This is a genomic window from Hymenobacter terrigena, from assembly GCF_054776515.1.
Genome location: NZ_BAAHBU010000005.1, coordinates 111804 through 227146, shown reverse-complemented (window position 1 = coordinate 227146; position 115343 = coordinate 111804). Strand labels below are relative to the sequence as shown.

Below are 115343 nucleotides of genomic sequence, written 5' to 3'. Positions count from 1 at the left end.
TTCGGCTTCGTACAAGGTGCTGCCATCGGCCTTGACAATCGTGGCGGCTTCCCGCACCTGGCAGGTGTTGAAATCGCGCGCCAGCGAAGCCAGCACGGCGGCCGGCAGTTGGTTTGTGGCCATTTCCGTTTCCATTTCCTGCAATAAGCCGGCAGAAGTGATGAGAACGGACATCTCCTGCCCAGTCAGCCGGAAGCTGGCCTCGTACACCTCCTGGGTCAGAAAAGCGTCGCGGGCCTGGAAATCGTTGTGCGTTTCGTACTCGTAAGCCGACCGGACTTGCTGCCTCTCTTTTTTCCAGGTGATGGCTTTCACGGCGGGAAAACGGGTTTCGAACGTGGCACGAACGGCGGCCGGAACCTGTGTCGCGCTGATTTTTTGGGCCAGGCCCGCCGTGCTGCCAGCAAGCAATACGGCCAGGAAAAATAAGCAGACTCTCATGAATAGAAACACTAGGATAAGAACGGGTCACAATGAAAAAACCGAACCAAAAAAAGTGGACAATTCTGGCAAAAGCCTGTAGCTGACTTTATCCCGACAATCCCGTTGATTTCATCGACCAACTAGCGGTATTCTCGCCGAATCAGGACGGGCACACCGCCGCTACTCAGGGCCGTGCGCCAGCCGGAAACAGCGTTTTGGATGCAGCGCCGGAAGTAAAATGCATCAACCTGCGCTGTTTTCATTTTCTGCTCAACCCCTGTGTAATGCCCACAAAAAAGCCCCAACCAGAAACCGGTTGGGGCTTTTTGTCAGCAATGTTTTTTCTACTTAATGTCGAACAGCAGCCCGAAGTAGCCGATGCGGCCGTAGCTAGGCGCGCCGTACACCTGCAGGTTAGCCGTATCGAAGAGGTTGGTTACACCAGCCTGCAACGTGGTGTGCAGGGCCTTGAGGGTGTAGCCCAGCTGGGCATCCACGGTTTGGGCCGTAGGCACGGTGCCGGTGGCAAAGGTCGACTCGTAGAGGAAGCTGTCGACCCAGCGGTAGTTCACGTTGTAGCTCAGGGCGCGGTTCAGCAGCTGGCCGTCGAGGCCGAGGTTGAACTTGTTTTTTGGCGTGTTGAAAAACGACTGCGTACCGGACTTGAAGTCTTTCGTGATGAGGTCGTTGTAGCTGTAGTTGCCGTTCACGGTGAGGCCCGGCGCGAAGGCGTAGCTCAGCGTGATGCCCGCGCCCTGGCTCTGCACGCGCTGGTCCACGTTGGCCGCAATCTGAATGATGCGCACATTGCTACCGGGCACGTTGGTGGTTGCCAGCTCGGCCGGCGCGGGGCGGGTGCCATCGAGGCGGCCCACAAAGTTCTGGGTGGCGATGAAGTTGTTATACGTGTTGTAGAAGTAATCCACGTCGATGTAGAGCTTCTTGAACAGCTCGGCCCGGTAGCCTACTTCGTAGCTATTCACTTCTTCCAGGCGCAGCTTGTCGGCGTGGTACAGGTTGGCGGCATCAGCCGGCGAAGCGCCCTTGAGCACGTCCAGCGTGTAGCCGTCGAAGCCGCTGCGCACGTTGCCCAGCAGGAAGGCCCGGCCCACGTCAAGCCTGATGTACTGGTCGTTCTGCGTAGGCGCCCGGAAGGCGCGGCTGAAGCTGGCGCGGAAGTTCTGGAGCTTATCGGCCCCCGGCGAGTACACCACCGAAGCGCGGGGCGAAAACGCGGTACCGAAGTTCTGAAACTGGTCGACGCGGCCGGCAGCGGCCAGTTTCAGGTGGCTATCCATCAATGTTTTGGTGGCCTGGGCATAGGCGCCATACTCGTAGTTTTTGATGCGGTCGCCGCCCTTGGTATCCTCAAACAGGCTGCCATCCGAACCCAGCAGATACTGGCGGTAGGCCGCGCCCACGGTCAGGTCGGCAATGTTGTTGTTGAAGGTATACTGCCCGCTGCCCTCGTTGAGGATGGAGCGGATGAACAGCCGCGCCCCCTGGCCCGGCGTCGGGTCGTGGATAATCCTGTTGCGGGCCTCGTTGAATGCCGGCGTGCCGGGTTGCAGCAGCGGCGCGTACTTGTCGGCATCCTGCCGGGCCGTTTGGGCGGCCAGGTCGGCGTTCTGCCCATTGGTGGCATAGGCCGTGTTGTAGCGGGTGGCGTAGGTGCTGATGTAGCGGGCACCGTAGCTCACGGGGCGGCCGTTAGCATCGACCTGCAGGATGGGTGCGCCGCTGGCATCGTACCGGGCGTTGCCATTGGCATCCACCGCAATGGCCTGCTGCGCTTGCAAAAATGCCCCCAGGAAGCCCAGGTTATAGGAGCCATCCTGTTGCGCGTCGTTTTTGCCCGAGAAGTCATGCGTGGTGAAACCGCGCACAAACCAGTTGCGCCCTTCCAGCTGCACGCGGCCCTGATGGGCCCCGCCGTCCACGAACCGGTAGCGGCTGGCGCTTTGGTAAGAAGTAGTGGCGTTGGTGTACTTGTAGTCTACGGTAGCCTTAATGCTGTTGCTTAGCAGCACCGCCAGGCTGGGCGCTACTTTGTAGGAATGTGTCTTGTTATCGCCGGCCACTAGGTCGCTTTCGCTAAAGCCGGGCAGAAACACAGTCTTGTTGGCCAGCAGCGGCCCGGCGTAAATGGCACCGGGGGTGGTTGGGCTGCTGGAAAAAGTAGTGCCCACGTCGCCGTAGCGGCTCACCGCGTCGTAGCCCAGGTTGGAGCCGGCAGGGTTGTTGGCCGGCTCAATCAGCTTTGACGTTGCGTCCTGGTTCGTGGCCAGAAAATCGTTGGCTACTGTGGCCCCGCCCGAGATTTTGAAGGCCACCCGCTCGCCGATTTTAGTGGCGTAGCGCAGCTGGCCGTCCAGCAGGTCGCGGTTGCCGCCGCGCAGGCGCACCGTCAGGCCGGGGTCTTTGAAGGGGTCTTTCGAGTTGGTGAGCAATACGCCGTTGAAGGCATTGGCGCCGTAGAGGGCTGAGGCCGGACCGTGCACAATTTCCACGCTGGCCACATCAAGCACCGGCGCGCCCAGCAGGTTGCCGAAGTAGCTGCTCAGGCTGGGCACCTGCGTATCCATATAGTCCGAGAGCTGAATGACGCGCTCCGAGCGCGAGGAGTTGAAGCCCCGCGTGCTGAAGCTGGTGGTGAGCAAGCTGGAACTGCTCACATCAATGCCCTTGAAGCGGCCGAGGCCGGCCACCAAATCGGGAGTTGTAATCTGCTCCACCTGGCGCTGGTTGAGCTTTTCTACCGTCACCGGCACCTGGCCGATGCTTTCCTCCACGCGGGAGGCCGCCACCACCACTTGGTCGAGCACGGCGCTGGGCCGCAGCGTCACCACCAGCGCATTGTCGGGCTGGGCCAGGGTGAGCACCTGGGTTTCGTAGCCCACAAACGAGACAGACAGCACCTGCGGCCCCTTGGAAAAATCCGCTTTTATCTGAAACAGCCCTTCCTCGTTGGTGCTACCGCCGTTGTAGGTGCCTTTAAAAAAAATTGTGGCCCCGGGCAGGGGCATTCCGGCCTCCGTCTGCACGGTGCCGCTGATGGTTTGAGGTACTTGCGCCCAACTGTTCAACGAGAGCATCAGGCATAGGATAAGAAAGAAGTATCGTTGCTGCATTATTCGGGAATTTTTGAAAATAGTATGCAAACCTACTACTTTTTCCCGACACCACCTGTGACAGCCGCTTTTTTAATCAACCTAATATCTGATTTATTTCATTGAATAATAAGTCAATATCTGATATCAGGATGACCAGTCAACTGCGGGTCACCTTCTTCGCCCACCCGGTAGCTACCTACCTGCAATATCAGGTTGATGGGTGCCAGCGGCACAGCTACGGGTGGCCTGCGCCGCCACGCCGCCATGCTGGGTGACCGCCGGGCCTCAGCCACCAAGGGCAAGACCCGGGCTGCCCTCCGCAGCCGGGCCGTGCGACACCGCCACCGCATGTACCCCACCCGCTTGTACCGAAATCGAAAATGCGTCATAACCAAAGTTGCTTTAGTTCTAATTCGTCAAATGTCCGATAAGGGTTGCTTAGCTGACTGATTTTACGACCAATTATAATTTCCAGGCGATGAATGCAATTGGCAACTCGTCGGGTTTTTGCCTTTGGCTCACTAAGCGCACGGACCGTAGTAGCTTCGCCGCTGCTTACTGCCCACCCGTATTCAAGCACTACCCTCCTTTATGGCCACACCCGCCCCTGCTCACCCCACCACCGAACGCCTCACCGTAATGGGAGCCGGCCTGGTGGGCTCCTTGTTGTCGTTGTACCTGGCCCGCCGCGGGCACACGGTAGAAGTATTCGAGCGCCGGAGCGACCCGCGCCGGGCCGGCTTTCAGGAGGGCCGCTCCATCAACCTGGCCCTGTCGGACCGGGGCTGGAAGGCGCTGGGCGGTGTGGGCGTGGCCGACGACATACGCCAGGTCGGCATTCCGATGAGTGGCCGTGTGATGCACGACGTGCACGGCAACCTCACCCGCCAGCCGTATGGGCACGAGGGGCAGGCCATCTACTCCGTGAACCGCGGCCACCTCAACCGCCGCCTGCTCGACCTGGCCGAAGCGCAGACCGGCGTGACGCTCCATTTCGGCCAGCAGTGTACGGGCATCGACCTCAAGACCAAAGAATTGCACCTGCGCGACACCGCCACCCAGCAGGAGCACCACGAGCCCTACACCCGCCTGTTTGGCACCGATGGGGCTTTTTCGGCCGTGCGCAGCGCTTTGCAGCGCACCGACCGGTTCGACTATGCGCAGGACTTTCTTGACTACGGATATAAGGAACTGACCATTGCCGCCGGCCCGGGCGGCGCGTGGCAGTTGGAGAAAAACGCCCTGCACATCTGGCCGCGCGGGCAGTACCTGATGATTGCGCTGCCCAACCTCGACGGCTCCTTCAACGCCACGCTGTTTTTTCCTTTTGAAGGACCCGAGAGTTTCGCCGCCTTGCAAACTCCGGCCGACGTCACGGCCTTTTTCGACCGCGTGTTTCCCGATGCCGTGCCGCTCATGCCGGCCCTCACGGAGGAGTTTTTTGCGCATCCCACGGGCTCGCTCGTTACCGTGCGCTGCTTTCCGTGGAAGTACGGCGACGACGTGTTGCTGCTCGGCGATGCGGCGCACGCCATTGTGCCGTTTTACGGCCAGGGCATGAACGCCGGCTTCGAGGACTGCACGGTGCTCAATGCGCTGTTTGACCAGCACGGCGACTCGGCCTGGGATGTGATTTTTGCCGAGTTTCAGGCCCAGCGCAAGCCCAACAACGACGCCATGGCCAACCTGGCCCTCTACAACTTCGTGGAGATGCGCGACCGCGTGGCCGACCCTAATTTCCTGCTACAGAAGAAGGTTGAGGCAAAAATCTCGGCCCAGTTTCCCGGCCAGTGGGTGCCGCTGTATTCGCAGGTCACCTTCTCCGATACGCCCTATGCCGAGGCCTGGGCCGCCGGCCAGCGTCAGGATGCCATCATGGCTCGCCTCATGCCCCACATTCAGACGGAGGCCGACTACGACCAACCGGCAGTACAGGCCCTGGTGCAACAGGAAATGGCTGCCCGCCACTAGCTATATAGCGCCCATTATCTTTACTATTAACCAACTAGCGCAATGCCAGTTCGTTGCTATCGAGCGGCAGCAGTGTATCGGTTTGGTGTTGGCATAGCACGGCATAGGCGTCGCGCTGGCTGGGGGCCAGCACGCGCCGCACGGCTTGCCGGTACTGTTGCAAGGCTTCGGCGATGTCGGCGGCGGTCACGGCCAATGACAGGGCCTCGAACTTGGCGATGCTGTAGGCCTGCACGGCGTGCTGCTGGGCATTATTGAGCACTAATGCATCGGCCAGAAAACTGCTGATACGCCGAGCTTCGTACAGCTGTCCCGAAAAGCCCGGGGTGGGGGCTTCATTGCGGGCTTCGGACTGCGCCATCGTGAGCGGCTTGGGGTGGCCGGCGGCGCGGGCTCCCGCAATATTCATGCATCCCATCAGCATCAGTCCAAACGTACGCATCCAAATCATAACCAGAAAAGCTGAAGCGGCTACTCTCGTAGCAGCTTTATATATCGCGTTTTATGCGTCTCAAAACTAAACAGGACCTATTCCGGTAGCTTATGCTTCCGGGCGATTGCCGTGATTTGCCCCCTGAGTGGTTACTTTATATCGGCGAAGAATTTGATACCCGCTTTACTATCCAGATTTACGCTCTTTTCTCCCCTCCGCTTTTCCTATGATGACCTGCGCCATTATCGACGACGATGAAATTAACCGGCTCACGCTGGAGCACTACGTTGAGCTCACGCCCAACCTGAAACTAGTGGCTTCGCTGGCCGATGGCATTGCCGGGCTCACGTTTTTCCGCGAAGGCCACAAAGTCGATGTGCTGTTTCTGGATATTGAGATGCCGCACCTCAGCGGCCTGGAGCTGCTGCGCGTGCTGCCCGACCCGCCCGAAGTCATCATCACCACGGCCCGGCAGGATTTCGCCGTCGATGCGTTTGAGCTGCGCGTGACCGATTACTTGGTAAAGCCGTTTGACTTCGCCCGCTTCACGCAGGCGGTGCAGCGCGTGGCTTCGCGCCGGGCTCCGGCCACCGCAACGGTCGCCCCCGATGCCCCTGCCAGCGCCGACCTGTTTGTGAAGGTGAACAGCCGCATGGTGCGCATCAACTTCGACGACGTGCTGTACGTGGAAGCGCTGTCCGACTACGTCAACATCGTGACGCCCAAGCACAAGTACATTGTGTACACCACACTCAAGGCGCTGGAAAATCGGCTGGCGTCGTTTCCGAACTTCATGCGGGTGCATCGCAGCTATTTGCTCAACACCCAGCACATCGAATCCATTGAGGACAACACGGCCAACCTGAGCGGCGGCCACTTCGTGCCCATCGGCAAGTCGTACCAGGAAGCCTTTTTCAAGGGCTTGCAGCGCATTTAAGCTTCCTCGGGGGCGTCGGGCAATTCGGTGGTTTGCCCCTGTTTATAAACCGGCAACTCGTAGAACGGCCGCAGCAGGCGCACTACGTCGAGGGCATCGGCCAGGGCTTCGTGGGCCACTTCACGCTCCAGGCCCGCCCGGGCTTTGCAGGTGCTCATGCTGGGCAGGCGCGAATCTTTGCGCCAGTTGAGGTAGAAGGCGGCCGGGTCGAGCATGGCGGGCTCGGCGCGCACGAGGGCGCCCCAGCCGGGCAGCTCTTTCAGGAAACCGAGGTCGAATACAGCAATGTTCTTGCCGGCCATGGTCACGCTCACGCAGTCGGCCTTATCGGGCCGGAAGCCGTGGTGCAGCAGGAACGCGCGCAGCTGCGGCAGCAGCTCGGCGGGCGTGCACAGCTCGGGGTTAGGCTCTTTTTGGGCCAATTCTTCGAACAGGCGGGCATTGAGGGCAATGGCCCCGGCCGTGCCCGAGTATTCGGGGTGGCGCACCACCCGCCGAAACGCCGGCAGCTTGGCCAGCGGCCGCGGGTGGCGGGAGTCTTCCACCACGGCGGCCAATTCCAGGATTTGGTGGCGAGCCGGGTTTGAGCCGGAGGTTTCGAGGTCGAGGGAAACGTAGCGCATTGGGGGAGTGTACGAAAGCGTGGCCCTCTTGGGCAGCACGTTGCGTCCAACCTTACCCGCCAAACACCTTTTTCAGTAATTCGGTGGTGCGGGCCACGGGGTTCTGGCGAATATTGGCTTCTTCCTGCGCAATAAGCGTGAACAAGCCATCAATGGCCTTGCCGGTGGCATACTGGTTGAGGTCGGTTTGCACGGGCTGCACCAGCGGCAGCTTGTTGTAGGTGCTGCTCAGGCTGGTGTAGTAGCGCGTGGCCCCTACTTTATCGAGGCTTTGCTGGATGATGGGCTGAAACGCGGTGGTGAGCTGGCCGGTGGTGGTGCGCTTGAGGTATTGCGTGGCCGCGTCTTTCTGGCCGCTTAGAATATTCCACACGTCCGTAAAGGTGAGGCTTTTGATGGCGTTCAAAAAAATGGGTTTGGCGCTTTTGGCGGCATCCTCCGCCCCACGGTTCAGGCTCAACTCGAAGGCATCGACCTGGCTGCCCAGCCCGATGGCCCGCAGCCGGGTAGCTACCTTCTGCGCATCGGGCGGGAACGGGATGCGAATGAGCGAGTTCAAATTAAAGCCATCGGCCTGCGAAGCTTGGTCGGCCCCCTTGCTGATGCCCTGAATGAGGGCTTCCTTGAGGCCGTTGGCGGCGTCGGTGTTGCTCACGCCGCCGGGGGCGGCCGTGGTGCCGGCTTTGCCGATGTTCGGCAGCTTCACGTTGCCGATTTTGGGCAGCGTGAACTGAGCGGAGGCGGAAAGCGAAAGGCTCGACAGCGCTAACAACAAGAAAAAGGGCTTCGTCATAACAGAAATGGAATTGGTTATAGAATCGATAGCCGGCCGCGTAGAAATTGCGGCCGCCTCCGCGCCTGGCTGCAGGGCGCAGGGCGTTGGAAATCCCGAAAAAGCAGGGGATAACTCGCTACAAACCTAGCCGGGAGCGGAGGGCGCAGACGGGGTTATCGACCATGGGGCCGGCTCTCACGACCGAAGCGGGGCATTCATCGACCACTTTAGGCGGGGGCTTGGCGGCTCCTCCGTATCTTCGGCACCTTGGTAAATCATGCCGGCGCAACCTCCGACCAGCTCTTGTACCTGTTGCCTTCCCCAGATTATTGCCTGCTTTTTTCCGGAGTTTCTACTGGTTTCGGCGCTAAAATTACCGCAGCTTCATTCCCTTTCCCTGCCGGCACAGCATCCTACCAGCGCCGCTGCCGGTCCATGACTGACCTTTCTATTGCAATGAAAATACACTGTGGTATTGTGCCTGCTTTGGCGGGCATCTTGGGGCTTGCCGTGCCTGCGCTGGCTCAAAGCACGGCCGCCACGTCCGAGGCTTTGGTAGCCAATGCTGTAGCGGCGGCCAAACAGCAGTACAATGCGTCCTTTGGGCACCATCCGCAGCTATATAATGGTCCGGAATACGTGGACTATGCCCGGCGTTACAATGAACGCATAGGCCACCAGTTCTTCCTCTCGCCCGATAAGCAGCCCGGCAGCGTGTATTACAACGACCACTACTTCAGCAACCTGCAGTTGGCCTATGATGTGGTGCTCGACCAAGTGGTGCTACAGCAGCCCACTAACCCGCTCACGCTGCGACTGGCCAATGAGCAGGTGCGCTACTTTATCATCAACGACCACCGTTTTGTGCGGCTGGTGGCCGACAGCAGCGCCGGGGGCACCATCGCGACGGGCTACTACGAAATGCTGGTCGATGGCGAGGTGCAGGTGCTAGCCCGGCGGGCCAAGCGCCTGCGCGAGCAGCTCAATCAACGGCTTATCAATGCGGAATTTGTGGATGCCGACCGATTTTTTCTTCGGAAGGGCGGCACTTATTATGCGGTCACGGGCAAATCGGGCGTTGTGCGCCTGTTGGCCGACCACGGCAAAGAAGTGCAGCAGTTCATCCGGGAGAGAGATTTATCCTTTGGCAAAGAGCAGCTAGGCAGCTCTTTGGCGCAAGTGGCGGTCTACTACAACAGTCTGTCAAAACAGTAGCATGGCCGGCTCAGTGCCGGCCGGCTATCGCCATTTCCTTTTGCCTATCCTCCTTTCTATGAAGCAAGCTTATTCTATGTGGTGGTTGGTGCTGCTGTTGCTGCCGCTGGCCAGCTACGGGCAGCAGCAGCCCGAAAAACCGGTGAGCGGCAATTTTGTGCGGGTGCCATTTGAGCAGTTTGCCAGCCAGCTGGAAGCCCAGACCAACTACCGGTTCTACTTCGACCCTAGGGTTGTGGACAGCCTGTTGGTGACGGTGCAGGTGCAAAACCAACCCGTGCGGGCAGTGCTGTACCAAGCGCTGCAAAACACCGATTTCCGCTTCGGAGTTGATGCGCAGAACCGGGTGTTTATTTCCCGCGGCAAGCCCATCAACCCAGCACTGCCGCCCGATTTCTTCCAGCCCCAGGGTGCGGGGGTAGTTCCCGATTTTGAGGACGAGCCGGTGGCGAAGACCGCCGGGCGCTCGCACCTCGTGAGTGTAGCCGAGTACAAAGTGCACGAGATTGGCATAGCGGGCAGCGCGGGCGGGCAGGCTACGCTGGCAGGCCACATTCGCGACATCAAAACCGGCGAGCCAGTGGTGGGCGCTTCCATCTATTCGGAGTCGCCCAACATTGGGGCCAGCACCGACCAGTTTGGGTTTTACTCGCTAACGCTGCCTGTGGGGCGCTACAACCTGAAAGTGCGCGGCGTGGGCATCAAAAACACCCGGCGGCAGGTGCAGTTGCGCGGCAGCGGCAAGCTGGAAGTAGAGGTGGAGGAAGACATCGTGACACTGAAGGAAGTAGTGGTGGAGGCCGAAAAAGACAAGAACGTGTCGGGCCTGCAAATGGGCGTCGAGAAGCTGGATATCAAGACCATGCGCCAGGTACCCACGGCCTTCGGCGAAACCGACATTCTGCGCGTGGTGATGACGCTGCCGGGCGTGAAATCGGTGGGCGAGGGCAGCACGGGCCTCAACGTGCGCGGCGGCGCCACGGACCAGAACCTGATTCTGTTCAACGACGCGCCCATCTACAACCCGTCGCACTTGTTCGGCTTCTTCTCCGCCTTCAACCCCGACATTTTGCAGGGCGTGGAGCTGTACAAAAGCGCCATTCCGGCTAAGTACGGCGGCCGGCTGTCGTCGGTGCTCGAAATCACCACCCGCGAGGGCAACAAGAAGAAGTTTTCGGGCTCGGGCGGCATTGGGCCGCTCACCAGCCGCGTCACGCTGGAAGGCCCCATCGTGAAAGATAAAAGCGCCTTCATCATCAGCGGCCGGGCCAGCTATTCGGACTGGATATTGAAGCAGCTGCCGAGCAAGCAGTTCTCACAGAGCGCAGCGGCGTTTTCCGATATCACGGCCCACCTCAGCCACGAGTTCAATGAGAAAAACTCTCTCTACTTCACCGGCTATTACAGCACCGACCGGTTCCGGCTGGCCAACGACACCACTTACCACTACGTCAACCAGACGGCTACCCTGAAGTGGCGCCACAATTTTACCAACCAGTTCTACGGCGTACTCACGGGCACCTACAGTCACTACGCTTACGACGTCACCAGCACCAACGACATTTTCACGGCCTCGCAGCTGAAGTACGCCATCAACCAGCGCAATGTGCGGGCCGACTTCAGCTACTTCCCCAATTCCCGGCACACCATCGACTTCGGCGTGAGCTCGCAGCTCTACGACGTGGACCCGGGCAGCCTGCTGCCCCAGGGTGACTCTTCGCTGGTTAAACCCAACGTGCTGGCCAAAGAAAAGGGCCTGGAAAGCGCCTTGTATATCTCTGACCGGTTTGATATTACGCCGCGCTTTTCGGTTTCCGTCGGGTTGCGCTACTCGCTGTTTCAGGCCTTGGGGCCGCGCGATGTGCTCCAGTACGAGCCGGGCGTGGCGCGCTCCGAATCCGCGATTATTGACACGGTGCGCTATGCCAACAATAAGGTGCTAGCCCAATACCACGGCCCGGAATACCGACTGTCGGCGCGGTACTCACTCAGCGATAACTCGTCGGTGAAGGCCAGCTACACTCGTACCCGCCAGTACATTCACCAGCTCACTAACACGGCCTCGGTGTCGCCGACGGATATCTGGAAGCTGACCGACGCCAATATCCGGCCCCAGATTGGCGACCAGGTGTCGGTGGGCTACTACCGAAATTTTAAGGCCAATACCATTGAGGCCTCGGTGGAGACGTACTACAAGTCGATGCGTGACTTTGTGGACTACAAGAGCGGCGCCACGCTGGTGCTCAATCCCCACATCGAAACCGACATCATCAACGCCCAGGGCAAGGCCTATGGTGTGGAAGTGTTTGTAAAGAAGCTCACTGGCAAGCTCAATGGCTGGGTGAGCTACACGTACTCGCGCTCGCTGGTGCAGGTGAACACTGCCGTGACAGCCGACATGATAAACGGCGGCAATTATTACCCCAGCAACTACGACAAGCCCCACGACTTCTCGCTCATCGGCAACTACCGCCTGAGCCGCCGCTTCAGCACGTCGCTGAATTTCAACTACAGCACGGGCCGGCCCATCACGCTGCCGCTGGCCAAGTACTACGTCAACAATGCGTTGCGAGTGTTCTACTCCGACCGCAACGCCTACCGCGTGCCCGATTACTACCGCGTGGACCTGGCCCTGAACATTGAGGGTAGCCACAAGGTCAAGAAGCTGGCCCACAGCTCCTGGACGGTGGGCGTGTACAACCTCACGGGCCGTCGCAACCCGTATTCCATCTATTTCCGGTCGTCGAACGGGCAAATCAAGGGCTACCAGCTCTCCATTTTTGGCTCGCCCATTCCGACCGTCACCTACAACTTCAAATTCTAGATGCGCGCCTCTTCCCTCTTCGCCCCGCTGGCCCTGCTCTGGGGCCTGCTGCTGGCCGGCTGCACCGACCCCTACCTGCCCGAAGCCGTGCAAAACCCGCCCAGCTACCTGGTGGTGGACGGATACATCAACAGCAAGGGCGTGACCACCATCAAGCTCTCGCGCACCTAAGCCATTGGCGCGAAAACGGCCCCGCCCGCCGAGACCCGGGCCGTGGTGTACATCGAGGAAGAAGGCGGCGCACACTACCCGCTCACCGAGAGCACCAGCGGCACCTACACCTCTACTTCGCGCACGCTGAACCCGGCCCGCAACTACCGACTGCACATCAGCACGCAGGGCGGCAAGGAGTACCTCTCTGGTTTTGAAGCCGTGCACAACACTCCACCCATCGACGACTTTTCCTGGCGCGCTACTGCCGACGGGCTGAAGCTTTATGTCAGTGCCCACGATGCCAGCAGCTCGACCCATTTCTACCGCTGGGACTACGAGGAAACCTGGGAGAGCATTCCCATCCTCATTCCAACACTGGAGTACCGCAACTTCGACCGCAGCCCTCCCGGTGGCTTGTTCCCCATTACGGTCCGGTTCCCGCAGATTTGCTGGGGTAATGAGAAGTCGCCCGATATCAAGCTCGTCAATACTTCCCGCCTGAGCCAGGATGTGGTGCACGACTACGTGGTGCGCACCCTGCCTACCACCAGCAGCCGGCTGCGCCACACCTACAGCATTCTCATCAGCCAGTTTGCCCAGTCCGAAGCCGAATACCGCTACTGGGAACTGATGAAAAAGAACACCGAGAACATCGGTACGCTCTTCGACCCGCAGCCGGTGCAGCTCACCGGCAATGTGAGCTGCCTCAACGATGATAAAGCATTGGCCATGGGCTTTGTGGGCGTGCACTCTGTGGAGCAGCAGCGCTTGTTCATCCGGCGCAGCCAACTGCCCTTCGACTGGCACATTTCCAGCGGCTACGATAACTGTGTGCCTGACACTATCAAAAAACCCTTGCTCATTCCCATTTATTTCAGCAGTCCCGACAATATTCCGCTGGCCTACGCTAGTGCGGGGGTGCTAGGCATCGACCGCGGCTGCGTGGACTGCCGCCTGTACGGCAGCACCGTGAAACCGTCCTTCTGGCCGTAGTCTTTCCGCTTTGCAACCTGTTTCATTTATGCCTACTCAGCTGGCTACCAACGTGAAAATACACTTAACAAGTGTTGCCAATGGCCTGATGCTCGTGCCAGTGCTCTGGTTTCTGACGGTGACGCTAGCTTATGGCCAAGCCGATTCGCTGGGCGGCCTCACGCGCCAGCTCAGCCAGTACGAGCAACGCGACCCGCACGAAAAGCTCTACCTGCACCTCGACCGACCGATGTACCTCAGCGGCGAAACCGTGTGGTTTAAAGTGTATGCCGTGGACGGCACCTACTCCCGGCCGCTGGCCCTGAGCAGCGTGGCCTACGTGGAGGTGCTCGACGCCAAAAACCACCCGGTGCTGCAAAGCAAAGTGGTCCTGCAAAATGCGGCCGGCCACGGCTCGCTCGCCTTGCCGGCCTCGCTGGCGGCGGGCAGCTACAGTGTGCGCGCCTACACCAGCTGGATGAAGAACTTTGGCCCCGAGACCTACTTCCAGACGGCCGTGACGGTTATCAACACCTTCACGGCCTCGGGGGCAGCCGGCCGCGATTCGGCGGCCTACGATGCCCGCTTCTTTCCAGAAGGCGGCAATCTGGTGCGGGGGCTCCGCAGCAAGATAGCCTTTAAGGTAACCGACCAGACAGGCCACGGCGTGGTGGCTGAGGGCAATGTATTGGATAACAAAGGGGCAATAGTAGCCAAGTTCGCCACGGCGCAGCGGGGCATGGGCAGCTTCTCTTTCACCCCCACCGAAGGCCAGCAGCCTTACACAGCCGTGCTGAAAATTGGCAGTAAACGCAGTATTACCCTCACCCGGCCGCTGCCGCGCAGCTACGACCAAGGGTATGTGATGCGCCTCGACGAAACCAGCTCCACGCAGCTGACGCTGACGGTGAAGGCCACCAGCCGCCAGCCCGAAACGCTGTTTCTGCTGGGCCACTCGCGGCAGAAAGTGGCCCTCGCCCACCGCCTCGATTTGGTTGACGGCCAGGGAACTTATGTGTTTGATAAAGCGCAGCTGCTCGATGGGGTTTCGCACCTCACGCTGTTCACAGCCAAGCGCCAGCCGGTGTGCGAACGGCTGTATTTTCAGGCTCCGCAGCAACGCCTGACCCTGGCTGCCCGGGCCGACAAAGCGCAGTATACCACCCGCGATAAAGTGAGCGTGCAGGTAGCCACTGCCGACCTGGCGCAGCCTACCGCTAGTCTGTCGATGGCCGTATATCAGCTCGATTCGCTCACCACCGCCCCCCCCGTAGCCATTGACGAATACCTCTGGCTCACGGCCGACCTGAACGGCCGGGTTGAAAACCCCGGCTATTACCTCGCTGCTACCGACCCGGAGGCCCGCGCCGCCGCCGACAACCTGATGCTGACGCAGGGCTGGAGCCGGTGGCGCTGGGAAGACGTGCTGGCCCCCACGCCCCGCGCCTTTGAGCACCTGGCCGAGCCGAATGGCCACGTTATTACGGGGCAACTCACGCAGGCCGGCACCGCCAGGCCGCGCGCGGGCGTGATGGCCTACCTGGCATCGCCCAGCCGCATCCCTCGTCTTAGTAACTCGGAAAGCACCGCCGATGGCCGTATTCGCTTTGAGCTGCCATCGCTGACTGGCTCGCGGGAAATCATTGTGCAGACCGACCCCCAGCAGGACAGCACCTGCCAGATTACGCTGCTCGACCCTTTTTCGACCCGCTACGCAGTTCAGCGGCTGCCGCCATTTGGCCTCACGGCCAGCTTTGAGCCAGACTATGCCCGGCGGCACCTGCAGGCGCAAGTTCAGCGGGTGTTCATCGACAAGTTCCGGCGTCTAGCCACCACCGGTCCGGTCGATAGCGCGGCGTTCTTTGGCAAAGCCAACGAGACCTATCTGCTGGATAAGTACACCCGATTTAAGGTGATGGAGGAAGTGCTACGGGAATACGTGCCCGGTGTGGTCGTCCGCATTCGGAAAGACGGGTTCCACCTACTGGTGGCAGACCGGGCCAACAAAGTGCTACTGGAGGACAACCCCATGGTGCTGCTGGACGGCGTGCCGGTGTTCAGCATGAACAAGGCCATGGCCATCAACCCGCTCAAAATCCAGAAGCTGGAGGTACTTGACGGGCGCTATTTTCACGGTTCCGCGATTTATAATGGCCTCGTAAGCCTCACCACCTACAAAGGCGACCTGGAAGGTTTTCCCGTCGATTCCCACGCGCTGGTGCAGCAATACGAAGGTGTGCAACAGCACCGCGAGTTCTATGCTCCGCGCTACGACACGCCCGAGGCTACCAAAAGCCGCCTGCCCGACCTGCGCAACTTGCTTTACTGGAACCCAGAAATCAGCCTGACCGGTGCCAATGCCAAAACCCTGGACTTCTACACCGGCGACCAGGCCGGCCGCTATTTAGTGGTACTGCAAGGTTTGGCGGCGAATGGACTTTCGGGCAGCCAAAGCTTTGTGCTGGAGGTGAAGCCGACGCTATAAAACTACTGCGGACCAAACCCTGAAAAGGCCCTGCTACAAGTTGGTAGTGGGGCCTTTTTTCGGCTATCTATCTCCCGCAACCGTACCTTCGTTCTATGTCCGACACCGCTCCCGCCGCCCCCAAGAAGCTCTTCCTGCTCGACGCTTTCGCCCTCATCTACCGTTCGCACTTCGCGTTCAGCAAAAATCCGCGCATCAACTCCAAAGGCATGAACACCGGAGCCGTGCTCGGCTTCACCAACACGCTGGTGGAAGTGCTGCAAAAGGAGAAGCCCACGCACATCGGCGTGTGCTTCGATGGCCCGAAAAAGACCTTCCGGCACGACCAGTTTGCCGCCTATAAAGCCCAGCGCCAAGCCATGCCGGAGGACATTGGCATTGCCATTCCCTACATCAAGCGCATCATCCAGGGCTTTCACATTCCTATTCTGATGATGGACGGGTTTGAGGCCGACGACGTGATTGGCACGCTGGCGCAGAAGGCCGAAAAGAAAGGCTTTGAGGTGTTTATGATGACGCCCGACAAGGACTACTGCCAGCTGGTGACCGAGCACATCAAAATCTACCGCCCCGCCTTCATGGGCAACGCGGCCGAGATTCTGGACGTGGCCCACGTGCTGGCCCGCTTCGAGATTGAGCGCGTAGAGCAGGTGATTGACATCCTGGGCCTGCAGGGCGACGCCTCCGACAACATTCCCGGCATCCCCGGCATCGGCGAGAAGACGGCCAAGACGCTCATCCAGAAGTACGGCTCAGTGGAAAACCTGCTGGCCCACGTAGACGAGCTCAAGGGCAAGCAGCAGGAAAACGTGCGCAACTTCGCCGAGCAGGGCCTGTTGAGCAAGGAGCTGGCCACCATTCACGTCAACGTGCCGCTGGAGTTCGAGCCGGAAAAGCTGGTGCTGGATGCGCCCGACGAAACGGTGTTGCGCGAGCTGTTTGACGAGCTGGAATTCCGGCAGCTGTCGGCCCGCATCCTGAGCGGCGGCCCCGAACGCACGCCCGCCGGCGTGGCCGCGCCCGGCTCCAAGCCCACGCGCCGGCCCAAGCTGGTGCCGGGCGGCCAGGGCTCGCTGTTTGCCAACCCTGGCGACGAGGCCGTGGCCATTGGGGCCGAAGAAGGCGAAACGGCCGGCTACGGCGCCCCCACCGGCCCGCGCAAGCGGCTCGAAGACGTGCCTTACAACTACCACCTGATTGATACGCCCGAGCTGCGCAAGTCCCTGCTCTCGTTCCTGTTGCAGCAGCAGGAAGTGAGCTTCGACACCGAAACCACCGGGCTGGACACCATGACGGCGCGGCTGGTGGGCCTGAGCTTCTGCTGGCTGCCGGGCGAAGCGTACTATGTGCCCGTGCCGACGGAGGACCACGCCGCCACGCAGGCCATCGTGGACGAGTTCTGCCCGTTTTTCGAGTCGAAAACCATTGTGAAAATCGGCCAGAATATCAAATACGACCTCACCATTCTCAAGCACTACAACGTCAACATCTCGGGGCCGCTGTTTGACACGATGCTGGCCCACTACCTCATCGAGCCCGACATGCGCCACAACATGGACGTGCTGGCCGAAACCTACCTGCACTATTCGCCGGTGAGCATTTTGGAGCTCATCGGGCCCAAAGGCAAGAAGCAGATTACCATGGCCGACGTGCCGCCCGCGCAAGTGAAGGACTACGCCTGCGAGGATGCCGACGTGACCCTGCAGCTCAAGCACGTCTTCGAGCCCATGCTGAAAGACCTGGACCTGCTGGGGCTGCTGAACGACGTGGAAAACCCGCTGGTGCCCGTGCTGGCCGACATCGAGTACGAGGGCGTGAAAATTGACAGCGTGGCCATGGGCGAATACTCGGCCGAGCTGCAGGGCTACGTGAGCGAGCTGGAAACGCAGATTTTCCGCGAAGCCGGGCAGGAGTTCAACATTGGCTCGCCGAAGCAGCTGGGCGAGGTGCTGTTCGATAAAATGGACATCGGCAAGGGCAAAATCAAGAAGACTAAAACCGGCCAGTACGCCACCGGCGAGGAAGTGCTGAGCCTGCTCGCCGCCGACAATCCCATTGCCGCCCTCATCCTCGAATACCGCCAGCTCACCAAGCTGCGCTCAACTTATGTGGAGGCTCTGCCCCAGCTGGTGAGCGTGGTCGACGGCCGCGTGCACACCAACTTCAACCAGGCCGTGGCCGCTACCGGCCGCCTGTCCTCCACCAACCCCAACCTGCAGAATATCCCCATCCGCACGGAGCGGGGCCGCGAAATCCGCAAGGCCTTCGTGCCGCGCGACGATAAGCACGTGCTGCTGGCGGCCGACTACTCGCAGGTGGAGCTGCGCATCATGGCCGACTTCTCGGGCGACAAAACCATGATTGAAGCCTTCCGCATGGGCCAGGACGTGCACACCAGCACAGCCAGCAAGGTGTTCAAAGTGCCCATGGACGCCGTGGATGCGGAGATGCGCCGCAAGGCCAAAACCGTCAATTTCGGCATCATCTACGGCATTTCGGCCTTCGGGCTGGCCCAGCGCATCGGCATCAGCCGCAAGGAAGCCACCGATATTATCGAGACTTACTTCCAGGAATTCCCCTCGGTGAAGGCGTTCATGGACGACAGCATCAACCGCGCCCGCGAGCTGGAATACGCCGAAACGCTCCTCAAGCGCCGCCGCTACCTGCGCGACATCAACTCGCGCAACGCTACGCTGCGCGGCTATACCGAGCGCAACGCTATCAACGCCCCCATCCAGGGCACGGCCGCCGACATCATCAAAATGGCCATGATTAACATCCACCACTGGCTGCGTGAGGAAAAGCTGGGCACCAAGATGATACTACAGGTGCACGACGAACTCGTGTTTGATGCCGTGACGGAGGAAGTCGAGTACATCACGCCCAAAATCAAGGAGTTGATGACCACGGCCCTGCTGCTGCCCCACGGCGTGCCGCTGGAAGTGGAAGTGGGCTCGGGCAAAAACTGGCTGCAGGCGCACTAACTGTGCCTGCAGTTGGCTTGGCCACGCAACTATTTAGCCAGTGTCACGACCACGGTCTGCGATTGGGTACCGTTCGTAATCCGCAGGGTGTCAGAGGTTAGTTTCAGGATGTTGTAGGTACTGGAGTTACTGCTGCCGGTGGTGCCCAGCGCCACGGCCCTGGCAAGCGTGATGGTGAGGCCGGCCTGGTTGTTCTGAAACTGCCACTTGCCGGCCGTCGATTGGGGGTCGGTGGTGTTGGCTTTTAGCTGGCCTTCCTCGAAAACCAGGCTATTATCGCCGTTGAACCGATAGGTGTCGTCGCGCCGGTAAGCCGGGAAGCCTGGGTACACATCCACGGTCTTGTGCGGGGTCACCGTATTATCGGTGTCGAGGTAGGCCACAATGCGCCAGGGATGGCCTGCCAATGCGCTGGTATTGGCATCGAGGGCTGCCGGAGCATCTTTTTTGCAGGCACTGAAGCCAATGCTCAGCAACACAGCTCCGCAAAAGGCAATGCGGCGGGAATATTGGCAGGAAATCATACGGGGAAGGTGGAAAGGCTTTTTATGAATAGCTAAAACTAGCCACGAAACGCGGGGCGCCGGTTCGGGCCCACTCGTTGTGGGCGACGCCCACCGCCCGCACCCTTGTTGTCAGCGGGACGTATAGCCTTTTACCAATTCTTTCTAATCCCAAAGCCATGCGCCAGGAAATCCACACTACCACTCTCCAAAACGTGGCCCGCGGGCTGCTGGGCACCTTTATGATGGTGGCCGGCACCAGCCACCTCACCTTTGCCCGACAGGAGTTTCAGGCCCAGGTACCCGACTTTGTGCCCATGGACAAAGACACGGTGGTGCTGGCATCCGGAGTGGTGGAAATTGGCCTGGGGCTGGCGCTGCTGTTCTGGAAACGGCGCCGGGTGGCCATGGGCCTGGGGCTGGCGGCATTCTACGCGGCGGTATTTCCCGGCAACGTGCACCAGTACACCGAGCGCATCTCGGCTTTCGGCCTCGACACCGATGCCAAGCGGCTGGCCCGGCTCTTTTTTCAGCCCGTGCTGATGGGCGCGGCCCTGTATTCGACCGGGGCTTTGAAGGCCTTGCAACAGCAGAAGGCCCCTCGGAACTAGCTTTGGGCCAGGCAAGGCAGCCTCTACTCGGGCCGCATTGCCTTTTCCGCCGACCTTTGAGCCGCGCGCTATCGCGCTTCTTTGTCGGTCATGAAATTCCCTTTCCTACTAACGCTTGTGCTGCTATGCGGCACCGTTTCCCGTGCCCAGCCAGCTCCATCTTCCGCCGCAATCCTGGCCGTGATGCAAAAGGCCGACGTGCCGGGAATGCAGCTGGTGTACACGCGCGGCGGCAGGGCGCACGCCTACGCGCTGGGCCAGCGCACCGCCGGCCAGCCAGCTGCCGTGGATGCCACCACCACTTTCGAAGCGGCTTCGTTGGGCAAGGCGGTGCTGGCCTATGTCACCCTCCGCCTGCTGGACCGGGGCGTGCTCGACCTCGACAAGCCGCTGCTGACTTACTACCAATACCCGCGGCTACTGGGCGCGGCCAATGCCGACAAAATCACGGCTCGCATGGTGCTGGGCCACACCACCGGCCTGCCCAACTGGGCCACCAATCCGCTCGCGGCGGAGTGGGCCACGGCCCCGCTACGCCTGAAATACGCGCCCGACAGCTGCTGGAATTACTCGGGCGAAGGCTATGTGTTTCTGCAAAAAACCCTGGAGCGCCTCACCGGCAAGCCGTTTGAGACGCTGGCGCGGGAAGAAGTTTTTGAGCCGTTGCACCTGAAGCACAGCAGCTTTGTTTGGCAGGAGCAAATGGCGGCCAACGCCGCCTCGGGCCACGATGGGCAGCGCAAGCCGGTGCCCATCACGCGCTTCCCAGCTGCTTACGGGGCGTTTAGCCTGCTCAGCACTGCCGCCGACTACAGCCGGTTTTTGCAGGCGGTGATGACGGGCCAAGGCCTGAAGCCCGCCACGGCGCAGCTGCTCCTCACGCCCGCCAACGAGGCCCAACGTTGCGGCCAGCCCACCACGGCCACCGACCCGTTCATTGCCTGGGCTTGCGGCGTGGGACTGGCTACTACCAGCCACGGCCTGGCCCAGTGGCAGTGGGGCGACAACGGCAACTTCAAAGGCTTCTACCTAACCTTGCCCGCCGAAAAGGCAACTCTGGTGTTCCTCACCAACAGCTCCAACGGCCCGAAAATGACCGAGGAACTGCTGCGGCTGTTCTTCGGACCGGGCGAGTACCGCGCTACGCAGTGGCTGGCCGAGTAATGGCCGCCGCTGCCCCAGTTGGTGGCACAACCGATTTGCCTCGAACTCAGTAGGAAGCTCATGGAAAAACAGACCCACCAAGGCATCGTTGCTGAACTCATCGGCCTGCTCACCAAGGGCAATGCCCACGCCACTTTTGAAGAAGCCTGCGCCGGCCTCACGCCTGAAATCTGGAACCAGCACGTACCGGAAGTGCCCTACACCATCTGGCAGTTGGCGGAACACGTCCGCATTGCGCAGCACGATATTCTGGAGTTTTCGCTCAGCGAAAAATATGAGTCGCCGGAGTGGCCGGCCGGCTACTGGCCCGCCAAGGATGCCACCGCCGATGAAAAGCAGTGGCAGGCCACGCTGGACCACATCCATGCCGACCGCCAGCGCTTTATCGACCTACTGCACAATGCCAGCACCGACCTACTGGCTCCCATCCCGCACGGCACCGGCCAGACCATCCTGCGCGAGGCCCTACTCATTGCCGACCACAACGCCTACCACACCGGCGAAATCATCTTGGTGCGCCGCCTGCTGAAAGCCTGGAAATAAGGGGCATTTTCAGAAACGCAAAAACGCCCGGCACATCCGATGTGCCGGGCGTTTTTGCGTTTCTGAGAAATTTATTGGCCGTCGTTCTGGTCGGAGCCACGGCCGCCGTGGCTGGCCCGGCCGCCCATGGATGCGATTTCGCGCTGCCGCTCGGGGTCCATGCCGGCAAAGCCCCGGCCACTGCCCCGCCGGTCGTCGTCGCGGTCGCGGACGCGGGTGCTGCCGCGCCGGTCATCGTCGCGGCTGCCGCCGTGGCTGGCGCGGCCACCCATCGAAGCGATTTCGCGCTGCCGCTCGGGGTCCATGCCCGCGAACCCTCGTCTATCGCTCCGCTGGTCATCGTCGCGGTCGTCGTAGTCGCGGTCATCGTCGCGGCCGCCGTGGCTGGCGCGGCCGCCCATGGATGCTGTTTCGCGCTGCCGGTCCGGGTCCATGCTGGCAAAGCCCCGGCCATTGCCCCGTCGGTCATCGTCGCGTTGGCCACGGTCGCGGTCATCGTCGTAGTCGCGGTTGCCGCCGTGGCTGGCGCGGCCGCCCATGGATGCAATTTCACGCTGCCGGTCCGGGTCCATACCCGCGAACCCACGCCCGACGCCGTATGCACTCACGTAGCTGCGGTTGGCTTGTTTGCCGTGGGCGCGGGCCTCGCTGGCATGGCCACGAGCCATCTGAGCGTGCATGGCGCTGCGCTCGGGGTTGCCTTCGTCGTAGCTGTCGGCCGCGGCGTGGTGGTGGCGGGCGGCTTCGCTGTGGTGGCTAGCGGCTTGGCGGTGGCTGTGACTGGCAAGCCCCCCCTGACGGCCGGCTTCCGAATGTTGACTGGAATTTCCTTTGTTTGCCATAACGTTAAAAAATAGAAAGTGAGCGGGAATTGTTTCCCGTATTTACGCACTAGCATTTAGGCAGTTATGGTTGAGTTTTTTATAAGCTCCACCCTTAAGAACGAAGGAGCGACCCTGTTCACCGCATTGTTTTACAAAATCAGGAACATGCAAGCCGATAACGTCGGGCTGGCGGGCAGCACCTTTTTTTTCAATTATTTATATTCAGCTATTCTCCCAGCGGTTTGATACCAACAATCCGTTTTCAGAAGACTTGCTTTTAAGATTGTAGAAGCCCGCATCGATACATTATTCACTTGGTGCAGCCCGACTGCCGCGGCCCCCGACAGCGCCCAACCGGAACCAGCCGCTTCCCGACGACGCAAACCGGCCAGCACGAAACCAAGCCCTTGGAGGCGCTAGCCTTCTACGCCCACCGTGCGCCGAATACCCAACTTTTTCATGCGGGCTTCCAGGGTTTTGGGGTTGATATCGAGTAGCAGGGCCGCGCCCTGCGCGCCGCTTACCCGACCGCCGGTGCGCGTGAGGGCCGCCAGAATGTGGTCGCGCTCCTGCTCTTTTAGCGTCTTGAGCGGCGCAACGCCGGGAGCGGGAACCGCCCCTGCCGCCCCTAGCACCAACGGCGCGGCCGCAAAGCCCGCAAACTCCAGAAACGGCCCCTGGCTCACAATGATGGCCTGCTCCAGCACGTGCTCCAACTCGCGGATATTGCCCGGCCAACTATACGCCTGCAAAGCCGCCAAATCGGTGGGGCGCACCTGGCGGATGGGCTTGCCCAGGCGCTTGCTCAGGCGCTGAACAAAGTGGCGCAGCAGCGGCTCAATGTCCTCGCGGCGCTCGCGCAGCGGGGCCAGCTCGATGGGAAAAACGTTGAGGCGATAGTATAAATCGGCCCGAAAACGGCCGGCGGCCACCTCATCGGCCAGCACCCGGTTGGTGGCGGCGATAACGCGGGCATCGGAGTGCAGCACCTTGGTGCCGCCCAGCCGCTCAAACTCCCGCTCCTGCAATACGCGCAGCAGCTTGGCCTGCAAATCGAGCGGCAGCTCCCCGATTTCATCCAGGAAAATGGAGCCGCCGTTGGCCAATTCGAACTTGCCGATGCGCCGCTCCACGGCTCCGGTGAAAGCGCCCTTTTCGTGCCCAAACAACTCGCTTTCAATAAGCTGGGCGGGCAATGCCGCACAGTTGAGCTTGATGAGGGCGCGCGCGTGGCGGGGCGAGGCATTGTGCAGTTCCCGGGCCACCAGCTCCTTGCCAGTGCCGGTCTCGCCGGATATCAGCACCGTGGTGTCGGTGGGGGCAACCATCCCGATGCGGCGCTCCACCAGTTGCAAAGCGGGGCTGCTGCCGATGAACGTGCCCGAATCGGCCCCGAAGCGGGCGGAAGTGTTGATTTCATCGACCAGATAGGTGCGCTCCTGCTCCACCTGGGCCTTCAACTCCTCAATTTGCTCAAAGGCGAAGAGGTTTTCCAGGGCCAGGGCAATCTGGGGGGTGAGAGCCAGCACTGTGGCCAGGTCTTCGGGGCGAAAGGCTGTGGGGTTGGGCGAGGCCAGCATGAGCACGGCCGCGCCATCGGCCCGCTGCCAGATGGGTACAATAAGCATGGCCCGCGTGCCATATTCCTCATACACATGCCGCAGCAACGGGTAGCGCTGGGCCTGGGCCCGGAAATCATCGGCAACGTAGAGGCCGGGCTCTTTCAGCAAGTCGTTCAGCTGCTGATACATGGCCGCGTTATCAAGCCGATTCAGGCCGTACTGGCGGTTGGGGTCGAGGGCCAGCAGGGGCGCCTCCGGCCCTTCACCGGAGCGCGAAAACTCCGCAAATCCTTCAAATGGCTCCTGTCGCCCGGCCCGCTGCACTCGCAGGCCGAAGTAATCGAACCGCACCACTTGGCTCAGGGCCTCGGCCACGGCCCGGAACAACGGCTCGCGCTGCTTGATGCTGAGCAGGGCATTGGTGATGTTGAGTTGCAGGGTGCGCTCCTGTTCCCGTCGGGCTACTTCTTCGAAAGCCAGGGTGTTAGCTACGGCAATGGATATCAAAGAACCTATTTTTTCCAGTAGCTTTTCGTCGGCGGCCGTGAAGTGAGGCGTGCGGCGCGAGGCCAGCGTCATAAACCCGGTGAGGCGGCCGCCAATGTGCAGCGGCACGGCCGTGAGGTGCGTCACGCCCAGGTGCGTCATCTTTTTGTAGGCCGCATACTCTGGATAATCAGCCAGATACTGCTGCGGCGTGAACTGCTGCACGCGCGGGTCGGCCACCAGTCTTTCGATGGGTGAGCCAGCGATGGGCGAGAAATAATCGGCGCCGGGCGGTAGGGGCGGCGCTTCATCCACGCCATAATAGTCGCGCAGGAACAGGCGCTTCTGCTTCACCTCTTCATCAAACACGTTGATGCCGATGAGGTCGAACGGGAAAATCAGCCGCAGCTTGGTCGTTACCACCTTGAACAGCTGGTCCTTATCGCGGATGGTGGCGATGGCTTCGTTGAGGTGAAGCAAAAGATTTTCGTCGTTGGTAGGCACCAGCTTAGGATTGAATTTCCCTTAAATATCAGGAGTAAAATTACGACAATTCCTGCTATTTGAGGAATAAATAGGTAGACGGCTCTCGCTTCCAATTACTTCAAATGCCCGCAATTTTATTTTAATTATCTAGTATTCAATGAGTAGGTATATAAAATTTTTCTCTCATTGGTGCTGGCATGGCTTTCGGTAAGGGCAGTGCACACCCTATGCCACTTGGCCTTATGTTTTCTCATCAATACCTCAAGGGCTTTGCCGGTTTGTCGCTGTTTGGCGGCCTGCTGCTGGCCCAGCCGGCACTGGCCCAAAACCAGCCCGGCATCCCGGCGGCTTCCCAGGCCATTGGTTTGGCCAGCGACTCCCTGACCCTTGGCGCGACGCTGCAAGCCGTGCTCGACGCCAACCCCAGCATCACCAACCTCACCGAGCTGTCGAATGCTTCGACCAGCCGCCTGAGCCAGACGCGGGCCGGCTTCCTGCCCCAGGTGACGGGCACGGCGACCTACACCCGCATCGACCCCGTGGTGAAGCTGCCTTTCAACGGCGAAGTGCTACAGTTTGCTCCCAACAACAACTACGATTTTCACCTCACGGCGCAGTACCTGCTGTTTGATTTCGGCAAGAACGAGGCGACGGTGAAAGTGGCCGAATCGCAGGTGCAAACGGCGCAGGACAACATCACGGTGGCCCGCCGCGACCTGGCCTTCAACGCCGCGCAGGTGTACTATAACATCCTGTTCATGCGCGAAAGCATTAAGGTACAGGACCAGCAGATTGCCTCGCTGCAAGCCCACCGCGACGAAATGAACAAACGCGTGCAAGCCGGCGTGAGCACCAAGTTTGACGTGACCACCACCGACGTGCGCATCACGCAGGCCCAAAATACCAAGCTCGACCTGCAAAACCAGCTGCGCAACCAGCAGGTGCAGCTGGCCCGCCTGCTGCACAAGCCCGCCCAGGCCGACATTCCGGTGAAGGGCCGCCTCACCTACGAGCCGCAGCCCGTGAACCTGGAGGCCGAAGTAACTAAAGCCAGCAACAACCGCCCCGAAGTGAAGCTGGCCCGCGACGCCGAAAACACGGCCGCCCTGCAGGCCCGCCTCATCGAGAAAAGCAATATGCCGAGCCTCGGTGCCGGCGTGCAGGCGGGGGCCAAAAATGGCTACATCCTGCCCGATATCAACCGGATTCGCTTCAACACGGTAGGCGTGCTGCAGTTGTCGGTGCCGATTTATGACGGCAACAAGAACAAGAAGCAGCGCGTGGAAGCCGCGGCCATGTCCCGCGCCGCCGTGGCCCGCACCGCCGACACGCAGGAGCAAATCCGCGCCGATGTCCGCCAGGCCATCAACAACATGGATTTCAGCCAAGCCCGCCACGAGAATGCCCAGCAGCAGGTAGCCCAGGCCACCGAGGCCCTGAGCAAAGCCCGCGACCGGTACCGCTACGGCGTCGGCCAGAACCTCGACGTGCTGGACGCTGAAACCCAGCTCGCCCAGGCCCGCCTGGCCCTGGTGCAAGCCGAATACAACTACACGCTGGGCCAGTACCAGCTGCGCCGCGCCACCGGCGAGCAGATTTGGCAATAGCAATGAGTGAATTGGTGAATGAGTGAATGGGCGAATGACTCCTTCAACCAACACCTATTCACCTGATTTATTCACTCATTCGCTCATTCACCAATTCACGCATTGAAAATGAATCTCTCCACCATCCTTTGTCCGCTCGATTTCTCGGCCGCGTCGGCTGGGCTGGTGGCCTATGCGGCGGCCCTGGCCGTGGCCACGGGTGCCGAGCTGCGGCTGCTGCACGTGTGCGAGCCGCAGGAGGACCCCACCGGCCAGCAGCCTGATGCGAAAGTTTTTGGCTCTTGCAAAGGCAAGATGCAGGCCCTGCAAGCCTCGGCCGAAGAAGCTGGCGTGTCCCGTGTGCACACCGGCATGGTGCGCGGCGAAGCTGCCCCGGAAATTGTGGCCGAAGCCGACCGCCAACAGGCTGATTTAATTGTTATTGGCGCGCACGGCCAAACGGGCCTTACCCGCTTTTTGATGGGCACTACCGCCGAAATCGTGCTCCGCACCGCCCGGTGCGCCACCTTACTGGTCCGTGCCCCGCACCAACCCGAAACCGCAGTGAACCAGGCCTAACGCCGCCACTGCCCTCCTTTTTTCCGTAAAACACTGCCCCCGAATACTTACTAAGATGGCCCAGACCGAAACTTCCCCCGCCGTAGAAAACGCCCCTGCTCCTTACCCTAACGCGGCCGCCGAAAATGCCCCGCTGGAAGAGCCCAGAAAGCGTAACCCGCTTGTTCTCATTGTTATGTTGCTAGTGCTGCTGGGCGGCGGCTACTACGGTTTCACCCGCTACCAGTTTGCCAAAGCCCACGAAAGCACCGACGACGCCCAGGTAGAAGGCGACGTGTACCCGGTGTTGCCCCGCGTGGGTGGCCCGGTGCTCGAAGTGAAAGTGGACGACAACATGCCCGTGAAGAAGGGCGACGTCCTCGTTACCCTCGACCCGGCCGACTACCAGCAGCGCGTGAACGCCGCTGAGGCTGCCCTCGCCGCCGCCCAGGCCCAGGTGACGGCCGCCCGCGCCGGCGTGGCCACCGCCAGTGCCAACGTGCGCACCGCCCAAACCGGCATCGGCGTGAGCCAGGCCAACCAGGAACGCCTGCAGAAAGACCTGAAACGCAGCGAACAGCTGCGCAAGCAGGATATCATTCCGCAGAGTGAGTACGACGCCGTGCAGGCCAACCTGAAAGCCACCGCCGCCCAGCGCGCCACCGCCACCGACCAGGTGAGCGTAGCTCGCCAGCAGGTAGCCGCCGCCCAGCAGCAAATTGCCGTGGCTCAGGCCGTGGTGAAACAGCGCCAAGCCGACCTCGACAACGCCAAGCTGCAGCTGAGCTACACCACCATCACCGCGCCCCAGGACGGCATCATCAGCAAGAAGAACGTGCAGCCCGGCCAGGTAGTTGGCCCCGGCCAGCAACTGTTTGGCATTGTGGGCAGCGCCCGCACCTGGGTGGTAGCCAACTTCAAGGAAACCCAACTGGAAGATATGAAAGTGGGCCAGCCCGTGAAACTGGAAGTGGATGCTTATCCCAAGGAAGAGTTTCAGGGCCACATCGAGTCGCTCTCGGCCGCTACCGGCGCCCGCTTCGCCCTGTTGCCCCCCGACAACGCCAGCGGCAACTTCGTGAAAGTGACCCAGCGGATTCCGGTGCGCATTGCGCTGGATAAAGTGGACCCCCAGCACCCGCTCCGCGCCGGCATGAGCGTGAATGCGGTGGTGCAGGTGAAGTAAGGTTTGTCATTGCGAGGAGGAACGACGAAGCAATCCGTCCTCTGAGCACCCTGAGCCCTGAGTTGCGACCAAGCTTTTTTGCGCGGACTCAGGGCTTTTCACATCATTTAGGTTAGTCGCTTTGGGAGGACGGATTGCTTCGTCGTTCCTCCTCGCAATGACACAATAGAAATTATGGAAACCGGATTTACCAAGTGGATTATCGTTGTGACGGTGGTCCTCTGCGTCTTGCTCGAGCTGATTGATACCAGCATCGTGAACGTGGCCCTGACCCAGATGATGGGCAACCTCTCGGCCACGCAGCAGGAAGTGACCTGGGTGGTGGCCGCCTACGGCATCGCCAACGTGATTGTGATTCCGATGACCGGCTTCCTGGCCGAGCAGTTCGGGCGCAAAAACTACTTTTTCTTCTCCGTGGTGCTCTTCACGCTGGCCTCCATGGCCTGCGGCCAGAGCACCAACCTGTGGGAGCTGGTGTCTTTCCGCTTCATCCAAGGCATCGGCGGGGGTGCCCTCATGGCGACTTCGCAGGCCATTCTGATTGACACCTTCCCGCCCAAGCAGTTGCCGCTGGGGCAGGCCCTGTTCGGCATGGGTGTGATTATCGGCCCTACCATCGGCCCCACGCTGGGCGGCTACATCGTGGATAACTACGACTGGCCCTGGATTTTCTACGTGAACGTGCCGGTGGGCATTCTGGCCGCTGTCTTCACGCTGCTGTTCATCCGCGACCCGGAACGCATCAAAAATGCTATTCCCCGGCCGCTGCGCGAGATTGACTGGGCCGGCATTTTCCTGCTGATTCTGGGTGTGGGCTCGCTGCAGCTGGTGCTGGAGCAGGGCGAAACCGAGGACTGGTTCGAGAGCGCCTACATCAACAGCTTCGCGCTGCTGGCGGCTGTTGGTCTGCTGGGCTTCATCTGGCGCGAGCTTACGGCGAAGGCCCCCATCGTGGACCTGCGCGTGCTGGGCAAGAGCCGCAACCTGGCCGTTGGGTCGGTGCTCTCGTTCGTGTTGGGCTTCGGCATGTTTGCTTCGGTATTTATTCTTCCCATTTTCACCCAGCGCATTCTGGGCTTCACGGCCGCCCAAACGGGCTACATGCTGCTGCCGGGCGCGCTGGCTTCCGGCTTTATGATGCCGGTCATCGGCCGGATGTTGCAGGCCGGCGTGCCGCAGAAGTTCATGATTCCGACGGGCTTCCTCATCTTCTTCGGCTTCACGTTCTGGATGGCCAACGTCATTTCGCCCACCGCCGGCGAATCCGACTTCTTCTGGCCCCTGATGGTGCGCGGCCTGGGCATGGGCCTGATTTTCCTGCCCATCACGACGATGAGTCTGGCCGGCCTGAAAGGCAAGGACGCCGGCCAGGCTGCCGGCCTCACCGGCATGATTCGCCAGCTCGGCGGCTCGTTCGGGGTGGCCATTGTGGGCACGTACCTGGAGCGCAGCATTGCCCAAAACCGCATCAGCCCGCTGGCCCACATCTCGCTCTACGACAGTGCTACGGTGCAGCGCATCCAGGCTTTCACCCAGAACTTCATGGCCCACGGCTTCTCGATGGAGCAAGCCCGCCAGCAGGCTTACGCTGCCCTCGAAGGCATTCTGATGAAGCAGGTTTCCATCATCACCTACTCGCAGGTGTTCGCCATGATTGGCCTGTTTTTCATGTGCTGCCTACCGCTGGTGCTGTTCATCAAACGCGTGAAGGTGACCGGCAAAATCAGCATGGACGCTCACTGAGTTCGGCCTGCCAAATTCCAAAGGCCTAAGCGTAACATATTGAGACAGGGGAAGTAGCTTTGTTACTTCCCCTGTCTTTTTTTATTTATGCTCCTACGGTCTACTTCTCTTTTTCGCGCGGTTGGCGCCGCAGCGCTGGCACTGCTTGCACAAGTAACCTCGGCGCAAAGCCCCAGCATTACCTCTTTGGTACCTGCCCGACACGCCGTGGCGGCGCCCGTACTGGCCCCGGTAGAGCTGACCTTCACGCAGCCCATCACCACGGCGTCGGCGCCGGGCCTGCGGGTGTACGGCAGCCAGCGGCGGGGGCGCCGCACCGGCACCCTCAGCGGCGGGGGCACCAGCACGCTGCGCTTTGCCCCTACGCAGCCCTTCGCGCCCGGCGAGCGGGTGAGTGTGAACGCGCCGGCCACACTCACAAACGCTGCTGGCGTAGGCCTGCGGCCCCAAGTGTACCAGTTCACGGCGGCCACGGGCGGCCCCGGGCGGGGGGTGTTTCTTGACACCACGGAAGTGGCCTACACCAACAACCGCGACCTGCTGCTGGGCGACATCGACAACGACGGCGACCTGGACTTGCTCACCACGGCCGGACTCTATGGTGTGTATTCCTTCATCAACAACGGCATAGGTGGGTTCGCGCGCGGGGCCAACGTGGTGGTGGCCAATACCCCCAGCGGCGCGGCCCTGGCCGACTTCAACCAGGACGGCTTTCTGGACCTGATTGCCGGCGATGCCGACAACCCGAGTGTTTCCATTGCGCTCAATGATGGCACCGGCGTGTTCGGGACGTCGGGCTTTGCGGGGCAAAACCTGACGGTGGGCGGCCTGGTAAGCGGCGTGGCTACCGGCGATATTGATGCCGATGGCGACCTCGATTTCGTATCTGCCAACAGCAGTACCGCTACCGTGACGATGGGCTTCAACAATAGCAGCGGCTTCTTCGGCGGCTTGGTTTCAGTGGGGGTGGGCAGCCAGCCCAGTTCGGTGCAGCTGGCCGACGTGGACAACGACGGCGACCTCGACATCCTGACCAGCAACCGCGGCAACAACTCGGTAACGGTGCGCCTTAATAACGGCCTTGGCGTTTTCAGCACGAGCCCGGCGCTGGCTGTGGGCGTCGCCCCGGTCGACCTGGCGCTGGCCGACTTCGACGCCAACGGCAGCGTGGACGTGCTGGCGGCCAACGGCAGCAACGTGAGCGTAACCCTGAATAACAACGGCATCTTTGGTAACGTCACCATCTTGGCGCTGCCCACCGGCAGCACGCCCACCGCCCTGAGCACCGGCGACGTGGACGCCGACGGCGACCTGGATTTTGTGGTAGCCCAAGGCACCGGTGGGCAGGTCATCACCTTTCTCAACAACGGCAGCGGCGGCTTTGCGGCGCAGCCGGGGCCGCTGGTTCTGGCGGGCGGCACGGCGGTGGGCGCCGCGCTGGGCGACGTGGACGGCGACGGCGACCTCGACCTGCTCACGGCCAGGGGCGGGCGCGTGGTGCTAGGCCGCAACGGCGTGGCGCCCACGCTCAGCAGCTTCAGCTCCGCGGCCGGTGCGCCGGGCACCACGCTCACGCTCGGCGGTACTGGCTTGGTGGGCACGCGCCGCATCACGTTTGCGGGGGCGGCGGGCAATGTGGTGAGCAGCGGCTTTACAGTGAATACGGCCGGCACCCAGATTACCGGCGTGGTGGTGCCCAACGGGGCCATCACGGGGCCCATCAGCGCGACGACGGGCAGCGGCACCGGGGCCACCAGCGCCAGCTTCGTGGTGAATGCGGCCCAGCTCTCGGTGCTGCAAAACGGCACGTTGTACCTTCCCGCGGGGCCCGCCTTTAGTTTTACCAACCAATACGTTACCTCTACTTCGGCACCTGTTACATTCACGCTATCCAACCCGGGCTCGCTGCCGCTGCTCCTCAGCGGCGCCACCACTACCGGCGATTTTGCGGTGGTGGGCGCCGTGCCTACTACGGTGCCAGCCGGGGGCTCGACCACGCTGACGGTGGTGTTTCAGCCCTCGGCGCTGGGGGCGCGCACCGGCACGCTGGTGCTCAGCAGCAACGCCTCCGGGTTTCCGAGCTACGTGCTGGCCTTGGGGGGCACGGGCGTGGCGCCGCCGCCCACGGTGGCCGGGTTCAGCCCGGCCAGTGCGTGGCCGGGCGCCAGCATCAGCATCACGGGTACTAGCCTGACGGGGGCCACGGCCATCACGTTTAGCGGCACGGCCAACAACGTGGTGAGCACCGGCTTCAGCGCCACCAGCGGCGGCTCCCAACTCACGGGGGTGCTGGTGCCGGCCGGCGCCGTAACTGGCCCCGTGACGGTGACCACGCCCGGCGGGACCAGCGCCGGCGTGCAGTTTACGGTGGTGCCGCCCCCGCCCCCCACGCTCACCAGCGTGAGCCCCGGCAGCGCCCCGGCCGGGGCCACCGTCACGCTCACGGGCACCAATCTGTTGGGAGCTACTCAGGTGCAATTCTCTTTTTACTCCACCAATTTCACGGTTATCAACAGCACGACCCTGACGGCTGTCGTCCCCTTTGGGGCCGCGCCCTCGGGGCCGATAGTGGTGACGACGCCGGCCGGCACCAGCAATGCCCTGACCTTCCAGGTGCTGCCCTATCTTATTGAGGTGACTCCCGTTGCCGGCGTTCCGGGGGCCAGCATCCGGCTCACGGGCAACGATTTGTCCGTAACGGCGGTGCGGGTGAATGGCACTAACGCCACGTTCACGAGCTTCGGCAGCTACATCAACTTCACGGTGCCGGGCGCGGCCACTTCGGGCTTGGTCGGCGGCCGGCACCAGCAACGGGCTGCCGTTTACGGTGACGCGGGCGCTTTCGCTCAGCAGCATTGCGCCCACCAGTGCGGCCGCTGGGGGCACCATCGTACTTAATGGCTCGAACCTTACCGGCGCCACGGCCATCGTGTTTGCCGGCGGAGGCGTGAACACGGTGACGAGCAGCTTTTCAGTGAATGCGGCCGGCACACAAATTACGGGCGTCGTGGTGCCCAGCGGTGCCGAAACGGGCATTCTGACCGTGATTACGCCCAATGGCACCGCTACCCGCACCTTCACCGTGACCACCCCGGCCACGCCCGCCCAGCCGGCTTGGCAAACCCTGACGGGGGCCACCACCAGCCTCAACAGCAATAGCATTTCGGTGACCACGCCCGATGCCAGCGGCAACGTGTACGTGAGCGGCGGGTTCTACGGCCAGCTCACCCTGGGCAGCTTCGTGCTCACGGGCGCTACGAACCGGCCGCTGCCGTTTATAGCCAAATGGAACCCCGCCACCAACACGTACCTCTGGGCGCAGGCACTCAGCGCCTACAATGCTTCCGTCGCGGCGGTGGCGGTGAGCGGGTCGAGCGTGTACCTGGCCGGCAGCTACTTCGACCTTGCCACCTTTGGCAACACCACCCTGAGCACTCCCGGCGGGCGCGACGTGTTCGTGGCCAAGCTGACGGACGCGGGCACCTCGGCCAGCTTCGACTGGGCCGTGGGCGGCGGCGGGCCGGGGTTCGACTTCATTTCGGCGCTGGCCGTGCAGGGCACCAGCCTCTACGTGGCCGGCAGCTTCGGCGAAAGCAACCCCCGGGGCCGCACCTACAACGCCACCTTTGGGAGCTACACCCTGGCCAGCGCGGGCCTTTCCGATGCCTTCGTGGCCAAGCTCACCGATGCCGGGAACACGGCCAGCTACACCTGGGCGGTGCGCGCCGGCGGCAATGACAGCGAAGGCATAAGTTCGCTGGCCGTGAACGGCACTAACTTGTACGTGGGCGGTACTTTCTACAGCAACGACGCCGCGTTTGGGACCACCACCCTGCGCAACCCCCTCACCTACGGCCAAATCTTCTCCGACGCCTTCGTGGCCAAGCTCACCGATGCCGGGGGCACGGCCAGCTTTGTGTGGGCCCAGCAAATCGGCGGCATCAGCACCGACGGCCTATCGGCGCTGGTGGCGCAGGGGCCCAATATCTACGTGGCGGGCACTTACGTCAACTCGGCCAACTTTGGCACCCTCTCCGTGGGCAGCGCCACGGCTTACGGCGGCGACAATGCCTTCGTGGCCAAGCTGCTAGATGGCGGCATGGCCAGCAGCTTCGTGTGGGTGCAGCCCATCAGTACGGCCAGCAACGGCAGCATCAATGCCCCGGCCCTGGCCGTGAGCGGGCGCAACCTGTACGTTGCCGGCAGCGCCTACACGGGGGCCCGGTTTGGCAACGCCACGCTGCGCACCGTGGGCAATACCCTCGACTGCTACCTAGCCAAAATCGTGGACTCGGGCAGCACCAGCAATTTTGCCTGGGTGCAGCAAGGCGGCGGCAGCACCAACTACGACCAGGCCCTGACGCTGGCCCTGTCCGACAGCCGCGTGCTACTGGGTGGCTACCTGCAGTACGGAGCCGACTTCGGCCAGCTCAACGTCAATAACGTTTCCTCTCCCAACACTTATAGCTTCTTGGCTTCGCTCACCGATGTGACCCTGCTGGCCGCCCAGGTACCCACCGGCGCCCCCCGGGCGGCGCTGGCCCTCTATCCCAACCCGGCCCACGCCACGGCAACGGTGCAGCTACCGCCCGCGGCCACCGCCACCACGTCCGTGCTCACCCTCAGCGACGCCCTGGGCCGCCTTCACCGCACCCAAACGGTGGCCGTGCCGGCCGCCGGCCGGCTGCTCGACCTCGATTTGACCGGGCTGGCCCCGGGCATGTACGTGGTGCGCTTGGTGGGCGCGGGCACCGCCCGCACGCAGCGGCTGGTGGTAGAATAAGCAGCGCCCCCGGCTGGCCCATGGTGGGCTGCCGGGGGCGCCGTTTTTGTTTCACTATTGCCTACTGGTACTGAATGTACAGCGGCTTGGGCGTGAGCTGGGTCAGCACCTCTACCGGGGTCATCATGTGGTGGGGCTTGGGCTTGGGGTCGTACTCGTAGAAAAGCTTGAAGCCGGTGTACTGCACGGGCTCGGTCTGAATGTAGTCGTGGTACGAATCCTTTTTCAGCGTCGGCTCGCCGTGGCCGTCCATGTGCATCACCACCTGCACGCGCGGGTCAAGCTTGATGTTTTTGTAGTTGGTAATCATCTTCCGGGTGAAGCGGTGCACCGTCAGCACTTTGGGCGGCAGGTGGTATTGGCTCACGATGCGGGCCAGGAAGTTGATGGTGAAGTTCACGTCCTTGGCATCGAGCGTACCGATGCGCTGGTTGGGGCGCACGCCGGGCATGGTGGCCAGCGAAAACTCGGGGTCGATGCCGAGATGAATGTCGGGCTGCTTGAGGTACTGCTCCAGCTTGGGCAGCTCCACCGGCAGGGTGCTGTGGCCGGGCTGCACGTCCAGAAACAGGATGCAGTGGTGCTCACGGGCCCAGGAAATTACTTCCTCGATGGTGGCTTTGGAGTTCATCAGGCGCCATTTGCCGTCCTTGCCAGGGGAGCCTTGGGCCGTGATGGTCACGTTGTGCAAGGCGGGCTGCACCGGAATGGTGGGGTCGGCGGCCTGCCACTCCTTCAGCACCCCCTCGAACTTGCGGAACATCTGGTCCTTGGGCTCGCGGCCCAGGATGCCCATACCCTTCGAGCGAATGTTGCCATAGAAGGCCACGATGCGGTGGCCCGGCAGGATGGCGCCCGGCAGCTGGCCGGTTTTCTTGGCAATGGAGTCGGCCTTGAGCGAGTCGCGGCGCATGGCTTCCATCTTCAGCTTGATGGTGTCGACGGGAGCGGGCTTAGCAGCCGCGTCGCTGGCAGCGGCGGTGCTACCGTCGGCGGCTTTTTCGCCCTCGGCGGGGCGGGTGGAACAGGCGGGCAGGGCCAAGGCTGCCATCAGGCCCAGGGTAGCGACGAACGCGCTAGAGGTTGCGTTTAAAGACACTGATAATGGGGAACAAAGCGAGCAATAGTTACCTCAAAGGTAAGTATTTCCGCCCGGCCCTGACCGGCTTGGCAATTAAAACCAGCTTAAATCCGGCCCACTGCGTGCGGGCTAGCGCGAAACCGGCGTCAGCGTCACCTCAAACCAGGTGGCGGGGTCGGCGAGCGGGTCGGGCACCTGGGCGGGTAGCGGCGTGGGCGAGTACAGCGCGCACAGCGAGTTCTCGATTTGCACCAGCTGGCCCTTAGCGGATGCGGGCAACCCGTCGAGCAGGCCGGCCAGCACTTCCCAGCGCGGTTCGCCGGGCTGGCGGCTGGCATCGTGCCACACCACCGTGGTTTGGGGGCCGACCAGATGCTCAAACACGCGCTTGGTGTCGATGCGCACGGCCTCGTAGCGGTGGTCACCGTCGATGAAAATCACATCAAACGGCCCGCCCAGTGCGGCAAAATCGTAGGTAGCCGAGTTGCCGTGCAGGTGGCGCACGTTAGGCAGCGGCTTCGAAAAAAAGCCGTGCAGCTCGATGTATCGCTCGGGCAGGCCGAGGGCGCGGATTTCTTCGTCCGACAGGTTCAGGGTGAAGACTTCGGCGGCCACTTCGGCCACGTTGGCGGCGCTCTCGCCGCGCCAGGTGCCAATTTCGAGGTAGCGGCAGCCGGGCACGCGGCGGGCCAGGGCGCGCAGCAGCAGCAAATCCGTGGGCAGCGAGCCGCCCTCGCGGAAGGCAAACGGGCGCACCGTGGTATCGGCCGGGCTCAGGAAAGTGGCCAGCGACACCATTGGTAAGCCCTTGGCGGTGAGCTGGCGGCGGCCGGCGTGGGCCAGCGCCCGGCGCTGCCACTCGCCCACATCGCCTGCAATGACGTGGTTCAGCAGCGAGGGAGTACGGGCCAGACTGCGCAGGGCCTGGAAGGCGACAGAGAAACGGGGCATAGCGGATGGTCGGAGGCTGGTTATCAGTTGGCACGCCGCCAACAAGGCAGGCAATAGCTGACAAGTGACAACAAACCTCTGATAACTAGAAAGCAGCTTCAGCCGCTACTTCCGGCCCTAAAGTTACTTCGGTGGCGGCGGTCGGCTTGCTCCCGCGGCCCTCAACGCAGAAAGGCCCCGGCGCGGGCCAGAGCTTTTCGAGCGGTTTCTCTCGACTTTAATTACTGCGGGTGAACGCCCCTGCTAGCACCCGGTGCCGAAGGATGGTATCTCCCAGCCCTGCCAGTTAATCAGCATGGCCCCCGAGAAGCCCACCGATTTTTTCAGGGTAAAGAGGACTGGCACGGTGAATGTCACCGCTACCGATTTGCCGTCCTGCTTTCCGGCCGCAAAGCGCGGCAACTGCCGCACGGCTGCCAGCACAGCTTCGTCGTAGGCGGGCCCCAAGCCCTTGACGATTGCCGGAGCCTGAACCACTCCTTGATTATCCACGATGAAGGAAACGAATACCCGTCCCTCACGCTGCTCGGCGGCAGTTACTTTGGGATAAGCCACATGCTTCTGAATGAATTCAATAATAGCCTGGTTGCCACCGCCGCTCACCAATTCGGGCATTTGCTCCACATAGGTGTACACGGCAGGTGCGGGTGGTGGGGCCAGGTGACTGTCATTCGACACCAATTTTGGTGGGGGCGGCGGGGCCACCTGGGCATCGGCCGAGGCGTTTGATATGGCCGGAGCGGCGGGCGGCGCGGCTTTTTCGCAGGCTACAGCAACGACTAATACGCCTGCCAACGGCAAGGCAAGCCACTGTTTCCAGCGGCGGATGGGATTGGTTTTCTGAATCATGGCAATGCGACTGAGGGTTTGGGAATGGGAGAAAGAGTGCGCAAGCGGAACCGAGAAACCGAGGCGGCTGGCCACTTGCCGGGCCAGCAGTTGGGAGTAGGAAGTGGAAAGGGAAGGAGCAGGCGAGAAGTCGTCATGCAGGGCCGCTTCGTCGGCCAAGTACTCGTGGGTGAGGGCCAGCGCCCGCCCGCACAGGTGCACAAAGGGATTGAACCACAGCGCAGCGCGCAGCAGCTCCAGCAGCAAGCGGTCGTAGGTGTGGTGCTGGCCGACGTGGGCCAGCTCGTGGCGCAGCACCTGGCGGGCCTCGGCCGGGCTCAGGGCCAGCGTTTCATCCCAGAACACCACCCGGCCGAAGGAGCTGGTGGGCAGCTGGCCGTGGGTTTCGGCCAACGTGTAGCCAGCGTGACTTTCGCGGGGCAGGCGGCGGGCGGTGCGCCACAGCCGGCCCAGCCCCATGCCCAGGCGGGCCAGCATCAGGGCCACACCAGTTAGGTAACCTATTAGCAGCCAGAAGCTCCAATCAGGACCAGCGGATACTGCGGCCTGACCGGGCGCGCCTATCTCCACGGCCGGCAGCAGCACGGCTGCCACGCCGACCAGTCCCGCCGGGCCGGTGCCCCACCAGCCGGCCGGCCATGCCAGCGGCAGCAGCGGCAGGCCGGCGGTCAGCAGCGGCCCCAGCACCAGATAGGCCCGGTTGTAGGCAAAGCTGCGCTCCGGGCGCAGGGCCAGGCGGTAGCACGCCCACCACACACCCAGCAGGGCGGTGCTGAGCAGCATCCAGTTAAGCAGGCTGAGTTGGTTCATGGTCGGTGGGGTTTTGGGGTTGGGAGGCGTGGCGGAGCAATTCGTCGAGCTGGGCGGCGTCGAGGTTTTCTTCTTTGGCGAAAAACGAAACGAGGCGGCTGAAGGAGTTGCCGAAGTGGCCGCCCAGCAGCTTGCGCAGCGAGAAGCGGCGGTAGTCGTCCTGGGCCACCAGCACGAAGTAGCGGTGCGTGCGCCCGAAAGCTTCGTGGTCCACAAACCCCTTGGTTTCAAGGATGCGGATGATGGTGGAAACCGTGTTGTAGGCCGGCTGGGGGGCGGGCAGTTCCGCCAGCACGTCCTTCACGAAGGATGGGCCGCGGCGCCAGAGTACCTGCATTACTTGTTCTTCGGCGCGCGTGAGTTCGGGGAAAGCGGAGGGGTCCATATTGCGGGGTTGGTTCAGAGTAATGCAAACGCATAACTAATATTTTAGTTTACAAACTAATCAATTAGTTTATTCTGACAAGGCATTGTTATGCAATGGAAATGAATGATTTCAGGTAGCTTGCAGCAGCCGCCATATCCTGGCAGCCAAATGCGGCACAACGTAGCGGCAGGCGCTGCGAAGCCAAAAGCTGCTGCCAACCGTAAGCCCATCGAAAGCCCTGCTGGCACACTGCCAGGCGGCTTCGCGTTACCATCTCTCCGCGTCATGCTGAAACCTGTATTCTGCTCGCTGCTCGGGCTGCTGGCCTCCCATCCCAGTTGGTCCCAAACCGAAACTGCCGCGCCGGTAGCTTCCAAAACGGCAGCTGCCACGCCAGCAATAGCCCCGAAGCCCGTCGCAGTGCCGCTTTCGCCGCGGCAGCTATTCCCGGGGCTGTTTGAGGATGTGCAGCTGGGCCGCATTTTCCCCGATAACAAGACCTTTGTGGATGCGGCCCCGAAGCAGCGGCCGGCCACCATTCTGGCGGCGTGGCGGCGCGAGAAAGACCGGCCGGGCTTCGACCTTAAGGCCTTCGTAGAAAGTCATTTCACAATGCCGGCCAGCACGGCGGTGCCCTTCCAGAGCGACCTGAAAGCCGGCCTGCGCCACCACCTAGATACGCTGTGGACGGTGCTGGCCCGCCCGGCCGCTCCGGCTGCTGACGCGACGGATTCCTTGGCAGAATTCCGCTCGCTGGTGCCGCTGCCCAAGCCGTACATCGTGCCGGGCGGGCGCTTCCGCGAGGTATATTACTGGGATTCCTACTTCACCATGCTGGGGCTGGCCGAGGCCGGCAAAACCCAGCTGATGAAGGACATCACCGACAATTTTGCCTACCTTCTCAATCGGTTTGGATTCATTCCCAACGGCAACCGCACGTACTACCTCACCCGCTCGCAGCCGCCCTTCTTCGCCGATATTGTGAAGCTGCTGGCCCAGGACCTGGGCAACGGCGAACTGCTGCGCTACCGGTCCGCCCTCGAAACGGAGTACCGCTACTGGATGCTGGGGGCCGAAACCGTAAAGCCCGGCACCGCCGCCCACCGCGTGGTGCGCCTGCCCAACGGCGACCTGCTGAACCGCTACTGGGACGAGAGCGACCAGCCCCGCGAAGAATCGTACGCCGAAGACGTGGCCGCCGCCAAAAAGAGCAAGCAACCGGCCGCCCAGTTCTACCACCACATGCGGGCGGGCGCGGCTTCGGGCTGGGATTTCAGCAGCCGTTGGTTTAAGCCCGGCGGCGGGTTGGAGACCATTCAGACCACCGATTTGGTACCCGTGGATTTGAATTGCCTGCTCTATAACCTCGAAATGACGCTGGCCGAGGCGGCCCGCGTAGCGGGGCAACCGGCCCAGGCCCGCCTGTACGAGACGAAAGCCGCCGAGCGCAAAACGGCTTTGCTGGCCCTGAGCTGGGACCCCAAAGCCGGCTGGTTTCAGGACTACAACTGGCGGCTGCGGAAGCGGTCGACGGTGCGCAGCCTGGCCGGCACCTACCCGCTGGCGTATGGGCTGGCCACGCCGGAGCAGGCCAAGCGCGTGGGCGCGGGCCTGCAAACCAACTTCCTGAAGCCCGGCGGCCTGGTGACCACGCTCTCGGCCACCAAGCAGCAGTGGGACGCGCCCAATGCCTGGGCTCCGTTGCAGCACCTGGCCATTGAGGGCCTGGCCCGCTACGACCAAAAGGCGCTGTCCGACACCGTGGCCCACCGCTGGGTGCGCCTCAATACCCGTGTGTACGGCCAGACCGGCAAGCTGCTGGAGAAATACGATGTGGAGAACGTGAACCGTCCCGCCGGCGGCGGCGAATACCCGCTGCAGGACGGTTTCGGATGGACGAATGGGGTGCTGCTGCGGCTGCTGAACCGGGAGCAGCCGCGGTAGGGCGGCAGGAAGGTTACGGCAGCCACTTGCCGGTCATGCAGAGCGCCGCGAAGCACCTTGCCCGCCACCAGTAATTGATTTTACTATTGCGGTAAAGATGCTTCGCGGCGCTCTGCATGACGGCCAGGGGAGTAGGCAGTGCCAAAAAACTTCGCCCCTCGCAGCAGCCTTTTCGGGCGGTAACTTGTCTGCCGGGCAGCACCCGGCCGGGCTGCGCTGCTTTCCCGATTTAATGCCCCTTTCTACGGAACTGGACGAGCTTCTTGCCGCCTGCCGTCGCCGCGAGCCGGCGGCGCAACGGGCGCTCTATGCCCGCTACGCCGGCCGCATGCTGGGGGTAGCGCGCCGCTACGCCCGCTCGGTACCGGAGGCGGAAGACGTGTTGCAAGACGCTTTTGTGAAGGTGTTTACCCACTTGGGCGAGTTCCGGGCCGAGGGCTCCTTGGAGGGCTGGGTGCGGCGCATTGTGGTCACCACCGCCCTCAACCACTGGCAGAGCGGGCAGCACCGCCGCCAGCAATTGCTGCTCGACGACGTGCCCGAGCCTTTCGCGCCCGACGCCGACGCCTTCGACCGCCTGGGCGTGGCCGAAGTGCTGGCCCTGATGGAACAGCTGCCCGACGGCTGCCGCATGGTCCTCAACCTCTACGCCGTGGACGGCTACACGCACGGCGAAATCGCGGAGTTGCTGGGCATTCAGGAGAGCACCTCCAAAGCCCAGCTCAGCAAGGCCCGCAAACAACTCACCCTGCTGCACCAGCGGCAGGCCAACTACTTACGACTATGATGGAAGAATCGGAAGAAAACCGCCTCGACCAGTCTTTGCGCAGCAAATTCGAAGACTTCGACCTCCCGCCCGGCGCGCCGGTGTGGGCCGGCATTGAGCAGCGCCTGTCCCCGCCGCCCCGGCTGCGTCCGCGCCGCCGGCCGGTGCTGGTGCCGCTGCTGTGGGTGTTCACGGGCCTGCTGGCCGGGCTGGGCGGCTGGCTGCTGCCGCACGGGCCAGAGGCTTCGGGGCCGACAAATCGAAAGAACCTTGTTGCCTTAAATAATCGAGAGCCGCAAGTCCGGAACTTCGGAACGGCCAACTCCGAGCGGCAAAGCCTGCTCCTAAGTTCTGGAACGGCCAACTCCAAGCAGAAAAGTGCCCTTGGGAGTTCCGAAGCAGTCAGTTCTGGCCGGCGAAGCCTCGTCCGGAGTTCCGGAGCAGGCATTTCTGTACGGAGAAGCATCTTCCAGAAATTCGGAGTCGTTCAATCAACTCGAAGTGTTAGGGCCACAGATTCACAGAATGATAGCGCCCCTACCATTGCACCAGCGGCAACAATAGTAGCCCAGGTTTTGCCGGGCGCTTCGCAGGATACTCCGACGGTTGCTTTCGCTGCCGAAACCCTGCCCGCCACCCTACGCCCCCTCGCGGCCCTGGAACGCCAGACGCTGGAGCAGCTGCCGAGCATCAGTACCCTCGCGCCCGGCGCACTGCCGGCCAATGGACGCGCCGCGCTGCTGAATACCCTGCGCACCGAGCGGGCCGAACTCTTCCGCCTACAGCGCCGCACCGACAGCCTGCTGCTGGCCCTTGGCGACTTGCCCGGCACCGCCCCCGCCACCCCCGCAGTGGCTACCACCGCGCCCGATACCGCCCGCCCGCGCCCGCTGGCTCACCGCTGGAGCGTGTTGCTATCGGCCACGCCCGAGCAAAATACCCTTGCCCTGCAAGGGCCCGAAGGCGACAGCCTCACCGCCCTGCGCTGCAACCACGAAACCGGCCGCGCCGGCCTCAGCGCCGCCCTCACGGCCGAGTACCGGCTTACACCGCGCCTGAGCGTAGGTGGCGGCGTGGGCTACACCGCCTTTGGGGCCGACCTGCGCATCACCAATAAGACGACCGACGTGCTGGTGAGCTACAACACCACAACCACCACCAGCACCAACGTCTTCACGTCGAGCTATCAGACGCATTCGATTCGCGTCATCCAGGTGCCGCAGCTCTCGCCCATCTTCAACGGCAGCGGCCAGGTTATTCGCTACGATACGGTGTATGTGCCGCGCCAGGACACGGTGTTCAGCACCACCGTGCAGCACGATACTACTCACACCACCCGCAGCGTTACCACGCCCACCATCACCAAGAAGGAAACCCTCACCACCAAGCTGCTGCAGCCCAACTACCGCTTCTTTACGGTGCCGGTGCTGCTGCGCTACCGCCTCGCCGCGCCCGGCACCGGCCGCCTGTGGACCGACGTGGCCGTGGGCGCGCAATTCCAGTTTTTCCTGGGCGGCACACAGGTGGTCACCAACGATGGCGAGAACTTCCGCACCGAGAAAATAACCGCCGGCACCGGCCCTTTCCGTGCCCTCAACGTGGCCCTGGCGGGCTCGCTGGCCCTCAACTACGCCCTCACGCCCCGCCTGAGCGTGAGCGTGGCCCCGAGCATGCGCTGGCAGGCGCTGTCGCTATACAAGCCCGAAACGGGGCTGCGCCAGCAGGCCACGTCCACGGGCCTGATGTTCGGGGTGCGGTTTGGGCTGTAAGTTTTTTCACGAGGCCGGCAGCCTTTTTTGGGGGCGGCTGGTCTGGGCCTTTGAAACGCGGTGCCGCGCTCCGGCCGGGGCGGTGCCAGGGGTTTCGCAGCGCGCGGCCACGCACTTGGTCCTTCCTTTTCCTTTCTCTTTCGATGAAAACTTTACGCCATTGCTACCTGCTGGTAGCGTTTTTCTTCGCGACCGGCCTGGGGTCGGCACGGGCGCAGGTGGCCACGGCGGCCACGCCGCTGGACCCGGCTATTTCCAACTTTAACGATGACACCCGCTCGGTGACGGACGCGGCTGGCAATACCTACGTAGCCGGTTCCTACGGCAACAGCCCAGCAACCGTGGGCAGCACCACGCTGCCGGCAACTCCAGCCGGCATTCACAATGGCTTTCTGGCCAAAGTGGGGCCCACCGGCGTGGTGCAGTGGGCCATTGCGGGCATCAGCCAGCAGAATGTGGGGGTGCAAGCCCTTGCGCTGGACCCCGTCGGCAATGTGTACATCGCCTTCAAGGAAGATTCCCTTTCGGGCATTCGTTCCACCTTCACATTTGGCAACCGCACCGTGGCCTATGCCGGCAACCTGCTGGCGAAGGTGACCCCCGCCGGCTCCGTAGTCTCGGTCTTCTACCTGCACCGCCGGGTGTTCGGCCCCCTGCCCGAAATCACGGCCCTGGCAGCCGATGCCACCGGCAATTGCTACCTGAGCGCCGTAGGTGATGCGGGCACGTACCTCAACTATCTTCCTTTTCCGGGCAATACGGGGGCTACCAGCTCGCTCATTGCACGCTTCAGCGCCACCAACGGCCTTACGCTGGTTCGCTCGATGGGCGCTACCGCTGCGGCAAGTGGCCCGAACTACCTGCGCCTGAACGACCTGCAGCTTGCAACTAACGGCGACCTCTACTGCGAAGGCGAGCTAAACGGCACGCTCACGCTCAACACGGCCCCCACCGTGGTCTTGAGCGGCGATGGCAACTTCGTGGCGCGGCTGAGCACGGCCGGGGCGGGGCGCTGGGGCGTGCTCAGCTCCACCAACCTGGCCAGTTTGTTGACAGAATCCAAGAATGTGAAAATTGCGGTGAGCTCGACCGGCGCGGTGTACGTGGCCGGCGTCACCATCAACAGCAACTTCACCTATGGCGGACTGCCCGTGGGCCTGGGCGGCTACGTGGTGAAAATTTCCAAAAGCGGCATCCCGCAGTGGGCGCACGCCACCGAAACGGTGCCCGACTATTTCCGGGTCGAAACCACGCGCAACGCCACCCGCATTGCCCTCGACGCGGCCGGCAACGTGTACCGGCTGGGCGTGCTGGCCCTGCCGAGCGCCACGTTTGGCAATATCACCCTCCCCCACCCCATCGCCGGCACCGGCGCCACGCCGCTCGCAGCCTTTTACCTGGTGAGCTACGACTCGACGGGCACCGTGCGCTGGGCCCGCACCGCCAACAGCGTGCCGGCCCCCACTAATCCGGCTGACTACGTCCACAACGGCACGGGCCTGGGCGTGGACCAGAACGGCAATGTTTACTTGCTGAACAGTCTGCCGGCCGGCCCCACGGGCAGCGGGCAGCTCCAGCTCGACAACCAGGTACTAGGCTTCGGCTACACGGTGGTGCGCCTGGAGCAGGCCGCCCGCGTGAGCGGCACCATTTACCTCGACCAGAACAACAACGGCCAGCGCGATGCCGGCGAAGTGCCCTTCCCCTACCCGCAGGTAGTGGCCGATGTGGCCCAGAACCGTGCCTTTTCCAGCACGGCCGGCACCGGCGAGTACAGCTTCTACGGCCCGGCGGGCGCGGGCTACAGCATCAGCATTCCCAGCCCGCATTCCAGCTATACACTGGGGGCGCCCACGGTGCGCACGGGCACGCTGCCGGCCGTGGGCTACCCCGTCACCGGGCTGGATTTCGGGCTAGTGCCGGTGGCCAACCAAACCGATGTGCGCGTGACCCTCACGCCCTACAGCGTGGCGCGGCCGGGCTTCACCACCCGCTACCGCCTCACGGTAGAAAACGTGGGCACCACCGTGGCCAGCGGCACGGCTACCGTCACCCTCGACAGTCGCATGGCCTACATCAGCAGCACGCCTAGCGCCAGCCGCACGGGCCAAGTGCTGACGTGGACCTACGCCAGCCTGGCCCCGTTTGCCCGGCAGGAATACGAAGTACTGTTCAGCCTGCCCACCAATACCGTGTCGGGCACCGTGCTGAACAGTACCGCCGCCGCGCCCCTCACGGCTGATGTAGCACCCGCCGACAACACCGCTGCCCTGGCCCAAACGGTGGTGGCCCCCTACGACCCCAACAGCATGGAAGTGAACTACGAGCGTCTCACCCCGGCCCAGGTTTCGGCCCAGCAGCCGCTCGACTACACCATTCATTTCCAGAACCTGGGCACGGCCGCTGCCGCCACCGTGGTGCTCAGCGATACGCTCGATTTCCGCAAGCTGAACCTGGCCAGCCTTCTGCTGGTGGCCCAGTCGCACAGCTGCATCTGGAGCCTGGCCACCGCTGGCCCCGACAAAGGCCTGCTCACAGTACGCTTCGCTAACATCAACCTGCCCGAGCGTAACACGGATGTAATTCGCTCGCAGGGCTTTGTGCGGTTCCGGGTGCAGCCGCGCACCACGCTCACGGTGGGCGAAGTCATTCCCAACCACGCCGGTATTGTGTTCGATTACAATGCGCCCGTCATCACCAACGTGGCCACCACCACGGTATTCCAGGCCACGGCCGCCCTAGCCCGCCACGACGCCCCCGCCTGGACCGCCTACCCCAACCCCGCCACCGACGCCATTAGCATAGATACGGACCTGGCCACCGCCGGCAATGTCGCCATCGAGCTGCTCGACGTGCTGGGCCGGCCCCTGCGCCAGCAGATTCTTACAGCTCCCGCCGGCCCGCTCCGCCGGCTGGTCGACCTGCACGGCCTGGCTGCCGGCGTGTATCTGCTGCGCCTCACGCCCCCCACCGGTCCGGCCACCAGCCGCCGGGTGGTACTTCACTAGTTTCTTCTTCCTGTTTCCACTTTCCACTTTTCCCGCTGCTAAGCCGGGCCGCTCACTGGAGCGGTCCGGCTTTTTTGCGTTTTGAGTAGCCGGGCATTGGTCGATTTCGGGCGGCTGTTAATCCGGAAACTGCCGGAGTTGGTCTGCTTTGCCGAAATATGGGGCCGCAGCAGCGGGGTTTGGGGAAGCGGTTTGGCACGGTTTTGCAATGTATCCCAGCATCGGCCCAGTAGCCGGGCCGGGAGCCCCGCCCCGAGCGGCCGGTTTCTTTCACTCCTCCCAAACCCTTGTTGGTTATGAAAATTTCACGCCTTTCGGGCGGCCTGGCCGCGGCTTGCCTATTGATTTCGGCCACCTTCACCACCGCCTCGGCCCAGGGTGCCCGCGATGCCTACGGCAACCCCAAAGCTGCGCCCTCGCCCCGCCCCATGGGCTCCTCGTCGACGCGCCGTGCTCCCAGCTACTCCAAGCAGCCCACGTATTCGACTTCTAATAGCAGCTCCACCAGCGGCGTGCGCTTCGGCTTCCGGGCCGGCCTGAACGTGGCCGACTTGCAGGGCGATGCCGTGAACAGCTTCACCAACCTGACCGGCTACCTGCCCGACGGGTCCATCACGAAGCAAATGCGCCCCGGCTTCTACGCCGGCCTGTACGCCACGCTGCCCATTGGCCCTGGCTTCGCCATCGAGCCCGGCATCACGTACGCCGAAAAAGGCGCGGTGCTGAAAGGCACGCTCCCCTTCCCCGCCCTCGATTTCCTGAACGCCAACGTGACCGGCACGGCCCGCCTGGCCTACGTCGATGTGCCGGTGCTGGCCAAGGTGTTCATCACGCCGGGCTTCTACCTCTACGCCGGCCCGCAGGCCTCGTTTCTGGTCAGCGGCAAGGCCCGCGTGGATGCCAGCGTGCTCGGCTTCTCGGCCTACAAGCAGGATTTCGACGTGTCGAACCAGCTGCGCAAGGTTGATTTTGCCGCCGTGGCCGGCCTGGGCTACCAGTTCGATAACGGCTTCGGCCTGAGCGCCGGCTACGACTATGGCCTCACCTCGCTCGATGCCAACAACCGCTTCAGCGCCTACAACCGCGTGGCCAAAATCGGCCTCAACTATTCCTTCTAAGGCTGATTAGCAGCCATCCTATTCCTCGATTTTTAGCTTCCGATTTAGTCGTCATTATCCGAGACATGTTATAAAAAAGGCCTCTCCGCTGCAACGGAGGGGCCTTTCTGGTTTGTAGCGTGGACGCTGGGAATCCGCGCCCGATTGAGCGTCCAGCCATGCGCGAACTCGCAGCGCCCACGCTACATTTCTACCGCACACCCACGGCCGCGCTGCCGCTCAGGCCCTGGGCCAGGCGCACGAGGCGCACGAACTCGGCACGGTAGCCGTCGGCGTCTCGGCCCCGGGCGCCGTTGGCCAACTGCTCGGTGGCAGCCCAGGTGGCGGTGCCGCGCTGCTCGCTCTGGCGCAGCAGCATCCCGAACTGCGCCACAGCGGCGGCGAAGCGGAAATCGGCCGAAGCGTTGGCAATGGCGACCGGCGCGCCGCTCAGCGGCTGAGCCAGGAGCTTGCTGACGCTGCCCTGCGGCTCCTTATAGCGCAGCTTCACGGTTAAAACTTCGTTTTGAGTGGCTGCGTGAGGAAGCGACTGCGTGCTGCCTGGCTGGTATTTGAGGTTATCGATGAGGGGTTGCGCACTGCCCACGGGCACTATTTCGTAGAGGGCCGTGACGGTGTGGCCTGCTCCCAATTCGCCGGCATCCTTGCGGTCGTTGTTGAAATCCTCGGCTTCGAGCAGGCGATTTTCGTAGCCCACGAGGCGGTAGTTGGCCACGCGGGCGGGGTTGAATTCGATTTGCAGCTTTACGTCCTTGGCCACGGTGAAGAGCGTGCCGCCGAACTGCGCCACCAGCACCCGGCCGGCTTCGTCAAGGTTGTCGAGGTAGGCGTAGTTGCCGTTGCCTTTATCAGCCAGGGTTTCCATGCGGCTGTCGCGCAGGTTGCCGCGCCCGCAGCCCAGCACCGTCAGAAACACGCCGCTTTCGCGCTGGTCCACGATGAGCTGCTCCATGGCCGCATCCGAGCTTTCGCCCACGTTGAAGTCGCCATCGGTGGCCAGAATCACGCGGTTGTTGCCGTCTTTCTGGAAGCTCTGCCTGGCTGTGGAGTAGGCCAGCCGCAGCCCCGCGCCACCGGCCGTGGAGCCGCCGGCCCGCAGCCGCTCAATGGCATCGAGGATGACCTGCGGCTGCGAGCCGGGCGTGGGCGGCAGCACCAGGCCGGCCGCCCCGGCGTAGGCCACCAGCGCCACGTGGTCCTGGGGCCGCAGCTGCTTCACCAGCAATTTCAGGCCGGCCTGCACCAGCGGCAGCTTGTCGGCCTCGTCCATTGAGCCCGATACATCGACGAGAAACACCAGGTTGGCGGGCGGCAGCTTGGCCGTTTCAATCCGTTTGGCCTGAATGCCGATGCGGGCCAGTTGGTGCGTGGGCTCCCAGGGGCAGGCGGCCAGCTCGGTGCTGATGTGCACGGGGTCGGGCGAAGTGGCGGGCGGCGCGGGGTAGTCGTAGCGGAAGTAGTTCAGCATTTCCTCCACCCGCACGGCGTCGCGTGGGGGCAGCTGGCCTTCATTCAGGAAGCGGCGCACGTTGGAGTATGAGGCATTATCCACGTCGAGCGCGAAGGTGCTGAGCGGGTTTTTCTTCGCTTCGAAAAAGGCGTTTTCCTTGATGTGGGCGTAGGTGTCGCCGGCCCCGGCCTCGGGCTGGGCGGGGTAAGGTACCCCAACGGGCGCTGGCGCGTAAATGCTGTTGGAATTGACTGCTAAGCCTGCCGCGCGCCCTTGCAGGGCCTGGGCGGACAATTTAGATTTTTTAGTAGCCTTCGATTCCGGCATCGCCACGATGGAAACCGAGCCGGTGACGTCACGGTGCGTCGTGCTTCCGTAGCCCGTTACCACCACTTCCTCCAGTTGGCGGGTATCTGTTGTTAAGCTCACATCAAGGGTATGATGCATCCCTACCCGTTGCTCCACGGGCAGGTAGCCGATGTAGTTGAACAGCAATACTGCCCGCGCTGCGCCCGGCACCAGGAGGGAGTAGCGGCCCTGCGCGTCGGTGCTGGTGCCCAGGTTGGTGCCTTTGATGAGGACCGTGACGCCGGGCAGCGGCTGATGGCTGGTCTGGTCCGTCACCAGGCCGGACACGACCCAGTTTTTGGTCGTGTTCTCCGGAGCCGGATGAGCGGCTTTGGCGACGGGTATCGATTGGGCGGCAGCGGGCGGCGGAGCCAGCAGCCCGGCGAGGAGCGGCAGCAGCAACAGGTTTCTCATGGCATCGGCGTTAGAGGATGAAGTATGCCGAGTCGATGCCTGTGTTTGGCCGATTGCACAATACCGCTCAAAAAATAGTTGTAGCTCTATCCCCTGCCGCCAGTCGGCTTCAATGCCAGTTGCGGGCGCTAACTTCCCGGCCCGATGTTCTTCCGCCGCTCCTCGCCTCCCGCCGCCGCTGCGCCACTCTCCGACCAGGAGCTGCTGGCCCGCTACCGCGCGCACGGCGACGTGGCCGACCTCGGCCAGCTCTACGACCGGTACCTGCCCGAGGCCTTTGCCGTGTGCCGCCGCTACCTCGCCCCGCCCGACGAAGACGCCCAGGACGCCGCCATGCAGCTGTTTGAGCATCTGGTGAAGGTGTTGCGCACCCACGCGCCCGAAAACTTCCCGGCTTGGCTGCACACCACTGCCCGCAACCACTGCCTCATGCAGCTACGCGCCCGCAAGCGGGCCGGCCCCAGTGCCGGGCCGCTCGTGCTCAGCTTCCCCGATGCGGCCGATGTGGAATCGGCCGCCGCCCGGCATCTGCCAGACGAACAGGCCGCCGCCGAAGATGCCGAAACTGCCGAGCTGCGCTTGCAAAGCATCGAAGCGGCTTTGGCCGAGCTGCCCCCGGCCCAGCGCCGCTGCCTCGAATTATTTTACCTCGAAAAGAAAAGCTACCGCGAAATCGCCCTCGAAACCGGCCTCGAACTAAACCTGGTGCGCAGCCACCTGCAAAACGGCAAACGCATGCTGCGCCGCCAGCTGGAGCCGCCCGCACCCGCCAAAACGCCCGCTTCCCGTTCTCACCTGCCCGCTCCCGACGCCAACAACCCGCTCCATGCTGCCCGCTGATTCGCCCTTTGCCCGCCTGCCTGCCCCCGGCCCCCACCCGGCCCCGGCGGAGCTGCGCGCCTACGCGGCCGGCACCCTCGCGCCCGCCGAGGAGCACCGCATCGAGGCCCACACGCTGGACTGCGAGCGCTGCGCCGATATCCTGACGGGCTTTTCGATGAGCGACCCGGCTACCACCGACCAGGCCGTGGCCGAGTTGCGCGCCCGCCTGCAAGCCCGCATCGGGACCGAGGAGCCGGCGCCCGTAGCCGGCGGCTGGACGTGGCCCCGCATCGCGGCCGCTGCCGCCGTAGTGGGCGCGGTGGCCGGTGGCATCTGGGGCTGGGAGCAGCATGAAACCGCCCGCCCGGCGGCCACAGCCCGCCTCGAAACCGTTGCCGTTGCGCCCGCGGCCACGCCGGCCCCGCATCAAGCACCCGTACCCGCAGAACCGGTACCTGCCCACGCGCCCGAAACCGCAGTAGCAACGGCCCCATCCGCCTCAAAAGAAACTAAAAAAGCTGCTGATTATGCGGCCACCGGCCCGGCCCGTTCGCGGCGGCACGCCCCCCTTAGCCGGGCGGCCCGCCGGGCAATCAGGGTACCCGATACCGACGCAATGGTGATGGCAGATGCTGCCGCGCCCCCAGAAGCCGAAGCCAGCGTTGCCGCCGCGCCGCCGGCAGTAGCCGCTGCACCAGCCGCCGCGAACTCGGCTGGTTCTGCCGCCGCGCAGGCCTCCGTTCTAGCCGAAACCACCGCAGCCGACACGCTGACCAATAATGACAAAGCAGCCAAGGCCAGTCGGTCATTTGGCCTCAAATCCAAGGCATTATCCGCCAATAAGCTAGCTGACAACACCGCCAGCGTGCGCGTGGCCGATACCCCAATGCCGGCCACGCCATCCATCAACCCCGCGCCGGTGGGCGGCACGCCGGCCTTCCGCAACTACCTGCACCGCGAAGCCGCCGCGTTCGAGCCCGAGGAGGGTCAGCTTCACCTCAACGGCACGGTGCGCCTCCAGTTTATGGTGGGAGCCGATGGCAAAATCAGCAATCTGAAAGTGCTGCGCAGCCTGCGCCCCGACTACGACGACGAGGCCTTGCGCATGGTGTGCGAAGGCCCGAAATGGCAGCCCGGCATTGCCGGTGGCCGCCGCACCGACTTGCCGATAGAGCTGACCGTCACGTTTTAACCTAACGTAGCGCGGACTAAAAGTCCGCGCTACAGCGCCGCGCCGGGCTGCACGGTGCCGGCATCCACCGCTTTCAGGAACTTGATGAGGCCGGTGAAATATGTTTGCTGGTCGTCGTACATGCTCATGTGGCTGCCCTTGGGGCAGATGAGGGAGTTGCCTTTCTGCACCTTGGTGGCAATCATGCGCATGTGCGCGGGGTCCATGGTGTCGTACTTACCGCCGATGCTGAGCACGGGCACGGTGAGCTTGGGCAGGTCGGCCACCCGGTCCCAGGTGGTGAGTTTGCCGGAGATGCCGAACTCGCTGGGACCCTGCATGGTCACGTAGAGCGACTGGTTAATTTTGCCCAGCGAGCGGGTTACGGGCTCGGGGTTGGGCACAATGCGGCACAGGTGCTCGGCGTAGAAGTTGGGTTCAAGTAAGCCCATGTAGCGCGGGTTGGCGAAGTCCTTTTTGGCTTCGAGCTGCCGGATTTCGGCCAGCACTTCGGGCTTCATCTGCTTAGCTAGCACGTCCTGGGCATATTTGCCGTAGTCGGGGCAACTCATCATCATATTGGAAATGATGAGTCCCTTGAGGTTTTGCTGGTATTTGAAGCCGTACTCGGCCGCCAGGATGCCGCCCCAGGAGTGGCCCAGCAGGTAGAAATTGGTGTTGTCGAGCTTCAGGGCTTGGCGCACCTGCTCCACTTCTTCCACGTAGCGCGGCAGGCTCCACATCGAGGTGTCTTTGGGGTTGTCGGAATTGCCGCAGCCCAGCTGGTCGTAGTAGATGAATTCGATGCCTTCCTTCGGCAGAAAGTTTTCGAAGCACTCGAAGTATTCGTGCGTGGCGCCCGGCCCGCCATTCAGCAGCAACACCTTGATTTTCGGATTATTGCCAAACTGCTTGGTCCACACCTTAAACTGGCCCTTGGGCGTGGTTATCGGAATCAGCCGCACGTTGCCGTCCTGCACGCCGGTTTCCGCATCGGCGAAATAGCTGGTCAGCGTGGTAGCTGGCGCAGTGCTGGTTTCGGGGGCTTTGGGCTGGTTGCAGCCCGTAAAGCTGGCCGTACCAAACAGCAGCGCCACCGCGAGGCGCAAGGGAGTCGAAAGCTTCATTTTACGCAAGAGCAAAGGGCACAGAAGTATGCCGGCGAAAGATAGGCGTACTCGCTACTTTTTGCCCTCCCAAAGCTTGTCATCCTGAGCGTAGCGAAGGACCTTATCACGGCTGAACAAATCGTTCTTAACGCAATAAGGTCCTTCGTTGCGCTCAGGATGACAGGCGGTTAAAGCCGAAGCAACTGGCTACCCGCTGTAGCCGCCGCCGCTGCCGGGCTCGGTGGCGCTGCCGTTTTCAGGTTCGGCGGGGGTGGGCAGGTCGGGCTGGGTGTGTAGGTCGAGGTGGCTGTAATCGGGTGCGCCGTTGCCGGCGGGCACGGGGGCTTCCTCGAAGGTGCGCTCCAGCTCCGAAAGGTCGAATTCCTCCGTGGGCGTGCCGAAGCTCACCTTGGCCGTGATGCGGTACTCCACAATGCGGTTGGCTTGCACCTTGCAGTTCTGGTCTTTGATGTAGATGGAACTGATGTTCGGCACCGAGCTGCTGAGTTGGGCTACGGCGCGCTGCAGGGCGTCTTCAAAGCTTTTCTCGGACGAAGCCAGGATTTCGATGACTTGCTTGATGGAGGACATGCGGAGAACGGAATGGGTGGAAAAGGTCAGCGGACCCGGCCGGCGCGGCTGTAGCCCGAAGTTTTTCTGCTTTACGCGGCAGACCATTTGGTGGCTATTTCGGTTGAAATAAAAGCGGCGCTTGGCCGGTGGTGTACTTTTGCGCCTGACTACCGCCGCGTTGGCGCTTCAAAACCCCACCTTTTACTTCTTCACCAACCCACTTCCCGCATGGCTTTCCGCACCGAAAAGGACACCATGGGCACCGTTCAGGTGCCTGCTACCGCGTACTGGGGCGCTCAAACCCAGCGCAGCATCGAGAATTTCCCCATCGCCCAGGACATCAACCGGATGCCCAAGGAAATCATCGCTGCCTTCGCCTACCTCAAGAAAGCCGCCGCCCTTACCAACCGCGACGCCGGCATCCTCTCGGCCGAGAAAGCCGACCTGATTGGCCAGGTGGCCGATGAAATTCTGGCCGGCAAGCTCGCCGACTCGTTTCCGCTGGTGGTGTGGCAAACCGGCTCGGGCACGCAGTCCAACATGAACGTGAACGAGGTGATTGCCTACCGCGGCCACGTGCTGAACGGCGGCCAGCTCACCGACGAAAAGAAGGCCCTGGCCCCCAACGATGACGTGAACAAGAGCCAAAGCTCGAACGACACGTTCCCGACGGCCATGCACATCGCGGCCTATAAAATCCTGGTCGAGACCACCATCCCCGGCATCGAGAAGCTGCGCGATGCGCTGAAAAAGAAGTCGCAGGACTTCATGCACATCGTCAAAATCGGTCGCACGCACTTCATGGACGCCACGCCGCTCACGCTGGGCCAGGAGTTTTCGGGCTACGTGTCGCAGCTCGACCACGGCCTGCGCGCCATCAAAAACACCCTGGCCCACCTGAGCGAATTGGCGCTCGGTGGCACCGCCGTGGGCACGGGCATCAACACGCCCAAAGGCTACTCCGAAAACGTGGCCAAGCACATTGCCGCGCTCACCGGCCTGCCCTTCGTGACGGCCGAAAACAAGTTTGAGGCCCTGGCCGCCCACGACGCCATCGTGGAAGCCCACGGCGCCCTGAAAACCGTGGCCGTGAGCTTGATGAAAATTGCCAACGACATTCGCATGCTCAGCTCGGGCCCGCGCGCTGGCATCGGCGAAATCGACATTCCCGACAACGAGCCCGGCTCCAGCATCATGCCCGGCAAGGTGAACCCCACCCAGTGCGAGGCCATGACGATGGTGGCGGCCCAGGTGATGGGCAACGACGTGGCCATCTCGGTGGGTGGCTCGATGGGCCATTTCGAGTTGAACGTGTTCAAGCCGGTAATGATTTACAACTTCCTGCACTCGGCCCGCCTCATCGGCGACGTGTGCGTGAGCTTCACCGACAAGTGCGCCGTGGGCATCGAGCCCATCAAGAAAAACATTCAGAAGCACGTCGACTCGTCGTTGATGCTCGTGACCGCCCTCAACCCGCACATCGGCTACTACAAAGCTGCCGAAATTGCCCAGACGGCCCACAAAAACGGCTCGACGCTGAAGGAAACCGCCATCAACCTCGGCTACGTGACCGCCGCCGAGTTCGACGAGTGGATGAAGCCGGAGGAAATGGTGGGCGAGATTAAATAGCCCGCTACTGGCGTCCCGGTTGAACCCGGCCGCCCAAACGCAGTCGAAGCGCAGCCCTGAGTAGCCCGTTGCTACTCAGGGCTGCGCTTCTTTGTTATGAGACTCTACCTGGCTTTTGCATTGCTGGCGGTAGCTCCGCTGGCCGCCCGCGCTCAGCTGGCCCGCGCCGCGCCCGTCGATTCGGCCACGGCCCGGCTGGCGCTGGCGGCGAGTGCCCGGCTTTACCCAAAGTTTTACCGGGCCCTGCGGGAAGTGCAGCAGCAGGACACGCTGCTGAAAAGATTTGTGCTGGTGCAGAACGAGCGCCGCACCGACGGCCCGGCCGCGGCCTTTCCCAACGGCGTGGTACGGCTCGACATCCGTTTCCTGCAAAGCCCCCAGCCGGGTTTTGATGACAACCGCATGGTGGTGGTTTTTTACCACGAAATCGGCCACCTACACTATTTCCGCACCGTGCCGCTGGCCGGCCGCACGCCCGATGCCAGCGAGCGGGCCGCCTTCGACTACTCGCTGCTGCAAACCCGTCGCCTGGCCGAAGCCGGCGACTGCCAGCCGCTGCAAACCGGCCTGAAATTCATGCTACTCCGCAGCCAATCGTCGGACCTAAGCGACCCGCACGTACGCGCCCTGCAAAACCTGGTGCGCGAGCCCGCCTACGCCGACTACCGCGCCTACGTGGCTCGGCACTGCCCTGCCGCTCCATGAGCCGCATGTACGCAGATGTGGTTTTTTACCGGCAACTTTGCCGCCCCATTTCGCCCTTGCTCCAATGGATTTCTCTGCGCCCATCGTCATCGAAAACAACCGCGCCCGGCTGCGCCCGCTGGAGCTCACCGATTTTGAAGCCCTCAAGGCCGTGGCTTTCGATGCCGACATCTGGAAATACACCCTTACCCGGGGCGATGATGCCGTGAGCCTGGCCGCCTACCTACGCCAGGCCGTGGAGGCCCGCGAGCAGGGCCTGCGCTACCCGTTCGCCATCGTCGACCGCGAAACCGGCGAGCTGGCCGGCAGCACCAGCTACTACAACGTGGTGGAAGCCGACCAGCGCCTGAGCATTGGCTACACTTGGTTGGGAAGCAAGTTTCAGCGCTCGGGCCTGAACCGGGCCTGCAAGCACCTGCTACTCTGCCACGCCTTTGGGGCACTGAACTGCGAGCGGGTGGAGCTGGAAACCGATTCGCGCAACCTCAAGTCGCGCACGGCCATGGCCCGCATGGGGGCCACCGAGGAAGGCACACTGCGCAGCCACCGCCTCACGCAGGGCGGGGTCCGGCGCGACACGGTCATTTTCAGCATTATCCGGCCCGAGTGGCCGGCTCTGCGCAACTCCACCTTCAAAGAGTTTGAAGCCCGTGGCTGAGCCCACCTCGCCCGCCCCCGACCGGCTGCGCCCGCCCGGTGGCTTGTGGCGGCGGCGCGTGGCCAGCTTCGGCCACGCCGGGCGCGGCGTGTGGTCGGCGCTGTGCTCCGAGGTGCATTTGCGCTTTCATGCCCTGGCTACGGTAGTGGTTATCGGGCTGGGGTTTTATTGCCACATTACCCGCCTGGAATGGGCGTTGGTGGCCATTTCGGTGGCCTGCGTGTGGTCGGCAGAGCTGATGAATACCGCCATTGAGGCCCTGACCGATTTGGCCTCGCCCGCCTGGCACCCGCTGGCCGGCAAGGCCAAGGACGTGGCCGCCGGGGCCGTGCTGCTGGCGGCGCTGGGCGCGGTGGTGGTGGGCGCGCTGGTGTTCGGGCCCTATTTTTTTTAACGCCTGATTCCGGCCCTGGCCTCAACCATTGGGCGCGCCGGGCGTACCCATAGCGGGCCCCGTTTGTGGCCACGCCCCGCTTCTTCCTCCATTCCTATGCGCTTGCTCTCTTTCGTTGCTGTTCTGGTCTTCGCCTCGGCCTGTGCCCGCCAGCAGGTGAGCGTGACCACGCCCACCACGCCGCCCGAAGGCCCTACCGTGGTCGGCACCACGCCTGCCCCCACCAGCGCCAATACCGTGGACCCGGTGTACGCCCGTGTTCCCGAATCGGACACCACGGCCCGGCCGCAGTGGCTCAAGGCCCGCATCGCGGCCGTACTGGCCGAGCGCAAGCGCAACCCCATCACCCGCATTTTTCGCTACCAGTACAACGGCAAAACCGTGTACTACCAGTCGGCCCCGTGCTGCGACCAATTTTCGCAGGTGTTTGACACCCGGGGCACGCTGATTTGCAACCCCGATGGCGGCATTACCGGCAAGGGCGATGGCAAATGCCCGGACTTTGATAAAAACAAAACCAACGAAAAACTGGTCTGGCAAGACCCACGGTAGTGGTGAAATGGTGAGGTGGTGAAATGGCGAGTTTTCTTCACTACCTCCCAAACTCACTGCTTCACCATTTCACTATCTCACCATGATTAATACGATTGCCAAGCTCGGCGCCTTCAACGTCTGGGCCAACGAAACCCTGCTGCGCCGCCTCGATTCGTCGATAGCGGCCGGCCACGAAATTCCGCAGCCGGTGCTGCGCCTGTTCAGCCACGCCATCAATGCCCAAGCCATCTGGATTGCCCGCATCACCGGCACGCAGAGCCCCGTGAAAGTGTGGCAGGAGCACGATTTGGCCGGCATTCACCACTGGCACGAGCAGACGTCGGAGCGCCTCGCGCAGCTGTGCGAAACCACCGACGAAGCCGAGCTGAACCGCCACATCCAGTACACCAACTCGCAGGGCGACGCCTACGATTCGCTGGTGAGCGACATCCTCACCCATGCCGTGACGCACGCCACCTACCACCGCGGCCAGGTGGCCACCAAAATGCGCGAAGGCGGCTTGGAGCCCGTCAATTCCGACTTCATCACCTACTGCCGCGAAATGAGCGGGCAAGTCGAGCCCCAGCTGTAGCGCAGGTTTCGAACGAATGCAACAGGCAGTCTGGCAATATGGTCCGGGCTGCCTGTTCTGCTTTTAGCTTGCACCCGTATAGCCGCGCATAACCTTCTGCACCATGAAAATTCTGTTGGTTGAGGATGAGCCGCCGCTGGCTTCGTTCGTCAAAAAAGGTTTCGAGCACGAGGGCTACGACCTGACCGTGGCCTACGACGGCCGCACGGGCTGGTCGCTCTACGAGCAGCAGCCCTACGACTTAATTATTCTCGATGTCAACCTGCCCTACCTCAATGGGGTGGAACTGTGCCAGCGCATCCGGGCCAATAGCCGGCTGGTGCCTATTCTGCTGCTCACCGCCCTCGATAGCCTCGACGACAAGGAAGCCGGCTTCGCGGCCGGAGCCGATGACTACGTCGTCAAACCGTTCGAATTCCGGGAATTATTGATGCGGGCCCGCGCCCTGACCCAGCGCTATGCGGCGGCCGCCGGCCAGCGTCGGGAGTTGCGCATGGCCGACCTCGTGCTCGACCTCGACGCCAAAACCGTGAGCCGCGCCGGCCAACGCATCGACCTCACCACGCGCGAGTACTCACTACTGGAGCACCTGCTGCGCAACCGCGGCCGGGTCGTTTCGCGCGTGGATATCGCCGAGCGGGTCTGGGACCTGGATTTCGACACCACGACGAATGTGATTGATGTGTACGTGAGCTACTTGCGCAAGAAGCTGGACCGCGGCTTTTCGCCTAAACTCATTCATACCGTAGTGGGCATGGGGTATGTGATGCGGGAGGAATAGCGTAGCTCTGCGAGTCCGCACATCGTACGACAACCGACACACTTTTTTCAACGCGGACCCGCAGAGTCCACGCTACTGAATATGCTGATTCGCAATAAGCTGATGCTGCGGTTTACGCTGCTGGTACTGGGCATCCAGCTCAGCTTCTCGGTGTTTATCTACTACTTCAATGCCAACACGCGGTTTCAGCGCTTCGCGCACCGGTTGGAAACCAGCGCCACGCTGGCGGGCCGGCTGCTGGTGCGCAACCACAAGCTCGAAGTGGGCACAATGGGCAGCCTGCGGCGGGGCGACCTGCTCACCCTCAGTGGCGAGCAAATCAGCATTTACGGGCCGGATAATACCCTGCGCTACAGCAGCGCCGACAACATTGACCAGACCGTGAACCGGGCGCGGCTGGCCGGCTTGCAGCCCGGCCAGCGCATCAGCTACCCCGCCGTGGGCCAGCGCGAAACGGTGGGCCTGGCCGTTGAACACGAGCACGAGGGCCAGCGGAACGTGTACCGCATTTTCGTATCGGCCGAGGACCGGGTGGGGTGGGCGTGGCTGCAGCAAGTGCGCTTGTTGCTGGCGCTGGGTAATGTGGGGGCGCTGGCACTCACCATTTTGGCGGGCTGGTATTTTGCGGGGGCGGCCCTGCGGCCGGTGGCGCGCATCAGCCGGCAGGCAAGCCGAATTTCGGCCACCAGCCTGGGCCGGCGGTTGTCGGAGGGCAACGGGCGCGACGAGCTGGCCCAGCTCGCGCAGGTATTCAACACCATGCTGGCCGGGCTGGAGCAAGCGTTCGATGCCCAGAAAAGCTTCCTGGCGCACGCCTCGCACGAGTTGCGCACGCCCCTCACCACCCTCACCGGCACCCTGGAAACGGCCCTGGCCTACGATGCCTCGCTGCCCGAAGCGCGGCAGAGCCTGGCGCAGGCGCTGGAGGCATCACGCCACTTAACGGGCCTTACCAGTAGCTTATTATCGTTGGCGAAGGTGGATGGCTCGTTGCCGGAATTCGAGCCGGTGCGGCTGGATGAATGCCTGAATCAAGCCTTGAGTTTTGCCCGGGCCAAATACGTGGGCCGGGAATTCCGTCTCACTTTCGGCGAGCTGCCGGAAGAAGCCGAAACCGACGTTTTTATGGTGCCCGGCAACGCCGAGCTGCTCACCACCGCGCTGCTGAACCTGCTGGACAATGCCGGCAAGTATTCGGCCGGTCCGGTGCAGGCCGAGTTGGGGTACGAAGGCCCGGCTACCTTGCGCGTCCGCATCACCGACGTAGGGCCTGGGCTTAGTCCGGAGGAATTGGGCCGCATTTATGAGCCGCTGTACCGGGCGGCAGGCGCGGTGGGCCGGCCCGGCTACGGCCTGGGGCTGCCGCTCGCGCAGCGCATTGTGCAGCGCCACGGCGGCCGGCTGGAGTTGGCGTCGGCGGTGGGGCAGGGCACCACGGCCACGGTATGGCTGCCCGCCGCGTAGGTTTGAGGGCGGGGACAAGCCCTGCGGGTACGGCCCCGCCCCGACATCACTCGAATGTGCACAGCCGTTAAGCTCGACCTTTCGTAAAGCATCACCTCCAACATTTTCTAACAGCAGGGTAGTATGAGTTTCATCGTCATGGGGGTTTCGGGCTGCGGCAAAACAACGGTGGGCGAGCAGCTCGCCCAAAAACTCAACCTGCCCTTTTACGATGCCGACGACTTTCACTCGCAGGCCAACATCGATAAAATGGCCCACGGCACGCCGCTCACCGACGATGACCGACGCGACTGGCTGGCCACGCTGGCCACCAAGCTGGGCGAGTGGGAAAAAGCCGGCGGCGCCGTGTTGGCCTGCTCGGCCCTGAAAGAAAAATACCGCACTACGCTGCAAAGCGAATCGACTGAGCCGCTGCACTGGGTTTTCTTGGATGGCCCTAAAGAGCTGCTGCTGGAGCGTATAGGCGGGCGCAAGGGCCACTACATGCATTCCAATATGCTCGACTCGCAGTTGGCGACGCTGGAGCGGCCGGCTTACGCGCTGCGGTTATCCATCACGAATACCCCCGCAGAACTGGTGAGCCAGATACTGGACGCGCTGAAAATGGACGCGGCAGCAGGCACTAAGCGGTAGCTTTGAACGAAACCGTTGGACCGAAACCCATCCGGCGCGCACGACGCGACGCAAAATGCTGCGGCTCTACCTCGTTAGATGTGCGCAAGCCCCGTTTTCATGTATTCTAATACGGTTCTCATACCGTTTTAATGTTGGCTTGGGTGCTTTGCGGGCAGTTGCCACCACCGCAAACGACAATGTCCTCCCAACTCCGGCCCTTTAATTTCTTGGTTTTGCTCCTGGCTGGGGCCTTGGCGTTGTCGCTGGGCCTCAATGGCTTTCTACTATATAAAACGCCTGCACTCGCCGTCGACTGCGACGACTTGCAGGAAACCGAAGCTGACCTGCGCCTCACGCAGCGGCTGCTGGCGCGCTGCCAGGCCTCCCACCAGCAGCAGGACAGCCTGCTGGCCCTTCGCCCCGCACTTTCTAACGCCGTGCCCACGGCTACCGCCACGGCCCACTAACGGGCCGCTGGCTTCTGTTTGCTCATTCTTCTCCCATGCACTTCTTCTTGCGCCGCTCTTTTCTTCCCTCTTTTGCGCTGACCGCCGCGGCGGGGCTGCTGGCAGCAGGCCTCAGCGGCTGCTCGGCCAAGGCCAAAAAAGATACTGCTGAGGTCCCACCGGAGGTGCCAGTAGTAACGCTGAAAACCTCCAGCCAGAGCCTGCACCGTGATTATGTAGCAGATATCCAGGCCGTGCGCAACGTGGAAGTGCGAGCCCAGGTGGCGGGCTTTTTGGAGCACATTTATGTGGACGAGGGCAAGCCTGTGAAGAAAGGCCAGCCGCTGTTCCGCATCAACGCCAGCGCCTACCGCAACAAGCTGAGCCAGGCCCAGGCGGCCGTCGCCAGTGCTCAGGCCCAGGCCGCCGCCGTGCGTGTGGAAAGCGACCGGGTGCGCCTGCTGGTCGATAAAAACGTCATTGCCAAGACCGAGTTAAAGCTCACCAACAGCAAGATACGCGAGGCCGATGCCCGCGTGGCCGACGCCCGCGCCGGGGAGGCCGCCGCTCGCCTAAGCCTGAGCTACACGCTGGTGCGCGCCCCATTTGATGGCGTGATTGACCGCATTCCGCTCAAAATGGGCAGCGTGGTGGAGGAGGGCACCCTGCTCACCACGGTATCGGATTTGAGCGCCGTGTTTGCCTACTTCGATGTGGCCGAGGGCAGCTACATGAACTATACCAAGGCCCGGCGCGAGCACCCCGAGCTGCACTCCGATTCGGTGCGCCTCACGCTGGCCAACGGCGAAGTGTACCCCCTAATGGGCCATATCGAAACAGCTGAAAGCGAGTTCAATCCCAACACCGGCTCCATTGCCCTGCGTGCCCGCTTTCCCAACCCCGACCGCCTGCTGAAACACGGCGCTTCGGGCAAAGTCCGGCTGACCGACCAGTTGCCCTCGGCGCTGCTGCTGCCGCAGAAAGCGGTGTTCGAGATTCAGGACCAAAATTTTGTGTACGTGGTGGACCAGGCGGGTGTGACGCACACCCGCAGCTTCAAGCCGCAAACGCGGCTGGGCGATTTCTACGTGGTGAAAGAGGGCCTGAAAGCTGGCGAGCGAGTAGTGTACGAAGGAGCGCCGGAACTCCACGACCAACAGAAAATCAACATCAAAACCGTGCTGCTCGATACGGCCGCCGTGGCAGCGCAGTAAGTCAATCATCTGATTAAAAGAAGGTCATGCAGAGCGTAGCGAAGCATCTTGCCCGCCACCAGTAATCATTTACTGTTGCAGTAAAGATGCTTCGCTACGCTCTGCATGACCTTCTAATCAATACTCAATCCGCCTAAACGCGGACTCGCAGAGTCCACGCTACTGCTTATGTTCGACATCTTCATCCGCCGGCCGATTCTTTCGCTGGTGATTTCCGTTTTCCTGGTGCTGCTGGGCGGGCTGGCGCTGTTCACACTGCCTATCACGCAGTTCCCCGACATTGTGCCGCCCTCGGTGACCGTGACGGCCCGGTACACCGGGGCCAACGCCGAGGTGTGCGCCAAGGCCGTGGCCACGCCGCTGGAGCGCGCCATCAACGGCGTGCCGGGCATGACCTACATGAACTCGGTGAGCTCCAACAACGGCGTCACGCTCATCACGGTATTCTTCGAGGTGGGCACCGACCCCGACCTGGCCGCCGTGGGCGTGCAAAACCGGGTGACGACGGTAATTGACGAGTTGCCGGAGGAAGTAATCAAGGCCGGGGTGACAACGGAGAAGGAGGTAAACTCCATGCTGCTCTACCTCAACATCACGAGCGATGACAAGTCGGCCGGCGAGCAGTTCATTTACAACTTCGCCGATATCAACGTGTTGCAGGAGCTCAAGCGCATCAATGGCGTGGGCTTTGCCGAGATTATGGGCTCGCGGGAATACTCGATGCGGGTGTGGCTTAAGCCCGACCGTATGGCGGCCTACGAGGTGGGCACCGACGAAATTGTGGAAGCCATCCGGGCCCAGAACGTGGAGGCGGCGCCTGGCAAATCGGGCGAAAGCTCGGGCGGCAAGGCCCAGCAGCTGCAATACGTGCTGCGCTACACCGGCAAGTTTTTCGAGCCCGAGCAGTACCGCAACATCGTTATTCGCTCGAATCCCGACGGCTCGGTGCTGCGCCTGAAGGCGGTGGCCGACGTGGAATTTGGCACCCTCACCTACGGCATGTCGTCGAAGAACGACGGACAGCCCTCGGCGGCTATCATGCTGAAGCAGCGGCCGGGCTCGAATGCCAGCGAGGTCATCGAGAACGTGAAAAACCGCATGGCCGAGTTGCAAAAAACCAGCTTCCCGCCCGGCATGAAATACAGCATCGCCTACGATGTGTCGCGCTTTCTCGATGCCAGTATTCACGAGGTGCTGCGCACGCTGGTGGAGGCCTTCGTGCTGGTGTTCATCATTGTGTATCTGTTTTTGCAGGACTGGCGCTCCACACTGATTCCGGCGCTGGCGGTGCCGGTGGCCCTCATCGGCACGCTGGCCTTCATGCAGATGCTGGGTTTCTCCATTAACCTGCTCACGCTCTTCGCGTTGGTGCTGGCCATTGGCATCGTGGTCGATAACGCCATTGTGGTGGTGGAGGCCGTGCATGCCAAGATGGAGGAGAAGCACATGGATGCTCGCAGCGCAACCTTCGAGGCCATGCACGAAATCAGCAGCTCCCTGATTGCCATTACCTTGGTGATGTCGGCGGTGTTTATTCCAGTGTCGTTTATGGAAGGGCCGGTGGGTGTGTTCTACCGGCAGTTTTCGCTTACGCTGGCCATTGCCATTGTCATTTCGGGCGTGAATGCCGTGACGCTGACGCCAGCGCTGTGCGCGCTCATGCTCAAGACGCACGAGGGCGAGCGCACGGGCTTGCTGGGCCGGTTTTTCAAAAGCTTCAACAAAAAGTATGAAGGCCTGGCCGGTGGCTACCAGCGCCTGCTGGGCGGCATTGCCGGGCGCCGCGTGGTGACCATCGGGGTGTTGCTGCTATTTTTCGGGGCCACCTGGGGCGTCAGCCGGATTCTGCCCTCGGGCTTTATCCCGACCGAGGACCAGGGCATGGTGTACATCAACGTGACCACACCGGCCGGGGCCACCGTGGAGCGCACCGAGGCCGTGCTGGCCCAGGTGCAGCGCATTGCCCAGAAGCTCAAACCGGTAGAATCGGTTTCGACGCTGGCTGGCTACAGCCTGGTAAACGAGGTGGCGGGCTCCAGCTACGGCATGGGCATGATTAACCTCAAGGCCTGGGACGAGCGGGAGCAGTCGGTCTCAGAGTTCATTAAAGAACTGGAAGACAAGACCAAAGGCATTGCCGATGCTGAGATTCAGTTTCTGCCGCCGCCCACGGTGCCGGGCTTTGGCAACAGCAGCGGCTTCGAGTTCCGCCTGCTGGACAAGACGGGCAGCGGCGACCTGCAGAAGACGGCCCAGGCCTCCAAAACCTTCCTGGCGGCGCTGCAAAAGGAGCCGGCCATCAACGGTGCGTTCACCGGCTTCGACCCCAACTTCCCGCAGTACCTCATCCACGTCGACCAGGACATGGCCGCCAAAAAAGGCGTGACCGTGGACCGCGCCATGAGCACCCTGCAAACGCTGCTGGGCAGCTACTACGCCTCCAACTTCATCCGTTTCGGCCAGATGTACAAGGTGATGGTGCAGGCCAGCCCCGAGTACCGCGGCCGCCCCGACGACCTGCTGGCCCTGCACGTAAAAAACAACCGCGGCGAGATGGTGCCCTTTTCCACCTTCGTGAAGCTGGAGCGCGTGTTCGGTCCTGACCAGCTCACGCGCTACAACATGTACACCTCGGCCATGATTAACGGCGATGCCGCCGCCGGTCACAGCTCGGGCGACGCCATTTCGGCCATCGAAAAAGTGGCCGCCAAGGTGCTCCCCAAAGGCTTCAGCTACGAGTGGAGCGGCATGACCCGCGAGCAAATCCTGAGCGGCGACCAGGCCCTCTACGTCTTCGGCATCGTGCTCATTTTCGTGTACCTGCTGCTGGCCGCCCAGTACGAAAGCCTGCTGCTGCCGCTGCCGGTGCTGCTGAGCTTGCCCACCGGCATCTTCGGCACCTTCGTCAGTCTGAAACTCCTGGGCCTCGAAAACAACATCTACGCCCAGGTGGCACTGGTGATGCTTATTGGTTTGCTGGGCAAAAACGCCATCCTCGTCATCGAGTTTGCCGAGCAGCGCCGCCGCGCCGGGGCCACCGTGCTGGAAGCCGCCGTGCAAGGCGCCGTTTCCCGCCTCCGTCCGATTCTGATGACCTCCTTCGCCTTCATCGCCGGCCTGATTCCGCTGGTGGTAGCCAGCGGCGCCGGCGCCCTGGGCAACCGCTCCATCGGCACGGCCGCGGCGGGCGGCATGCTCATCGGCACCGTCTTCGGCATGGTCTTGATTCCCGGCCTGTACGTGCTGTTTGCCAGCTTCGAGAAGCCGAAGAATCTGGAAGCAGATGCGGAGGTGATAGAAAAAAAGGAGCTGGTGGCGCATTGACCGGAGAGGGGGATTGTAGCGTGGACTCTGCGAGTCCGCGCCTCGCTTGAAAGAAACCTTTAACTAACCGCCCATGCGCGGACTCGCAGAGTCCACGCTACATCGCTCGCGCCGCCGTGCCTTCCCACCGAAACCTCATGGGGCGAACCGACAGAACAACCAATCTCATGCGCTTTCTAAACGCTGCCCTCGTCCTATTCCTCGCTGCCGGCTGCCGCGTGGCCGCGCCTGGCGGCCCGGCGGCCAGCCCCGCCACACCCAAAGCCTTCAACCCCACCACGCCCGCCACCGATACCCTCAGCGTAGGCAGCACGCCGTGGCGGCAGTTTTTCCAGGACCCCGTGCTGGCGGGCATCATCGACACGGCCCTGCGCCAGAACCTGGATTTGCGGGTGGCCGTGCAACGCGTGGAAGCCTTCCAGGCGCAGTACCTGGCCCGGCGCGGGGCGCTGTTTCCCACGGTGTCGGCCACGGGCACGGGCGCGCTGGACCGCTACGGCAAGTACACCATGACGGGCGTGGGCAACTACGACACCAACCTCTCGCAGAATATTGTCGACAACCAGCGGGTGCCCACCAACCTCACGCCCGACCTATTCGTGGGCCTGCGCAGCTCCTGGGAAATCGACCTTTGGGGCAAGCTGCGCAGCCGCCGCAAGGCGGCCTACCTGCGCGTACTAGGCTCGGAACAGGGCCGCAACCTGGTGGTGACCAACCTGGTGGCCGACGTGGCCCGCGCCTACTACGAGCTGCTGACGCTGGACAATCAACTCGCCATTCTGCTCCGCAACGCCCGCTTCCAGCAGGAAGGCTTACGCCTCATTAAGGTGCAGAAAGAAGCCGGGCGCGTGACCCAGCTGGCCGTGCAGCAGTTTGCCGCCCAGGCTCTGCGCACCGAAAGCCTGGCCTACGAAACCCGCCAGCGCATCACCGAAACCGAAACCCAGCTCAACCAGCTGCTGGGGCGCTACCCGCAGCCCATCCGGCGCGGGCCGGCGCTGCCCAACCAGTCGGGCCTGCCCACCAAGCTATCGGCGGGGCTGCCTGCTACGGCCCTGCTGCGCCGCCCCGACGTGCGCCAGGCCGAGCTGCAACTGCAAGCCAGCCGTGCCGACGCAGACGCCGCCCGCGCGGCCTTCCTCCCCAGCCTTACCCTCACGCCCTACGTGGGCCTCAACGCCTTCCGCGCCAATCTTTTGCTCGACCCCGGCTCGGTGGTGTACGGCGCGGTGGCGGGCCTCACCGGGCCTATTTTCAACCGCGCTCAGTACCGGGCCGATTTCCGCGAGGCCGTGGCCAACAACTATGAGGGCTACTACCGCTACCAGCAGGCGCTACAAACCGGCTTCCGCGAAGTGGTGGTGGGCCTGCAAGGGCTCGAAAATTTTCAGGCCGTGGCCAACCTGCGGGCCCGCGAAGTAGAACAGCTCACCAGCGCCGTGGCTACGTCCAACGACTTATTCGTGGCCGGCTACGCCTCTTATCTGGAAGTCATTACTGCCCAGCGCAGCGTGCTCGAAGCAGAGCTGAGCCTTGCGGAGGCCCGCCAGGCGCTGATGCTGCAAAGCGTAAATCTATATAGGGCATTGGGCGGCGGCTGGCAGTAAAGGAAGCCTGACGAGCTGTAGCGTGGACTCTGCGAGTCCGCGCTACAGCTCGTCAGGCTTCCCTCCATCCACCGACCGCGTGCCGGCGTAGTAATACAGCTCGGCCCGCGACTTTTCGTAGCTGGCACGCAGGCTTTCCTGCTTGACGCGCAACTCAATGAGCTTGGTTTCGCGGGCGTTGATGAGGAAGATGGTGCTTTCGCCCAACTCGAATTTTTGTAGCTCGGCCTGGAGCAGGAGGCGCTGATTGGCAATGGTTTGGGCCTGGAGCGCGAGCTGGCGCTCGTAGGCCCGCAGGGCGTTATACACAGTGTTGACCTGCGTCACGATAGTGCGCTGGCTTTGCTGGCGCTCCAGGGTGGTTTCCTTTACCTGAATGCGGGTGTATTGCAGCTTGCCGCGCTCGGCGCGCAGGAACAGCGGGAAAGTGAAATCGACGCCCACCTTATAGTTGTCGCGGCCAAAATTGTAGTAGGCGGGCACTTCGGGCTGGTAAAAATTGCCTTGGCTGAGCAGCACGCCGCTCACGTTGAGCTTGGGCTTGAGCATCTCGCGGCGGTAGCGCTCCTCGATGCCAAGCTGGCTGATTTTGGCTTCCAGCTTGCGCAGCGTGGGGTGCTGGGTAGCGGCCAGGTCAGCGAGGCGGTCGCGCTCGGCGGGGCTCACGCTGTCGAGCGCCGGCGCTTGCGGGGCGGCATAGGTGGGCAGCTCGGCGGGCTGGCCATCCTTGGTCCAGAGGTGGTTGGAGAGGATGAGGCGGGCGTTTTGCAGCTCTACGCGCAATTGTTCGAACTGCACCTGACGGTCCTGCACCGTGATTTGGGCCTCTACGGAGTCGATGGGCGCTTGGTCGCCCAGCTCGGCGCGGCGGGCAGTGCCCTGGAAGCGGCGGTTGGCCAGCGCCACGCCTTCCTGGATGAGGGCGGCCTGCTGGTAGGTGTAGTACCAGGTCCAATAGTCCTTGGCGGCCTGTAGCCACACTTCGTTTATCTGCTTCACGCGGTCGGCCTCGGCGGCGTTTTGCATCACGCGGGCCTGGCGCAGGGTGCTGCGGCGGGCGTCAATCAGCAGCCCCGCCCCGATGGGCACCGACAAGCCGATGCCCGCCAGGCCGTTGGCGGGCGTGCGGGTTTCGGGGTTGACGTAGGTGCCCACACTGCGGTCGTAGCTGGCTTTCAGGTCGATGCCACCGGGCCAGAGAGGGATTTTCAGTTCATTGTCCCAGTTGTTGTAGTAGTCGGTACCGCCGAACTGCTTGCGGTGAAAATCGGAGCCCAGCTTGGGGTCGAAGCCGCCGCGAGCCTGCAGCACCTGGCTGCGGGCCTCGTCGCTGAGCAAGGCCGCTTGCTTCACGATGGGATGATTGGCAAACACCAAATCGGCCAGGTTTTGCAAGGAGAATACCTTGACCGTATCGCCGGGCCGGACGATGTCCAGTTGTGTGGTTTGGAGCGGCGCTTTTTCGAGGCCCGAGCGGCGGGTGGGCAGGGGAGAGTCCTGGGCCAAGGCAGGGCGCGTCAGGCTGAGCAACAGCAGCAACCCGCAGCTACTGTTTTTTGGTTGGAAGAACGTGTTGAATATGATGGATAACATCTTGATTTATAGAATTCGTATTAATAAGTAGAACAGTGCAGGGACAGGGCTTGCCCTGCCCCTGCACTGTTCTTACTTGCCTTTCACGGGTGCCTCGTCGGGCTCGGCTTGCAGGGTGGGAGGGAAACCGTTGAGCTGCCGCCAGATTTCGTACCACACCGGCACCGAATCCAGAATAACCCAGCCCTGCACGCCCGAGCCCAGACGGAGCTGCCGGGGCCAGGGCTTGTCGCCGGGCTGTGGCTGGGAGGGGCGCACCAGCAGGCGATACTTACCGCCCGAACTACTCACCACGTCAATCACCGACACGAAGCCGCCGAACGTGCCCACCGCCGCCGATGGCCAGCCCGAAAACTGAATGGCCGGCCAGCCATCGAATTGCAGCCGCACCTGCCGCCCGCGCTGGATGAGCGGCACATCCATGGCCCGCACGTAGATTTCGGCCGCCAGCAACGGCGCCTCGGGCTGCAGCGTGGCAATGGATTCGCCTTCTTTAATGGTTTCGCCGATGCCGGCCTTCAGGGCGCGCACCACGTAGCCCGTTTGGGGGGCGCGCACCACGTACAGGCCACGGCGGACTTCCACGTTGCTGATTTTGTTACGGGTGGTAGCTACTTCCCCTTGCGAACTGGCGCGGCTCGACACGGCCGTGCTTCGGTCTGATTGAGCTTTGGCGAGGTCCTGCGCGTACTTGGCGCGCAGGTTGCTCAGTTCGATACGGGCATTGGCCAGCGCCTGCTCGCTGCTGGCTACCTTGTTGCGGGCCGAGGTCACCTTGGCCAGGTCTTCCTGCAGCTTGAGGCGGCGGGTTTCGATGTCGGTGAGCGAGAACAAGCCGTTTTTGTAGCCTTCCTCGTAGCGGGCCAGCCGGGCGCGGGTAGTTTCGTAGAAGTTGCTGGCCGCTACCAGGTCGGCCCGGTCAATGTTGAGGTAGTTAGCGGCCTGCTCCACCTTGTTGCGGGCCGATTCCAGCTGCACTTGCAGCGTAGCGCCCAGCGCGGCTATCTGCTGGTCGGTGGCGACTATTTTAGCCCCGTATGCATCCACGTTGGCCTGCTTAGCGGCCAGCTGCTCGCGCAGGCGTTCGGGTAGGTTGGGGTCGAAGTATTCGTCCTTGATTTCGGAGATGGTGAGGAGCGTGTCGCCTTTGCGTACGAACTGGCCCTCGCGCACATTCCAGTGCTCGATGCGGCCCGCAATCTGGTTCTGCACGGTCTGGGGGCGGTCCTGCGGGGTGAGGGCGGTGAGGGTGCCCGTGCCGGAAATGGTTTGGCGCCAGGGCAGAAACAGCGCTATCAGAAACAGCAGGCCCACCACCAGCAGGATGCGACCGAGCCGGCGGCTGCCCTGGATGCGCAATAGTTCGGGACGTGATTTGCGGGGCACTTTTTCCCACACCCCCTCGGCTACGTGTTGGTTCGAGAGGTTAAGCATGGCTGATGGCGGCGTGATGGGGGTCGAGGGGTAGGTCGGTGACGGCGGCCATTTTTTCCACCCCGGTGAGAATATCGAAAATGGTGCTGACGCCCGTCATCAGCTTCTCAATGGAAGCACTTATTTGCACGATAAGCACTTCGGCCGCAACGAATTGCCCCAAGGTCATTTGGCGCGATACCACGAACAGCGTGCCCGCAATCAGCAGGCCGGCCGTGAGCAGCGTGCGCAGGCCGGCGGCGTAGCCGTAGTAGGTTTTCAGCACCTGAAAGTGGGCGTTGCGGGCGTGCAGGTAGCCGGCGGTCAGCTCATCGGTGCGGGTCAGGGCATCGTCGGCCTGGGCGTTGTTGGTGCGCACTTCGGGCAGGCGGCCGGCCACCTGTTCCAGCCAGTCCACCAGTTCGTATTTATAAGCCGATTCGGCGATGCTGGTGCGTAGTGCCCGTTGGTAATTCAGTGCGTAGGTGAGTATCAGGGCGATGATGATGAACAGGCCCAGCGCAATAAAAATGGGGTGGTAGAACGCCAGCACTAACGCCCCAAACAGAATCTGCATGCCGGCAAACATCAAGTCAATCAGCAGCTTGGTAAGGCCCTTCTGCACCGTAAGCACGTCGAAGAAGCGGTTCACAAGCTCCTGCGGGTTCTGGCCTTCGAGCGCCTCGGGCTTGATGCGCGGCAGGCGGTAGGCAAACTCGATGGCGGCCTTGGCGAACAGGCGTTGCTCGATGGCTTCTACCATCGTGAGCTGCCCGATGAGCAGGATGCTGGCCAGCAGCACGCCGCCCACCACCACGCCAATCAGCAGGTAAGTAGAGCCGAACACGGCGCCCGTCGAAACCAAGTTGAAAACCGCCTGCGTGCCCAACGGCAGCGACAAGCTCACAATGCCCGCCACCACGGCGTACCAGATGATGTGACGAATCGTTTTGCGCTCGGTGTCGAGCATCCGCGTCAGTCGTTGCCACGGGGTGGGCGGCGGCAAAGTACTAGCGTATGAAGCCATTTAAACAGGGTGAAAAAAGGGTTAATGCATCCGGCTGACCCAGCACCTGGGCCGCCGTTTTCAGCACATAAATGGCCCTTTCCTGCCCTTTGTTGCACGCTTTTTCCGAATTAATCCCCTTTTAACTACCCATTAATCCGCTTTTAATTTTTAGGATAAGCAGCTTTTTATTATGTGTTGAACGGCTATGCTGAGCCTGCCGAAGCCTGACGGATGTTCCTATTCAACTGCTGCTGTGTGGCTCCTTGCCGGTAACAAAAAGCCCCAACCGTTGCGGGTTGGGGCTTTTCGTTAGGTGAGATGCTAGCCGTCTAATTCAAGGAAGTGGTGCCCAGCTCTTTCACCTGGTCGCTGACGATGGTCACGCCCGTCAGTACCTTGTTCTGGTAGCTCGGCTGGCCGCTGGGGGCCGTGGTCGTCGGGAAGAATTCCACCCGATAAGAACCCGCCGCCAAACCGCTTATCCGGAACTCGCCCGAGGCATCGGCCGCCGTGCTCACCGTATCGGGCGCGAGCAGGCCTGAAGTGCGGATGGCCAGAATCTGGGGCCGGGCCGCCGCGGGGTTCACCGTGCCGTGCAGGCCGGCGCGCAGGTCCTGCGCCACCACCCGAATGACGGGTTTGAGCAGGTACCGCTCCTTTTTGTCGTTGCCCGGCTTCCAGTTGCCGCGCTCCACAATGGACTTGGCTACGTCGAAATCAAGCAGCAGCTGGTAGGTTTCGCGCAGCTTCAGGGTGGCTTTTTCCAGCTTCAGCTTCACGCCGGAGGTCTGGCCGCTGGGCGTTTTCAGGTCGTACTGCTGGCCATCGCGGCCAATCACGTAGCTATTCGGGCCCAGGATGAGGCGGATTTCCTTGAGGTCGCCGGGAGCAAAATCGTCGTTCACCAGCAGCGCCGAATTCCCGTTCACGTACTCCAGCACGTTGATGGCGCGGGGGGTGAAGTTCAGCGTTTTCCAGCCGTCTGGGTCGCCTTCGTCCTTGAGGTGCACTTCCACCTGGCGCACATCGAGCAGCACCGCGCTGAAGTCGCCGGGCGCGTCCATCAGCCGCACTTCGAGCTTGGACGTGTTGGCGTTTTCGTCGGAGCTCTTGGAGCAGCCCGCCAGGCCCAGCAGGGCAATGGCAGTGAGGGGAAGCAGGCGTTTGAACATCATAGCGTTAGTGTTAGTGTTAGTTGATTATTGAATTAATACAAAGCCCCGACTATCAATCAGATAGTCGGGGCTTCTACTCCAACAATTTGGCCAAAGTTGCTTCCGGCCAAGGCTAGGGCTTGGTGGTATCGGCCGGCTCCACGGCTTTCGGTTTGGGTTTCGGCTTATTGAAGAGGCTGTTGAACCCTTTGGCCAATTGCTCCTTGGCCTTGTTGGCGGCGTCGATGCGCTGCTGCTTTTTGTCGAGCTCGGCCTGGGCGGCGGCTTCCTCGGCGGTCTGGCCAGCGCGGCGCACACTGTCCTCCTTGCTCACGGTGCGGGGCTTGAGACCCAGCAGGTCGAGGGCTTTTTGCTTGGCCACGTTCTGCACCAGCGCCTTGCCCTGGTCCTTCATGCTGCCGCTGGTGAGCTTCACCACCGGCGCCTTCACAGTGCCGCCGATGTTCAGGCCCAGCGTCACGCGGTCGGTGCCCTGAATGTTGCTCACGCCCGTGAGGCGGGTGAGCTGGCTGCTCATGGCCGTGCCGAGCCGGCCGGTGGGCACGTTCAGGGCCGTGACGTAGGACAGCACGCCAGCCAGGCTGTTCGAGCCGCCGATGTTCATCTTCACGTCGCCAATGGTCAGGTCAAATGGCTGCACTACCAGGTTGCCGTTCACAATGTTGGCCTGGATTTTCTTATCCACCACCACCAGCGTTTTCAGCTCGGGCAGTGTGGTCAGGCTGGCAATCTTGGTCATCACCTCCGATTGGTTGATGGCCGCTTTCACCACGTCGAAAATGCCCTTGCCGCTCAGCGTGGCCAGGTTCGGGAACATATCCGGCCCCATCTCGCCACTCACATTGAAGTTGGTGCCGAACACGCCCTCCACCTGGCTGGCCAGCGGCACCAGCGTCTTGATGGTGTTGAACGCCGAGAAGGCTTTCTGGAAGCTCAGGTTGTTGATGTTCAGCCCGAAATTAAATTTCGGGTGCGCTAAATCCTTGCTGCTGTAGCTGCCCGTAGTGCCGAAGCTGCCGCCCAGCGTGTTAAACGTCAGGTTCTTGAGCGTGGCCGTCTGGTCGTTCACCGTCACCACGCCTTTGGCGTCGGTCAGTTTCAGGTTGTCGTACGTCACGTTATCAACGTGGCTGTTCAGCACGAGGTCAAAGTATTTCGGAATCTGCAGCACGCCTTCCGCTTTGGCTGGTGCCTTGCCGCCCGTAGCCGCCACCGTGGGCTTGGCCGACACCTCGTCCACCATCCACTCGTTCACGTTGAAATTGTGTGAGTTAACCGTCAGGTTGCCCTTAAGGGACTGCCCCGGTGTGAACAAATAACCCAGGTAGTTGCTGATGGTGCCCGACGCCGCAAAATCGGAGCTGCCGGCCATGCCGTTCACGTTTTGCAGCGCAATTTGGTTGTTATTAAACGTTGCGGTGCCGCTGTTGATTTTCACCCCCTGCGGCAGGTCTTTGCTCTTGTAGGTCACGTTGGTGGCCTTCACGGTGCCGCTGGCCACCACGTTTTGATAGCGGCCGGCTTCCACGTCGGCCATGTTGCCCTTGGCGGCAATGTCGCCGGCCACGCGGCCCGTCACGGTCATGCCCTGCAGCGGGAAAATCTTCGTGATTTTGGTCAAATCCACCGTGCCGCGCACGTTGGTGTCGAACACCGGCTTGTCGATGTTGTGGGCCGTAAGGCGGCCTTCCAGCGGCTCGCCCTCCAGCACCATCCGGAACTGCGGCAGGTTTATCTGGGTATCGTTCACCTGGCCTGTAGTATTCACCACCGTACCGCTGAGGTTAATATTCTCAATCGGAGCCGGGAATTTGGCCGATTTCACAAAGCCGTTGCTCAGCCGAATGGCCGCGTTCACCACCGGCATCTGCGTTTTTGAGTAGGTGCCTTTCGCCGTGCCGTCCACAAAAAACTGCCCGCGCATGGCCAAGTCCTTCACCGGGTACACCTTTAGGGCTTCCTCCAGGTTCACATTGGCTTTCACGCGGCCATCGACCTTCATCGGGTTCAGGCCATCGATGGCAATGTTGCCATCCACCGGGTCGGGGCCGAGGTCGAGGTGAAACTGTGGGATATTGACTTTCACATCATTGGTCACGCCCGTGGGGTTGCTCACCTGCATTTTCAGGTTGATATTCTTGGCCGCGCGGGGCAACTCGGGGTATTTGAACTGGCCATTGGTCACGGTCAGGTTCACGCCGTAGCCAGGCAGCTGCGTAGCGGTCTGGGTGCCTTTCGCAAAGCCATCAAATGCCACTTTGCCGCTGGTTTCAATGTTCTTGAACTTGTCGGTATACGCACCCGGCACCAGGCTAAGCAGGGTTTTGAAATCCGTTTCCAGCGCCTTAAATGTGATGTCGTAGGTAATGTCCGTCGCATTCGGCAGGCCAATAGCCCCAGCGAAGCTGAACGGAAAATCATTGAGCTTGAATTTATTATCCTTGAACGTGTACAGGTTCTTGTTCAGGTCCATATTCAGCGTCACGTCGGCGTCGAGCTTCTTGTCCGTCACGTAGGCCACGTTGTTGTAAGTCATGTCCAGGTCGGCGGCCGTGGTCTGCGACTTCATATCGAACACGTTGCTGGCGAAGTCGCCGCTGCCACTGTGGTTCACGCCGCGCGCCTCCATGCGGAAGGGGAGGGTCAAATCCTCGTAGCGCAAATGCGCGTCCGTCAGCTTCCAACCCTTGATGGCCAGGCTCACCTGGCTGGTATCCTGGCCCTTGGCCGCAGCGGCCGAGTCCGAAATCACCACGTCCCAGTTGGCGCGGCCGCTTTTCAGGCGGCGCAGGCTCAGGTCGGGCCGCTCCAGCTCCACGTCGTTAATCTTGATTTCCTGGCCCTTTATCACCGTCATCACGTCCAGGCCCACGCGCAGGCTGGGCAGGTAGGCCAGCGTGTCGCGGCTGAACGAGTCGAGCCCAATCACGCGCAGGTTCTTGATGTCCAGCGTCAAATCCGGGAAAGAGTGGAACACGCTCACGTCGATATCGGCCGGATTGTAGAGCACCTTGGCCCGCACGCGCTGGGCAATCTGCTTGTCGGCCAGGGCCCGCAGCTTGTCTTTGAATAGAAACGGCGCCGCCACGGCCGCCACCACCAGCACGATAACCAAAGCCAGCAACCCCAACAAAATCTTTCGCATAGCAAGTCCTCTTAAATGGATTAATCGCAACAAAGGTAAAACGCTGCCTGTGCCACAGTTTGAGGCCAAATCGACGAGCATGCCTTTTTAATAGAGCAGTAATAACGGGTATTGGCTCAACAGTTGGTTTTTGCGACGCCAGAGCTGTTGGCCAGCCGGGCCAGCCACCCCATTCCCGAAACAGGAAATGACATTAGAAAAGCATAACTGCAGGATTAGATTACTTATAAATAATTACCTAATTATTCTAAACACATTTTTGCACTATCTTTGGCGTGAACTGAATGTTACAGGTTTATAATTTAGCGTCAGATAGTTATCCAAGTCATTCGCAAGGTGACCTGATTATAAGTATTGATGTTAATTTATTAAGTTAATAGTCAAATATTTACTTCAAACACAAGCAGTCAGCGCTACCTCTTCTGCATTCGTATGACGCATTTTTTACCTGCTATTTCTTCGGTTGTACTAGGGTGGCTATTAGGAACGGCCCAGCCCGCACTGGCTCAAACCTCGCCCATGAGCGTGACGGGTAGCGTACAAACCGACTCGCAGGCGCCCTTACCGGGTGCAGCCATCACGGTCATTCACCTGCCATCGGGCGTGCGCCACGCCGCGGCCACCGATGCAGCGGGCCACTTCGCGGTGGCCAATCTGGCGGTGGGCGGCCCGTACCTGATACGGGTGGGGGAGGGTGGCTATCGCCCACAAACGGTTGAGAATATCTTTCTCGAAAACGGCAAAACGGCCAACTTCACCGTCACCCTGAACAAGCTCAGCGACGCACCGGCCAAAGCCAGTACCAACCGCAACAACGCCTCTACCACGCCCACATTGGCCCTGGCTAACGAAGCCGTGGTGGGTGGCCCCGTGCTCGTGACAGACCTCATCAGTTCTTCGCACCCTGGCCGCACCGTGGCCAATACCAAGCCAGCAGCCACGCACGTAGCCAGTACCCAGACTCCGGCCATACCGGCCCCGAATCTGGCAGCAACAGTTGCGCAGCCGGCTCCTCCAGTAGCTTCCGCACCTTCGTCACTTGCAGCTGGCCCGGCCACTTCAGCTGCACCGGCGGCTTCGCGGTATCCGCGCTACCCGGCCCGCCGGCCCACGCCCCACGTAGCTGACCCCATTGTGCCTGGCCATTTCGATGCCAAAACCGGCAACTACTTCTACGAGACCGGCCAGCCCATTACCCTCAAATTGCCCAACAGCGGGGCCATTACAAACGTGGGAACCAACTCCACCGAAAACTACCTATTCCGCTTTCTGAACGACCCGCAAGTGCAGGTCGACACCGTGGACCTGACCCGGGGCTGGTACAATTTCGACCGGGTATTTTTTGAAGCCGGCAAGGCCACACTCACGCCCGAATCCATCAGCCAGTTGCGCAACATTGCTGCGCTGCTGCGCGCCTACCCCCAGGCTCGCGTCAAGCTCGGCGGCTACACCGACGACACCGGTACTTATAAAGTAAACAAGGCGTTGAGCGAAGCCCGCGCCCGCGCCGCCTGGGCCAGCCTGGTCGAGATGGGCATCAGCCCCAGCCGCCTCGACGCCCGCGGCTACGGACCCAATTACTCCATCGCCTCCAATGCCACCGAGGAAGGCCGTGCCATGAACCGCCGCCTGAGCGTGAAAGTGCTGCAAAAATGAGCCTCGGCCGTTCCGGGCTTGGGTAGGCCGGGCCGTATCTTCGCCATACCGGCGCACTAATTTGCGCTGGCTTGGCGTTATGCCGGTCCGTATGCCACTGCCTCCTTCCTCATTGTTTAGCAAGCTAATACGTCCTGCTACGTTGGCCGGGCTGCTGGCTGCAGGCACCACCGGCGGCGCACATGCGCAGGACGTGTTTTTTTCGCAGCCTTTTGCCACCCGGCTGCACACCAACCCGGCTTTTACGGGTTTGGTCGATGATTATAGTGCCACGCTAAGCTACCGCAACCAGTTTCCCAGCCTGGCGGGCTCCTTCGTCAGCACCCAGCTCGGGGCCGACCTGCGCCTCAACACGCCGGGCCAGCACCACGCCCTTGGCCTGCTTATCAACCAGGACCGCACCGGCTCGGTGGGCTACACCCGCCTCGAAATCGGCGGCCTCTACGCCTACCACACCCGCCTCACCGAAAAAGTAGCCCTAAGCGGCGGCCTGCGCACCAGCTACGGCCGCCAGCGCGTGGGATATGACAATTTCGTGTTCGGCGACCAGATTCGGGAAGACGGCAGCGTGGGCGGCCCCTCGGCCGAGGCCCTGGATTTTGTGCCCGTCAACTATTTCAGCGTGGGCACCGGCGTGGTGGTGTATTCCGAGCAGGGCTGGATTAGCCTGGCCGGCCAGCACCTCAACCAGCCCGACCTGGGCTTCCGCCAGCAGAGCCAGCTCCCGCTTTCGCTGAGTATTTCCGGCGGCTATAAGTTCTTCGTTATTAAGCCCGGGCCAGGAATAGCCACCCGCGAGGTGAGCTACACGCCGGTGGCGGCCTACACGCGCCAGGGCGGCTCGCAGCGCATCGAAACCGGCGTATATCTCATGGCCTCCCCCGTTACGCTCGGCGCGGTGTATCGCAATATTTCGGTACCGGGCAGCGTTAGCCCCCAACACGTACTGGCTGCGGTGGCGGGCATTCAGGCCGGTGGCCTGCGCTTGGGCTACAGCTACGATGTGGGCCTAAGCCGTCTAAGTGCCGATTTGGGCGGTGCCCATGAGGTCACACTGGCGTTGCGGGCATTTGACCGATTGGAAAATGCCCATCGTCGCCTAAAAAGGCGCGTTTATCCGGCATCTCCTTGCCCGGTATTTTAATATTTTGTATTATTGCGTCCTAATTGCGCTAGCTAACCCCTCCTCACCCATACTGGTTTTAACTTTGTTATGAAATTAAATAATTATCTACGCTTAGTCTTGGTGGGGGCGGTAGCCCTTGCCGGCTGTGGCAAAAAGGGTCCGGCTACGGCCACGAACCCTGGTAAATATTCCTCTACGACGGGTATCGAGTACAATACCGAGAAGGGCATGTCGGTAGCCAACTTCAAGAAAATCCCCGAAGGCCCCGGCCTCGTGTTTATCGAAGGTGGCCGTACGGTGCTGGGCTCGCAGGAGGAAGACGTGACCATGACGCACGACAACATCGAGCGCACGGTCACCATCGCCTCGTTCTACATGGACGAAGCCGAAGTAGCTAACATTCACTGGCTCGAATACCTGCACTTCATCCGCACCGACTCGGCCGAAGAGTTTTACAAGTCGGCCCTGCCCGACACCACGGTGTGGGCGCGCGACCTGTCGTTCAACGACCCCTACGTGACGTATTACCTGCGTTACCCCGGCTTCCGCTTCTTCCCCGTGGTGGGCGTAAGCTGGCTGCAGGCCGATGACTACTGCACCTGGCGTACTGCCAAGGTGAACGAGCGCCTCGCGGCCGGCGGCGACAGCAAGGGCGGCAAAGGCGGCCTGTTTGGCAAGAAAAAAGACAAAGGCGCTGCTGCCGGTGCCGAAGGCACTGCCGGTGCTGCTGGCGCTCTGGCTACTGGCAAAAACAGCACTTCCATCGAAAACGGCAACACGCTGCCCAACTACCGCCTCCCCACCGAGGCTGAGTGGGAATACGCCGCTCAGGCCCTCGTGGGCACCCAGGAAGTGGGCAACGAAAACCAGGAGGAGAAGCGCATTTACCCCTGGGATGGCAAATCGACCCGCAACGCTTACGGCCGCAAGCAGGGCCAGTTCCTGGCTAACTTCAAGCGGGGCCGGGGTGACTACGCCGGCATCGCCGGTAGCCTGAACGACGGCGCTATGATTACGGAGCAGGTGTATGCCTACCCGCCCAACGATTACGGCCTCTACAACATGGCCGGCAACGTGAACGAGTGGGTGCAGGACGTGTACCGTCCCCTGTCGTTCCAGGATGTGGAAGACCTGAACCCCTTCCGTCGCAACGGCGTGGGTGACCCGGCCGAGAAGTACGACAAGAAAGGCTACCAGTCGTTGATTGACGACCACGTGCGCGTGTACAAAGGCGGTTCGTGGCGCGATGTGGCCTACTGGCTCTCGCCCGGTACGCGCCGCTTCATGGCCGAGGATTCGGCCACGGCAACCATCGGTTTCCGTTGCGCAATGATTAACGCCGGCTCGAACAAGTAATCGATTCGACAAAGCAAAAAAGGCTGCTCCTGAATCAGGAGCAGCCTTTTTTTATGGCTTATGCTTTTCGGATGATTGGAGATTTACCTATCCGCGCAGGCGATGGCCGCGATGCTGACCTCGGATGCGCCAGCCGCCAGCAGCACCGCGCCGCAGGCTTCCAGAGTAGCGCCAGTGGTAAGCACATCGTCGACGATGAGGACGCGGCGGCCGATAATCGACGTGGGGTTTTCTACTTCAAAGACCGTGGCCACGTTTTCCCAGCGCTGGGCGCGGTTCTTTTTGGTTTGGGTTTTGGTGTTGGTGGTGCGGCGCAGAGCGGTGTTGGCGGCTGGCACTTTCAAGCCCTCGGCCAGGCCGGTGGCGAAGGCGGCGGCCTGGTTGTAGCCGCGCTTGGCCAGCTTGCGCGGGTGCAGCGGCACGGGGATGATGAGGTCGAAATCGGTAGCCAGGCCGGCAGCGTGCAGTTCGGCCCCGTAGAGTTGGCCAAGCGCGGTGCCCACGTCGCGCTGGCCCTGGTACTTGAGCTCGTGGAGCAGGTGCTGCACCCGGCCGTGGCGCACGAAGCGCAGGTAGCTCAGGGCGTGGCGAATGGGCAGCTTGCCCCAGAAACGGCGGCCGAGCGGGTTCTGGTCGGGCGGCAGCAGGTGGAAGTCGGTGTACGGCAGCTCAGCTCGGCAGCCGGTGCAGAGGTGGTTTTCGCCGGTCACGAGCGGCTCGCGGCAAGCCAGGCACAGGCGGGGGTAGATGAGGCCGAGGAAATCGGCCCATAGGGTGCGGAACATACGGTAGAGTGGGGGAAGGGTTTGGGAGTAATTTTGGAGAAGCAATGTAGCTGGAATTCGCCCGTTATGCAGAGCGCAGCGAAGCATCTTTACCGCTTCGTTGTTACGACTTGAGTTAGTACCTCAGTAAAGATGCTTCGCTGCGCTCTGCATGACAGGCCTCCCATTTCCCTTCTCTAAAAATGTCCCAAGTAACCGAATTCAACGAGTACCGCCAGCGGATGAATGCCACCATCATGGCAGCCGACAACAAGGTCATCAAGCGGTTTTTCAACCTCGACACCAATACCTACGCAGCCGGCGCGCTCGACGTGAAAACCAAGGAAATGCTGGGCCTGGCCTGCTCCATGGTCCTGCGCTGCGACGACTGCATCAAGTACCACGTGGGCAAATGCTTCGAGGAGAAGCTGACCGACGAGGAGATTTACGAAGTGTTTGCCATTGCCAACATCATCGGCGGCAGCATCGTGATTCCACACTTCCGCCGCGCGGTGGAGTACTGGGAAATCCTGAAATCGGAAGCCGGCGCAGGCGCCCACGATGGCGCGGCCCTGGCCGCCCACAAAGCCGAACACGACGGCCAACCCGCCGCATGAGCGAGGACCTGAACGACACCGCCCCGGCCGAACACCCCGAGGCCGAAGCCGATTTCGACGCCCGTTGGGAAACCCTGATGGTAGAGATGGAGGAGCGTTTCGGCAAGCGCCCCGACCTGAACGCACTGCTGCTGCTTATCGGCATTCAGGAGCTGAACCAGGGCATCACCACTTTCACCAAGGAGGAAAAGCAGGACCTGATGCACATTGCCACCTGCCGGCTTTTCAGCCTCAGCGGCCACTACGAGAAGACGCACGTGGACGCCGACGGCTGGCCGCACTACAAGCTGCTGCGCCCCGTGCCCTTCGCCAACCTGAAAGAGCAGGAGCGCATGCTGAAGTGGCACGTGCTGGAATATTTCGCGTTGGACCCGGGAGACGACCTATGAAAATCATTTCTTACAACGTCAACGGCCTGCGCTCGGCCCTGAGCAAGGGCCTGCTGGACTGGGTAGCCGAGGCTGCCCCCGACGTGCTGTGCTTACAGGAAATCAAAGCCAGCCGCGAGCCGATGGATGTGTCGGGCTTCGAGAAGCTGGGCTACCGCGTTTACATGCACCCGGCCCAGAAGCCGGGCTACAGCGGCGTGGCCACCTTCACAAAGGCGGAGCCAAAGGCCGTTATCCACGGCTGCGGGCAGAGTTGCTACGACGACGAAGGCCGCGTACTGCGGCTCGATTTTGAGAACGTGTCGGTGCTGAACACGTACATGCCATCGGGTACCAGCGGGCCGGAGCGGCAGGCCTTCAAGATTGAGTGGCTGCATTTTTTTCGCGACTACGTGGCCCGGCTGCGGGCTGATGGCAGCACGCCGCTGCTCATCGGCGGCGATTTCAACTGCTGCCAGACGGCCATCGACCTGCACAACCCCAAAGCCAACCAGAACAGCCCCGGCTACACGCCCGAGGAGCGGCAGTGGTTTGCCGACTTTTTGGCGGATGGCTTGGTCGATACCTTTCGCCACCACCACGGCCCGGCTGAGGGGCATTACTCGTGGTGGAGCTACCGGGCTGGCTCGCGCGGCCGCAACGTGGGCTGGCGCTTGGACCATTGGCTGGCCGATGCGGCTCTGCAACCACGCCTGACGGGAGCGGGTCTGTTGCCCGATGTGGTGCATTCCGACCACTGCCCGGCCTGGGTGGAGGTGCTGTAGCGTGGACTCTGCGAGTCTGCGCGTTGTACGGTCCAAACGCGGACTCGCAGAGTCCACGCTACAAACGAACCAAGCAGCCTGCTCCTGATGTATCTTTCCCGATTAAGACCTGATTTATGGCGATGCTGATGGAGCGCGGCGCTGCGGCGGCCGAGTACCCCGCCTTGGCGCGGGTACGGACGGAGCTGGAAGCCTTCAAGCGCAAGTTTTACCTGAACCTACTGGTGCGTGGTGGTTTGGTGGCCGGTGGGCTGCTGCTCACGTTTTTCGTGGTATTCAACGGACTCGAATACTTCCTGTACTTGCCTACCGTGGTGCGGGCCGGGCTGCTGTTCGGCTTCATTGGCCTCACGATTTATAGTTTTGCGTGCTGGATTTGGACGCCGCTGGCGGCTCTCACCAACTTGCGCCGCCTGCTGAGCGACGAGCAGGCCGCCCGCCGGGTGGGAGAGATTTTTCCGGAAGTGCAGGACCGCCTGCTGAATGCGTTGCAGCTGCAGGGCCAGGCCCGCGACAACGCCCTGATTGCGGCCAGCTTGGAGCAGCGGGCCGCGCAGTTTGGCCAATATTCGTTTGCCGAGGGCATCGACATTCAGCAGCAGAGCAAGCCGCTGTGGAAGTACGCCGCGATTCCGGCGGCCGTGTTGTTGGCGTTGCTGGCCTTTTACCCTAGCTTTCTGGTCCAGGGCACCGAGCGGATTTGGCACTACAAGCGGGCGTATTCGCCGCCCGCGCCTTTTCAGTTTTTGATTAAAAACCCCAAGCTGACGGCGTTTCGGGGCGAGGATTTTACGCTGAATGTGGGCGTGGCGGGCGCGGCCTTGCCGGCCGATGTCAGCATTGCCTTCAACGACGGCGAGCGGCGGCTGAGCAAGGTGGCCGGGCACGGCGACCAGTTCCGCTACACGTTTGAGCAGCCGCAGGGTGATGTGACGTTTCAACTGAAAGGGGCGGGGTTTGCTTCGCCCGAATACCAGCTTACGGTGCTGGAACGGCCCAACCTGCGCGATTTCAAAGTCAATATTATCTACCCGCCCTACACCGGCAAGCCGGCCGAAACCATTGAGAATGGCGGTAACCTGACGGTTCCGGAGGGAAGCACGGTGCGCTGGGAATTTGCTACCGCCGCTACTGATGAACTGGAGTTGGTTTTTCAGAATCCCGACGAAACTTTAGCGGCCACCGGCGACGATGGCACCTTCGTCGCCGAGCGGCGCATCATGCGCTCGCAGCCGTATTTGCTGCGCCTGAAAAACCCGGCCAGCCTCAACCGCGACCCTATTTCCTACCAGCTCACGGCCGTACCCGACTTACCTCCCACGCTCACGCTGGAGGCATTTTCGGATACCGTGACGCGGCGCTTTCTGGCGCTGGGCGGCACCGTGCGCGACGACTACGGCCTGACGCGCTTGGAGCTGCACTACGCTTTGCGCCGCGCCGGGCAGGGACCGAATTCGGCCCCTAGCCGCCAGGGTGCTACGCCACTGGGCCTGCCGCGTGAGAGCGCCGGTACCTACGCCTATACCTGGAACCTGGGCGCGCTGAACATGCAGCCCGGCGACCGCCTCGAATACTACGTGGAGGCCTGGGACAACGACGGCGTGCATGGCCCCAAAGCCACGCGCACACGGCCGGCCGAATTCCGTCTGCCCAGCCGGCGCGAATTGCGGCAGGAGATGAATGCCCAGGCACAATCGGTGGCCAGCCAGATGAGCCAGGCCGCCAAGCAAAGCGAGAAGCTGGAGCGCGAGCTGGCGAAGTCGCAGGACAAGCTGAAGACCAAGCGCGACCTGAGCTTTCAGGACCGTAAGCAGCTGGAAAACATGCTGGACGAGAAAAACCAGCTCAACCAGCAGATGGAGCAGATGCAGAAGATGTTCGAGCAGCTGCAGCAGAAGCAAGACCAGCTCAGCCCCAAAAGCGAGGAGCTGGCCAAGAAAGCCGAGGAGCTGAAAAAGCTGATGGCCGACCTGCTCGATCCCGAAACCAAGAAGCTCTACGAGAAGCTGCGCAAGCTGCTGGAAGAGCAGAAAATGCCCGACGCGGAGATGCAAAAGCTGCTCCAGCAACTCGAAAACAAGGAAGACACCTTGCAAAAGGAGCTCGACCGTGCGCTTGAAATGTTCAAGCAGATGCAGCTGGAACAGAAGGCTGAAGAAACCGCCAACAAGCTCGACGAGCTGGCGAAGCAAGAAGACAAGCTGGCCGAAAAAACCGCGCAGAACGATAAGGAAAACCCCGACAACAAGCTTTCGAACCAGGAGCAGAAAGCCAAGCAGGAGCAACTGAAACAGGAGCAGGCCGAAAACCAAAAGGAGTTCGAAGACCTAAAAAAAGAGCTGCAGGACCTGAAGCAGATGGATAAGGAGCTCGGCGACCAGAACGGCATGGACGAGCAGAAGCCCGACCAGGAGCAAACCGACCAGGACATGCAGGAAAGCCAGCAAAGCCTGAGCAAAAACCAGAACAAAAAAGCCGCTGGCCAGCAAAAAAGCGCCGCCTCCCGCATGAAGAAAATGGCGCAAAAAATGCGCGACCAGATGAGCGAGGAGGAGAGCGACCAGGCCCAGCAGAACATCGACGACCTGCGCGATATCCTGGACAACCTCCTGACGCTGAGCTTCGACCAGGAGCAGCTGATGAAAGATTTCCGCAAAGTGGACCAGTCCGACCCGCGCTTCGTGCAGCTGGGCCAGACGCAGCGCAAGCTGCGCGACGACGCCAAGATTATTCAGGATTCGCTGTACGCCCTGGCAAAGAAGGAGCCCAAGATTCAGAGTTTTGTGACCCGCGAGGTGGGCGAGATGAACGGCCGCATGGACGAGTCGCTCACTCACATCCAGCAGCGCGATTTGAGCCGGGCCACGGCCACCGAGCAGCAGGCCATGACCAGCATGAACAACTTGGCCCTGATGCTGCAAAGCTCCCTCGACCAGATGCAGCAGGAGGCGCAGTCCGGCAAAGGCCAGCCCAAGGACGGCCAGGGTAAGCCCGGCAAGAAAAAAGGCAAGGGCAAAGGGCAGGGCCAGGGCAGCAAGCCCGGCCCCGGCAACATGGGCAAGATGCAACAGCAGCTCAACGAGCAGATTCAGCAGTTGTCGAAGTCGGGCAAATCGGGCCGTGAAATGTCGCAGGAACTGGCCAAGCTGGCCGGCCAGCAGCAGATGCTGCGCCAGGCCATGCAGCAGCTCGACAAGCTCCAGCAGGGTGGCAAGCCCGGCGGCTCGCAGGGCCAGGGCGGCGGCCAGCCCGGCCAGGGGCAGAGCAAGGACGGAAAAGACGGCAAGGAAGGCGGCCAGAACGGCAAGGATGGCAAAGGCAACCAGGGCGGAGGCGGCACCGGCGACATCAAGAAAATGATGGAGCAAACCGAAACCGACCTCGTGAACAAGCGCCTCACCGAGGAAACGATGATGCGCCAGCAGCAAATCCTCACCCGTCTGCTGGAAGTTGAGAAATCGGCCCGCGAGCGCGACCAAGACACCAAGCGCGAAGCCCAAGCCGCTCAGTATAAACCCCCGGTCTTTCCGCCAGCATTCGACAAATACAAGGTCAGCAAAGAACGCCAGACCGAACTATTACGTAGTACACCCCCGAACCTGACCCCGTATTACCAACGCGAAGTGGGCGAGTACTTCCAGAAAATAAAATAATCCGAACGACTTCCCATCCATGCGGGCCGTCGTTTCGTTAACCAATTAGTGTACTGTTAGAACCAAGCATTTGAGGATAGCAGAAATTGTTGCGGCGCTTTGCCGTTAAAAGACTATTTTTGCCGCCCCAATCTCGCTGCCGTCCTTCCCATCAAACCACCTTATGAAGCAGGTAAAAATTCAGATTCCGTCGCTCGTTGAGAATATCCGCGTCGTTGAGAGCTTCATCGACAATTCGAAGGATACCTTTCAGATTGAGGACGATATCTACGGCAATATCATGGTGGCCGTGACCGAAGCGGTGAATAACGCCATTCGCCACGGCAACAAGTTCGACAAAGACAAGAACGTCTACCTGTCGCTCTACGTGGAGCCCCAGCAGCTTAAGTTTGAGATTGAGGACGAAGGCACAGGCTTCAACTACGACAACCTGGACGACCCCACGGCGCCCGAAAACCTGGAGAATCCGGGTGGTCGCGGCATTTTCCTCATCCGCCACCTGGCCGATGAGGTGGAGTTCAGCAAGGAGGGCCGCTGCCTGCTGCTCACCTTCCAGCTAGCTCCCACGCCCGCCGACGAAGCCGCCACCGCCGACCACCTCGCCGCCTAAAGCTGCCTGATTTCGCATGAACAGCACCCCGCCGCTGGGACCGCCCCACCACGAAAACTTCCCGCCCGGCGAGCTGCACCACGAGGCCCCCGGCATCGAGTTCATGGTGGAAGATGCGCCCGATTTTGAGCTTTCCGACGCCGAAGAGCTGTTGGGCTGGATTGAGCGCGTGGCCAAGGTGCACGAACACCGCATCGTGCAACTTACCTACATCTTCTGCTCCGATGACTACCTGCACCGCCTCAACGTCGAGTACCTCGACCACGACACGCTGACGGACGTCATCACCTTCGACAATTCCGACGACGCCGACATTCTGGAAGGTGACATTTTCATCAGCGTGGAGCGCGTGCGCGACAATGCCCAGGACCTTGGCATCCCGTTCCGCGACGAGCTGCACCGCGTCATGATTCACGGCGTGCTGCACCTGCTTGGCTACCACGACAAGGACCTGCTGAGCCAGACGGCTATGCGCGCTAAGGAAGACTACTGCCTGGCGCTGCGCGAATTCTAAGCCGGCATTTTTCCTCCATAAAATTATCCAGCGCCCGCTTCATGCGGGCGTTGGCATTTCAGAATCGGGCCGGCCTCAGCAGCCGTGCCACCGTTGCCAGCCCCGCAATATGGCCGCCTCTTCTTCTGCCGAGTTCCCCATCATTCGGGGCGATGCCCTGGATTTTTACTTGGCCCAAGGTTACTACCGGATGCAGCAGGACCTGTTCACCTGCCAGTTCGTACCCTTTGATGGCCGCCTCTACACCGCCCATTGGCTGCGCATCGCCCTGCCCCGCGTAGAATGGGGCCCCGAGCAGCGCCGCCTGCTGCGCCGCAACGCTCGTTTCAAGGCCAGTATCCGGACCTTCCGCCTCACCGATGAGTACGAGGAACTGTATGCCCGCTACCGCGCCGCCATCACCTTCGATGCCGCGCCCACCATTGCGACCGTACTGCTGGGTGAGTCCACGCACAACGTCTTCAACACCCAGATTATCGAGTTGCGCGACGAAGGTCGCCTGATTGCCGCGGGCATCCTCGACTATGGGGAGCGCACCCTGGCCGGCATCCTCAATTTCTACGACCCTACTTACCACCGCCACAGCCTCGGCAAGTACCTGCTGCTGCTGAAAACCGACTACGCCCGTCGCCAGCGCCTCGACTATTATTACCCCGGTTACCTGGTGCACAATTATCCTAAGTTCGACTACAAGCTTTTCGCCTGCGCTGCTGCTACGGAGGTATTCGACAGCATCAGCGGTCAGTGGCTGCCTTTTGCCTGGGAGGCCGTACAAGCCAATTCGGCCGAGCTTTTTGCCGAGTGGCTGCCGGAAGATTTGCAGAGCAACATTTAGCCCTGAATCCTGAAAGCCGCAAGTCGTTTCACGTGAAACTGGCGGCTGGGGCCGAATTGCGTAATTTTGTAGGAACGCACCGCGGCGCGTTCGTCGTTACCCGATTTATTATTATCCGTTTTGCCAGCGCGGCACCTCCCGCGCACCCTGGCGTGTTCCTACGATTATGTTTCAAACCTCCGAATACGACGTCATTGTAGTGGGCGCGGGCCACGCTGGTTGCGAGGCCGCCGCCGCTGCCGCCAACCTCGGCTCGAAAGTGCTGCTGGTGACGATGAACATGAACACCATCGCCCAGATGTCGTGCAACCCGGCCATGGGTGGCGTGGCCAAGGGCCAGATTGTGCGCGAAATCGACGCGCTGGGCGGCCAGTCGGGCATCATCACCGACCAGACCATGATTCAGTTTCGGATGCTGAACCGTTCGAAAGGCCCGGCCATGTGGAGCCCGCGCGCGCAAAGCGACCGCATGCGCTTCGCTGAAGCCTGGCGCCTGACCCTGGAAGGCATTGCCAACGTGGACTTCTGGCAAGAGGCCGTAACCGGCATTGTGGTGGAAAACGGCACGGCTGTGGGCGTGAAAACCGCCCTCGGCATTGAGTTCCGCGGCAAGTCGGTGGTGCTCACGAACGGCACGTTTCTGAACGGACTCATCCACATCGGCGAGAAGAATTTCGGCGGTGGCCGGGCGGCCGAGAAAGGTAGCCGAGGCATTACGGAGCAGCTGGTGGAACTGGGCTTTGAAGCCGGGCGCATGAAAACCGGCACCCCGCCCCGCGTGGACGGCCGCAGCCTCGACTACTCCAAAATGGAGGCGCAGGGCGGCGACGAGGTACCCAGCAAATTCTCCTACCTCGACACGCCGCGCCTCACGCAGCAGCGCCCCTGCTACATCACCTACACCAACGAGCGGGTGCACGACATCCTGCGCGAGGGCTTCGAGAAGTCGCCCATGTTCCAGGGCCGCATCAAGGGCTTGGGGCCGCGCTACTGCCCCAGCGTGGAGGACAAAATCAACCGCTTCGCCGACAAGGACCGCCACCAGATTTTCGTGGAACCGGAGGGTTGGAGCACCGTGGAATGCTACGTAAACGGCTTCAGCAGCTCGCTGCCGGAGGACGTGCAGTACCGCGCCCTGCGCGAAATCGCGGGCTTCGAGAACGCGAAGATGTTCCGCCCCGGCTACGCTATCGAGTACGACTTTTTCCCGCCTACCCAGCTTGCGCTCACGCTCGAAACCAAGCTGATTGCGGGCCTGTATTTCGCGGGCCAGATTAACGGCACCACGGGCTACGAGGAGGCCGCCTGCCAGGGCCTGATGGCCGGCATCAATGCCCACAACAAGGTGCACGGCAAAGCACCCTTCGTCCTAAAAAGGAGCGAGGCCTACATCGGCGTGCTCATCGACGACTTGGTGAACAAGGGCACCGACGAGCCCTACCGCATGTTCACGAGCCGCGCCGAGCACCGCATTTTGCTGCGCCAGGACAACGCTGACCTGCGCCTCACCCCGCTGGGCCACGAGTTGGGCCTGGCCTCCGATGAGCGTCTGGAGCGTGTGCGAATGAAGGAAGCGCAGACGGCCGAAATCGGCACGCTGTTCCAGAAATTCGCCATCGAGCCTGCCGAAATCAACCCGCTCATGGTGGAGCTGGGCTCGGCCGAAATCCACGAAAAAACGCGCGCCGTGAACCTGCTGCGCCGCCCCAACGTGGAGCTGGCCGACCTGCGCCGCGCCCTGCCCGAGCTCGATGAAGCGCTGGCTGTTTACGACGCGGAAGCACTGGAGCAGGCCATCATCAACATCAAGTACGAGACGTATTTGCTGAAGGAACAGCAGCAAGCCGAGCGCATGCAGGAGCTGGAAAACTTCGTCATCCAAGGCCGGCTCGATTACCGCGCCATGCCCGCCCTCAGCCACGAGGCCCGCGAAAAACTTCTCAAGATTCAGCCCGAAACCATTGGGCAGGCTTCTCGCATTAGCGGCATCTCGCCGGCCGATGTATCGGTGCTGATGGTCTATTTGGGGCGTTAGGAAGTAGCGCGGACTTTTAGTCCGCGAGTGCAATTGAACCACTCGCGGACTAAAAGTCCGCGCTACGTAAAATTTGCGAACTTTGCCCAGCAATGAGATGAGCCGTGCCGCACCTGTGCCGGCCGGTTTTTGCCTTTACAAGTATCCGTGTCCTACGAACGAATAGATAATTGCCCGGTTTGCGGCAAAACCGAATTCAAGAACAAGCTGGTGGTGGAAGACCGCACGGTGAGCCACGAGAGCTTCGCCATCGTGCAGTGCGCGGCGTGCAGCTTCCAATTCACCAACCCGCGGCCGAGCGAGACTGAAATCGGCAAATACTACGAGTCGGACGCCTACGTGTCGCACAACAGCGCCGCCCAAGGGTTCGTGAATCAGGCCTACAAAGTGGCGCGGTTTTTCACCATGCGCCGCAAGGTGGCACTGCTCAACAAACTGGCTCCACGCCGGGGCAAACTGCTGGACTATGGCTGCGGAACCGGCCACTTTCTGGCCGCCGCCAAAGCTGCCCGCTGGCAGGTAGCGGGCCTCGAGCCCAACGCCCGCGCCCGCGAGGAGGCCAGCCAGCGCCTCGGCCAGCCGATAGGGCAAGAGAGCCTCGCCCAGTTTCAGCCCGGCACTTTCGATGCGATTACGCTTTGGCACGTGCTGGAACACGTGCACACCCTCAACGAAACGCTGGCCCAGCTGGTGGCGCTGCTGAAGCCCGATGGCGTGCTGCTCATTGCCGTGCCCAACGTGGAAAGTCTCGACGCCCAGCACTACCGCGAGCTGTGGGCCGCCTACGACGTGCCGCGCCACCTTTATCACTTCGCGCCCAAAACCATGGCCCAGCTGCTCAAAAAGCACAAATTGGCCATTCGCCAGACGCTGCCCATGCCCCTCGATGCCTATTACGTGAGCATGCTCAGCGAGAAGCACCGCAACGAGCGCGCTGGCGGCCTGCTCACCGTGCTCAAGGCCGGCTACAAGTCGAACGCCTACGCCGAGCAGCACGAGGGCCAGTATTCGAGCCTGCTCTACGTGGCCGGGCGGCGCACTCCGGCCGGCGCCTGATGCGGCCGGCGGCACGGTGGCGGCTACTCGTGGCGGCGGGCCTGCTGGCCACCGCCGCCCGCGCCCAAACCGTGCCCGCGCCGCTGCCCGATTCCATCAAAAAGCCACCGCCGACCTTTGTGGCCGATACCGCCCGGCACGTTGTGGTCGTTAGCACCACCGAGCCGACCTCCGAGGTGACGCGCCGCACGGGGCTGCGCATCGGGGCGGCCATTGTTGTTCTTACGCTCACCACGCTGCTGTTGTATAATGTCCGTTCGCGCTGAATTGCTGGCTTTGCTGGCGCTGGTTGCCTTGCTTGAAAGCTGCGCTGCCGTGGCCCCGCCCCTGGGCGGCCCGCGCGACCGCACCCCGCCACGCCGCATCAGCAGCTCGCCCGACAGCGCGGCCCGCAACGTGAAGCAGCAGTTCGTGCGGCTCAATTTCTCGGAGGCCGTCGTGACCAAGGAACTGAGCAAAAACCTGCTCATCACGCCCCAGCTGCCCGAAGACAATCCCTACAAGCTGCGCGAAGACCGCAATTCCATTACGTTGCTCTTCGACAAGCCGCTCGACCCGAACACCACCTACAGCTTTAATTTCCGGGAGGCCGTAGTGGACATCACCGAAGCGCTACCGGCCAAAAACGCTTACCTCACCTTCAGCACCGGGGCTGCACTCGACTCGGGCAAGGTGCGTGGCACGCTTACCGATGTGCTCACGGGCAAAACCGTGGAAGGCTCCAGCATCGGCCTGTACCGCGAAGGCGACACGCTGGGTGTGCGCAAAGGCCGCCCCTACTACACCGTGCTCACCGACAAAGCCGGGAAATTCAGCCTGAATTTCCTTAAGGCCGGCACCTACAAAATCTACGCCGTGGCCGACAAGAACAACAACGGCCACTACGACGAAGGCGAAAAAATCGCCTATCTGCCCACGCCCATCACCATCGAGGGCAGCACTGGCAAGGACATTCCCCTGGTGCTCACCCAGCCCGATAAACGCCCCCCGCTGGTTACCTCGCGCACCCCCAGTCCCACGCAGCTGCGCCTCAGCCTGAGCGAAGGCGTACGCACGGCCACGCTGATTTCTCTGGACAGCAAGGCCGCCCCGGCCGCTGTGGCCGAGGCCGTGCAGCTGGCCGACCACGGCCGCTCGGTGGTGCTTTTTAAAACCCCGGAAGTGGGCGATGGCCGCTACGTCCTCACCGCCACCGACAGCACCGGCAACGTGGGCCACGACACGCTGCAAGTCAAATTCCCCGTGCCGGCGGCGGCCAAAAAAGCCCCCGCCCCATCGCTCTACACCGTGGAGGGCGGCGTGCGCGCCGTGTACCCCGAGGGCCAGGTGAAATTCCAGTTTTCGGTGCCAGTACGCATTGCCAAAGACCGGCCGTTTGGCACCCTAGTAGAGGATTCCGTGAAGCGCCGTCCCTTGCGCCTACCCGCCGATGGCACCCTCAGTGCCGACCGCACCGAGCTGGCCGTGCGCTTCAATTCCAAAGCCAAAAAGCGGCTTGAAATCCTGCTTGACAGCACGGCCATCGCCGCCATTACCGCCCAAAACCTGCGCCTGAAGCCTCTGCGCCTCGGCATCAGCGAGCAGGACGTGTCGACCAGCCTCTCGGGCACCATCACCACCAAGGAGAAGAGCTTTGAGCTGCAATTGCTCGATGAGAAATTTCAGGTGGTGGCCAGCCTGCTTTCGCCCAAGGGCAGCTACCTGTTCTCGGACATGGCTCCCGGCACCTACCGCCTGCGCGTGCTCATCGACACCGACGGCGACGGTCGCTGGCGCGGCGGCGACCCCAATCTACTGCTGGTGCCCGAACCCGTGTACCTCGACCCCAAGCCCCAGCAGGTCCGCGCTGGCTTCGATATCGTGGAGCCGCTGAAATTCTAGCCGCGGTGCCTTTTTCTACTACTGTGTCAATCTGTCTGCATTTGCTGCAGGCAGGCAATCACAGCATTTTTGCGTTGCTATTCAGGTTGGCATTTTGCTCGCAGGAGGGGTCGCGCCATTGCGGTTTTCACCCTTTTCTTAGCCTGACCAACATCTTCCGGCTGGTTTGACTTCGGCAGCAAAATCTGCGAAAACCTCCCCAACTGTCCACATTGGTGGATAACTTTCCTTGTTTTCCAGTTACTGAGGCGATTTTCTGGCCTTAATCCACTGCTTTTCCACGGGGTTTTCCACATTGGTTATCGGTTGAGGATAAATTCGGGGATAACCTGGGGGAAACACCCTGGCTACTCGGGGATAAGTAGGGCAGAAGTTTTTTTGGCCAACAAGCTGCCCGCACAGGGCAAAACGAGCGGGGACAACCGTGGATAACTTTCCCCGGGGAAAACGCCTTCCCACACCATCGTTTTTCAGGGGATAATAAAAATGTGGAAACGTGGTGGACATGTTGAAAATCGATTCAACATGCTGATAAATAGTGTATTGTTTTCCACAATGCCGGTGTATAGCCCGTGGATAAATCCGCTATTACCCCCACGTTATCCCCAGCGTGGATAACCTCCCCGGCTTTTCCACTTATCAACCGACCTAATGAGTGGAAACAAAAAGAGTTTTTTAGAAAAAAATTTAATCAAAATTTAAAAGTGGGGAAAAGTCGAGGGGAAAGAGAAAATCAGCTCAGGCTCCAAAAAGCCATCTGCTAAAAAAAATAAGCGCCAGGGTTCCGGATTTTTGAAAAGCGGGCTTTTCGGTTTTTGCGCGAATCCGTATGGGTTATGCACACTGCCCAAAGACCTAACAAACCTTTGATTCAGGTTTCCCCATGCCGTTCGACTACACCCTCGATTTCCATTCCGTCGATTTCCGCCAGCACCCCGAACTCTACCGGGTGGGCCGGGGCGAGCAGGGCGTGCTGCTGGTGCAGCCCTACAAGGCCGAAATCCTGCCCCACTGGCGCTTCAAAGACGCGGCGGCAGCACGGGAGTCATCCGAAACGATTTACGGCCTGTTTGAGGCTTATTTGAAGGCCCACGATTTTGTGGGGGCCGACATGGCCCGCAAATTCATCCAGATGGGCTTCACCCGGGCCCGGCGCTACGCCAACCACGCCGGCGGCAAGAAGTACGCCGGCCCCGTGCCCGATGATAAAAAAGGCCAAAGCGGCGCCCACGGCCGCGCCGAATTGCCTCGCAATCCCCACCCCGATGTGGATAAGGTGGAAGCCGCCGCCATTTTCAAACGCAAGTGGGATGAGGCCAAAGCCCACCCGGAATACCTGCGGCAGAAGGAGGCGTTTATTGAGAAATATGGGAAGTAGGAGATAAGTGTGTGGATAAAAAGGCCGTCATGCAGAGCGCAGCGAAGCATCTTTACCGCTTCGTTGGTTCGATGGGATTACTTGCTGCGGGCAAGATGCTTCGCTGCGCTCTGCATGACGGCCTGCACCTTTGTTGCATCGCCAAACACCCGCCCTCCCTGCCTACCTTTGCTTACTACCCTTCACCCCAACCCGCATGAGCACCCCCCAACCCTCCAGCATCGAGGAAAACGAAATCATTCTGGGCACCGGCATGGGCCCGTTGCGCTTCGGCGCCACCATGGACGAAGTGCGCACCCTCGTGGGCGAGCCCGAGGAGATTGAAGAGTCGGACGACGACGACGACTTCGAACACCAGGCCTGGAACTACCACGAGGAGGACTACCTGCTATCGCTCTACTTCGACCGCGAAGACGATTTCCGCCTGAGCTGCATCGAAACCGACAACCCCAACATGCGCCTCTACGGCGAAGCCATTTACGGTCTGAGCGTGGACCAGGTGAAGGCCCTCATGGAGCGCCACGGCCAGGCTACGCCCGAGCTGGAAACCATGGAAGAAGGCGCCGTCCGCCTGTCCTACGAGAAGTCGATGATTGACTTATACTTTGAAGAAGGCGAGCTGCAGTTCGTCAATTTCGGCGTATTCATCAACGACGACATGGAAGTGCAGTGGCCCAAATAATCGAGCTTATCCACATTTCGACACGATTTAGCTGTGGATAAGTGGATAAGTAGGTGATATCAGCTGGTTTACCGCCCACTTTTGGCTGCTTATCGAAAATGAGTTCCGTTTATTTGTTCAGGCAATAAAAAAGACTGCTCCCGATTAGGGAGCAGCCTTTTTTGTGTTTTGACTTGTTGGGCTTACCTGCTATAGCACGGCTCGGAACAGCAGGAACAGCAGGCCGGATAGCACCATGGTTACCGGAAGCGTAAGCACCCAGGCCAAGGCAATGTTGCGCACCATGCCGGGGTTGATGTTCTTTACGCCGCGGCTGGCCACCATGCTGCCCGCGATGGACGAAGTGAGCACGTGCGTGGTCGACGACGGCAGGTTGAGCCAGGTGCTGGCTCCAATCATGGCCGCGGCCACCAGTTCGGAACTTGCACCCTGGGCGTAACTCAGGTGCTCCTTGCCGATGCGCTCACCGATGGTTTTCACAATGCGCTGCCAGCCAATCATGGTGCCGCAGGCCAGCGAGAGGCTCACCATGAGCAGCACCCACCACGGGGCGTAGTCGGTGAAGGTTTTCATCTCCTTGGAGGCCGCGTCATAGATGTTGCGGTCCTGGGTGCTAAGGCTGACGTTGGGCGAAGCCAGCAGCTTTTTGGCCCGGTTGGCGAGCAGCAGCACGTCGCGGCGGATTTCGAAGCGCGTTTGCTGGGGCAGGTCTTTTACCTGGGTTTTGCCAGCGAAAATGCGGTCGAGGTCGGCGGTTTTCTCCTGGATTTCGGTCAGGCTTTTCTGGTCGTTGGGGCTGAGGTCGGCCCGGTTTACGCGGCCGATGACATACTCCACTTTGCCCAGCGACTCGCGCAGGTCGAGCGGGTTTTTGCTTTCGTCGAGCGCGAAACGGAAGGGCACGATGCCAATCAGAATCAGCATAACCAGCCCTACGCCCTTTTGGCCGTCATTGGAACCGTGGAAAAAGCTCACCAGCGTACAGGTGGTGATGAGCAGCAGGCGAATCCAGAGGGGCGGGGGCTTGCGCTTGTGCGGCTCCTTAAAAATGGCCTTGCTCGGCGTGAAGCGCTTGAACAGAAACATCATGCCGATGGTGAGCGCGAAGCCCAGCAGCGGCCCCACCAGCAGGGCAATGCCCGTTTCGCCGGCTTTGGACCAGTTTACGGCCGTGCCGCGCGACTCGGGCAGCAGCGAATAGGCAATGCCCACGCCCAGAATGGAGCCAATAAGGGCGTGCGAGCTCGAAGCCGGAATGCCGTAGTACCAGGTGCCGATGTTCCAGATGATGGCGGCCAGAATGAGCGCGCCCACCATGGCAATGCCGTGGTACACGTTGGCGTCCACGAGGCTTTCGACGGGCAGCAGGTACACAATGCCCATGGCCACGCCAATGCCGCCGGCAAACACGCCGATGAAGTTCCAGAAAGCTGACCACACCACGGCCACCCAGGGCCGCAGCGCGTTGGTGTAAATAACGGTGGCCACGGCGTTGGCCGTGTCGTGGAAGCCATTCACGAACTCGAACGCGCAGGCGGCCAGCAGGCACACGCCGAGGAGCAGAAGCACGTGAGGTTCTAAACCAAACATAAAGAGGGGGTTGGTGGGTATTTAGGTTGAATCATGCGTCAAAGGTAGGGAGGTAGCTTACAGACGCTATGTTACCGAATTGTGACGCCAGGGCGATTCCGTGAAGCAGGAGTGAATTTCGCGCCTTCTACGCAGAAGTTTCAGCTTGCGCCGTACCGGCCTACTTTTGTGGGTATGAACCCAGCAATCGAAACCACCCAGCTTAAGGATATCGTGGCCCACGCCAAGGAATACGGCTTCGTATTTCAGTCATCGGAAATCTACGACGGCCTGGCCGCCGTGTACGACTACGGCCCCAACGGCGTGGAATTGAAGAATAACCTCAAGCGCCTGTGGTGGGACGCCATGACCCAGCTGCACGGCAACGTGGTGGGCATCGACGCGGCCATTTTCATGGACCCGCGCACCTGGGAGGCCAGCGGCCACATTGCCGGCTTCAACGACCCGCTCATTGACAACCTCGACAGCAAAAAGCGCTACCGCGCCGACGTGCTGCTCGAAGAAAAAGCTGCCGAGTACGAAAACGCCGGCAACCCCGAACGCGGTGCTGCCCTCACCGCCGAAATGGGCCGCCTGCTCACGGCCAATGACCTGGCCGGCGTGCGCCAGCTCATCATCGACGAGAAAATTAAGTGCCCCATCTCGGGCACCGGCAACTGGACCGAGGTGCGCCAGTTCAACCTGATGTTCTCCACCCAGGGCTCGGCCGTGGACTCGGAAGCGCCGCCCGTGTACCTGCGCCCCGAAACGGCCCAGGGCATTTTCGTGAACTTCCTGAACGTGCAGAAATCGGCCCGAATGAAGATTCCCTTCGGCATTGCGCAAATCGGCAAGGCCTTCCGGAACGAGATTGTGGCCCGGCAGTTCATCTTCCGCATGCGGGAGTTTGAGCAGATGGAGATGCAATTCTTCGTACGCCCCGGCACCGAAGGCGAGTGGTACGACACCTGGAAAGCCTCGCGCCGCAAGTTCCACGAGGCGCTGGGCCTGCCGGCCGAAAAGCTGCGCTACCACGACCACGACAAGCTGGCCCACTACGCCAAAGCCGCCGTGGACATCGAGTACGAATTCCCTTTCGGCTTCAAGGAAATGGAGGGCATCCACTCGCGCGGCGACTTCGACCTGACCCAGCACCAGAACCTGAGCCGCAAAAAGCAGCAGTATTTCGACGCCGACATTGACCCCGCCACCGGCAAGGCCTACGGCAACTACGTGCCCTTCGTGGTCGAAACCTCGGTAGGTGCCGACCGCCTGTTCCTGGCCACGCTCTGCAACGCCTACCAGGAGGAAACCATCACGGAAGGGGAGGGCGACGCCCAAACCACCAAAACCCGCACCGTGCTGAAGCTGCACCCCGCCGTGGCCCCGGTGAAAGCCGCCATCTTCCCGCTCGTGCGGAAAGACGGCATGCCCGAGAAAGCCCAGGAAATCTTCGATGCGCTGAAGTTCGATTTCCGCCTTGTGCTGGAAGAGCGGGATGCCATCGGCAAGCGCTACACCCGCCAGGACCTCATCGGCACGCCCTTCTGCATCGTGGTCGATGGCCAGACGCTGGAAGATGAAACCGTGACCGTGCGCCACCGCGACTCGCGTGAGCAAACCCGCATGCCGATTTCCGAACTGCGCGCCTACATTGGCGAGGCCGTGAGCTTCCGCCGCATTTTCGAGCAGCTGTAAGCCTGTAGCGTGGACTCTGCGAGTCCGCGCTTGAAAGACCGTTCTGCCCCGCGCCGACTCGCAGAGTCCACGCTACAAAAAGCCCCGGCCCTATTTTGAGCCGGGGCTTTTTCATGGAGTTTATCAATTTTCTGGGCTGGTTGCTTTGACAGTGCGGATTGCCGGTTCCGCTCGCAATGACAGACGTGGGCCGCCCCTTAACGTAACTTTGCCTCCTTATAAGGATTTTATGTGGGAAAAGCTCGCCGTCTTCATCATCCGATTCCGCCTGTCGTTGGTCGCGGTGTTGGCTGTCATCACCGTCTTCATGGCTTACAAAGCGAAGGACGTGGAAATGACCTACGACTTCGCCCAGGTGGTGAGCGAGCAGGACCCGGACATGCTCTATTTCAAGCAGTTCAAACGCACGTTTGGGGAAGATGGCAACGTGCTGGTTATTGGCCTGCAGGACAGTTCCATCTACAAGCTGGGCAACTTCAATGAGTTCCGCCAGCTCACCGATACGCTGGCCAAAGTGCAGGGCGTAAACGGCGTGCTCAGCGTGAGCAAGCTGCTCAACATCAGCAAAGACACCGCCACCAACAGCTTCAAAGCCGCGCCCATTTTCAAAGCCCCGCCGCGCTCACAGAAGGAACTCGACAGCCTGATGCGCGTGGTCAACAGCGTTGAGTTCTACAAAGGCCAGCTCATCAGCCCCAGCACCGGGGCCACGTTGCTGGCCCTCACGATGGACCCGAAGTACCTGAATTCTTCGAAGCGGCAGGCGGTGATGAACAACATTCTGGGCTTCGCGGCGCAGTTTGAGAAGAAAACCAGCATCAAGCTGCACTACGCCGGCCTGCCCTACGTGCGCTCCACGATGACGAGCAAAGTGGCCGGGGAGATGAAATTCTTCACCATTCTGGCCATGATTGTGACGGGTATCACCCTGCTGGTGTTCTTCCGGACGTGGTCGGCGGTACTGTTTCCGCTCATCGTGGTGGGCGTCACCGTTATCTGGTGCATTGGCTCGATTGTGCTGCTGGGCTTCAAAATCAACCTGCTCACGGGCTTGATTCCCAGTATAATCATCGTAATCGGTATCCCGAACTGCACCTACCTGCTCTCGCGCTACCACTACGACTACCGAAAATCGGGCAACCAGATGCTGGCCATGACGCGGGTAATCCGCAAAATCGGCCTCGTCACGCTGATGAACAACACGACCACGGCCGTGGGCTTCATCGTGTTTGCCTTCACCGACATTGCTATTCTCTACCAGTTCGGCCTCGTCGCTACCATCAACATCTTCGCGGCCTTCATCATCAGCTTCGTTCTGATTCCGGCCGCCTTCACCTACCTGCCGCCGCCCACGCCCAAGCAGCTGGAGCACCTCGACGCCGCTCCGCTCACCAAGCTGCTGGAGTTCTTCGACCACCTCGTGCTCGACCGTCGGCCCACCGTCTACATCGCCGCACTGGTGCTGGTAGCGGGCGCTGCCATCGGCATCTCGCGCATCGAAGCTGTGTCCTATATGGTGGACGACTTGCCCAAGAAAAGCTCGGTGAACTCCGATTTGGCCTTCTTCGAAAGCCACTTCAACGGCGTGATGCCGCTGGAATTCGAGGTAGATACCCACAAGAAAAAGGGCCTGTTCAAGCTCAAGAATCTGGAGAAAATCGACCAGTTCGAGAAGTACCTGCGCACCCAGCCGGAGCTGTCGCCGCCCGTCAGCCTCGTTACCTTCCTCAAGGCCAGCACTCAGGCTTTCTACAACGGCAATCCGTCGTTCTACCGCTTGCCCGATAACTCGGAAAAGAACTTCATCCTGAGTGCCTTGGCCAATTCGGGTGGCTCCGCCGGCGGCGCGGGGATGAACAGCAAGCTGCTGCATTCCTTCATGGACAGCACCAGCCAGAAGGCGCGTATCAGCCTGAAAATCGCCGACATCGGCTCCCAGAACCTGGACACGCTGATGAACACGAAAATCATCCCGGAGATGAATCGCATCTTCAAGGGAACGGGGATGGACATCCGGCCCACGGGCACGACCATCATCTTTACCAAGGGCAACGAGTACGTTATTCACACCCTGCGCGACAGCTTGTTCATGGCCTTCGGGCTGGTGGGTCTGGTGGTGCTCATCCTCTTCCGCTCGTTCAAGACGGTTCTTTTCGCCCTTATCCCCAATGCCGTCACGCTGATTCTCACGGCCGGCATTATGGGTTATTTCAACATCGCGCTCAAGCCCAGCACGGCCCTGATTTTCGTGATTGCGCTGGGGATTGATGGGGACAACTCTATTCACCTGCTGGCCAAGTTCCGGCAAGAAATGGCTGCGAATGGGGGCCGGGTGCGCGATGCCGTATCTGTCACGCTAAGCGAGGCGGGCACCAGCATGATATACACGAGCATCGTGTTGTTTGTGGGTTTCAGCATCTTCGCCTTCAGCGAATTTGGCGGCACCAAGGCGCTGGGAATGCTAATGTCGGCGTCGCTGTTGATAACCAACTTCTCCAACCTGATACTGCTGCCCTCGCTGCTCGTGACGTTTGAGCACGGCAAGGGCGACACGGACACCAACGCCCTCATTCGGCACTACGACGAGTCGTACCACGAAGAGGACGATGATGCCGACTTGAACCTGAAAGAAATGCACAAAGCATCTGATTACGAAGGCGATTACTCCATCTAGAACGAGGCTGAACAATTCAAAAGAACGTCATGCAGAGCGCAGCGAAGCATCTTTACCGCAATAGTAAATGGATGCGTTGCGCAGTAAAGATGCTTCGCTGCGCTCTGCATGACGTTCTGATAGACTGACGATTGATTACCTAACCCAATGAAATACCCCGAATACAAGCAGCCGCTCAACTACGGCCAGCTCGGCGAAGACATCCTCGCCTGGTGGAAGGAGCACGGCATCTTTGAAAAGAGCGTGAGCAGCCGCGAAGGCCAGCCCACGTTCGTGTTTTACGAGGGCCCGCCCTCAGCCAACGGCGCGCCCGGCATCCACCACGTGATGGCGCGGACGGTGAAGGACATTTTCGGCCGCTACCAGACGCTGCTGGGCAAGCAAGTGCCCCGCAAGGGCGGCTGGGACACCCACGGCCTGCCCATCGAGCTGCAAGTGGAGAAGGAGCTGGGCATCACGAAGGAGGACATCGGCAAGAAAATCAGCGTGGAGGACTACAACCAGCGCTGCAAGGAAACCGTCATGCGCTTCAAGGCGCAGTGGGACGACCTGACCGAGAAAATGGGCTACTGGGTCGACCTCAACGACCCCTATGTGACCTTCGAGCCGGAATACATCGAAAGCTGCTGGGCGCTGCTCAAGAAGCTCTACGACAAAGGTTTGCTCTACAAGGGCTACACCATCCAGCCGTACTCGCCGGCCGCCGGCACCGGCCTGTCGTCGCACGAGCTGAACCAGCCCGGCACCTACAAAGACGTGAAAGACACGACCGTGGTGGCGCAGTTCAAGGTGAAGCACACGGAGGTTTCGGAGAAGCTTTTCGCCGCTGCTGGCGCTGATGCCAACGTGTACATCCTGGCCTGGACGACCACGCCCTGGACCCTGCCCGCCAACACCGGTTTGGCGGTGGGTAAGAACATCCCGTACCAGCTCATCCGCACCTTCAACCCCTACACCTACGCGCCCATCCACGTGGTGCTGGCGAAGGCGTTGGTGAGCCGTTATTTCAACGAAAAAGGGGCTGCCGCGCCGCTGGAAGGCTATGCCGAAGGCGACCACAAAGTGCTGCCCTGGCGCGTGGAAGGCGAGTTTACGGGCGCTGACCTCATCGACATCAAGTACGAGCGTCTGTTCGATTTCACGCCTTTTGAAGGGCAGGAGCGGGCTTTCCGCGTCATCAACGGCGACTTCGTTACCACGGAGGACGGCACGGGCATTGTGCACATCTCGCCCACGTTTGGCGCCGACGACTTCCGGGCCGCGCAGCTGGCCGACATCCCCGCCCTGATGGTGCCGGATGCTGAAGGCACGCTCGGCCCCATCGTGGACCGGACGGGCCGCTACGTGCCCCAAATGGGCGAGTTTGCGGGCCGCTGGGTGAAGAACTACGACGGCCACGACGAATCCGGCGCCGACTATAAAACGCTGGACGAGAGTATCGTTATCAAAATGAAGGGCGACGGCACGGCCTTCAAAGTGGAGAAGTACGAGCACACCTACCCGCACTGCTGGCGCACCGACAAGCCCGTGCTCTACTACCCGCTCGATTCCTGGTTCATCAAGACCACGGCGGTGAAAGACCGGCTCATCGAGCTCAACAAAACCATCAACTGGAAGCCCGAAAGCACCGGCACCGGCCGCTTCGGCAACTGGCTGGAAAACCTGGTAGACTGGAACTTAAGCCGCTCGCGCTACTGGGGCACGCCGCTGCCCATCTGGCGCAGCCAGGACCGGACGGAGGAACTCTGCATCGGCAGCATCGCCGAGCTGAAGGCGGAGATTGACAAGGCCGTGGCGGCCGAAGTCATGACCCACAACCCCTACGCCAACGGCGAAAAAGTGGACCTGCACCGGCCCTACGTGGACGATATATTCCTCGTTTCGCCCACCGGCCAGCCCATGTACCGCGAGCCCGACCTCATCGACGTGTGGTTCGACAGTGGCGCCATGCCCTACGCGCAGTGGCACTATCCGCTCGAAAACGAAGGCCAGTTCCAGAAGAATTTCCCTGCCGATTTCATTGCCGAAGGCGTGGACCAAACCCGCGGCTGGTTCTTCACGCTGCACGCCCTGGCCGTGATGCTGGAAGACTCGGTGGCCTTCAAAAACGTGATTGCCAACGGCTTGGTGCTCGACAAGAACGGCAATAAGATGAGCAAGCGCCTCGGCAATGCCGTCGACCCGTTTGCCACCATCAAGCAGTTTGGCCCCGATGCCACCCGCTGGTACATGATTGCCAACGCCCCACCGTGGGACAATCTCAAGTTCGACCCCGCCGGCGTGACCGAGGTGCAGCGCCGTTTCTTCGGCACGCTCTTCAATACGTACTCGTTCTATGCGCTTTACGCGAATTTGGACGAGTTTCAGACCAGTGAATTCGACCGCGTGCCGCACGCCGAATTGAGCGAGCTGGACCGCTGGATTTTGAGCAAGCTGCAGTCGCTGATTGTGGAAGCCCGCGGGCACCTCGACAATTACGACCCGACGAAGGCCGCCCGCGCCATCCAGGATTTCGTGACCGACCAGCTCTCGAACTGGTACGTGCGCCTCTCGCGCCGCCGTTTCTGGAAGGGCGAACTGACCACGGACAAGCGCGCTGCCTACGAAACCCTGCAGGAATGCCTGGTGGTAGTGGCGCAGCTGATGTCGCCCATCGCGCCGTTTTTCGGCGAGTGGCTGTACAAGAACATGACCGACGGCATGCGCGCCGAAGCCGTGGCCAAAAACACGCCCCTGGCCCCCGAATCGGTGCACCTCACGCTGCTGGTGGAGGCCGACCTGGCCCGCATCGACCAGCAGCTGGAGGAGCGCATGGAACTGGCCCAGCGCATCAGCTCACTGGCCCACTCGCTGCGCAAAAAGTCGGTGCTAAAGGTGCGCCAGCCCCTGCAGCGCATCCTGGTGCCGGTGCTGAACGACCGGACCAAGGAGCAAGTCGGCCTCGTGGAGGACCTGATTTGTGCCGAAATCAACGTGAAGCACGTCGAATTCCTGGACGATAGTAGCGAAAGCGGCGTGCTGGTGAAGTCGGTGAAGCCCAATTTCAAGCGCCTCGGCCAGCAATACGGCCCGCGTCTGAAGGCCGTGGGCGCCCGCATTCAGCAGATGACGGCCGCCGAAATCTCGAAGCTGGAGAAGGAGGGAAGCCTTGCCGTACTCGTGGAAGACCAGCCCATCACCCTGGCCCCGGACGATGTGGAAATCCGTACCGACGACCTGCCCGGCTGGCTCGTGGCCACCGACGGCCCCCTCACCGTGGCCCTCGACGTGACCCTGACCGACGAGCTGCGCCAGGAAGGCCTCGCCCGCGAGCTGGTGAACCGCCTGCAGAACCTGCGCAAAGACTCGGGCCTGGAAGTGCAGGACAAAATCCGCGTCACTTTGGCAGACCAGCAGCCCGAGCTCACGGCCGCCGTGGCCGCGTTCGGCGACTACATCCGCACCGAAACGCAGGCCCTCGCCCTCACCTTCGCGGCCGATGTGAACGGCGGCTCGGTGCTCGAATTTGATGACTACTCCGTGCCGGTCTTTTTGGAGGTCGCAACTACCTGATGCTGAACGACTCGCCGGGAGGTGAAATCCCCGGTGAGTCCTCGGCCGCACAAATGGCCAATAAGCTCGTCTTTGTTCGTTAAAAACATCAGACAGTCAGTTATAAAAGGTACAAAACGCAATGAAAATAAGGTCGGCATCTGTCCGTCCTGGAAATGCCGCTTTAGTACCGATTTCTGGCTTCAATTTCCTCGATTTTCGGCCCTGCCTGAATGCACCCAACCCTCACCAATCGCCAGCAAACTGCGGCTAAATTCTTTCTGCTGGCGCTGTTCGTCATTGCCATCGACCAGCTGTCGAAGTGGGCTGTGCACACCTACATGCAGGCCGGCATGGCGGGCGAAATCTCCCTCATCGGCCACTGGGCCAAGCTGCACTACACGCTGAACCCTGGCATGGCCTTCGGGGCCGAGCTGCCCGCACCATATGGGAAGCTGGTTCTCAGCGGGTTCCGCCTGCTGGCCGTGTTTGGCTTGAGCTACTACATTATCCGCCTCTGCCGCCAGCGCGCCGCCGCCGGCTACATCGCCTCCATGGCCCTCATCCTCGGCGGGGCCGTGGGCAACCTGATTGATTCGGTTTTCTACGGCGTCATCTACGATAACGCGCCGTTTGGCTCACCCACGCGCTGGTTCTACGGCCAGGTCATCGACATGCTCTACGTCGACATTTACGAAGGCTTCCTGCCCCAAAACTGGCCGCTGATAGGAGGGAAGTATGTGTCGCTCTGGCCCATCTTCAACATCGCCGATTCATCCATTTTCATCGGCGTGGCGTTAATTCTGCTCAATCAGAGCCGTTTTTTCAAGCAGGAAGAGCCCGTGGCAGCCCCCGCCATGCACAGCGAGCCGCTGGTAGCCCCCGACTCGGAGAATCTGGCGTAGCGCCACTTTCTGTAGGGCCGGTGCGGTCCGTAACACCAGAACGTCGTGCTGAGTGAAGCATAGCGCAGCCGAAGCATCTCTACCGGGGTCGTAATTTCACTCCCCACAACGAAGCGGTAGAGATGCTTCGACTCCGTTGCGCTTCGCTCAGCACGACGTTTTTTATTGCCTTTTGCCCGCCAATCCTGCCCCTGGCACCCTCCGAAATGCACCCAACGCTCACCACCCGCCAGCATTCCGCAGCTAAATTCTTCCTGCTGACTCTGCTCATTATTGCGCTCGACCAACTATCGAAGTATTTGGTGAACAGCTATATGCAGTTCGGTTTGGCCGGCGAAATCCCGATTTTCGGCCAGTGGGCCAAGCTCACCTACACGCTGAACCCCGGCATGGCCTTTGGGGCTGAGCTGCCTGCGCCCTATGGCAAGCTGGCGCTCACGGCTTTCCGCATGCTGGCCGTGGGCGGGCTGATTTACTACATTATTCGCCTTTGCCGCCAGCGCGTGGCGGCCGGCTACATCGCCTGCATGGCCCTTATTCTTGGCGGCGCGGTGGGCAATCTGATTGACTCGATTTTCTACGGAATTATCTACAATAACGCCCCTGTAGGCTCGCCCACGCGCTGGTTCTACGGCCAGGTCATCGACATGATTTACGTGCCGCTGTACGTGGGTTATTTCCCCAAATCCTGGCCCCTCATCGGCGGCTCCTACAGCAGCGGCTTCCCCATCTTCAACATCGCCGATTCTTCCATCTTCATCGGCGTAGTGCTGATTCTGCTCAACCAGAGCCGCTTTTTCAATGAATCGCAACCGGCAGTCGCCCCGCACCCCGAAAGCGCGCCCTTAGTCGCGCCAGACGCTGAGAAGCTGGCGTAGCAGGGGAGAGGCTGGGCCGTTGAACGGTAATGAACGTCAGACCTTAGAACGGTCATGCTGAGCGCAGTCGAAGCATCTCTACCACTTCGCCGAGAATCCTTGATTTATGAATGATATCCTCTTTGAATCCCTGAAATCCTTTCTGCTGCAAGTTCCTGCCATTGAAGGGACGATAGGAACAGGCATTGACGAAGGTTTATGGTGGGTGAAGTTCAAGATTGATATTCGCCACCCTTTGGCGTGGCACGTGGTCCAGGAGATAGGTCACGTAGTCAATTATGTGTCAATCGATGAGAGGCTGCCAACTGCTTTTTATCCGGTTTCACCGCCGCCGTATATGAATGGCGGCCCAGATGAATTCTTGTCTTGGCTTATTGAGAATAAAGACCCTGACTTCACGCCTGACCTCATGAAAACGTGGCTTGAGGGAAGATTGCCGCAGCCTGTCAACGACGAAGCGCAGTGGTCGACTGAGGATGAAGAAGATTAACAAATTATAACCCCGCAATGAAGCGGTGGAGATGCTCTGCCTGCGCTCAGCATGACGTTCCTGCGTACTTGACGTTCTTGCGTACCGAAACCACCCCAAACTGCCACCCATAATTCCCTCCGTGCCCAACCCGCTGCTCACCGTTTCCAACCTCACCATTGACTTCTCCAGCCACCGCGGCGACGTGCGGGCCGTGGACAACGTGTCGTTTGAGCTGAACCGGGGCGAAACGCTGGCCATTGTGGGCGAATCCGGCTCGGGCAAATCCGTGACGTCGCTGGCGCTGCTGGGGCTGATTCCGATGCCGCCCGGCCGCATTGCCAGCGGCCAGGCCATCTTCCAGTCCGAAAAACTGGGCCAGATCGACCTGCTGAAACTCTCCGAAACCGACCTGCGCCAGGTGCGCGGCAACGACATCGGCATGATTTTCCAGGAGCCGATGACCTCGCTGAACCCTGTGTACACCTGCGGTAGCCAGGTGGTGGAAGCCCTGCGCCTCCACACCGACCTCAGCGAAGCAGCCGCCAAGGCCCGCACCATCGAGCTGTTCACCGAGGCGCAGCTGCCGCGCCCCGAAGCCATTTTCGGCAGCTACCCGCACGAAATTTCGGGCGGCCAGAAGCAGCGCGTCATGATTGCCATGGCCATGGCCTGCCGCCCGGCACTGCTCATCGCCGACGAGCCCACCACGGCCCTCGACGTGACGGTGCAGGCCCGCATGCTGCGCCTGATTGACGACCTGCGCCGGCAGCACAACACGGCTGTCCTCTTCATCACCCACGACCTCGGCGTGGTGGCCGAAATTGCCGACCGCATTTTGGTGATGTACCGGGGCAAGGTCGTGGAACAGGGGAGGGTGCTGGATATTTTTTCAAATCCGCAACATCCGTACACAAAAGGGCTGTTGGCATGCCGTCCGCGCCTCTCGGTAGGCAAAAAACGCCTCCCCGTGGTGGCCGATTTCATGCGGGAAGACGCCAGTGGACAGCTTTTGGCTCAGCCCGCGCCCGTGCTTGCGCTCGAAAATGAGGCGCTTACGGATTCCTCGCCCGAAATTGAGGCCCAGCAGTTACGGGATAATTCTGAAACTACCAAAACGTTCCCCGTGGAACATGGCGATTTTGGGCATGTTCCACGCCCTGCCGAGCTTTCTTCGGAACCCGTTTCGGAGCCCGCAGCGGCCCCAGCGCCCAACGCCTCGGAGCCGCTGCTCCAGGTTCAAAACCTCCAGGTCTACTTCCCGCTTCGCAAGAGCTTCTTCCGCCGCGCCACCGATTACGTGCGGGCCGTGGACGATGTCAGCTTCACGCTCTACCCCGGCGAAACCATCGGCCTCGTGGGGGAGTCGGGCTGCGGCAAGACCACGCTGGGCCGGGCCCTGCTCCGCCTCACGGAACCAACGGCGGGCAGCATCCTGTTTGAAGGGACCGATTTGGCGAAGCTGTCGAGCGGGGACTTGCGCCGCCGTCGGCGCGATTTGCAGCTGGTGTTTCAGGACCCCTACGCGGCCCTCAATCCGATGCTGACCGTGGGCGAGGCCATCTGGGAGCCGATGCGCGTGCACAACGTGGGCGGCACCCGCCAGCAGCAAAAGGCGCGGGTGCTGGAGCTGCTGCGCACCGTGGGGCTGCGCGACGAGCATTTCCAGCGCTACCCGCACGAGTTCAGCGGCGGGCAGCGGCAGCGCATCTGCATTGCCCGGGCGCTGGCCTTGCAGCCCAAATTGATTGTCTGCGACGAGTCGGTTTCGGCCCTCGACGTCTCGGTGCAGGCGCAGGTCCTGAACCTGCTCAACGACCTCAAACGCGAGTTCGGTATCACCTATCTGTTCATCACGCACGACCTGTCCGTGGCCCGGTTTATGAGCGACCGGCTGCTGGTCATGCACCAGGGCCGCATCGTGGAAAGCGGCCCGGCGGCGGCCATCTACGCCGCTCCCCAACACGAGTACACCCAAGGCCTGCTGGCCGCCATCCCGAAGGACAGCTTGGCCGACATCGAAGCCGCCGTAGCTAGCCGGGCATAAGCTGTAGCGTGGACTCTGCGAGTCCGCGCCCGCATGGGGCAGACGGGACTGTGCAAACAGGCGCGGACTCGCAGAGTCCACGCTACAGCCTACGCGCTACTCCGCGCCGGCCCCATACCTTGCGCCGCCAGACGATGCTTACGTAGCGCCAGATTCTGGCTGTTGCCCCGCCCGGCGCGCCCCGGCGTGGACTCGCAGAGGCCGCGCTACAACCTCCCGGCCAACTGGCCGTTTTACTTACTGCGCCGCTCAAGCGGCCACCCATTTTCCGCTCTCGCCGCCTGCGACCAATCAACTTTTCGGCGGCCACTTTTTTACATGAATACCCCCGAAACCCCCCGGGCTCCCCGCGCCAAGCGCGAAAAGCCCGAACCCGCGGCCATCACTCAGGACCAGGTCCTGCGCGTCTTCGCCGACAACCCCACCAAAGTCCTCGCCTACCGTCAGCTCTCGCGCCGCCTCGGCGTCACGACCAAGGGCCAGCGCGAGGAGATTTTTGCCCACATCAAGGTGCTGCGCAAAAACGGCCTCATTACGCTGCTCCAAAACGACGAATACCGCCTCGCTGATACCGACGCCGTGGCGGCAGCCTTGATGCCGTCTAGCGCCCGAAAATCGGGCAAAAAAGAGCCTTCGCCCATCGCCCCGCCCCGCAACCGTTCGGTGCAGGCCGAGTTCGGCCAGGACCCCATTGTGCACCGCCGCCGCTCGGCCGGCTTCGACTACGTGGACGGCGACGACCGCCCCGAGCGCGCCCCGTCGAACACGGTCATCGGCACCGTCGATTTGGCCACGCCCAACTTCGCCTTCGTGGTGCCGGAGGGCACGGGCGAGCACGACGACATCCGCGTGTTCACCGACCAACTCAAGTTTGCGCTGCAGGGCGACGTGGTGCGGGTGCGCCTGCGCAGCGGCTCCCGCGACGGCCGCCCGATGGGCGACGTGGTGGAAGTCCTCAAACGGGTGCGCCCCGAAATCGTGGGCCGCATCCAGGTTCAGGGCACGCTTGGCTTCGTGAAACCGGACAACCGCAAGGTGTATTTCGACGTGTTCGTGCCGCCGCATTTGCTGCACGAGTCGCGCAACGGCGACAAGGTGCTGGTCCGCATCAACGAGTTTCCGGAGGACCCGAACCGCCAGCCGGTGGGTGAAGTCATCCGCAACTTCGGGGCGGCCGGCGGCAACGAGGCCGAGATAAACGCCATCATGGCCGAGTTCGGGTTGCCCTTCGAATTCCCCTCGGAAGTGGAGGAAGAATCGGAGGGCATCAGCGAGGTTATCGAGCCGGATGAAATAGCCCGCCGCCGTGACTTCCGCCCCATCACCACCTTCACCATCGACCCGGCCGACGCCAAGGACTTCGACGATGCCCTGAGCATCCGGAAACTGGAAAACGGCCACTGGGAAATCGGCGTGCACATCGCTGACGTCACCCACTATGTGCGCCCCGGCACCGAGCTGGAGCGCGAGGGCAAGCACCGCGCCACCTCCGTTTACCTCGTCGACCGCGTGATTCCGATGCTGCCCGAGCGCCTCTCCAACGGCCTCTGTTCGCTGCGCCCGCACGAGGACAAGCTGACCTTTTCGGCCGTGTTCGAGCTCGATGAAAACGGCAAGCTCTACGAGTCGTGGTTTGGCAAAACCATTATCCACTCCGACCGCCGCTTCAGCTACGAGGAGGCGCAGGAGCGCATCGAAAGCAAGGAGGGCGACTACGCCGAGGAGATAAATATCATGAACGACATGGCGCATAAGCTGTGTGCGCTGCGCTTCAAACAGGGGGCCATTACCTTCGAAACCCAGGAGGTGAAGTTCCGGCTGGACGAAAATGGTAAGCCCCTCGGCGTGTATGTGAAGGAGCGCAAGGACGCCCACAAGATGATTGAGGAGTTCATGCTGCTGGCCAACCGCAAGGTGGCCGAGTTCGTGTTCAACCTCAAAAAGACCAAGCCGCGCTTCACGATGGTGTACCGTACCCACGACGCGCCCGAGCCCGAACGTCTGCAAACCTTCGCCCTCTTCGCCCAGAAATTCGGCTACAAACTCAAGCTTGAAAACCCGAAAAAAATCAGCACCGAGCTCAATAACCTTAGCTCCGAAGTGATGGGCAAGCCCGAGCAAAACGTGCTCCAGGGTCTGGCCATTCGTACCATGAGCAAGGCCATCTACACCACCGAGCCGCTCGGCCACTTCGGCCTAGCGTTTGACCACTACTCGCACTTCACCTCGCCCATCCGCCGCTACCCCGACATGATGGCCCACCGCCTGCTGGAGCACTACCTGCTCGGCGGCAAGAACGTGGCCGTCGAGCCCGTGGAGGAAGAGTGCAAGCACTCCTCGGCCCGCGAAAAACTAGCGGCCAACGCCGAGCGCGCCAGCATCAAATTCAAGCAGGTCGAGTTCATGGCCGATGAAATCGGCAACACTTTCAAAGGTGTTGTATCGGGCCTCACCGAGCGTGGCATGTACATCGAAATCGAGGAGAACAAGTGCGAAGGCATGGTCCGCATTAGCGACATTCCCGGCGACGAGTACGAGCTCGATAAAGACAACTACCGCATCGTGGGCCGCCGCAACAAGCGCATCATCCAGTTCGGCGACGAGATGATGGTGGTCGTAAAATCCGCCAACCTGCTCGACCGCACCATCGATTTCGAGCTGGTCGATGACCGCCCCGACTTCGTGAAAAAGCGCGAAGCCGACGAGCGCAAGCAGCGCAGCAGCGAGCCCCGCGGCTACCGCGACCACAGCAGCGGCAAGGGCCACAGCAAGGGTGGCCATAAGGGCAAGCGGCGGTAGTCGTCGCCCGTCATTGCGAGGAGGCCCGACGACGCAATCCGTCCTCCCCATGCGACCAATCTTGAGATGTGACAAGCCCCGGCTCTACCCAGAGTCGGGGCTTTTTTGTCTAGTTTTATCCGGAACCTATTCGTCTCTCAAGCATGCCATTTCAAGAAGAAAAGCAACGCCGCAAGGCTATCCAAAATGAGTTGCGGCAAAAAGCCGACGCTGAGAAACTCGCGGCGCTGCCGATGCCAAGAGAGAAGCTGCAAGCATTTTTTGACTATCTCGACCAGCAACTGGAAGAACACGATTGTGACGACACGTTACGCTTCACACAGGAATTTGCTGCCAGCCACAACCTCGCGTTTGAACCCATCAAGCAATGGTTGGGCGACTATGGCGGCTATTGTGACTGCGAAGCTTTGGCGAATGTAGAGGAGAAGTACGAAGGCTTATTGCAATAACCTGGGCTTGTTTGTTCGGGTTGTCGCATCTCAGGGTTAGTTGCATTGAGAGGAAGGATTGCCGCGTTCCGCTGCGCTTCACTCGCAATGACAGCCGCCCCCGTTCTTTGCACCACCTATGACCCCAGCCGACTTCCCCGCTAACATCACCGCGGCCCTCGCCCAACTCGATTACGGGCAGGCCCCAGAAACCCTTTACGCCCCCATCCGCTACATCATGGGTCTGGGTGGCAAACGCATCCGGCCGCTGCTCACGCTGCTCGGCGCTCACCTCTTCAATGACGACCTCAGCGGCGTCCTCAAGCCCGCCCTGGCCACCGAAGTCTTCCACAACTTCACCCTCCTCCACGACGACCTGATGGACCAGGCCCCTCTGCGCCGCGGCCAGGCCACCGTGCACGAAAAGTGGAACCCCAACATCGCCATCCTCTCTGGCGACGTGATGCTGGTGCGCGCCTACGAGCTGTTCCTGGAAGTGAAGCCGGAGCTGCTCCCGCGCGTCCTCGCCCGCTTCAGCCAAACGGCCGCCGAGGTCTGCGAAGGCCAGCAGTGGGACATGAACTTCGAAACCGAGTCCCAGGTCAGCATCGCCCAATACCTGGACATGATTCGCCTGAAAACGGCTGTTCTCCTCGGCTTCTGCCTGGAGCTGGGCGCCCGCCTGGCCGGCGCTTCGGAAGAAGATGCCGAGCACCTGCGCCAGTTCGGCACCGACATCGGCCTGGCCTTCCAGCTGCGCGACGACCTGCTCGACGTGTACGGCGACGCTGCTACCTTCGGCAAGCGTGTAGGCGGCGACATCATCTCCGATAAGAAAACCTTCCTTCTGCTCTCCGCCCAGGCCCAGGCCGGCCCCGCCCAGCAGGCCACCCTGGCGCAGCACATCGGCCAGCCCGTAGCCAATGCTGATGCCAAAGTACAGGCTGTGCGTGCCATCTACGATGAGCTCGAAATTCGCCCTCAGACGGAGGCTCTTATCAACTCTTACTTCCAGGATGCCCTCCAGCATCTGGAGCGCGTGGCGGCCCCCGCAGCCCGCAAAGAACCCCTTCACCGCCTCGCGCTCCAGCTCATGGATCGCGAAAATTAATCCCCCGTGTTCAATCCTATCCTCATTCTCGTCGGCCTCACGGTCCTCGTTTCCGCCTACGCCTGGTCCAATCATGACCTTATGGAGTCGTGGATATTGCGGCCCTACCGCATGGCCCGCGACAACAGCCAGTGGTACCGCTTCCTCACCTCTGGCTTTCTGCACGCCGACTGGGGCCATCTGCTCTTCAACATGATTGCCTTCTATTCCTTTGGCCAACTCGTGCTCGATGTGCTGGCCAACGGCACCGGCGCACCCGGCCTCGATGGTTTCGGCGCAATGGGTGGCATCTGGCGCTTCCTGCTGCTCTACCTGGGCGGCATCGTGATATCCGACATCCCCACCTACTTCCGCCACCGCGACGACCGCGACTACGGCAGCCTCGGGGCCTCGGGCGGCGTGGCCTCCGTGCTATTCGCCGGCGTCATCTACTCGCCGCTGAACAAAATCTACATGATGTTCATCCCGGTAGGCATTCCCGGCTTCATCTTCGGTTTCCTCTACTTGGCCTATTCCTACTACCAGGGCCGCCGCCGGGGCGATAACATCAACCATGATGCTCACTTCTACGGGGCCATTTACGGCGTGGTGCTCACCTTGCTGTTTATGCCCGCTGCCGGAATTGAGTTTGTTCGCCAAATTAGCCGCTTTATTGGATTAAGTATATGATATTCAGATTAATACAATGAATAAAGGCAGGTTCTCATATCTTATTTGAAATTCATTGCGTAAGGGAAGCTTGAATACATTCTTTCACCTTGTTTCCCTGTCATGCGTACCCTTCGTCATTACACTTCCCGCCTGCCGCTCGCGGCCCTTCTCCTGCCACTGATGTTGCTGGCCACCTCGTGCAGCCGCTTCAACAACGATGGCAGCCTGGCCACCTGGGGCTACGTTCTGCTTGCCCTCGACATCATCGCCCTGCTCGACGTATTCCGTCAGCCCTGGACCATTGGCAAGAAGCTACTGTGGGCCGTCATTATTTTCATCTTCCCCTTGGGCGGCCTCATCATTTACTACCTCTTCGCCGGCCGTGGTAAGTCCAACACCGGCATCGTGTAGTCACCACGAATGCTTTAGAAACGAAAATGCCCCGGCCATCTGGTCGGGGCATTTTCGTTTCTAAAGCATTCTTAAAATGCCAGTCAATTTAATTCAGCAGCCGCTTCTTCTCCAGGCGTGCCACGCCGCGTATCAGCTCCCCGCTGTTCGTAATCTGCGTCATCTGCCAATGGTCGCCCTGGCGGCGCATCTTCACTTCCACCACCATTGTGGTGTCGTATTTGGGCTGCGTCACTTCCAAGCCAACAAAAGCATTGTCGCCCTCCTCCCGGGTGTACTTGATGCCCTTAAACTCGCTTTCCGGGCTCACAATCTTACTAGCTAGTCCCGTAAGCGAGATGTTGACCATGCGCTTTGGAGCCGCCGCCGCTGCCGCTTCCAGCGAGCCCGTTTCTACATAGCGTTGCATTTCCTGATGCGCGGCTTTGGCCAGGGCTGGCTTCAGCAGCCGCATGGCTCCTCCCATCACTAAACTCCCGCCCGGCAGCAGCGAGGTCAGCGCCGAACTCTGCTGGGCCACGTCATCCACCAGGTGGGTGGTCACGCTGTTCACATCGACGTACTTCTCAAACATCGCCATGTCGTGCGTCTGCACCGCTGCGGCAGCCGAAACCAACGCGCCGCTGGGGCCCTGCTTCAGGCTTCGGTAGTAATAGTACCCGCCGGCTGCGAGGGCTAGCAACACGACAAGGAGGAGTAGTTTTTTCATGAAATCGTAAGCTGTTAGGATGAGCTACAAAATTACCCCAAACCACGTAGCGAACACCGCACCGCATTAGTTGACCCGCGTTGCCGCTGCACTTTCCGCCTTTCACCTATTCCCATTCCATGCCTGTCCCTTCTCACCCCCGAATTCCGGAACTCCATGGCCATCGCGGCTGCCGGGGCCTGCGTCCCGAAAACACTTTGCCCGCTTTTCTCCATGCTCTAGCCCTAGGTGTCGACGTGTTGGAAATGGACGTAGTCATTTCTGCCGACCGTCAAGTAGTCGTCTCGCACGAGCCATGGCTTAATCCGACCATTTGCCTCGACCCTGAAGGCGGAATCATCGATAAAAGCCCCTTT

89 protein-coding genes (2 of these 89 cut by a window edge) are annotated in these 115343 nt (G+C 61.5%); 66 read left to right on the top strand and 23 right to left on the bottom strand.

Features of this window, described 5'->3' with window-relative positions; genetic code table 11:
* Both ACYU7Q_RS20185 and ACYU7Q_RS20180 read right to left on the bottom strand, forming a co-directional pair.
* Positions 1-441, bottom strand: partial view of a hypothetical protein gene (locus tag ACYU7Q_RS20185; protein ID WP_460611262.1) — the 5' portion only. 66 nt of this gene lie to the left of the window's left edge; 441 of the gene's 507 nt are visible here — the first part of the coding sequence; it begins with the start codon at positions 439-441; its stop codon lies off the left edge, out of view.
* 326 nt (positions 442-767) lie between these two features.
* Positions 768-3518, bottom strand: a complete 2751-nt coding sequence (locus ACYU7Q_RS20180; RefSeq protein WP_460611261.1) for a TonB-dependent receptor — start codon at positions 3516-3518, stop codon at positions 768-770.
* Positions 3519-4127: 609 nt separating this feature from the next.
* On the opposite strand from ACYU7Q_RS20180, the gene ACYU7Q_RS20175 reads away from it, so the two are divergent.
* Complete coding sequence (locus ACYU7Q_RS20175) at positions 4128-5507, top strand: FAD-dependent oxidoreductase (protein ID WP_460611260.1); 1380 nt, start codon at positions 4128-4130, stop codon at positions 5505-5507.
* Positions 5508-5541: 34 nt separating this feature from the next.
* Here ACYU7Q_RS20175 and ACYU7Q_RS20170 read toward each other — a convergent pair whose 3' ends face one another.
* Positions 5542-5916 carry a hypothetical protein gene (locus ACYU7Q_RS20170; protein WP_460611259.1) on the bottom strand — a complete coding sequence of 125 codons (375 nt, stop codon included), beginning with the start codon at positions 5914-5916 and terminating at the stop codon, positions 5542-5544.
* A gap of 250 nt (positions 5917-6166) precedes the next feature.
* On the opposite strand from ACYU7Q_RS20170, the gene ACYU7Q_RS20165 reads away from it, so the two are divergent.
* Positions 6167-6877, top strand: a complete 711-nt coding sequence (locus ACYU7Q_RS20165; RefSeq protein WP_460611258.1) for a LytR/AlgR family response regulator transcription factor — start codon at positions 6167-6169, stop codon at positions 6875-6877.
* On the opposite strand, the gene ACYU7Q_RS20160 is transcribed toward ACYU7Q_RS20165, so the two are convergent.
* The gene (locus ACYU7Q_RS20160) at positions 6874-7500 is read right to left on the bottom strand and encodes a 3'-5' exonuclease (RefSeq protein WP_460611257.1); all 627 of its coding nucleotides are present in this window, start codon (positions 7498-7500) and stop codon (positions 6874-6876) included. The two genes, ACYU7Q_RS20165 and ACYU7Q_RS20160, sit on opposite strands and share 4 nt — an antisense overlap.
* 52 nt (positions 7501-7552) lie before the next feature.
* Entirely contained in the window at positions 7553-8293 is a 741-nt protein-coding gene (locus ACYU7Q_RS20155; protein WP_460611256.1) for a DUF4197 domain-containing protein, read from the bottom strand.
* Between the two features lie 438 nt (positions 8294-8731).
* Between ACYU7Q_RS20155 and ACYU7Q_RS20150 the strand changes: the two genes are divergently transcribed.
* The 6 genes from ACYU7Q_RS20150 to polA all read left to right on the top strand — a co-directional run bounded on the left by ACYU7Q_RS20150 (position 8732) and on the right by polA (position 18908).
* Positions 8732-9490, top strand: coding sequence for a hypothetical protein (locus tag ACYU7Q_RS20150; RefSeq protein WP_460611255.1), 759 nt, complete (start codon positions 8732-8734; stop codon positions 9488-9490).
* A 58-nt stretch (positions 9491-9548) separates the two neighbouring features.
* Entirely contained in the window at positions 9549-12314 is a 2766-nt protein-coding gene (locus ACYU7Q_RS20145; protein ID WP_460611254.1) for a TonB-dependent receptor, read from the top strand.
* Positions 12315-12485: a hypothetical protein gene (locus ACYU7Q_RS20140; protein WP_460611253.1), complete on the top strand. Its 171-nt coding sequence runs from the start codon at positions 12315-12317 to the stop codon at positions 12483-12485. It abuts the gene before it with no gap.
* A 3-nt stretch (positions 12486-12488) separates the two neighbouring features.
* On the top strand, positions 12489-13460 hold the full coding sequence (locus ACYU7Q_RS20135; protein ID WP_460611416.1) for a DUF4249 domain-containing protein: 972 nt from the start codon (positions 12489-12491) through the stop codon (positions 13458-13460).
* Positions 13461-13488: 28 nt separating this feature from the next.
* On the top strand, positions 13489-15924 hold the full coding sequence (locus ACYU7Q_RS20130; protein ID WP_460611252.1) for an MG2 domain-containing protein: 2436 nt from the start codon (positions 13489-13491) through the stop codon (positions 15922-15924).
* Positions 15925-16019: 95 nt separating this feature from the next.
* Positions 16020-18908, top strand: a complete 2889-nt coding sequence (polA, locus tag ACYU7Q_RS20125) for a DNA polymerase I (protein ID WP_460611251.1) — start codon at positions 16020-16022, stop codon at positions 18906-18908.
* Positions 18909-18937: 29 nt separating this feature from the next.
* Here polA and ACYU7Q_RS20120 read toward each other — a convergent pair whose 3' ends face one another.
* On the bottom strand, positions 18938-19432 hold the full coding sequence (locus ACYU7Q_RS20120; protein ID WP_460611250.1) for a DUF5004 domain-containing protein: 495 nt from the start codon (positions 19430-19432) through the stop codon (positions 18938-18940).
* A gap of 158 nt (positions 19433-19590) precedes the next feature.
* On the opposite strand from ACYU7Q_RS20120, the gene ACYU7Q_RS20115 reads away from it, so the two are divergent.
* From ACYU7Q_RS20115 to ACYU7Q_RS20105, 3 genes are all read left to right on the top strand, one after another.
* A complete protein-coding gene (locus ACYU7Q_RS20115) occupies positions 19591-20022 on the top strand; it encodes a DoxX family protein (protein ID WP_460611249.1) in 432 nt (143 codons plus the stop codon).
* 90 nt (positions 20023-20112) lie between these two features.
* A complete protein-coding gene (locus tag ACYU7Q_RS20110; protein ID WP_460611248.1) occupies positions 20113-21186 on the top strand; it encodes a serine hydrolase domain-containing protein in 1074 nt (357 codons plus the stop codon).
* A 60-nt stretch (positions 21187-21246) separates the two neighbouring features.
* Positions 21247-21729, top strand: coding sequence for a DinB family protein (locus ACYU7Q_RS20105; protein WP_460611247.1), 483 nt, complete (start codon positions 21247-21249; stop codon positions 21727-21729).
* A gap of 71 nt (positions 21730-21800) precedes the next feature.
* On the opposite strand, the gene ACYU7Q_RS20100 is transcribed toward ACYU7Q_RS20105, so the two are convergent.
* Both ACYU7Q_RS20100 and ACYU7Q_RS20095 read right to left on the bottom strand, forming a co-directional pair.
* A complete protein-coding gene (locus ACYU7Q_RS20100) occupies positions 21801-22571 on the bottom strand; it encodes a KGG domain-containing protein (RefSeq protein WP_460611246.1) in 771 nt (256 codons plus the stop codon).
* A 398-nt stretch (positions 22572-22969) separates the two neighbouring features.
* Positions 22970-25105, bottom strand: a complete 2136-nt coding sequence (locus tag ACYU7Q_RS20095; protein ID WP_460611245.1) for a sigma-54-dependent Fis family transcriptional regulator — start codon at positions 25103-25105, stop codon at positions 22970-22972.
* A 224-nt stretch (positions 25106-25329) separates the two neighbouring features.
* Between ACYU7Q_RS20095 and ACYU7Q_RS20090 the strand changes: the two genes are divergently transcribed.
* The 6 genes from ACYU7Q_RS20090 (at position 25330) to ACYU7Q_RS20065 (ending at position 34943) form a co-directional block, all read left to right on the top strand.
* A complete protein-coding gene (locus tag ACYU7Q_RS20090) occupies positions 25330-26694 on the top strand; it encodes a TolC family protein (RefSeq protein ID WP_460611244.1) in 1365 nt (454 codons plus the stop codon).
* A gap of 108 nt (positions 26695-26802) precedes the next feature.
* Positions 26803-27252 carry a universal stress protein gene (locus ACYU7Q_RS20085; protein ID WP_460611243.1) on the top strand — a complete coding sequence of 150 codons (450 nt, stop codon included), beginning with the start codon at positions 26803-26805 and terminating at the stop codon, positions 27250-27252.
* A gap of 55 nt (positions 27253-27307) precedes the next feature.
* Positions 27308-28417, top strand: coding sequence for an HlyD family secretion protein (locus ACYU7Q_RS20080; RefSeq protein ID WP_460611242.1), 1110 nt, complete (start codon positions 27308-27310; stop codon positions 28415-28417).
* Between the two features lie 174 nt (positions 28418-28591).
* Complete coding sequence (locus tag ACYU7Q_RS20075) at positions 28592-30160, top strand: efflux MFS transporter permease (protein WP_460611241.1); 1569 nt, start codon at positions 28592-28594, stop codon at positions 30158-30160.
* Between the two features lie 87 nt (positions 30161-30247).
* Positions 30248-33058: an FG-GAP-like repeat-containing protein gene (locus ACYU7Q_RS20070; RefSeq protein WP_460611240.1), complete on the top strand. Its 2811-nt coding sequence runs from the start codon at positions 30248-30250 to the stop codon at positions 33056-33058.
* Positions 32988-34943 carry a T9SS type A sorting domain-containing protein gene (locus ACYU7Q_RS20065; RefSeq protein WP_460611239.1) on the top strand — a complete coding sequence of 652 codons (1956 nt, stop codon included), beginning with the start codon at positions 32988-32990 and terminating at the stop codon, positions 34941-34943. Before ACYU7Q_RS20070 ends, ACYU7Q_RS20065 begins: the two co-directional genes overlap by 71 nt.
* 61 nt (positions 34944-35004) lie before the next feature.
* Here ACYU7Q_RS20065 and ACYU7Q_RS20060 read toward each other — a convergent pair whose 3' ends face one another.
* The 4 genes from ACYU7Q_RS20060 to ACYU7Q_RS20045 all read right to left on the bottom strand — a co-directional run bounded on the left by ACYU7Q_RS20060 (position 35005) and on the right by ACYU7Q_RS20045 (position 39019).
* Positions 35005-36042 carry a hypothetical protein gene (locus ACYU7Q_RS20060; protein ID WP_460611238.1) on the bottom strand — a complete coding sequence of 346 codons (1038 nt, stop codon included), beginning with the start codon at positions 36040-36042 and terminating at the stop codon, positions 35005-35007.
* Between the two features lie 111 nt (positions 36043-36153).
* The gene (locus ACYU7Q_RS20055) at positions 36154-36975 is read right to left on the bottom strand and encodes a class I SAM-dependent methyltransferase (protein WP_460611237.1); all 822 of its coding nucleotides are present in this window, start codon (positions 36973-36975) and stop codon (positions 36154-36156) included.
* A gap of 243 nt (positions 36976-37218) precedes the next feature.
* Positions 37219-38634, bottom strand: a complete 1416-nt coding sequence (locus ACYU7Q_RS20050; protein ID WP_460611236.1) for a M56 family metallopeptidase — start codon at positions 38632-38634, stop codon at positions 37219-37221.
* Positions 38612-39019 carry a BlaI/MecI/CopY family transcriptional regulator gene (locus tag ACYU7Q_RS20045; RefSeq protein ID WP_460611235.1) on the bottom strand — a complete coding sequence of 136 codons (408 nt, stop codon included), beginning with the start codon at positions 39017-39019 and terminating at the stop codon, positions 38612-38614. Before ACYU7Q_RS20045 ends, ACYU7Q_RS20050 begins: the two co-directional genes overlap by 23 nt.
* Before the next feature lie 267 nt (positions 39020-39286).
* On the opposite strand from ACYU7Q_RS20045, the gene treF reads away from it, so the two are divergent.
* The 5 genes from treF (at position 39287) to ACYU7Q_RS20020 (ending at position 47606) form a co-directional block, all read left to right on the top strand.
* Positions 39287-40945: an alpha,alpha-trehalase TreF gene (gene treF / locus ACYU7Q_RS20040; protein WP_460611234.1), complete on the top strand. Its 1659-nt coding sequence runs from the start codon at positions 39287-39289 to the stop codon at positions 40943-40945.
* 232 nt (positions 40946-41177) lie between these two features.
* Positions 41178-41732, top strand: a complete 555-nt coding sequence (locus ACYU7Q_RS20035) for an RNA polymerase sigma factor (protein ID WP_460611233.1) — start codon at positions 41178-41180, stop codon at positions 41730-41732.
* The gene (locus ACYU7Q_RS20030; protein WP_460611232.1) at positions 41729-43480 is read left to right on the top strand and encodes a hypothetical protein; all 1752 of its coding nucleotides are present in this window, start codon (positions 41729-41731) and stop codon (positions 43478-43480) included. Before ACYU7Q_RS20035 ends, ACYU7Q_RS20030 begins: the two co-directional genes overlap by 4 nt.
* A gap of 143 nt (positions 43481-43623) precedes the next feature.
* Complete coding sequence (locus tag ACYU7Q_RS20025; RefSeq protein WP_460611231.1) at positions 43624-46488, top strand: DUF7619 domain-containing protein; 2865 nt, start codon at positions 43624-43626, stop codon at positions 46486-46488.
* 296 nt (positions 46489-46784) lie between these two features.
* Complete coding sequence (locus ACYU7Q_RS20020; RefSeq protein ID WP_460611230.1) at positions 46785-47606, top strand: porin family protein; 822 nt, start codon at positions 46785-46787, stop codon at positions 47604-47606.
* Between the two features lie 190 nt (positions 47607-47796).
* Here the strand turns inward: ACYU7Q_RS20020 and ACYU7Q_RS20015 are convergent, their stop codons facing one another.
* The gene (locus tag ACYU7Q_RS20015; protein WP_460611229.1) at positions 47797-49818 is read right to left on the bottom strand and encodes a vWA domain-containing protein; all 2022 of its coding nucleotides are present in this window, start codon (positions 49816-49818) and stop codon (positions 47797-47799) included.
* A 144-nt stretch (positions 49819-49962) separates the two neighbouring features.
* Here ACYU7Q_RS20015 and ACYU7Q_RS20010 point away from each other — a divergent pair, with 144 nt between their 5' ends.
* Both ACYU7Q_RS20010 and ACYU7Q_RS20005 read left to right on the top strand, forming a co-directional pair.
* A complete protein-coding gene (locus tag ACYU7Q_RS20010; RefSeq protein ID WP_460611228.1) occupies positions 49963-50658 on the top strand; it encodes an RNA polymerase sigma factor in 696 nt (231 codons plus the stop codon).
* Entirely contained in the window at positions 50645-51832 is a 1188-nt protein-coding gene (locus ACYU7Q_RS20005) for a TonB family protein (RefSeq protein WP_460611227.1), read from the top strand. The genes ACYU7Q_RS20010 and ACYU7Q_RS20005 overlap by 14 nt, the downstream gene beginning before the upstream one ends.
* A 29-nt stretch (positions 51833-51861) precedes the next feature.
* Here the strand turns inward: ACYU7Q_RS20005 and ACYU7Q_RS20000 are convergent, their stop codons facing one another.
* Positions 51862-52938, bottom strand: coding sequence for an alpha/beta hydrolase family protein (locus ACYU7Q_RS20000; RefSeq protein WP_460611226.1), 1077 nt, complete (start codon positions 52936-52938; stop codon positions 51862-51864).
* A gap of 189 nt (positions 52939-53127) precedes the next feature.
* Entirely contained in the window at positions 53128-53511 is a 384-nt protein-coding gene (locus ACYU7Q_RS19995; RefSeq protein WP_460611225.1) for a dodecin family protein, read from the bottom strand.
* A gap of 210 nt (positions 53512-53721) precedes the next feature.
* On the opposite strand from ACYU7Q_RS19995, the gene fumC reads away from it, so the two are divergent.
* The 13 genes from fumC to ACYU7Q_RS19930 all read left to right on the top strand — a co-directional run bounded on the left by fumC (position 53722) and on the right by ACYU7Q_RS19930 (position 67456).
* Positions 53722-55122: a class II fumarate hydratase gene (fumC, locus tag ACYU7Q_RS19990; RefSeq protein WP_460611224.1), complete on the top strand. Its 1401-nt coding sequence runs from the start codon at positions 53722-53724 to the stop codon at positions 55120-55122.
* A gap of 96 nt (positions 55123-55218) precedes the next feature.
* Positions 55219-55827 (top strand): hypothetical protein, encoded by a 609-nt coding sequence (locus tag ACYU7Q_RS19985; RefSeq protein WP_460611223.1) that lies wholly within the window; start codon positions 55219-55221, stop codon positions 55825-55827.
* Between the two features lie 64 nt (positions 55828-55891).
* Positions 55892-56485, top strand: a complete 594-nt coding sequence (locus ACYU7Q_RS19980) for a GNAT family N-acetyltransferase (RefSeq protein WP_460611222.1) — start codon at positions 55892-55894, stop codon at positions 56483-56485.
* Positions 56478-56879: a diacylglycerol kinase family protein gene (locus ACYU7Q_RS19975; RefSeq protein WP_460611221.1), complete on the top strand. Its 402-nt coding sequence runs from the start codon at positions 56478-56480 to the stop codon at positions 56877-56879. The genes ACYU7Q_RS19980 and ACYU7Q_RS19975 overlap by 8 nt, the downstream gene beginning before the upstream one ends.
* Positions 56880-56975: 96 nt before the next feature.
* Positions 56976-57431, top strand: coding sequence for a DUF6970 domain-containing protein (locus tag ACYU7Q_RS19970; protein WP_460611220.1), 456 nt, complete (start codon positions 56976-56978; stop codon positions 57429-57431).
* 82 nt (positions 57432-57513) lie between these two features.
* Complete coding sequence (locus ACYU7Q_RS19965; protein ID WP_460611219.1) at positions 57514-58005, top strand: DinB family protein; 492 nt, start codon at positions 57514-57516, stop codon at positions 58003-58005.
* A 103-nt stretch (positions 58006-58108) separates the two neighbouring features.
* Entirely contained in the window at positions 58109-58786 is a 678-nt protein-coding gene (locus ACYU7Q_RS19960; protein WP_460611218.1) for a response regulator transcription factor, read from the top strand.
* An 81-nt stretch (positions 58787-58867) separates the two neighbouring features.
* Positions 58868-60250, top strand: a complete 1383-nt coding sequence (locus ACYU7Q_RS19955) for a sensor histidine kinase (protein ID WP_460611217.1) — start codon at positions 58868-58870, stop codon at positions 60248-60250.
* A 123-nt stretch (positions 60251-60373) separates the two neighbouring features.
* Positions 60374-60883, top strand: a complete 510-nt coding sequence (locus tag ACYU7Q_RS19950; RefSeq protein ID WP_460611216.1) for a gluconokinase — start codon at positions 60374-60376, stop codon at positions 60881-60883.
* A gap of 179 nt (positions 60884-61062) precedes the next feature.
* Positions 61063-61332: a hypothetical protein gene (locus ACYU7Q_RS19945; protein ID WP_460611215.1), complete on the top strand. Its 270-nt coding sequence runs from the start codon at positions 61063-61065 to the stop codon at positions 61330-61332.
* A 35-nt stretch (positions 61333-61367) separates the two neighbouring features.
* On the top strand, positions 61368-62525 hold the full coding sequence (locus ACYU7Q_RS19940) for an efflux RND transporter periplasmic adaptor subunit (RefSeq protein WP_460611214.1): 1158 nt from the start codon (positions 61368-61370) through the stop codon (positions 62523-62525).
* 168 nt (positions 62526-62693) lie between these two features.
* Positions 62694-65849 (top strand): efflux RND transporter permease subunit, encoded by a 3156-nt coding sequence (locus ACYU7Q_RS19935; RefSeq protein WP_460611213.1) that lies wholly within the window; start codon positions 62694-62696, stop codon positions 65847-65849.
* Positions 65850-66016: 167 nt separating this feature from the next.
* Positions 66017-67456 (top strand): outer membrane factor lipoprotein domain-containing protein, encoded by a 1440-nt coding sequence (locus ACYU7Q_RS19930; RefSeq protein ID WP_460611212.1) that lies wholly within the window; start codon positions 66017-66019, stop codon positions 67454-67456.
* A gap of 42 nt (positions 67457-67498) precedes the next feature.
* Here the strand turns inward: ACYU7Q_RS19930 and ACYU7Q_RS19925 are convergent, their stop codons facing one another.
* The 5 genes from ACYU7Q_RS19925 to ACYU7Q_RS19905 all read right to left on the bottom strand — a co-directional run bounded on the left by ACYU7Q_RS19925 (position 67499) and on the right by ACYU7Q_RS19905 (position 75791).
* Positions 67499-69049, bottom strand: coding sequence for a TolC family protein (locus tag ACYU7Q_RS19925; protein ID WP_460611211.1), 1551 nt, complete (start codon positions 69047-69049; stop codon positions 67499-67501).
* Positions 69050-69121: 72 nt separating this feature from the next.
* Complete coding sequence (locus tag ACYU7Q_RS19920) at positions 69122-70483, bottom strand: HlyD family secretion protein (RefSeq protein WP_460611210.1); 1362 nt, start codon at positions 70481-70483, stop codon at positions 69122-69124.
* On the bottom strand, positions 70476-71489 hold the full coding sequence (locus ACYU7Q_RS19915; RefSeq protein WP_460611209.1) for an ATP-binding cassette domain-containing protein: 1014 nt from the start codon (positions 71487-71489) through the stop codon (positions 70476-70478). Before ACYU7Q_RS19915 ends, ACYU7Q_RS19920 begins: the two co-directional genes overlap by 8 nt.
* A gap of 311 nt (positions 71490-71800) precedes the next feature.
* Positions 71801-72646: a DUF4382 domain-containing protein gene (locus ACYU7Q_RS19910; RefSeq protein ID WP_460611208.1), complete on the bottom strand. Its 846-nt coding sequence runs from the start codon at positions 72644-72646 to the stop codon at positions 71801-71803.
* A gap of 112 nt (positions 72647-72758) precedes the next feature.
* Entirely contained in the window at positions 72759-75791 is a 3033-nt protein-coding gene (locus ACYU7Q_RS19905) for an AsmA family protein (protein ID WP_460611207.1), read from the bottom strand.
* Positions 75792-76223: 432 nt separating this feature from the next.
* Here ACYU7Q_RS19905 and ACYU7Q_RS19900 point away from each other — a divergent pair, with 432 nt between their 5' ends.
* The 3 genes from ACYU7Q_RS19900 to ACYU7Q_RS19890 all read left to right on the top strand — a co-directional run bounded on the left by ACYU7Q_RS19900 (position 76224) and on the right by ACYU7Q_RS19890 (position 79929).
* Positions 76224-77447 (top strand): OmpA family protein, encoded by a 1224-nt coding sequence (locus ACYU7Q_RS19900; RefSeq protein ID WP_460611206.1) that lies wholly within the window; start codon positions 76224-76226, stop codon positions 77445-77447.
* A gap of 112 nt (positions 77448-77559) precedes the next feature.
* Positions 77560-78591 (top strand): PorP/SprF family type IX secretion system membrane protein, encoded by a 1032-nt coding sequence (locus tag ACYU7Q_RS19895; protein WP_460611205.1) that lies wholly within the window; start codon positions 77560-77562, stop codon positions 78589-78591.
* Between the two features lie 69 nt (positions 78592-78660).
* Positions 78661-79929, top strand: a complete 1269-nt coding sequence (locus ACYU7Q_RS19890; protein WP_460611204.1) for an SUMF1/EgtB/PvdO family nonheme iron enzyme — start codon at positions 78661-78663, stop codon at positions 79927-79929.
* A gap of 83 nt (positions 79930-80012) precedes the next feature.
* Here the strand turns inward: ACYU7Q_RS19890 and ACYU7Q_RS19885 are convergent, their stop codons facing one another.
* Entirely contained in the window at positions 80013-80714 is a 702-nt protein-coding gene (locus ACYU7Q_RS19885; RefSeq protein ID WP_460611203.1) for a ComF family protein, read from the bottom strand.
* Positions 80715-80896: 182 nt separating this feature from the next.
* Here ACYU7Q_RS19885 and ACYU7Q_RS19880 point away from each other — a divergent pair, with 182 nt between their 5' ends.
* The 13 genes from ACYU7Q_RS19880 (at position 80897) to ACYU7Q_RS19820 (ending at position 95107) form a co-directional block, all read left to right on the top strand.
* The gene (locus ACYU7Q_RS19880) at positions 80897-81310 is read left to right on the top strand and encodes a carboxymuconolactone decarboxylase family protein (RefSeq protein ID WP_201977755.1); all 414 of its coding nucleotides are present in this window, start codon (positions 80897-80899) and stop codon (positions 81308-81310) included.
* Positions 81307-81699 (top strand): hypothetical protein, encoded by a 393-nt coding sequence (locus tag ACYU7Q_RS19875; protein WP_460611202.1) that lies wholly within the window; start codon positions 81307-81309, stop codon positions 81697-81699. The genes ACYU7Q_RS19880 and ACYU7Q_RS19875 overlap by 4 nt, the downstream gene beginning before the upstream one ends.
* Positions 81696-82463 carry an exodeoxyribonuclease III gene (locus ACYU7Q_RS19870; protein ID WP_460611201.1) on the top strand — a complete coding sequence of 256 codons (768 nt, stop codon included), beginning with the start codon at positions 81696-81698 and terminating at the stop codon, positions 82461-82463. The genes ACYU7Q_RS19875 and ACYU7Q_RS19870 overlap by 4 nt, the downstream gene beginning before the upstream one ends.
* A 116-nt stretch (positions 82464-82579) precedes the next feature.
* Positions 82580-86116, top strand: coding sequence for a DUF4175 family protein (locus tag ACYU7Q_RS19865; protein WP_460611200.1), 3537 nt, complete (start codon positions 82580-82582; stop codon positions 86114-86116).
* A 163-nt stretch (positions 86117-86279) separates the two neighbouring features.
* Complete coding sequence (locus tag ACYU7Q_RS19860; RefSeq protein WP_460611199.1) at positions 86280-86726, top strand: ATP-binding protein; 447 nt, start codon at positions 86280-86282, stop codon at positions 86724-86726.
* A 16-nt stretch (positions 86727-86742) separates the two neighbouring features.
* Entirely contained in the window at positions 86743-87240 is a 498-nt protein-coding gene (ybeY, locus tag ACYU7Q_RS19855; protein WP_460611198.1) for an rRNA maturation RNAse YbeY, read from the top strand.
* Between the two features lie 109 nt (positions 87241-87349).
* Entirely contained in the window at positions 87350-88075 is a 726-nt protein-coding gene (locus ACYU7Q_RS19850) for a GNAT family N-acetyltransferase (RefSeq protein WP_460611197.1), read from the top strand.
* Positions 88076-88241: 166 nt separating this feature from the next.
* Complete coding sequence (gene mnmG / locus ACYU7Q_RS19845) at positions 88242-90110, top strand: tRNA uridine-5-carboxymethylaminomethyl modification enzyme MnmG/GidA (RefSeq protein WP_460611196.1); 1869 nt, start codon at positions 88242-88244, stop codon at positions 90108-90110.
* A gap of 147 nt (positions 90111-90257) precedes the next feature.
* Positions 90258-91166 (top strand): class I SAM-dependent methyltransferase, encoded by a 909-nt coding sequence (locus ACYU7Q_RS19840; protein ID WP_460611195.1) that lies wholly within the window; start codon positions 90258-90260, stop codon positions 91164-91166.
* A complete protein-coding gene (locus tag ACYU7Q_RS19835) occupies positions 91166-91432 on the top strand; it encodes a hypothetical protein (RefSeq protein WP_460611194.1) in 267 nt (88 codons plus the stop codon). The genes ACYU7Q_RS19840 and ACYU7Q_RS19835 overlap by 1 nt, the downstream gene beginning before the upstream one ends.
* On the top strand, positions 91416-93047 hold the full coding sequence (locus ACYU7Q_RS19830) for an Ig-like domain-containing protein (RefSeq protein WP_460611193.1): 1632 nt from the start codon (positions 91416-91418) through the stop codon (positions 93045-93047). The genes ACYU7Q_RS19835 and ACYU7Q_RS19830 overlap by 17 nt, the downstream gene beginning before the upstream one ends.
* 883 nt (positions 93048-93930) lie before the next feature.
* On the top strand, positions 93931-94425 hold the full coding sequence (locus ACYU7Q_RS19825) for a DUF4385 domain-containing protein (RefSeq protein WP_460611192.1): 495 nt from the start codon (positions 93931-93933) through the stop codon (positions 94423-94425).
* Between the two features lie 196 nt (positions 94426-94621).
* Positions 94622-95107: a hypothetical protein gene (locus ACYU7Q_RS19820; protein WP_460611191.1), complete on the top strand. Its 486-nt coding sequence runs from the start codon at positions 94622-94624 to the stop codon at positions 95105-95107.
* Between the two features lie 189 nt (positions 95108-95296).
* On the opposite strand, the gene ACYU7Q_RS19815 is transcribed toward ACYU7Q_RS19820, so the two are convergent.
* Complete coding sequence (locus ACYU7Q_RS19815; RefSeq protein WP_460611190.1) at positions 95297-96697, bottom strand: inorganic phosphate transporter; 1401 nt, start codon at positions 96695-96697, stop codon at positions 95297-95299.
* A 174-nt stretch (positions 96698-96871) separates the two neighbouring features.
* Between ACYU7Q_RS19815 and ACYU7Q_RS19810 the strand changes: the two genes are divergently transcribed.
* From ACYU7Q_RS19810 to ACYU7Q_RS19755, 12 genes are all read left to right on the top strand, one after another.
* Positions 96872-98374, top strand: coding sequence for a glycine--tRNA ligase (locus ACYU7Q_RS19810; protein ID WP_460611189.1), 1503 nt, complete (start codon positions 96872-96874; stop codon positions 98372-98374).
* Positions 98375-98603: 229 nt separating this feature from the next.
* Positions 98604-101048 carry an efflux RND transporter permease subunit gene (locus tag ACYU7Q_RS19805; RefSeq protein ID WP_460611188.1) on the top strand — a complete coding sequence of 815 codons (2445 nt, stop codon included), beginning with the start codon at positions 98604-98606 and terminating at the stop codon, positions 101046-101048.
* A 147-nt stretch (positions 101049-101195) separates the two neighbouring features.
* Positions 101196-104600 carry an isoleucine--tRNA ligase gene (ileS, locus tag ACYU7Q_RS19800; protein WP_460611187.1) on the top strand — a complete coding sequence of 1135 codons (3405 nt, stop codon included), beginning with the start codon at positions 101196-101198 and terminating at the stop codon, positions 104598-104600.
* Between the two features lie 212 nt (positions 104601-104812).
* A complete protein-coding gene (locus ACYU7Q_RS19795) occupies positions 104813-105484 on the top strand; it encodes a lipoprotein signal peptidase (RefSeq protein WP_460611186.1) in 672 nt (223 codons plus the stop codon).
* A gap of 206 nt (positions 105485-105690) precedes the next feature.
* Positions 105691-106362 (top strand): lipoprotein signal peptidase, encoded by a 672-nt coding sequence (locus tag ACYU7Q_RS19790; protein ID WP_460611185.1) that lies wholly within the window; start codon positions 105691-105693, stop codon positions 106360-106362.
* 106 nt (positions 106363-106468) lie between these two features.
* Positions 106469-106852: a hypothetical protein gene (locus ACYU7Q_RS19785; protein WP_460611184.1), complete on the top strand. Its 384-nt coding sequence runs from the start codon at positions 106469-106471 to the stop codon at positions 106850-106852.
* A 121-nt stretch (positions 106853-106973) separates the two neighbouring features.
* Positions 106974-108878, top strand: a complete 1905-nt coding sequence (locus tag ACYU7Q_RS19780) for an ABC transporter ATP-binding protein (RefSeq protein WP_460611183.1) — start codon at positions 106974-106976, stop codon at positions 108876-108878.
* Between the two features lie 318 nt (positions 108879-109196).
* Positions 109197-111677, top strand: a complete 2481-nt coding sequence (gene rnr, locus ACYU7Q_RS19775) for a ribonuclease R family protein (RefSeq protein WP_460611182.1) — start codon at positions 109197-109199, stop codon at positions 111675-111677.
* 143 nt (positions 111678-111820) lie between these two features.
* Positions 111821-112126 carry a DUF2695 domain-containing protein gene (locus ACYU7Q_RS19770; protein WP_460611181.1) on the top strand — a complete coding sequence of 102 codons (306 nt, stop codon included), beginning with the start codon at positions 111821-111823 and terminating at the stop codon, positions 112124-112126.
* 118 nt (positions 112127-112244) lie between these two features.
* Positions 112245-113216 (top strand): polyprenyl synthetase family protein, encoded by a 972-nt coding sequence (locus ACYU7Q_RS19765; protein WP_460611180.1) that lies wholly within the window; start codon positions 112245-112247, stop codon positions 113214-113216.
* A gap of 6 nt (positions 113217-113222) precedes the next feature.
* The gene (locus tag ACYU7Q_RS19760) at positions 113223-113885 is read left to right on the top strand and encodes a rhomboid family intramembrane serine protease (protein ID WP_460611179.1); all 663 of its coding nucleotides are present in this window, start codon (positions 113223-113225) and stop codon (positions 113883-113885) included.
* A gap of 102 nt (positions 113886-113987) precedes the next feature.
* Entirely contained in the window at positions 113988-114278 is a 291-nt protein-coding gene (locus tag ACYU7Q_RS19755; RefSeq protein WP_198069574.1) for a PLDc N-terminal domain-containing protein, read from the top strand.
* A gap of 88 nt (positions 114279-114366) precedes the next feature.
* On the opposite strand, the gene ACYU7Q_RS19750 is transcribed toward ACYU7Q_RS19755, so the two are convergent.
* Entirely contained in the window at positions 114367-114987 is a 621-nt protein-coding gene (locus ACYU7Q_RS19750; protein ID WP_460611178.1) for a hypothetical protein, read from the bottom strand.
* 119 nt (positions 114988-115106) lie between these two features.
* Between ACYU7Q_RS19750 and ACYU7Q_RS19745 the strand changes: the two genes are divergently transcribed.
* Positions 115107-115343: the 5' end (the start) of a glycerophosphodiester phosphodiesterase family protein gene (locus ACYU7Q_RS19745; protein ID WP_460611177.1), read on the top strand. The gene runs 615 nt beyond the window's last position; the window shows 237 of its 852 coding nt (coding positions 1-237); it begins with the start codon at positions 115107-115109; its stop codon lies beyond the right edge, outside the window.

Bases quoted from the DNA above. Each gene is read 5' to 3' on its own strand.
- ACYU7Q_RS20180 (WP_460611261.1), bottom strand. From the start codon at position 3,518: ATGCTCTCGTTGAACAGTTGGGCGCAAGTACCTCAAACCATCAGCGGC.
- ACYU7Q_RS20175 (WP_460611260.1), top strand. From the start codon at position 4,128: ATGGCCACACCCGCCCCTGCTCACCCCACCACCGAACGCCTCACCGTA.
- ACYU7Q_RS20170 (WP_460611259.1), bottom strand. From the start codon at position 5,916: ATGAATATTGCGGGAGCCCGCGCCGCCGGCCACCCCAAGCCGCTCACG.
- ACYU7Q_RS20165 (WP_460611258.1), top strand. From the start codon at position 6,167: ATGATGACCTGCGCCATTATCGACGACGATGAAATTAACCGGCTCACG.
- ACYU7Q_RS20160 (WP_460611257.1), bottom strand. From the start codon at position 7,500: ATGCGCTACGTTTCCCTCGACCTCGAAACCTCCGGCTCAAACCCGGCT.
- ACYU7Q_RS20155 (WP_460611256.1), bottom strand. From the start codon at position 8,293: ATGACGAAGCCCTTTTTCTTGTTGTTAGCGCTGTCGAGCCTTTCGCTT.
- ACYU7Q_RS20150 (WP_460611255.1), top strand. From the start codon at position 8,732: ATGAAAATACACTGTGGTATTGTGCCTGCTTTGGCGGGCATCTTGGGG.
- ACYU7Q_RS20145 (WP_460611254.1), top strand. From the start codon at position 9,549: ATGAAGCAAGCTTATTCTATGTGGTGGTTGGTGCTGCTGTTGCTGCCG.
- ACYU7Q_RS20140 (WP_460611253.1), top strand. From the start codon at position 12,315: ATGCGCGCCTCTTCCCTCTTCGCCCCGCTGGCCCTGCTCTGGGGCCTG.
- ACYU7Q_RS20130 (WP_460611252.1), top strand. From the start codon at position 13,489: ATGCCTACTCAGCTGGCTACCAACGTGAAAATACACTTAACAAGTGTT.
- polA (WP_460611251.1), top strand. From the start codon at position 16,020: ATGTCCGACACCGCTCCCGCCGCCCCCAAGAAGCTCTTCCTGCTCGAC.
- ACYU7Q_RS20120 (WP_460611250.1), bottom strand. From the start codon at position 19,432: ATGATTTCCTGCCAATATTCCCGCCGCATTGCCTTTTGCGGAGCTGTG.
- ACYU7Q_RS20115 (WP_460611249.1), top strand. From the start codon at position 19,591: ATGCGCCAGGAAATCCACACTACCACTCTCCAAAACGTGGCCCGCGGG.
- ACYU7Q_RS20110 (WP_460611248.1), top strand. From the start codon at position 20,113: ATGAAATTCCCTTTCCTACTAACGCTTGTGCTGCTATGCGGCACCGTT.
- ACYU7Q_RS20105 (WP_460611247.1), top strand. From the start codon at position 21,247: ATGGAAAAACAGACCCACCAAGGCATCGTTGCTGAACTCATCGGCCTG.
- ACYU7Q_RS20100 (WP_460611246.1), bottom strand. From the start codon at position 22,571: ATGGCAAACAAAGGAAATTCCAGTCAACATTCGGAAGCCGGCCGTCAG.
- ACYU7Q_RS20090 (WP_460611244.1), top strand. From the start codon at position 25,330: ATGTTTTCTCATCAATACCTCAAGGGCTTTGCCGGTTTGTCGCTGTTT.
- ACYU7Q_RS20085 (WP_460611243.1), top strand. From the start codon at position 26,803: ATGAATCTCTCCACCATCCTTTGTCCGCTCGATTTCTCGGCCGCGTCG.
- ACYU7Q_RS20080 (WP_460611242.1), top strand. From the start codon at position 27,308: ATGGCCCAGACCGAAACTTCCCCCGCCGTAGAAAACGCCCCTGCTCCT.
- ACYU7Q_RS20075 (WP_460611241.1), top strand. From the start codon at position 28,592: ATGGAAACCGGATTTACCAAGTGGATTATCGTTGTGACGGTGGTCCTC.
- ACYU7Q_RS20070 (WP_460611240.1), top strand. From the start codon at position 30,248: ATGCTCCTACGGTCTACTTCTCTTTTTCGCGCGGTTGGCGCCGCAGCG.
- ACYU7Q_RS20055 (WP_460611237.1), bottom strand. From the start codon at position 36,975: ATGCCCCGTTTCTCTGTCGCCTTCCAGGCCCTGCGCAGTCTGGCCCGT.
- ACYU7Q_RS20050 (WP_460611236.1), bottom strand. From the start codon at position 38,634: ATGAACCAACTCAGCCTGCTTAACTGGATGCTGCTCAGCACCGCCCTG.
- ACYU7Q_RS20045 (WP_460611235.1), bottom strand. From the start codon at position 39,019: ATGGACCCCTCCGCTTTCCCCGAACTCACGCGCGCCGAAGAACAAGTA.
- treF (WP_460611234.1), top strand. From the start codon at position 39,287: ATGCTGAAACCTGTATTCTGCTCGCTGCTCGGGCTGCTGGCCTCCCAT.
- ACYU7Q_RS20035 (WP_460611233.1), top strand. From the start codon at position 41,178: ATGCCCCTTTCTACGGAACTGGACGAGCTTCTTGCCGCCTGCCGTCGC.
- ACYU7Q_RS20030 (WP_460611232.1), top strand. From the start codon at position 41,729: ATGATGGAAGAATCGGAAGAAAACCGCCTCGACCAGTCTTTGCGCAGC.
- ACYU7Q_RS20025 (WP_460611231.1), top strand. From the start codon at position 43,624: ATGAAAACTTTACGCCATTGCTACCTGCTGGTAGCGTTTTTCTTCGCG.
- ACYU7Q_RS20020 (WP_460611230.1), top strand. From the start codon at position 46,785: ATGAAAATTTCACGCCTTTCGGGCGGCCTGGCCGCGGCTTGCCTATTG.
- ACYU7Q_RS20015 (WP_460611229.1), bottom strand. From the start codon at position 49,818: ATGAGAAACCTGTTGCTGCTGCCGCTCCTCGCCGGGCTGCTGGCTCCG.
- ACYU7Q_RS20010 (WP_460611228.1), top strand. From the start codon at position 49,963: ATGTTCTTCCGCCGCTCCTCGCCTCCCGCCGCCGCTGCGCCACTCTCC.
- ACYU7Q_RS20005 (WP_460611227.1), top strand. From the start codon at position 50,645: ATGCTGCCCGCTGATTCGCCCTTTGCCCGCCTGCCTGCCCCCGGCCCC.
- ACYU7Q_RS20000 (WP_460611226.1), bottom strand. From the start codon at position 52,938: ATGAAGCTTTCGACTCCCTTGCGCCTCGCGGTGGCGCTGCTGTTTGGT.
- ACYU7Q_RS19995 (WP_460611225.1), bottom strand. From the start codon at position 53,511: ATGTCCTCCATCAAGCAAGTCATCGAAATCCTGGCTTCGTCCGAGAAA.
- fumC (WP_460611224.1), top strand. From the start codon at position 53,722: ATGGCTTTCCGCACCGAAAAGGACACCATGGGCACCGTTCAGGTGCCT.
- ACYU7Q_RS19985 (WP_460611223.1), top strand. From the start codon at position 55,219: ATGAGACTCTACCTGGCTTTTGCATTGCTGGCGGTAGCTCCGCTGGCC.
- ACYU7Q_RS19980 (WP_460611222.1), top strand. From the start codon at position 55,892: ATGGATTTCTCTGCGCCCATCGTCATCGAAAACAACCGCGCCCGGCTG.
- ACYU7Q_RS19970 (WP_460611220.1), top strand. From the start codon at position 56,976: ATGCGCTTGCTCTCTTTCGTTGCTGTTCTGGTCTTCGCCTCGGCCTGT.
- ACYU7Q_RS19965 (WP_460611219.1), top strand. From the start codon at position 57,514: ATGATTAATACGATTGCCAAGCTCGGCGCCTTCAACGTCTGGGCCAAC.
- ACYU7Q_RS19960 (WP_460611218.1), top strand. From the start codon at position 58,109: ATGAAAATTCTGTTGGTTGAGGATGAGCCGCCGCTGGCTTCGTTCGTC.
- ACYU7Q_RS19955 (WP_460611217.1), top strand. From the start codon at position 58,868: ATGCTGATTCGCAATAAGCTGATGCTGCGGTTTACGCTGCTGGTACTG.
- ACYU7Q_RS19950 (WP_460611216.1), top strand. From the start codon at position 60,374: ATGAGTTTCATCGTCATGGGGGTTTCGGGCTGCGGCAAAACAACGGTG.
- ACYU7Q_RS19945 (WP_460611215.1), top strand. From the start codon at position 61,063: ATGTCCTCCCAACTCCGGCCCTTTAATTTCTTGGTTTTGCTCCTGGCT.
- ACYU7Q_RS19940 (WP_460611214.1), top strand. From the start codon at position 61,368: ATGCACTTCTTCTTGCGCCGCTCTTTTCTTCCCTCTTTTGCGCTGACC.
- ACYU7Q_RS19935 (WP_460611213.1), top strand. From the start codon at position 62,694: ATGTTCGACATCTTCATCCGCCGGCCGATTCTTTCGCTGGTGATTTCC.
- ACYU7Q_RS19930 (WP_460611212.1), top strand. From the start codon at position 66,017: ATGCGCTTTCTAAACGCTGCCCTCGTCCTATTCCTCGCTGCCGGCTGC.
- ACYU7Q_RS19925 (WP_460611211.1), bottom strand. From the start codon at position 69,049: ATGTTATCCATCATATTCAACACGTTCTTCCAACCAAAAAACAGTAGC.
- ACYU7Q_RS19920 (WP_460611210.1), bottom strand. From the start codon at position 70,483: ATGCTTAACCTCTCGAACCAACACGTAGCCGAGGGGGTGTGGGAAAAA.
- ACYU7Q_RS19915 (WP_460611209.1), bottom strand. From the start codon at position 71,489: ATGGCTTCATACGCTAGTACTTTGCCGCCGCCCACCCCGTGGCAACGA.
- ACYU7Q_RS19910 (WP_460611208.1), bottom strand. From the start codon at position 72,646: ATGATGTTCAAACGCCTGCTTCCCCTCACTGCCATTGCCCTGCTGGGC.
- ACYU7Q_RS19905 (WP_460611207.1), bottom strand. From the start codon at position 75,791: ATGCGAAAGATTTTGTTGGGGTTGCTGGCTTTGGTTATCGTGCTGGTG.
- ACYU7Q_RS19900 (WP_460611206.1), top strand. From the start codon at position 76,224: ATGACGCATTTTTTACCTGCTATTTCTTCGGTTGTACTAGGGTGGCTA.
- ACYU7Q_RS19890 (WP_460611204.1), top strand. From the start codon at position 78,661: ATGAAATTAAATAATTATCTACGCTTAGTCTTGGTGGGGGCGGTAGCC.
- ACYU7Q_RS19885 (WP_460611203.1), bottom strand. From the start codon at position 80,714: ATGTTCCGCACCCTATGGGCCGATTTCCTCGGCCTCATCTACCCCCGC.
- ACYU7Q_RS19880 (WP_201977755.1), top strand. From the start codon at position 80,897: ATGTCCCAAGTAACCGAATTCAACGAGTACCGCCAGCGGATGAATGCC.
- ACYU7Q_RS19875 (WP_460611202.1), top strand. From the start codon at position 81,307: ATGAGCGAGGACCTGAACGACACCGCCCCGGCCGAACACCCCGAGGCC.
- ACYU7Q_RS19870 (WP_460611201.1), top strand. From the start codon at position 81,696: ATGAAAATCATTTCTTACAACGTCAACGGCCTGCGCTCGGCCCTGAGC.
- ACYU7Q_RS19865 (WP_460611200.1), top strand. From the start codon at position 82,580: ATGGCGATGCTGATGGAGCGCGGCGCTGCGGCGGCCGAGTACCCCGCC.
- ACYU7Q_RS19860 (WP_460611199.1), top strand. From the start codon at position 86,280: ATGAAGCAGGTAAAAATTCAGATTCCGTCGCTCGTTGAGAATATCCGC.
- ybeY (WP_460611198.1), top strand. From the start codon at position 86,743: ATGAACAGCACCCCGCCGCTGGGACCGCCCCACCACGAAAACTTCCCG.
- ACYU7Q_RS19850 (WP_460611197.1), top strand. From the start codon at position 87,350: ATGGCCGCCTCTTCTTCTGCCGAGTTCCCCATCATTCGGGGCGATGCC.
- mnmG (WP_460611196.1), top strand. From the start codon at position 88,242: ATGTTTCAAACCTCCGAATACGACGTCATTGTAGTGGGCGCGGGCCAC.
- ACYU7Q_RS19835 (WP_460611194.1), top strand. From the start codon at position 91,166: ATGCGGCCGGCGGCACGGTGGCGGCTACTCGTGGCGGCGGGCCTGCTG.
- ACYU7Q_RS19830 (WP_460611193.1), top strand. From the start codon at position 91,416: ATGTCCGTTCGCGCTGAATTGCTGGCTTTGCTGGCGCTGGTTGCCTTG.
- ACYU7Q_RS19825 (WP_460611192.1), top strand. From the start codon at position 93,931: ATGCCGTTCGACTACACCCTCGATTTCCATTCCGTCGATTTCCGCCAG.
- ACYU7Q_RS19820 (WP_460611191.1), top strand. From the start codon at position 94,622: ATGAGCACCCCCCAACCCTCCAGCATCGAGGAAAACGAAATCATTCTG.
- ACYU7Q_RS19815 (WP_460611190.1), bottom strand. From the start codon at position 96,697: ATGTTTGGTTTAGAACCTCACGTGCTTCTGCTCCTCGGCGTGTGCCTG.
- ACYU7Q_RS19810 (WP_460611189.1), top strand. From the start codon at position 96,872: ATGAACCCAGCAATCGAAACCACCCAGCTTAAGGATATCGTGGCCCAC.
- ACYU7Q_RS19805 (WP_460611188.1), top strand. From the start codon at position 98,604: ATGTGGGAAAAGCTCGCCGTCTTCATCATCCGATTCCGCCTGTCGTTG.
- ileS (WP_460611187.1), top strand. From the start codon at position 101,196: ATGAAATACCCCGAATACAAGCAGCCGCTCAACTACGGCCAGCTCGGC.
- ACYU7Q_RS19795 (WP_460611186.1), top strand. From the start codon at position 104,813: ATGCACCCAACCCTCACCAATCGCCAGCAAACTGCGGCTAAATTCTTT.
- ACYU7Q_RS19790 (WP_460611185.1), top strand. From the start codon at position 105,691: ATGCACCCAACGCTCACCACCCGCCAGCATTCCGCAGCTAAATTCTTC.
- ACYU7Q_RS19785 (WP_460611184.1), top strand. From the start codon at position 106,469: ATGAATGATATCCTCTTTGAATCCCTGAAATCCTTTCTGCTGCAAGTT.
- rnr (WP_460611182.1), top strand. From the start codon at position 109,197: ATGAATACCCCCGAAACCCCCCGGGCTCCCCGCGCCAAGCGCGAAAAG.
- ACYU7Q_RS19770 (WP_460611181.1), top strand. From the start codon at position 111,821: ATGCCATTTCAAGAAGAAAAGCAACGCCGCAAGGCTATCCAAAATGAG.
- ACYU7Q_RS19765 (WP_460611180.1), top strand. From the start codon at position 112,245: ATGACCCCAGCCGACTTCCCCGCTAACATCACCGCGGCCCTCGCCCAA.
- ACYU7Q_RS19755 (WP_198069574.1), top strand. From the start codon at position 113,988: ATGCGTACCCTTCGTCATTACACTTCCCGCCTGCCGCTCGCGGCCCTT.
- ACYU7Q_RS19750 (WP_460611178.1), bottom strand. From the start codon at position 114,987: ATGAAAAAACTACTCCTCCTTGTCGTGTTGCTAGCCCTCGCAGCCGGC.